We start from the raw sequence: 115,343 nt of genomic DNA, 5'->3' as shown, positions 1-115,343 counted from the left end.
CCAAAAGATACCTCCCCTTTCCTATCTGTGCCAAGCTATGCTTGACTGTGCTCGTCTTATTTAAAGATTATTCAGAGGATAAAAAAATAGACTACAAATATTTTGTTGTACTTATCTCATTCGATTTAATAAGTCATCTTTGGGAAAATAAACACATAAAATGCTTCACTTCGTAAAAAACTACATTTAATCAGCGTAATAAAGGAGGCCATCATATGGAAATTTATCTCACCATTGTGGCTCGGACCATTTTTCTCTACTTTTTAGTTTTAGTCATTTTTCGTTTAATGGGAAAAAGAGAAATTGGGGAATTGAGCATCCTTGATTTAGTCGTCTTTATCATGATTGCTGAGATGGCCGTTACAGCGATTGAAGATACAAAGGATCCCCTTATACATACAGTAATTCCGATGGTCCTATTAATGGGTACTCAGATTTTGCTAGCCTTCCTCTCGTTAAAAAATCAAAATATCCGCAAGCTGATTGACGGAAAACCGACGATCATTATTGATCGTGGGAAAATTGATGAACATGCGATGCGAACCCAACGATACAACTTCGATGATTTAATGACACAATTACGTGATAAAAACATTAAAAATGTAGGAGATGTAGAATTTGCAATCTTAGAATCATCGGGAAAGCTATCAGTCGTTGAAAAGGAGAAAAATCAAAAAATTCAACCTGAATTGCAAATGCCGCTAATCGTTGATGGACTTATCCGAGAAGAAGGACTCCACCATTTAGGAAAAACAAATTTTTGGCTTAGGCAGGAACTCAGAAAAATTGGCTACAATGATATTAAGAAAATCTCGTTATGTAGTTATGGAAAAGGGATATTTTTTATTGATATTAAGGATGAGAAAAAATAGCTCTATTTTATGGCCAAACTGAAACTGAAAACTGCACGATTTCAAATAAACAAAAAAACAGGTAGGATCATTTTGATCTTCACCTGTTTTTTAAAATATCGGTATTATAAAATAAATTTTGCAAGAAATCCTCCAATATACGGAACGCGTTGTATTTCATCTTTTTCAACCAATCTCAAAACGAGTAGCAGGAAGCAATATGTAATGGATGTTAGGATAACCGCTAGCAACAACCGCACTGAAAGCGCACTTGTTACCAAAACATTTTCAAAAAGAAGAGTCCCTGCAAAGCCTGACAAAATCATCGATAAAAAGCTTTTCAAATAATCTTTTACGTGGATTGTATAGGATACTACCTTCACCACAGTAGCCAGGTGAAGAAGGGTAACGAGCATAATGCCAATAACAATGGCCAAACCAGCCCCCATTATGCCTAATGAAGGTTGAGTGGCAAGCGCAAAAATAATTGCTGTTTTAACAACAGCACCAATTAAACTATTAATCATTGCAGCTCTCGCTAAGTCAAGTGCCTGCAAAGCAGCTTGCAGAGGTCCTTGGAAATAGTAAAAAATAAAAAATGGTGCCATGACTTTTACAAAAATGGCTGCATGACTGCTTCCGTACATGACCTGCATTAGAGGTTCTGCAAATACATATAGAATAACGACCGCAAGACCACCACTTACAAAGGAAAGGCGTAATGCTTGCTGCAAACGGTGTTCAACAAGAAATAATTTTTTTTGCGCCATCGCTTCACTAATTGCGGGGACTAAAGAAGTTGATAACGAATAGGTAATGAACGACGGGAGCATTAATAGTGGGAGAGCGAACCCAACTAACTCACCATACTGCTTTGTCGCTAAAGTGGTTGCAACCCCAGCAATATACAAGCTCTGTGTAACAACAATTGGTTCGAAAAACCATGAAATCGAACCGATCAGCCGGCTACCAGTTGTAGGAATGGCAATCTTCATTAAATCATTCAGCGTGTCTTTGCCGTTTTTTATCGATTTAAAGAATTTTTTTCGCACTCTTATTTTCTTTTTCAATTTAAACATCGTAATTAGATAAATAAGTGAGATTAGTTCACCAATTACGGCAGAAATCATCGCACCAGCTGCAGCGTATTCAATTCCATAAGGTAAGAACAAACTTGTTAATAAGGCGACTAATGAAATTCGCACAACCTGTTCAAGAACTTGTGAAATCGCAGCAGGCTGCATGTTTTGTTTTCCTTGAAAATAGCCACGGATAACCGATGAGATGGCAATAATCGGAACAACCGGTGCAATTGCGAGTAACGGCCAGTAGGTACGTGGATCTGTAAGTAATGTGCTTGATAGAATGGGTGCTAAGAAAATCATTGCCGGTGTAAATAGTAGGCTAAGAGTACCTGTGATGGAAAGCGATACAACAAAGATTTTTTTTATTTTCCGTTGATCACCTTGTGCTTCAGCTTCTGCAACAAGTTTTGAAATGGCAACAGGTAAACCAAGTTGAGTAATGGTAATAACTAAAACAAGTGTAGGAACGGCCATCATATAGAGCCCAACACCCTCGGCTCCAATAAATTTAACAACAACAATTCGATTAATAAAACCTAACACTCTCGTGATTAATCCTGCTAAAATTAAGATAAGCGTTCCTTTTAGAAACGTTTGCTTTGACATGCTTCTCCCTGCCTTCTCAAAAAAGGTGATATCATATACAATTAAATATATGCGGACAAATGGGCCAAGCATGACAAGTTATCATCATTAAAATAAGAATCGTTAACAAGAAGGCTTTATAAAAAGGGAGTGAGACAAAATGGACAAGCAACCACTTGACAATTACAGACAACACGTGAAGCCAGCGATTATAAGTAAACTCGAAGAATTTAACTTACTAGGATACGAAGACGTGACTGAAGACAAACTATGGAGCTATTTAAAAAATAAAAAGTGGAAAAAAACAACCGAATTAGCCTTACATGAAGTTGTACGTGATATCCTCTCCTTAAAAGTTGGAGACTTTATGAACTACGCAACTGTAGAATCCTATAAAGGAACTAGCTGGTTTGAGAGTAATGAAGTTAAAAGCCCTTTGGAAGGGTTAATATAAGGAATATGATTCGAACTACATAGCAGTTTCAAAGAGTATGAAGGAGGATACATAATGGCAAAGCGTGGACGCATTATTGCGTTTTTTCTGATTATCCTTTGTGTAGCAAGTCTAGTTGGAGTTAACACAAACAGGGTAGCAGATAATATTATTTTAGGTTTAGATTTACAAGGTGGTTTTGAAATTCTTTATGAAGTGAAACCTTCAAATGAAGGAGATGTCATAGACCAAGATGTGCTAGTTAGCACAGTCAATGCACTTCAAAAACGTGCCAACGTGCTAGGTGTTAGTGAACCGAATATTCAAATTGAAGGGGACGACAGAATTCGTGTTCAGCTTGCAGGTGTTGAAGACCAAAACCAAGCGCGAGAAATTTTATCAACACAGGCAGAGTTAACATTCCGAGATTATCAAGATAAAGAAATGTTAAATGGATCAGACTTGGTTGAAGGTGGCTCAAAGCAGTCATTTGCTGAAAACGGACAGCCGAATGTTGCTGTTTCACTAAAGGATGCGACCAAGTTTAAGTCTGTAACAGAAGAAATTGTAGGAAATGCGCCAAATAATCAGCTTGTCATTTGGTTGGATTATAAAGAAGGAGATTCCTTCCAAGCAGAAATTGCAAAAGAAAATCCAAAGTTTTTATCTGCTCCAAATGTCTCTGAAGTCTTTAATACAACGGATGTCACGATTACAGGTGATTTTACATTAAAAGAAGCTCAAGATCTTGCGAATTTACTAAACGCGGGCTCTCTGCCAGTAAAATTGACGGAGCTTTACTCAACATCAGTCGGCGCTTCATTTGGTGAACAAGCGCTAGAGACGACTGTATTAGCGGGTATCGTTGCAGTTTCAATTATTTTCTTATTTATGTTGTTCTATTACCGATTACCGGGAGTAATTGCAATTATTACGTTAAGTGCTTATATTTACTTGATTTTACAAGTTTTTGACTGGATGAATGGTGTGTTAACACTTCCAGGAATTGCAGCCTTAATCCTAGGGGTCGGGATGGCAGTTGATGCTAACATCATTACATACGAACGAATAAAAGAAGAGTTAAAGCTTGGTCGGACAGTTCGCTCAGCGTTTCGTGCCGGAAATCGACGTTCGTTTGCGACAATTTTTGATGCAAACATAACAACCATTCTTGCTGGAGGCGTCTTGTTCTTCTTCGGAACTAGCTCAGTAAAAGGTTTTGCTACGATGTTAATTTTGAGTATTGTAGTTAGCTTCTTAACAGCCGTCTTTTTAGCAAGAATTCTATTAAGCTTACTTGTTGAAAGTCGCTGGCTCGATAACAAGAAAAGTTATTTTGGTGTAAAGAAGAAGCATATGCTAGATATCGTTGATACGAATGATGATACAGAGGCTCCAACTAGCTTCGACAATGTAGATTTTTTAAAGCATCGCAAAAAATTCTTTATGTTCTCAACGATTTTAGTGAGTGTCGGTATTATCTTATTACTTGTTTTTCGATTAAATTTGGGAATTGACTTTTCTAGTGGCACTCGTGTCGAGGTTTTATCAGATTCTAGTTTGACGAAACAAGAATTAACCGAGGAAATGGAAAGATTAGATATCGAGGCAAGTGATGTTGTTCTTTCAGGAAGCAACAATGAAGTAGGTGTTGTTCGTCTACTAGGTGTTTTAACTCAAGAAGAAATTGCGGATTTAAAAAGTCACTTTAGTGAAAAGTATGGATCAGAACCAAATGTTAGTACCGTTTCACCTACAGTAGGAAAAGAGCTGGCGAGAAACGCTATAATTGGCCTATTGATTGCTTCATTAGGAATCATCCTTTACGTATCAATTCGATTTGAACTATTCATGGCAGTGGCCGCAGTTGTTGCTCTCCTTCATGATGCATTCATTACGGTTGCCTTTTTTAGCATTACAAGGCTTGAAGTAGATATTACGTTTATCGCAGCCATTTTGACGATCGTTGGTTACTCAATTAATGACACAATTGTAACTTTTGACAGAATTCGAGAGTTATATAAGAAAAGGCGCGTTAAAACAATTGCAGATTTAGAATTCATCGTAAACAAGAGCTTGCAACAAACATTTACAAGGTCAATAAACACTGTTCTAACCGTTGTAATTGCTGTTATTGCCCTTCTCATCTTTGGAAGTGAGTCAATAAGGAACTTCTCAATTGCCTTATTAGTCGGGTTAGTAGCAGGAACGTATTCATCTCTATTTATTGCCTCTCAGCTATGGCTGGTTTGGAAAGGAAAACAATTAGGTAAGAAAAAAGAACCAAAGAAAGAGCTAAGTGACGAACCACAAGTATAAACGGCAAACCACGGGGATTTAGCTCTCCGTGGTTTTTTACGATCTATTTTTCTTTTAAACAAGAAAATTGAGCGGTACTTGGATAGAATAGAAAGGATGTTTTAATACAAATTGAAATTGGGTAAAACCAAAAGATGGAGATAAATGTAGTATCGTCAGTGCTTACATACACTTATGCCGTTTAACTCTGATACACTAGGCTTCTAAAACAGAATGTAGAAAGGAGTTTTTCTCCATGCAACGACAATGGAGTATTATTTTAGCTATTTTATTTGCACTAATTATTGCAGTATTTGCGGTTATTAATGTTGATCCAGTCGAGGTCGATTATTTATTCGGAACATCGCAATGGCCGTTAGTTCTAGTGATTCTAGGTTCTGTTTTAATGGGAGGATTTATTATTGCATCAACTGGAGTTGTCCGTATCATTGCTTTACAAAGAAAATTAAAAGCTGCTGAAAAAGAAAACGCACACCTTAAAATGGAAATTGAAGCATCGAATAAAAAATCACACATAATTGAACCCACTCAAATCAAAGACAAAGAAAAACGAGAAATGATCGACGAAGAAAGTAATCTCCAATAATCCACCATTTGAAACCCGTTAGCCCCTTTAGTATAATAGGGGGGTTAAGGGGTGAAAGTATGTTAAAAGCTAAAACAAGATGGACAATACAGCCATCTGATGAAAAAACAGTACAAGCTTTAGTGAATGAGCTATCGATAACGCCTCTAGTTGCCTCATTACTCGTAAAACGTGGATATACTTCTGTAGAAGCTGCAAGTGAATTTCTAAAAATTGAAGAACAAACCTTCCACGATCCTTACCTATTAAAAGATATGGACATTGCCGTCCAAAGAATAAATGATGCAATTAAGCAGTCTGAAAGAATATTAGTTTACGGAGATTATGATGCAGACGGTGTTAGCAGTACAACCGTATTACTAACTACGCTCCAGAAGCTCGGCGCAGATGTAGATTATTATATTCCTAACCGCTTTTCTGAAGGCTATGGTCCAAACGAAACTGCCTTTCGAAAAGCACATGAAAATAAAGTAAACTTAATTATTACCGTTGATACGGGAATATCGGCTGTGCATGAAGCGAGCATTGCAAAGGAACTTGGAGTCGACTTGATCATTACAGACCACCATGAACCAGGACCTGTTCTTCCAGATGCTCTCGCAATTCTTCATCCTAAACAGTCAGGTTGTTCTTATCCGTTCAAAGATTTAGCTGGAGTAGGAGTTGCATTAAAACTTGCTCATGCTTTACTTGGTGAAATACCAAAAGAATTATTAGAATTAGCAGCAATTGGTACAATAGCTGATTTAGTGCCCCTACATGGCGAGAATCGATTGATTGCCAGGAGAGGTATTCAGCAGTTAAAAGAAACAAAGAGAATCGGGTTAAGAGCACTTCTGAAGGTCGCTGGCTCTAACCAATCCGAGGTTAACGAGGAAACGATTGGATTTGCATTGGCTCCAAGAATAAATGCTGTCGGTCGCTTACAATCTGCCGACCCTGCCGTTGATCTGTTAATGACAGAATTAGAAGAGGAAGCATTCGAGATTGCGAATGGAATTGATCTACTAAACAAGGAACGCCAAAAAAATGTTAGTACGATTACCGAAGAAGCAATCGAAGAAGTTGAAAAAAGCTTTCCAATAAGCGAGAACTCAGTCCTCGTAATTGCAAAAGAAGGATGGAATCCCGGAGTCGTTGGGATTGTAGCTTCAAAGCTTGTCGAAAAATATTACCGTCCTACGATCATTCTATGTATAGACAATGATAAAGGAATTGCAAAAGGCTCAGCACGAAGTATTGCTGGTTTTGATTTATTTGAAAGTTTATCAGAGTGTAGAGATATTCTTCCTCACTTCGGTGGACACCCAATGGCCGCGGGTATGACGCTTAACATGGAGCACGTAGATGAGCTAAGATCTCGTCTCATCAAAATTGCTGACAGTACAATGACTCAGGAAGATTTTACACCGATAACGACTGTAGATGTAAGGTGTTCACTTGAGGAAGTCACTGTGCAGTCAATTGAAGAAATGCACTTATTAGCACCATTTGGAATGTCAAATCCTAAACCTGTTGTGTTAATTGAAGATGTGACTCTTGGGAATGTTCGCAAAATCGGGACAAATCAAAATCATCTCAAAATGGTATTAGAAGTAGAAGGTACCTCTATTGATTGTGTTGGTTTTGGATATGGGTATGTTCATGATGAGCTTTCTCCGGCAACTACATTGTCTGCGATTGGGCAGCTTTCAATTAATGAGTGGAACAACTTTCGAAAACCACAATTGATGCTTCAGGATCTTTGTGTAAATGAGTGGCAACTTTTCGACCATCGCGGCACGAACAACATCGAAAAGCTCATCCAAACGATATCAAAAGTTCAAAGCCACATTATAACCTTTCAACACGAGATGTATGAACGTGTAAAAAAGATCGATTCTAAAGCAGAAGTTTCTTTTATCCAATCAAAAGATGAAGCGTTGAATATAAATGTATCGAATAAGTATGTTGTTTTTGTTGATACTCCACCATCAACCGAGCTCCTTTACAGTCTTTTTGACAAAGGGAAGCCTGAAAGAGTTTATGCGATTTTTCTTCAGGAAAATGATAACTTTTTTGCAACAATTCCAACAAGGGACCACTTTAAATGGTTTTATGGATACTTGTTAAAACGAGGACCATTTGATTTGAAACACAAAGGTGAAGAATTAGCTCGTCATCGTGGATGGTCAAAAGAAACAATTGAATTTATGTCAAAGGTGTTTTTTGAATTAGAATTTGTTACAATAGAAAATGGCATTATTTCGATTCAAACACAGTCATCCAAAAGAGACTTATCCGAATCAATATTATTTGCTAAAAAGCAGCAGCAAATTGAGCTTGAAAAAATGTTATTATATACATCTTACCAGCAGTTGAAGTTATGGTTTAATGAACATATGAATTCTACTTCTAAGCTTGTAAATGTATGAGGAGGACAAAGGAAAAATGGATTTAAAGCAATTCATAACAGTTGTGCCCGATTATCCGAGACCTGGTATCCAATTCAAGGATATTACGACGCTAATGGATAACGGTGATGCTTATAGATATGCAACAGATCAAATAGTTGACTACGCTCGCGAAAGACAGATTGATCTTATCGTTGGCCCAGAAGCGCGTGGCTTCATCATTGGATGCCCAGTCGCATACTCATTAGGGATTGGATTTGCTCCGGTTCGTAAAGAAGGTAAATTGCCTCGAGAAGTCGCTCGAGTTGAATATGGCCTTGAATACGGCAAGGACGTCCTTACGATCCACAGAGATGCAATTAAGCCAGGTCAACGTGTACTTATCACAGATGACTTACTAGCAACTGGTGGTACAATAGAAGCAACAATCAAGCTTGTTGAGGAGCTAGGCGGAGTAGTCGCAGGAATTGCTTTTCTGATTGAACTCTCCTACTTAGATGGTCGAAATAAATTAGACAAATATGATATACTAACATTAATGAAATTCTAAACAAACAATAAGCACTCGAAATAAGGGTGCTTATTTTATTTATATAGGTATCTTGGAATTAGAAGAACCAACAATGTTTGTAGGAAGCGCGAATTTTTAGTAGAAATGCCCATGGTCAATTACGTAAAGATTGCCCTCGTTTTTGTTGTCCATACCTTCCTTTATAGCTGAAAGCCATTTATTGGACAGGTAATATAGCTAGATACCTCTTTACTTATGCTTATTTTTTATTGATAATGGTTACAATAAAGTTTTCATTATAATTGCGAGTTCAAGGCTTGTCATATAAATGCGCGGTTCGAATCGCGACAAATTGTATGTGACACTTTGAACAACCTCCAAAAAGGTGATTCTATGGCAAACGAACAAGTATTAACCGCTGAGCAAGTAATTGAAAAAGCACAAAGCTACTTATCAAAAGAGGATCTCTCTTTTATTCGTCGTGCTTATGATTTTGCTGAACTAGCACACCGTGAACAATACCGTAAATCGGGTGAACCATATATTATCCATCCCATTCAAGTTGCTGGTATTTTGGTTGATTTAGAGATGGATCCATCAACAATTGCTGGAGGGTTTCTACACGATGTCGTAGAAGATACAGACGTGACCCTTGAGGACCTAAGCGAAGCATTTAGTGCAGAGGTAGCAATGCTTGTCGATGGTGTGACAAAGCTAGGGAAAATTAAATACAAGTCTCAAGAAGAACAACAAGCAGAAAATCATCGGAAAATGTTTGTGGCTATGGCTCAAGATATTCGAGTCATTTTAATTAAACTTTCCGATCGTCTCCATAACATGCGTACTCTAAAACATCTTCCACAAGAAAAACAACGGAGAATTTCAAATGAAACGCTCGAAATTTTTGCGCCTTTAGCACACCGCTTAGGGATTTCAAAAATAAAATGGGAACTCGAAGACACAGCTCTTCGATACTTAAACCCACAGCAATATTATCGAATCGTTAATTTAATGAAGAGAAAACGTGCCGAACGATTGCAGTACTTAGATGCAGTTATTGATGAAGTACGAAATCGTGTCGACGAAGTAGATATCGAAGCCGATTTTTCAGGACGTCCCAAGCATATTTACAGCATCTATCGAAAAATGGTGTTACAAAATAAGCAATTTAATGAAATCTATGATTTACTGGCTGTTCGAATTGTTGTTAACTCGATTAAAGATTGCTATGCCGTTCTTGGAATCATTCATACATGCTGGAAGCCAATGCCAGGTAGATTTAAAGATTATATTGCGATGCCAAAGCCGAATATGTACCAATCCCTTCATACAACGGTAATTGGGCCTAAGGGAGATCCTCTTGAAGTCCAAATTCGAACGCTTGAAATGCATCAAATTGCAGAATATGGGATAGCTGCTCACTGGGCCTATAAAGAAGGGCAAGAAATTGATGAAAGAACCATGTTAGAAAAAAAATTATCATGGTTTAGAGAAATTCTTGAATTTCAGAATGATGTAACAAACGCAGAAGAATTCATGGAATCATTGAAGATTGATTTATTTTCAGACATGGTCTTTGTTTTCACGCCTAAAGGGGATGTATTAGAATTACCCTCAGGCTCTGTCCCAATTGACTTTTCGTACAGAATTCATTCTGAAATCGGAAATAAAACGATTGGTGCTAAAGTGAATGGAAAAATGGTCACCTTAGATTATAAACTCAAAACAGGGGACATTATTGAGATTTTAACATCAAAACATTCCTATGGCCCAAGTCAAGACTGGCTGAAACTAGCACAAACATCGCAAGCGAAAAATAAAATCCGCCAATTCTTTAAAAAGCAACGTCGTGAAGAAAACGTTGAAAAAGGGAAAGAGTGGATTGAAAAAGAAATTAGGAACCTCGAATTTGAGTTGAAAGAAGTAATGACTTCTGAAAATTTAAATCGAGTTGCAGAAAAGTTCAACTTTTCAAATGAAGAGGATATGTATGCAGCTGTAGGGTACAACGGAATTAGCGCCTTGCAGGTTGCAAATCGTCTAACTGAAAAGTGGCGTAAAAAACGAGATCAAGAACAAGAAAAAGCGATTCAAGAAGTTGTAAGCGAAACCCGTCCACAATCTTCAAGAAAAAGAGATGCAGGTGTTCAAGTAACAGGCATTGATAACTTACTAATTAGGCTTTCAAAATGCTGTAACCCTGTACCAGGTGATGAGATTGTTGGTTTTATTACGAAGGGAAGGGGAGTCTCGGTTCATAGAGATGACTGTCCGAACGTACACACAGATGATGCCAAAGAGCGGCTTATCGATGTTGAATGGGAGCATCAACTACAAGGTCGTAAAGAATACAATGTAGAAATTGAGATACTAGGTTATGATCGTCGCGGACTACTTAATGAGGTTTTACAGGCTGTAAATGAGACAAAAACAAATATTTCGTCTGTTGCTGGTAGATCGGATCGAAACAAAGTAGCGACGATTAATATGGCAATTTCGATTTCTAATATTAATCATCTTCATAAGGTGGTCGAACGAATCAAGCAAATTTCTGATATTTATTCAGTTCGTCGAGTGATGAACTAATAAAAAGCGGAAGCGCCCCTTTAGCGACGTATGGACTGGACTGAGGCGCTGGAGCTGGATTCAGAAACGCTAACTAAGTAAAAGAATTTATACTTTCTGATTCTTTAAGAAGGGAATTTTGACCTTTGAAAGTTGTAGTTCAACGCGCAAAAAATGCAAGTGTAACGGTTAATCAAGAGGTTGTTGGAGAAATTGAGCAAGGGTTAATGGTGTTAGTCGGAGTTACGCATGATGATGAAAAAAAGGATGCTGAGTTTTTAGCAGACAAAATAGTTAATCTGCGAATTTTCGAAGATGAATCTGGGAAAATGAACCACTCATTACTTGATTTGAATGGACAAGTCTTGTCGGTCTCGCAATTTACGCTGTATGGTGATTGTAAGAAAGGAAGACGTCCTAATTTCATGTCCGCAGCTAAACCAGATGTAGCCAACCCTTTGTACGAGTTTTTCAATGACAAGCTGAGAGAAAAAGGAATTACTGTCGAAACAGGTGTTTTTGGTGAAATGATGGATGTACAGTTTACGAATGTCGGGCCTGTTACGTTAATTATTGAAAGTAAATAATAGAAAGTTAAAAAAAAGCGCAAGCGCCTTGAACAGCCTTAGGCATAGCATAAGGCGCTGGAGCTGGATTCAGAAACGCAAACTGAATCATAGAATTATATAATTTCTGATAGTACAAGAAAGGCGTCACACAATTGGTGTGACGCCTTTTTTGCGATTACTTATTTAAAATGCTTTGCCAATCCAGTGTAAATAGCTTGTGATACTCTTTCTTGATAACTATTTGTTCCAACTGTTAATTCTTCTGTGCTATTACTTATAAAACCTAATTCTAGTAATACGGAGGGCTTCTTATTTTCACGTACTACATGAAAATTCCCATACCTAACACCACGGTTTTTTATATTTGACTGCTTTGCAAGCTCGTTGTGAAGTGAGGTTGCTAAAGGCTTGTCTTTTAATGAATTATAGTAATAACTAGTCACTCCTGTAACACTTCTGTTAGCGAAACTATCATAATGAACACTAACAAAGGCATCAGCATCTCGGTAATGTGAGGTACTTATTCGTGAGTTTAAACTAATATAACTATCATTCGATCTTGTTAAAAAGACATTTGCTCCGGAGGCTTTAAGTTTGTCAAAAATGAGCTTGGAAGTTCGCAGAGTTAAGTTTTTCTCTAAGGATCCTCTTGCACCAACTGCACCGCTATCTCGCCCACCATGTCCTGGATCAATGACAATTGTCTTGTTTTTTAAGTACTGCTGCACACCGGGACGACTTACTGTATCCGACACACCTGCAGTTTCGACGACCCACCCTGCAACATAGCCAGCCCTATTGTTTGGCAAGCTAATTTTATACCAATCTCCTTTTGTTTCTTGTATCGCAAATTGCTGTCCAGAGTTTCCTCTTGAAACAATCGAGTGACCTGTTGAGGGACCTGAACGGATGTTTGTTCCATTATAAATAATTTTGACACTTTTATTTCCACTCGTTGAAGTAGGTTGGCTTGTTTCAGCGATTTTAGTAATATACCAACTTGCAACCCAGCCAGTTTTGTTTGTTCCATAAGAAATTTTGTACCACTTGTTAGCTTCTTCTAGCAACGTTACTTTTGTTCCTTTTGTAATAGCGCCGACAACTTTTCCATTCATGGCCCCACTACTACGTACATTAATGGAGGTTGCTGAGACCGTTCCATTGCCTAGTTTAGAAGTTGTAGTTGTAGGAGGAGCCGCAGGTGTTGTCGTATTTGCTACTTCTATTTTTAAATAGTCACTATGTACCCAGCCTTTTAGGTTTTTAAAGTGTATTTCGATCCATTTTCCTTGTTGTGTAACGATTGATACAGAAGCTCCATTTTTTAAGCTACCAAGAACAGATCCTTGTGTAGATGGTGTTTTTCGAACGTTTAAGGATGTTGCGTTCACTTTTCCAGTTTTCCCAGTGCTACTTTGACTAGAAGCAGGAGGAGCTTTTACTTCTGTGTATTTCACATAACTTGATGAAACCCATCCTTGTTTGCCAGCCAAGGATACTTTAATCCAGCTTCCACTTTTTTCAACAAAGCTGGCTTTTTTTCCTTTTTCAAACACACCAATTACTGGGAATGTTGTTCCGGGACCTGAGCGAATTCGTAAGCCGGTTGCAGAAGATTCCACTGTATTTGAACTGCTAGATCCTTGACTAACCGATACCTTTGCTTTTTTTTGATTAACAAGCCAAGCGGCAACCCAACCTTTTTGGTTACTAGATAGCTTTAATTGAACCCAATCATTTTTTTTATCGACAATATCATAGTTTTGTCCCTTTTTGACTTTTGCGACAACCGAATAGCTTAGCCCTGGTCCACTCCGTACATTTAACAAATCAACATTAATGACTGCCTGATCACTTGCTAAAGTCTTTTGAGGTATAAGAAAAAAGCTAGCAATTAATAGTGTGAAACAAGTAAAAACAGTTAGAACTTTACGAAACAATGGTAAATCCTCCTTCTTTTTTGTTAAACACGAGGCATCCTAAACATTTTCTCTATTAATATCGGTTATACCTTGAATTTCTGAAATATTTCTTACAAAAAAGGAAATAATAATTAGTAGGTAACTTACTGAAAGGGTGTTGACAAAATATGAGACATAGTCAAAAAGGGGAGCTATCCCATTCGAATAATGAAAAGTTTGGTGTAGACTTTCATGATTGTATCGCGAACGAACAGCAAACCACATCTTTTGAACTTGCTTCAGAATTCGGTTTATCGCTAAGAGAGGTGAAGAATTTTAAAAAACAATTAAATCGTTCTTGACATACCTGTCATTGCATACGTATGATAAGATATAATTCTAAATCAAAGATTAATTCTACATTTACATAATCAACTAAATTGATCGAACCAGTGATGGAGAAAAGTAGGTAAGATACACATGGAAAGAGAGGAAATGCCGCGGCTGAAAGCATTTCTACATGATGACTTACACGAAAGAACACTCCTTAGGTTTCCCTCTGAAAAACAGCATTGTTTAGTAGGAGGCGGACGTGACAGGCGTTAACTGTTTGAGTGGAAGCATATCCAGTGCTTCAACTAGGGTGGAACCACGGGTAATAACTCTCGTCCCTACATTTTATGTAGAGACGGGAGTTTTTTTTATTTAAAAAGTTTGGAGGAAATAGCAATGGCATTTCAAATACCACGAGGAACTCAGGATATTTTGCCTGGAGAAGTAGAAAAATGGCAATTCATTGAAAACACAGCTCGTGAGTTATGTAATAAATTTCAATATAAAGAAGTTCGTACACCAATATTTGAGCACACTGAGCTATTTGCTAGAGGTGTAGGAGAAAGTACAGACATTGTTCAAAAGGAAATGTATACGTTCCAAGACAGGAAGGGCCGGAGCATCACACTTCGTCCAGAAGGAACAGCTTCAACTGTTCGTGCTTTTGTCGAGAAAAAGTTATTTGCAAACGCAATTCAGCCGACAAAGTTATACTACATTGGTCCGATGTTTCGTTATGAACGTCCTCAAACAGGTCGGTTTAGACAATTTGTACAGTTTGGTGTTGAAGCGATTGGGAGCAATGATCCTGCAATTGATGCAGAAGTGATTGCACTCGCAATGACACTGTATCAATCGGTAGGCTTGAAAAAGTTGAAGTTGATTATCAATAGCTTGGGTGACGGAGACAGTCGGACGAATCACCGTGAAGCATTAATTGCTCACTTCCAACCAAGAATTAATGAATTTTGTTCAGACTGTCAAAATCGTTTAACTCAAAACCCTTTACGAATATTAGATTGTAAAAAAGACCGAGACCATGAACTGTTGGAAACGGCACCGAAAATTCTTGACTATTTAAATGAAGATTCAAAGCTTTATTTCGAAAAAGTTCAAGAATACTTAACGAACATAGGAATCTCATTTGAAGTTGATGCTAGCTTGGTTCGCGGTTTGGATTATTACAATCACACTGCCTTCGAAATCATGAGTGATTCTGAAGGGTTTGGCGCAATTACCACACTGTGTGGTGGTGGACGTTACAATGGACTTGTTGAAGACGTTGGCGGACCTGAGACTCCTGGTATTGGTTTTGCATTAAGTATTGAGCGTCTCATAGCTGCACTTGAAGCGGAAGGAGTCCAGCTTCCCCTCTCAACAGGGGTTGATTGCTACCTTGTCTCAATGGGTGAAAAAGCCAAGGATAAAACAGTTACCCTACTACATGAACTAAGAATGGCAGGCTTAAGAGCTGAAAAAGATTACGAAGACAAAAAAATGAAAGCACAGTTCAAATCAGCTGATCGACACAATGCAAGATTCGTGGCTGTGTTAGGTGATGAAGAACTAGTACAAAATGTGATCGCTATTAAAGATATGGAAACAGGTTCACAGGAAAATGTTTCACTAGAAAAGCTCGTTTCTTATTTAAAAGAGAGACTGTAAAAGGAGAGGAACACGATGTTTGGTAGAACGTATTATTGTGGTGAAGTAACTGAAAAAGCAATAGGTGAAAAAGTGACCTTAAAGGGATGGGTTCAAAAACGTCGTGATTTTGGCGGGTTAATTTTTATCGATTTGCGTGATCGTTCTGGAATTGTGCAGGTTGTTTTCCACCCTGAAGTGTCAGAAGATGCTTTAAAGATCGCGGAAATAGTGAGAAGTGAATATGTGCTCGATATCAAAGGAACCGTTGTTGAACGTACTGAAGGAACAGTTAACGCGAATCTTTCAACAGGTAAAATCGAGATTCATGTTGACGAAGCTTCTATTATTAATGCTGCTAAAAATCCGCCATTTTTAATTGAAGATAAATCAGAAGAAGTAGGAGAAGATGTTCGTTTAAAATACCGGTACTTGGACTTAAGAAGGCCTGCATTGTTTGATACCATTAAATTGCGTCACAATGTAACAAAGTCAATTCGTAATTTCTTAGATGAAAACGGCTTTTTAGATGTTGAAACACCAATTTTAACGAAAAGTACCCCAGAAGGCGCTCGCGACTACTTGGTCCCAAGTCGTGTTCATGAAGGGGAGTTCTATGCACTGCCACAGTCTCCACAACTTTTTAAGCAAATGTTAATGGTTGCTGGCTTTGATCGGTACTATCAAGTGGCTCGTTGCTTCCGTGATGAGGATTTACGTGCAGACCGCCAGCCAGAGTTTACTCAAATCGACATTGAAATGTCCTTTATGAGTCAAGAAGAGATTATTGCTTTAACCGAAAAAATGATGGAAAAAGTAATGGTAGAAACGAAGGGTGTACAAATTACTCTTCCTTTACCACGAATGACCTACGATGAAGCGATGAGCCGCTATGGATCGGATAAGCCGGATACTCGCTTTGGTATGGAGCTTATTAACGTAGGTGAAGTTGTCAAAGAAAGCGGCTTTAAGGTTTTCAGTTCAACTGTCCAAAATGGTGGAGATGTTAAAGCTCTTAATGTAAAGGGTGCTGCGACTACCTACTCAAGAAAAGATATCGATGCATTAACAGAGTTTGTCTCTCTTTACGGTGCAAAAGGTCTAGCATGGTTAAAAGTAGAAGACGAAGGATTAAAAGGACCGATTGCTAAATTCTTCACAGAAGAAGAGCAAAAAGGACTTACGCAAACATTAGAAGCAGAATCTGGAGATTTGTTGCTCTTTGTTGCTGATAAGAAATCAGTGGTTGCCGATGCACTTGGTGCACTTCGTTCAAAGCTCGCTAAAGATTTAAAATTAATTGATGAAACGAAATTTAATTTCCTATGGGTTGTTGACTGGCCATTATTGGAATTTGATGAAACAGAGAACCGATACTATGCAGCACATCATCCGTTTACAATGCCAGCTACCCAGGATATTCATTTGTTCGAGGAAAATCCTGCGAGCATGAAAGCACAAGCTTATGACTTAGTATTAAATGGGTTTGAGTTAGGCGGAGGATCACTGCGTATTTTTGAAAAAGAAATACAAGAAAAAATGTTCAAACTTCTAGGTTTTACAGAAGAAGAGGCTACGAAACAGTTTGGATTCTTACTTGAAGCGTTCGAATACGGCACACCTCCACATGGTGGAATCGCTCTTGGACTTGACCGACTTGTGATGTTACTTGCTGGTCGCACAAACTTACGTGACACCATTGCCTTCCCAAAAACCGCAAGTGCAAGCTGTTTGTTAACAAATGCACCTAGTGGGGTTAGTGATGCTCAATTAAACGATTTAAACTTACAATTAAACCTTTCTAAGAGCGAGTAATTTCTAACCTGAGATGACTTGAAAAAAGACTCTTGATATGATATTCTTTTTTTAACATAAAAAGAAGAAGTCCTGATGTGTTCGTTGTACACCTATGTTTTGACCTAACATTGTTTATACGGGAGCTTGCGTTTTCGTTCAGAGTAAATGCCTCTTCATTCGCTAGAGGACTTACAAACGTTCGAAATAAGGCACCCACCTGCTGAGTGCGGGTTCAAAACGAGGGAAATTATGACGGCACGATTGGGACTTTTTCTTTTTACATATGAAGGATCAAACTGCACAGTATACTGAGAGCAGTTTTTTTGTCGCTTAGGAAGTTATAAAATTCTTCACTTTTGGATAGCGTTTCTGAATCTAGCTCGAGCACCTAGACCCTCGAGGTCATATGTCTGAACAAGGCGCTTAGCTTTTTATATTTACTCTTGATTTTCAAAGTCAGTATGATATATTCATTTTCAGGTAAAAATACTGCCATTATCTATTTAAAAGTGAGCTAACTGGAGTGAGTTATTTGTTACATCAATTTTCAAGAAATGAATTAGCAATTGGTAAAGAAGGATTAGATCTTTTGAAAAATAGTACGGTCGCAGTCCTTGGAATTGGTGGAGTAGGGTCTTTTTCTGTTGAAGCACTCGCACGTTCAGGTGTTGGTAGGCTTGTTCTGGTTGATAAAGATGATGTGGATATCACAAATGTTAACCGCCAGCTTCACGCATTGTTATCAACTGTAGGCCGACAAAAAGTTGATCTTATGAAGGAACGGGTTGCAGATATCAATACGGAATGTGAAGTCATCGCTTTAAAAATGTTTTATACAGAAGAGACGTACGAAAAATTCTTTAGTTATGGAATTGACTATGTAATCGACGCATCTGATACGATTTCCTATAAAATTCATTTAATAAAGGAATGTTTAAAGCGTAACATTCCGATTATTTCAAGTATGGGTGCTGCCAATAAAACCGATCCAACTCGTTTTCAAGTAGCCGATATTTCAAAAACAACTACAGATCCAATGGCAAAGGTAATTCGAACCCGCTTACGTAAAGAGGGCATTCATAAAGGAGTTAACGTTGTTTTTTCTGACGAGAGCCCTATTGTCATTCGTGAAGAAGTACGAAAAGAAGTCGGAAATGATGCCGCAAAAATTAGAAAAGCAAAAATGCCACCATCCTCTAATGCCTATGTTCCGTCTGTTGCAGGACTAATCATGGGTGGTTATGTTGTCAATGATCTTTTAAAAGACATTCACATTAAACGTGTAAAAGACGAAAAGTGAAAACTACGTAAAAAAACGAGTGTCCTCTAAAGAGCTCAATGCGATCTAACTGTCTAAAAACTAAATAGGGCTCTGCAATTTATCAAAGTCATGAAAAAATCCAGCTATAGTTCAGCTGGATTTTTCAATTATAGAGCCGCTTATCACCCTCAAATTCATCAACTTTGATAACTTTTTGTGCTTGATTGATAATCTTCATCAACATTCTATAGTCATCTTCAATTGAGTGTTGTGTTTCCATTAATCGCTCATATTTTAAGGTTAATTGTTTATTTTGTTGAAGGAGTTTGTTATTTTGTTCTTTGAGTTGCTGATTTTCTAGTTTAAGGTGTTGATCTTCCGGTGTTTGATCCACTGAAAATGAGTGTAGGAACGCAATACACTCATCTAGCGTGATCGCGCTGAGAAGATCAGCTTGATTAAGTGGTGATGCAGAATTCAAGCTCTTTTGTGAGGTGGTTTTATTTTCTACTTGAATGCTAGCTCTTTGTTTTACACCTTTTAGTTTTGTAGTTTGATCATGAATACGCTTTTTCTGCTTTCGTTCCTTTTTTGCTTGATCAATTGCTTGTACATAATGTTTTCTGACTTCCGCATTCCAACGAAAGCCACATGCAGCGGATGTTCGATTTAAATGATCTCCGACTTCATCAAATGCCGCAATTTGAGTCCCACCATCACGTATATAACTCAAAACGGTTTCTGCAAGAAGTGTATCGTCCTTATGTGACCATGCATCTTGTCTAACCTTCACATTGAACCTCCCTATATGAATGGGTAATAGGTTTAGAATGCCCGGACTTGTTAGTTTTACTCAAATTACTAGTTTGATAAGTATTACAATTTGGAATTCATTAGCTTCTCATAAACTTGATTTAAAGCTAGCTCAAATTTACCGGTTTTCTTTGGCGTGTAGTAAATCTTCTTTTTTAGTCGATCAGGTAAGTATTGCTGTTTTACCCATCCATTTTCGTAATCATGTGGGTAAAGATAATCAATTCCTCTTCCAAGTGATTTCGCACCTTTATAATGAGCATCCTTCAAATGTTTAGGGACATCACCAATTTGACCTGCTCTTATATCGTGAAGGGCCATGTCCAATGCTTTGTAGGCACTATTAGATTTAGGTGATAAACAAAGCTCAATAACAGCATTTGCAAGGGGGATGCGCGCTTCTGGGAGACCTAATCGTTCAGATGCTTCAATTGCAGAAAGTGTTCGACCACCAGCCTGGGGACTAGCTAGTCCGATATCTTCATAGGCAATCACCAACAGCCTTCGATTGATACTAATTAGATCGCCAACCTCAATAAGTCTACCTAAATAATGCAACGCGGCATTTACATCTGAACCGCGAATTGACTTTTGAAAGGCTGAGAGCACGTCATAATGCGCGTCACCGTCTTTGTCATGAACAAAGCTTTTCTTTTGGAGGCATTCCTCTGCAATCTTAAGATTAATGTGGATTTCTCCATCTTCATTTTTTTCAGTAGAAAGGACGGCAAGTTCTAGAGCATTAAGAGCTGAGCGAACATCGCCTGCACAGCTTGATGCTAAGTGGCCCAGAGCTTCTTCAGATACATGAACTGGATGTTTTCCAAGCCCCCGTTCTTCATCTATTAAAGCTCGAGAAAGTGCTTGTTTAATTTCTTGATCCTCTAACGGTGTCAACTCAAATATTTGGCATCTGCTACGAATCGCAGGGTTTATGGCATGGTAGGGGTTACTCGTCGTTGCTCCAATTAAGATAATCATGCCATTTTCTAAATAAGGTAGTAAGAAATCCTGTTTAGCTTTATCGAGTCTGTGGACTTCATCTAAAATTAAAATGACTTGACCAGACATTTTTGCTTCCTGGGCGACAATCTCCATGTCTTTTTTGTTGTTCACAACCGCATTTAATTTTCTAAAAGCAGTGCTTGTGCTTCCAGCAATGGCAGTTGCGATCGATGTTTTTCCTATTCCAGGCGGTCCATACAAAATCATCGAGCTTAAGTGTTTTGCTTTTACCATTCGATGAATAATTTTCCCTTCACCTACTAGATGCTGCTGTCCGATTATTTCATCAATACTTTTTGGTCTCATTCGAAAAGCCAACGGTTTCACTCTGACAACTCCTAACAGATGTAACGGTATTTGTGGGTGTAAGTGATATTTACTAATTTTAAGCTAAGAAGAACAAATAAAGAGTGGAGATCTTATACTAAATGAAGAGCTAAATCCCTGCCTTCATCTATAATAATATGCTATAATGACTTAGGTTCAAAGTAAGTTACTTATCTACCTGAAAAAAGTAACTCCAGTGAAACATCAAGATGTTGTCGCCTGATGAACAATACTGCGTTAAGAGGAACATTTTTTAAAATTGGAGTGAAAATATAAATGAAACACAAGCAGAGGAAGAGCGCTGCAGAGCTATTTTTTAGATGGTCTGTTTATTTTCTGGGTTTGCTAACGATGTCGCTGGGCATTGTCTTAACAATTAGAGCTGAATTGGGTGTGTCTCCATGGGATGTACTACATATTGGGCTATACAATCAGTTTGGTTTAACAATTGGCTCATGGGCAATCATTGTAGGAGGAGTAATCCTTACACTATCAGGTTTGCTAACTAAAAAGTGGCCACAGCTTGGTGCATTTGTTAACATGCTAACGGTGGGAGTCTTTATCGATCTTTACTTATTACTACCATTCCTAAAAACACCAACTAGCATAGTTGGACAGCTTTTTATGCTGCTGATCGGAATGATGGTGATGGGCTATGGTATAGGTATATATATTTCAGCAAGATGTGGAGCGGGTCCAAGAGATAGTTTAATGATGGCTTTAGTTGAAACATCAAAAAAACCAATCTCTGTTATTCGAGGAAGTATTGAAGTCTTTGTACTGTTGGTCGGTTGGCTCCTCGGTGGTCCTGTTTTTTTTGGAACGATTCTACTTACACTTACTGTTGGATATATTGTGGGCAAAACGATACCGCAATGCCAGGAAACAACGGACCAACTATTAATTAAACTCTTGAATAGACAAAAAGAAAATGTTCATCAAGTTGCTAGATAAAAAATAGGGGTGCTAGTATGAAAATTTCTACAAAAGGTCGCTACGGATTAACAATTATGATCGAACTTGCTAAAAATCATGGGCAAGGTCCTACATCATTAAAAAGTATTGCTCAAACGCATAATTTATCAGAGCACTATTTAGAACAATTGATTGCTCCACTTCGAAATGCACGCCTTGTGAAAAGTATTAGAGGCGCATATGGCGGTTATATTCTAGGAGATGAACCAGCCAATATCACATCAGGAGACATCATTCGAGTCCTTGAAGGACCGATTAGTCCTGTAGAAGTATTAGAGGATGAAGAGCCTGCAAAACGTCAGCTTTGGATTCGAATTCGTGACGCAGTCAAGGACGTATTAGACAACACCACTCTTGAGGATCTTGCAAGCTATACAGATGGTGAGCAAGAATCATATATGTTCTATATATAATCTATCTAAAGTAAATGGCTAAAAAATTATAGTATGAGGTAATAAGGAGGGATAAACGTTGAATCATGTATATTTAGATCATGCTGCAACGTCCCCGATGCACCCTGAAGTTGTTAACAAAATGGTTCCACTTATGCTAAACAGCTTTGGTAATCCTTCAAGTATTCATTTTTTCGGACGGGAAAGTAGACGTTTACTTGATGAGACAAGAGCATCACTCGCTATCAGCATTGGGGCAAAAAGAAATGAAATCATTTTTACGAGCGGCGGTACTGAGAGTGATAATCTAGCCATCATTGGCACAGCACATGCGAATAAACACAAAGGCAAGCACATCATTACTTCTCAAATTGAACATCACGCGGTTTTAAATACATGTAAATATTTAGAGAAAGAGGGCTTCACCGTTACTTATTTATCTGTTGGTGAAAACGGGCAAATTTCTCTTAATGAACTTAAAAGCGCACTTACCGACGAAACCATTTTGGTTACATTGATGTACGGAAACAATGAAGTTGGAACAATACAGCCAATTAAAGAAATTGGTCAACTGTTGAAAGATTACCCTTCTGCTTCTTTTCACACTGATGCTGTCCAAGCCTATGGTATTGAAGATATCGACGTCAATGCATTAGGTATAGATTTGCTGTCTGTTTCTGCTCACAAAATTAACGGCCCAAAAGGTGTTGGGTTTTTATATGTGAGAGAAGGGAAGAAAATCCACTCTTCTACACATGGTGGAGAACAAGAATTAAAGCGACGGGCAGGAACGGAAAATGTCGCTGGCATTGTTGGATTAGGTTATGCAGCAGAACTAGCAAATGCATCTAGAGCTGAAAAAAGAGCACTGTACAATTCCTTTAAAGAAAAGATGCTCACAATTTTTAAAGAAAACTCTGTGAAGTTTGAGATAAATGGCTCTCAAGATCAAAGTTTACCCCATATTTTTAATATTTATTTCCCGGGAACAAATGTGGAGTCTTTACTCGTTAATTTGGACCTAGCAGGCGTGGCGGTTTCAAGTGGCTCAGCATGCACAGCGGGCTCCATTGATCCATCTCATGTTCTTGTTGCAATGTACGGGGGGAATTCCGAGCGAATCGCATCGTCAGTTCGTTTTAGCTTTGGCATAGGCAACACTATAGATGAGATTGAACATGCAACTCAGGTAACAACTAAAATCGTTAAACGATTAACAACATAGAATTGACATGGAGGTGAACGGGGTGAAAAAGGATCCTAAAAATACACGGGTTGTAGTTGGCATGTCTGGTGGAGTTGACTCATCTGTTGCTGCATTACTACTTAAAGAACAAGGCTATGATGTGATCGGAATTTTTATGAAAAACTGGGATGACACAGATGAGTTTGGTGTCTGTACAGCAACAGAGGATTACAATGATGTAATTACCGTATGCAATCAAATCGGTATTCCTTACTATGCTGTTAATTTTGAAAAGCAGTATTGGGAAAAGGTTTTCACCTATTTTTTAGATGAATATAAAGCAGGAAGAACGCCAAATCCTGATGTCATGTGTAATAAGGAAATAAAATTCAAAGCATTTTTAGAGCATGCAGTCTCACTTGGTGCGGATTATTTAGCAACTGGTCATTATGCACAAGTCGAATACCACGATGGTGAATATAAAATGCTCCGTGGTTTGGATGAAAATAAAGATCAAACTTATTTCTTAAATCAGTTAGGTCAAGAGCAATTATCGAAGGTTATGTTTCCGATTGGTAACATGGAAAAATCAAGGGTACGTGAGCTCGCTAAGCAAGCAAATCTAGCAACGGCAACTAAGAAAGACAGTACGGGCATCTGCTTTATCGGAGAGCGCAATTTCAAAGAATTTCTAAGCGGATATCTACCGGCCCAACCCGGAGTTATGCAAACTCTTGATGGAGAAGTAAAAGGAAAGCATGATGGACTAATGTATCATACGATTGGTCAGCGTCATGGTCTTGGCATTGGTGGAAGTGGTGATCCATGGTTTGTCGTAGGAAAAGATTTAGAAAAGAATATATTGTTTGTAGATCAAGGTTTTGAAAATGAATTATTGTTCTCTGATTCCATTACAGCAACAAATATTAGCTGGGTTTCAGAAAATAAACCAACTGAAATAACCTGTACTGCAAAATTTCGCTATCGACAAGAAGATAACGAAGTAACGGTTAACGTAATTGATGAAGCAACAGCAACTATTACCTTTAAACATCCAATTAGAGCAATAACACCTGGACAAGCTGTTGTATTTTATAATGGTGATGAATGTTTAGGTGGAGGAACGATTGATGATGTTTTTAAAAATGGTGAAAAGCTGTGGTACGTTAGCTAGTTTTTACTTTTAATGTAATTAGAAGCCGCAACCAAAAGTTGGGGTTTTTTCTCTGATGTTAAACAGCTAGGCATCCATTAGTTTGTAGTTCAATAAAAAATTGGAGGTCAATGAAATGGACAACAATCAAAACGGAATTGAAGCGATGCGTGAAGGAAAGTTTGAGGAAGCGGCAAAGTACTTTTCTGCAGCTATTGAGGACAACACAGATGATGCGGTAGCATATATTAACTTTGGGAATTTACTTGCAGCAGTCGGTGAACCAGAAAAATCATTGAAATTTTACCAAAAAGCAATTGAACTAGATGAACAAGCGGTTACGGCTTTTTATGGTGCAGGAAATATCTACTTCAACCAAGAACAATATGATGAGGCAAAAAAAATGTATGAGTTGGCATTAAAAAAAGGTATGGATCATAGCGATCTCTATTTCATGTTAGCGATGACCTACAATCATCTCGATCAACCGAAACTTGCTACACCTTATTTTCAACGATCGGTAGAGTTAAACGAAAATGATGCAGAAGCTCGATTTCAATTCGGCTTATGCCTTGCCTCCCAAGAATTGATTGAAGCAGCGGTTGCTCAGTTTGAAAGGGTTCTTGAATTAGATCCTACTCACGCCGATGCCTATTATAATCTTGGAGTTGCCCGTGCATTTAATGATCAATCTGAAGATGCAAAAGAAATGTTTATGAAAGCATTAGAAGTACAATCTGATCACTTACTAGCTGGGCATGCATTGAAAATCCTCCAGTCAAATGGTAGTGAATAAATAGTACATATAACTAGAAAGGAGGGAAACTCATGCAGGAAAAAGCAGATTTATTTAATGAAAAAGAACGCTTTGTGAAGGGGTTAATCAAGGTAGTTATTTTTCATAATGAGCAAAATTTGTATTCCGTTCTCAAAGTAAGAGTTCAAGAAACAAATGAACAGCTTGAAGAAAAAGAAATCACCGTAACAGGATACTTTCCTCTCCTGCATGAAGATGAGACCTACACCTTCTTTGGAACATTATCGAATCATCCTAAATTCGGTTGGCAGTTTCAAACTGAACACTTTCGCAAGGAATTGCCTCAAACGAAGGAAGGCGTTATTCAATATTTATCAAGCGATCTTTTTAAAGGTATCGGAAAAAAAACAGCTGAAGCCATCGTTGAAAAATTAGGCGAATCAGCGATTTCAAAGATACTCCAAAATCCTGCTATTTTAGACAATATTCCAAAGGTGAACAAAGAAAAGGCAACTCAGCTAGCCGAAGCCTTAATTGAACATCAGGGAATAGAACAAATTATGATTTCGCTCAATCAATTTGGATTTGGTCCACAGCTTGCCATGAAGATTTATCAAGCGTATCAGGAAGAAACATTAAATGTTATTCAAAAGAACCCCTATCAGCTCGTACACGACGTTGAAGGGATTGGTTTTGTAAGAGCAGATGAGCTTGGGCAGCAGCTTGGAATATCAGGTAGCCACTCGGAACGAATAAAAGCAGCTTGTTCCTATACAATTGAACAAATGTGTTTACAAGAAGGCCATGTTTTTCTAACTGTGGAACAGCTTTTACTTAAAACAAAAGCCCTGTTGAATCAATCAAAACAAGAAGCAATTTCCGAAACAAGTATCTCCACAGAAATCATTGCAATGGCAGAGGAAAAAAGGTTAATAATAGAGGACAATCGAGCTTATTTACCCACTCTTTTTTATGCCGAACAAAAACTTACAGTCAATATACTACGAGTGTTACAACAAACAGAATATCTCGATCTTTTCCCTGAGTCTGAGTTTTTACTTTCACTAGGGAAGCTTGAAGAACGAACAAATGTACAATATGCACCTTCTCAAAAAGAGGCAATTCAAAAGGCATTAATGTCTCCAATGTTGCTTTTAACTGGAGGACCAGGAACAGGAAAGACTACTGTAATTAAAGGGATTGTTGAACTTTACGCGGATCTTCATGGATGCTCATTAGACCATAATGATTATAAAAAAGAGGAGCCTTTTCCGATCTTGCTCGTCGCTCCCACAGGTCGTGCTGCAAAACGGATGAGTGAAGCAACAGGCCTGCCTGCAGTAACCATTCATCGGTTGTTAAAGTGGAATGGAGCAAATGGCTTTGAGCATGATGAGGATCAACCAATTAGTGGCAAGCTTTTAATTGTTGATGAGGTATCAATGGTAGATATTTGGATTGCCAATCAATTATTTAGGGCTCTTCCAGAAGGAATGCAAGTGATTTGTGTTGGTGATGAAGATCAATTACCATCGGTAGGTCCTGGTCAAGTATTACGCGATCTTCTAGCATCAGATGTCGTTCCAACTGTTCGTCTAACAGATATTTATCGTCAGGCAGAAGGGTCTTCGATTATTGAACTCGCCCATGAGATTAAAAAAGGACAGCTTCCAGCTAATATTTCCTCTCCAACATCTGATCGCTCCTTTATTCAATGCAATGGCGCTCAAATGGGAGGGGTAGTTGAAAAAGTAATTAAAAACGCTCTGGGGAAAGGCTTCACGGCTAGAGATATTCAAGTTCTGGCTCCAATGTACCGAGGTGCAGCAGGGATCGATCAGTTAAACGGATTACTTCAAACTATCTTCAACCCCGCCACACAAGGGAAACGGGAAATGAAATTCGGCGATGTTACTTACAGAAACGGTGACAAAGTATTACAGCTCGTCAATCAGCCTGAAAGCAATGTTTTCAATGGTGATATTGGTGAAGTTGTTTCAATCTTTTATGCGAAAGAAAATACTGAAAAAGAAGATATGATTGTTATCTCATTTGATGGAAATGAAGTAACTTATACAAAACGGGATTTTAACCAATTCACACATGCATTTTGTTGTTCAATACATAAATCACAAGGAAGCGAGTTTCCGATCGTTGTGTTGCCGATTGTAAAAGGGTATTATCGGATGCTAAGACGTAACTTAATTTACACAGCAATCACACGAAGTAAACAGTTTTTAATTCTTTGCGGTGAAAAGGAAGCACTAGAATGGGGAATATCAAATCAAGATAGCTCTAACCGACAAACGTCTCTAACGATGAAGCTACAAGGTTCCAATGAGTTGAAGAACGAGGAAGAAGACGAGTTGCAAAAAGAGCTTCCCTTCAGTATTCACGATGCAAACATTGGAATGGAAAACCTTACACCGTATGACTTTATGGAGTAAAGCTAAACATAAAAATGTTCGGAAAGGCGGCGATCTCCTTGCGAACATTTTCTAAGCTGAAAGGTCTTCCAATCTACAGTAACCAAAGTGCTGAACTCCTCGGCTATGTATCCGATTTATGCTTTTCTCATGAAGGCTATGTAATTGGACTGAAAATGGACGGAAAAGGAATTTTTAAGAGGGATCGGTTTGCACCGATTGAAGCCATTCAAGCGATTGGCGAGCATGGTGTGATGATTTCAGCTGTTGAATCCCTCCTTTCTTTTCAAGACCTAAAAACACATTATTGCTATCAAACCTATGAGCACCTTCGTTTTAAGGCTGTACTAACGGCACAAGGTGAGCGACTCGGATTGCTTGATGATGTTTATTTTTCAGAAAAAATGGGCACAATTGAAGCATATGAACTGACGAACGGATTCTTTGCCGATTTAACGGAAGGTAAAAAAGTAATTAAAGCTTCCGGACAACCTTTAACAATAAGCAAAGACGCGATCGTCATGGACTTTAGATTATAAAGAGGTGTGCCCATTTGTTAAATTGTCCAAATTGCAGAAGCAAAGACCTTGGGAAAATTGGTGTAAATCAGTACTATTGCTGGGGTTGCTTTATCGAACTTTCGGTTGCTAATGGAAAAATCTTCACCCATCAGGTAGAGGAAGATGGTTCATTGAGTTCACTTGATGACTTATTCACAGAAGATGATCGATCAATTAGCATGTAAAAAGGGGGGAAGGGACATGAATCGTACCATGACCTCACTAGTATCACTAGGATTAGGAGCTGCTGCCTATCAATACGCACGCAGTAAAAACATGACATCTAACCGTTCAATGAAAAAAGTGCGCAAACGTATGATGAACATGTTCAATTAATAGTAATGACCGTCGAGATGACGGTCATTTTTGTGTTGTGGAAATGGGTTGGCACTCTCGCGAAAAGTGATGTATTCACTCATAAGAAACGAGATAATTGCACGGAAATCTGAATAAATGCACGAGAATCGAGATAAATGCACGAGAATCAGGATAATTGCACGAGAACCCGAATAATTGTACGAGAATCAGGATAATTGCACGAGAACCCGGATAATTGCACGAGAATCGGAATAATTGCACGAGAACCTGGATAATTGCACGAGAATCAGGATAAATGCATGAGAATCGGGTCAGTTCAGGGTGAATATTCTCCTTTTATTGACCAACTCCTTTTGAATAAGGAAAAAACAAATTTTCGTTAATTCTTCTAAAATTAAAATATTTTAGTCGATTTCTAAATTAAATTAGGAAAATGAATTTTTTATTTAAAGAATTGACTTTTGTCCCTATTGAGGATTCCTCTAGTGCATAAAAATCCCTCCAACTCTCCACAATAATTGGAAAGAGGGGGTTGAACAGATGCGAGATCGACAAATAAAATGGATATTACACATTTTAATTTTTTTGTTGGGCTTGCTTTCGGTTTATCTCTTTTTTAAGTTACAAATGCTTTGGGATCCCTTTTTCATTATGTTCAAAGCAATCTTTTTCCCATTTCTTATTGCCGCGTTTATCACCTATTTGCTTCATCCAGTCATAGAAAAACTCCATAGTACAGGTGTGCCGAGGTCGTTATCTATTATAATTATCTATTTCTTGTTTTTTGGGGCGATTGGCTATGGTTTTTATAGAGGTGTGCCAATTTTAATTGAACAGCTTCGCGATCTTTCAGAGAGTTTCCCACAGTTAACGGAGACGTACAACAGTTGGATTGAAAAAATTAAAAATGAAACGAATCGTTGGCCTGATGGTATTCATGAACGCGTGGACGATCTCTTTGCTCGAGTTGAGAACGGGCTTGCTTCACTAATTGAAAGACTCATTAACAGTTTAAGAGGTATTTTTGATTATTTAATTATTTTGGCAATCATTCCCTTCTTAGTGTTTTATATGTTGAAGGATCATGATTCAATTAAAAAAGCAGCATGGTATCTCACACCGAGAAAATGGAGAAGTGAAGCCATCCAGTTTCTTAAAGAGATCGATAAATCGTTGGGGAGTTATATACGAGGGCAGCTATTGATATGTCTTATCATAGGGACGATTGCTTTTTTGTCCCTGTGGTTTTTTAAAATAAAGTATCCCCTTATTATAGGGCTTCTTATTGGAATAACGAACATTATCCCTTATTTTGGGCCAATTATCGGTGCATTTCCAGCTGTTATTATTGCGGCAACAATGTCGACAAAGACAATTATCATTGTCATCATTATTATTGGTTCCTTGCAGTTTCTTGAAGGGAATATTCTCGGTCCACTTATTGTCGGAAAAAGTATTCACATGCATCCGATTGTTATTATGTTCGCGCTTCTTGCAGGTGGAGAAATTGGCGGCATTTTCGGACTTATGCTTGCTGTACCAATTCTGGTGATTTTAAAAGTCATTTTGATTCACGTTGTTCAGTTAAAAAGGGAACATTGACATTCATCATGCTCTTGTCTATAATTCACGTTAGAATAAGTAAATCGTTGATGGAACGAGTATGTTGCAATCGATCTCAAGAGATGAATTTCCCTGGCTGAAAGAAATTCTAGATACGATCAACAGAAGGCTAATCCTGAGTGCAGAAAAAAGCTGCCGTTATAACCACGTTACGGTTAAAGAGGTGATGGACTGTTTATGTCCATAATCAGGGTGGTACCGCGAGCTAAACTCTCGTCCCTGTGTAAATGATTTAATTTACACAGAGACGGGAGTTTTTTGAATTTATGGAGGAGGAAGAACAATGAAGAACTTTACATCTGCACAAGTACGTCAATTATTCCTAGATTTTTTTAAGGAAAAAGGCCATGCTGTTGAACCAAGTGCACCGCTTGTTCCACATGAAGATCCAACACTTTTATGGATAAATAGTGGTGTTGCAACACTGAAAAAATATTTTGATGGCCGTGTTATTCCAGCTAATCCACGAATATGTAATGCACAAAAATCAATCCGTACAAACGATATTGAAAACGTTGGGAAAACAGCTCGTCACCATACTTTTTTTGAAATGCTCGGAAATTTTTCCATTGGTGATTATTTCAAAGAAGAGGCAATTGAATGGGCATGGGAGTTTTTAACGAGCGAAAATTGGATTAACTTTGATGCGGACAAACTGTCTGTTACCATTCATCCGGAAGATACCGAGGCATTTGAGATTTGGACAACGAAAATTGGGATCCCAGAAGAGCGCATTATCAGACTTGAAGGGAATTTTTGGGACATTGGTGAAGGCCCAAGTGGACCGAATACTGAAATCTTCTATGATCGTGGCGAAGAATATGGCAATGATTCTAGTGATCCTGAATTGTATCCAGGTGGAGAAAATGACCGCTATTTAGAGGTATGGAATCTTGTCTTTTCTCAATTCAATCATAACCCAGATGGAACGTATACACCTCTACCGAAGAAGAATATTGATACAGGTATGGGGTTAGAGCGTATGTGTTCAGTCATTCAAAATGTGCCAACAAATTTTGATACAGACTTGTTTATGCCGATTATTGGTGCAACAGAAGCTGTTTCAGGTGAAAAATATCGAAATGACAACGAAAAGGATACGGCATTTAAAGTCATTGCTGACCATGTACGTACTGTCACTTTTGCAGTTGGAGATGGGGCGTTACCATCAAATGAAGGTCGTGGCTATGTGTTACGTCGTTTGTTGCGCCGAGCGGTTCGTTATGCTAAAAAACTAGGAATTAATCGACCATTTATGTATGAACTTGTTCCGGTTGTCGCTGAAGTCATGGTCGACTTTTACCCTGAGGTGCAAGCAAAAACTGAGTTCATTCAAAAAGTGATCAAAAATGAAGAAGAACGATTTCATGAAACACTTAATGATGGACTTGCTATTTTAGGAGCAGTTATTAAAGAACAAAAGAAACTTGGTAAAACGATAATTCCTGGTGTAGACGTTTTTAGGTTATATGATACATACGGATTTCCGATTGAATTAACAGAAGAGTATGCAGAAGAAGAAAAAATGGAAGTAGATCACATCGGCTTTGAACAAGAGATGGAGCGTCAGCGTAATCGTGCACGTTCAGCGAGACAAGATGTTGGCTCAATGAAAGTCCAAGGTGGCGTGCTCGGAGATATTACAGTCGAAAGTACATTCGTTGGATACAACCAGTTAAACAAAGAAGCGGTTACAGCGTTAGTTATTTTAATAAATGGAGAAGTTGTACAGCAAGCTGAAGCTGGAGATGAAGTTCAAGTCATTCTTGATCAAACGCCTTTTTACGCTGAAAGTGGAGGTCAAATTGCTGACGAGGGAACACTTACTCATGAGAAAGTTCTTGTCAGAGTTAAGGACGTTCAAAAAGCGCCTAACGGTCAAAACTTACACAATGTAATTGTTGAAAGTGGAGTTTTAAAAACAAATGATCAACTAAATGCTTCCGTTAATGAAAAAATAAGAAGTGCAGTCATAAAAAATCATACGGCAACCCATTTGCTACACCAAGCGTTAAAAGATGTGTTAGGTGAACACGTAAATCAAGCAGGTTCCCTTGTAACATCCGAGCGCCTACGCTTTGACTTTTCACACTTTGGAGGAGTCAATCAGGATGAATTAGCGCAAATTGAACAAATTGTAAACGAGAAAATCTGGAACAGTCTTGCAGTTATTACAGAATTAAAGTCACTGAAGGAAGCAAAAGAATTGGGTGCAATGGCACTTTTCGGTGAGAAATATGGTGAAACAGTAAGAGTTGTCCAAGTTGGGGGCTATAGCTTGGAGCTATGTGGTGGATGTCATGTTGATAATTCTGCTTCCATCGGAATATTTAAAATTCTAACTGAAACAGGAATAGGTGCTGGAACAAGAAGAATTGAAGCAGTAACTGGGAAGGCAGCCTATGAACTAATTAATAATCAGCTTACGACACTACAAAATGCGGCTACAGCTTTAAAGGCAAACCCTAGAGACATCGTTTCTAAAATTGAGAATGTGGTAACCGAATTACGTTCACTTCAAAGAGAAAATGAATCTCTTACAGCTAAGCTTGGAAATGTTGAAGCAACAAGTCTTGTCGATCGTGCTGTTACAGTGAATGGTATAACTGTTCTTGCAAGTAAAGTGAACGCAAAAGACATGAATAGTGTGCGAGCAATGCTTGATGACTTGAAAAATAAATTAGGTTCAGCTATTGTAGTTCTCGGAGCAGAAAGTGATGGTAAAGTAAACTTAGTAGCAGGAATTACAAAAGATTTAGTCGAAAAAGGTTATCACGCAGGAAAACTAATTAAAGAAGTTGCCGAGCGTTGCGGTGGCAGTGGTGGCGGCCGTCCTGATATGGCTCAAGCTGGTGGAAAAGATCCTGAAAAAATTGAGGATGCGCTGGGGATTGTCGAAGAATGGGTTAAATCCGTTTAATAATTAGCGATCTTGGTGTAAAATGTAAAGTAAGAAGTAACAAGCAGATTTAACTATAGGTTTTTCTCACCTGAATTTAAATCTGAAGAAAGAGGTGCATAAGGTGAGTTCGTTTGATAAAACAATGAAATTCAACTTTTCTGATGAAACGGTTGAAACAAATGTAAACGAGGTACTGGGCACGGTCTATGATGCATTGCAAGAGAAAGGATATAATCCAATTAATCAAATAGTTGGTTATTTACTTTCCGGTGACCCAGCCTATATCCCACGTCATCGTGAAGCAAGAAACCTAATACGTAAGCTCGAACGCGATGAACTCATCGAGGAACTCGTAAAATTTTATCTTCAACACCACAGAGAGGCTTAAAATGCGAATAATTGGATTTGATTTAGGTACCAAAACGATTGGTGTTGCGATAAGTGATGAACTCGGGTGGACTGCCCAAGGCATTGAAACAATTAAAATAGATGAGGAAAGTGGAAACTATCGTTGGGATCGACTTTCTGAACTCATCAAAGAATATTCTGTCGAAAAAGCCGTTCTTGGTATGCCAAAAAACATGAATGGAACCATCGGACCACGAGGAAAAGCAAGTGAGCAGTTTGCTGTACTGTTTGAAGAACACTTCAAGCTTCCTGTTATCCTCTGGGATGAACGTTTAACGACGATGGCGGCAGAAAAAATGCTAATCTCTGCAGATGTAAGTCGAAAGAAAAGAAAACTAGTGATCGATAAAATGGCTGCAGTCATGATCCTACAAGGCTATTTAGATAGTCTTAATTAACTGGCTAAAAACTGTCAAAAAAATTAGATGAGGTGTAAAATATGGAAAACGGCGAAAAACAAATTACGGTAATTGATGAAAACGGAAACGAACAACTTTGTGAGGTACTTTTCACATTTGAATCAGATAAATTCAATAAATCATATGTCCTATACTACCCATTAGGCGCAGATGAGAATGATGACGAAGAAATTGAAATCCACGCTTCGAGCTTCAGTGCAAATGAAGACGGAGAAGATGGAGAATTAGAGCCGATTGAATCAGAAGAAGAGTGGGACATGATCGAAGAAATGTTAAACACTTTCCTTGATGAAGAAGAAGAAAACGAAGAATAAATCGATCGTCCAAAAAGAAGATGCTGACGAAATGTGTCAGCATCTTCTTTTTATGTGGTTTTCTAGGCCACTAAATTTTCACCGAACTCATCCCGAAAAGATTGCCGAAATTAAAAGAAAATTGTAGTATAATAGTTGGAATGAGAGGAGGAATACAATGTCTGATGTCGATTCGAGCAAGGATGCTTTTCGCAAGAAGCTCCTAGAAAAACAAAAAGAAGCAAAAATTGTTCGTAAAATCGTCTTAACGGTTTTTATAGTTTTAATTATAGCTTTTTCTGGAATTTTCGGGGGCGGTTATCTTTATATAAAGTCAGCGCTAGAACCTGTGGATACAGAAGACGATACACCAGTTAAAGTATCTATTCCAATTGGTTCATCCGTTTCAGCTATTGCGAGTATTTTAAAAGAAAATCATATCGTCAAAGACGATCGTATTTTTAAATATTATGTGAAGTTTAAAAATGAATCAGGGTTCCAAGCTGGAGAGTATCAATTAAACAAAACCATGACCTTTCGAGACATAATTGCAAGCTTGAAAAAGGGAAAGGTATCTCAGAATGCTGTGTTTCAACTTACATTACCTGAAGGTAGGAAGCTTACTGAAATTGCACGAATTACGTCTAGTAAAACATCTTTTAGTGAAGAGGAAATATTAAAGAAACTCACAGATAAAGATTTTATTGATTCGCTAAAGAAAAAATATCCAGAAACGCTAACGGATGATATTTTTCAAGAAAATGTCCAATATGCATTAGAAGGATATTTATATCCAGCTACATATCCTTACTACAAAGAAGAACCAACTTTAGAGGAAATCTTTGAACCAATGATTAAGAAAACAAATGAACTCGTTCAAAAATACTATGATCAGATAGAGGAAAGAGACATGTCTGTTCATGAATTTTTAACAATGGCTTCATTAATAGAAGAAGAAGCAACTGAAAAGGCAGACAGAGATAAAATCTCAAGTGTTTTTTACAATCGAATAAATAAAGAGATGCCGCTACAGACAGATCCAACTGTGTTATACGCATTAGGCGAGCACAAAGACCGTGTATTTTACAAGGATCTTGAGGTTGATTCACCATATAACACATATAAAAATAAAGGTTTACCCCCTGGACCAATAGCAAATGCGGGGGAAATGTCACTTAGTGCTGCATTAACACCAGAGGAAACGGACTTTTTCTACTTTTTAGCTACTCCAGAAGGAGAAGTTATTTTTACTAAAACGCTTGATGAACATAATAAAGCAAAAGCAGAACATATTACAAATCAAGAATAAAGTGTAGAGAACGTGATTAATATTCGCGTTCTCTTTCCCTTTATGTTAAAATATATCGAGTTGTGACAAGAAACGACCTTATTTGGAAAGTAACTCTTCTTATTAAAAATAGATTACGATTAGATATTTAAGGCGCTTACGCTTTTGATTAAAAGAGTTCTCATTTATGAGGCTCTTCTTTTTAAGTATATTAACTATTTATGAGGAGGCAGCTATGATAAAGCAAGAAGTGCTCACGTATTTGGAAAAACTCATTCCGGGACGAACTCCATACGTTGAAGAAATGGAACAATACGCAGGGCTTCATGGTGTGCCGATTATGGAAAAGACGGGAGTTGAGCTATTGTTACTCTTACTCTCGATGCAACAACCTAAAAAGATTTTAGAGATTGGGACTGCAATTGGCTACTCCGCAATTCGGATGGCAATGAAACTGCCAGAGGCAGAAATCATCACAATTGAACGTGACGAAACCCGTTATCAACAAGCGAGAGAATATATAACAAAACTCAATTTAGAAACCAGAATTCATCTTTTATTAGGTGATGCATTAGAGATTTCTGAAGAAGTTCGAAAGCAAGGTCCTTTCGACGCGCTTTTTATCGACGCTGCCAAAAGCCAATCCAGAGGTTTTTTTAATTTATATGAGCCAATGCTTGCAAAACAAGGGCTTATCATCACTGACAATGTCTTGTTTAAAGGAATTGTCGCCAAAGATGTTAGTGAAATTGACAGCCGCAATGTTCGGCAACTTGTTAGAAAAATAAATACGTACAATGAATGGCTTTATACCCTTCCAAATTATGAAACAACGATAATTCCAGTTGGAGATGGAATTGCAGTAAGCCGATCACTTTAGCCAAAAATTTTATATGACAGCAAGAACGAGGTGGAATGAACAATGACAAAAAAACCAGAATTACTCTTAACACCAACGAGTTTAGCAGATGTAAAGCTGCTGATTGATGCTGGTGCGGATGCGCTACTCGTTGGTGAACAACAGTATGGATTGCGTCTAGCGGGGGAATTCACCTGTGAGCAAATTAAAGAAGCAACAATCATCACCCATTCACATGGAAAAAAGATTTATGTTGCAATGAACGCAATTTTTCACAATGACAAAATTGCAGAATTATCGGAATACATCTCTTACCTTAATGATAGTAATGTAGATGGAATCGTATTTGGTGATCCTGCAGTGTTAATGGTCGCAAAAGAAGTAGCACCGAACATGAAACTGCATTGGAACACAGAAACAACTGCTACGAATTACTTTACGTGTAATTACTGGGGAAGAAAAGGTGCAAAGCGCGCAGTTCTTGCTCGTGAATTAAACTTGGATGCCATTATTGAAATGAAGGAAAATGCAGAAGTTGAAATTGAAGTGCAGGTACACGGGATGACGTGTATGTTTCAATCTAAACGCTCACTACTTGGTAACTATTTTGAGTATCAAGGAAAAGCAATGCAAGTGGAAAATCGCGAGCAAGCAGAAAATATGTTTTTGTTCGACAATGAAAGAGATAATAAATACCCAATTTTTGAAGATAAGAATGGAACACATATTATGAGCCCAAATGACATCTGTATTATTGACGAACTACAAGACATAATTGATGCAGGCATTGACTCATTCAAAATCGATGGCATTTTAAAATCATCTGACTATCTTATCGAGGTTACGAAGAAATATAGAAAAGCGATTGATCTATATGTAAACAACAGTGGGGATTATGACGACAGTAAAGAAAAATTACTTGAAGAAATTGAAGCGATACAACCTATGAATCGTCCGTTAGATACAGGATTCTTCTTTAAAGAAACGGTTTATTAAGAGAAACATTAAAGACATTTTTTATGTTTTGAACAGTTAGAACAATATCAATTTATATATAGACTTAGTAAGCGTTTCGCAAGTCCAGCTCCAGCGCCTAGCCACGACGCACAGGACGTGCTAGTGCAGTCATGGCGATTGACGTCGCGCTTTTGACTGCCTCGAGGTTTAACTTGTCGGGGCTGAACAAGGCGCTTGCGCTTTTTTAATAAAATCAGAATTTATATAATTTTAGACTCAGTATGCGTTTCGCAAGTCCAGCTCCAGCGCCTAGACCCTCGAGGTCATAAGTCAATTCTAAATTGAAGGCAAAGAACGCCTTCTATTTAGAATCGTCTTATGCTTGTCGGGTCTGAACAAGGCGCTTGCGCTTTTTATACAAGGAGGGGAAAAACATGGTTGCTGTAAACGAAGCAATTTCAACAATTATTGATGGAAAACGTGTTATTACAAAAAAACCAGAATTACTTGCACCTGCAGGCAACCTTGACAAGTTGAAAATTGCTGTTCAATATGGTGCAGACGCCGTATTTATCGGAGGACGTGAATATGGACTTCGTTCAAATGCAGATAACTTCTCAATAGCTGAAATGGCAGAGGGCGTAGCGTTTGCAAATAAGTATAACGCGAAAATTTATGTGACAACAAATATTTATGCACACAACGAGAATATAGAAGGTCTTGACGTTTACTTGAAAGACATAGAAGGTGCTGGTGTAACCGGAATTATTGTAGCCGATCCTCTAATCATTGAAACAAGTCGACGAGTTGCTCCTAAGTTAGAAATTCATTTAAGCACTCAGCAGTCCCTATCTAACTGGAAAGCGGTACAATTCTGGAAAGAGGAAGGATTAGAACGTGTCGTTTTAGCCCGTGAAACAAGTGCTGAAGAAATTAAAGAAATGAAAGAAAAAGTAGATATTGAAATTGAAGCATTTATTCATGGTGCTATGTGTATCGCTTATTCTGGACGTTGTACTTTAAGTAACCATATGACGGCGCGTGACTCGAACCGTGGAGGCTGCTGTCAATCATGTCGCTGGGATTATGACCTTTTTAAAGTAGATGACGATAAAGAGGTGGCATTGTTTACCGAAGATGACGCAGCTTTTGCAATGAGTCCAAAAGATCTAAACTTAATTGAATCCATTCCAAAAATGATTGAATTAGGGATCGATAGTCTTAAAATTGAAGGTCGTATGAAATCAATTCATTATATTGCAACAGTAGTGAGTGTCTATCGCAAGGTAATTGATGCCTATTGTGCAGACCCTGACAACTTCAAAATAGACGTTGAATGGTTAAAAGAGTTAGACAAGTGTGCAAATCGTGAAACTGCGTCGGCTTTCTTTGAGGGCGTACCAGGAACTGAGGAGCAAATGTTTGGTCAGCACAGTAAAAAAACAACCAATGATTTTGCTGGACTTGTAATCGACTATGATGAAAAAACAAGTATTGTTACTCTTCAACAACGTAATTATTTTAAACCAGGAGAAGAAGTGGAATTCTTTGGGCCTGAAATAATAAACTTTACACAAAAAGTTGATACAATTTGGGACGAAGAAGGCAATGAGCTTGATGCTGCACGTCACCCGCTACAAATTGTCAAATTTAAAGCGGTCAGTCCCGTATTCCCAAACAACATGATGCGAAAGGGGTTCTAATGTAATGAAAAGGAAACCCGTCGTCATTGGAGTTGCTGGAGGCTCTGGGTCTGGTAAAACAAGTGTTACCAAATCAATTTATGAGCAGTTCAAAGGTCATTCAATCTTAATGATTGAACAAGATTATTATTATAAAGATCAAAGTCACTTGCCATATGAGGAGCGCTTAAATACGAATTATGATCACCCATTGGCATTTGATAATGATTTATTAATTACACATATTAAAGATTTATTAACTTATGATGCGATTGAGAAACCAGTCTATGATTATAAATTGCATACAAGAAGCGAAGATGTTATTCCTGTCGAACCAAAAGATGTAATCATTCTTGAAGGAATTTTGATCCTAGAGGATGAGAGATTACGAAATCTTATGGATATGAAGCTTTATGTTGATACAGATGCAGACATTCGAATTATTCGTCGAATTCTTAGAGACATCAAAGAACGTGGACGTTCAATTGATTCAGTAATTGAACAGTATGTTTCAGTTGTTAGACCGATGCATAATCAGTTCATCGAGCCTACAAAACGGTATGCTGACATTATCATTCCAGAAGGTGGACAAAATCACGTTGCAATCGACTTAATGGTAACAAAAATTCAAACAATTCTTGAACAAAACGCAATTTTGTAATAACATAGCATAGATAAAGTGTACTGTGACCATATTATGTATAGACTAAAATAAAGTGAAATTAGATCAAAAGCCTTTTCTATGTACAAAAGACCGGTAGGTGGGCAAGGGCAAATCTAATTTGCCCTTACTTTTTTTGTAATGCAAACGTATATAAAGTAATTCCTTAGTGTTTTACAGTACATCATTTATTTTTTGTGTTAAAATAACGTAATACTACTGGTTTCTTACTTGAACCAACTTATACATAACTAGAACTTAAGGGGACAGTCACTAGAAGGAGTGAAGAACATGGCACAAGAAAAGATTTTTCCAATGACAAAAGCAGGTAAAGAAAAGCTTGAACAGGAGCTTGAATATTTGAAAGCGGTTAAACGTAAAGAGGTTGTTGAACGAATTAAGATCGCACGTAGCTTTGGAGATCTTTCTGAGAACTCTGAGTATGATTCTGCAAAAGAAGAACAAGCATTTGTTGAAGGTCGTGTGACAACATTAGAAAATATGATTCGAAACGCGAAAATCATTGAAGAGGATTCTGCTAACTCAAATACCGTTTCACTTGGAAAAACCGTTACGTTTGTAGAGCTTCCAAATGGTGACGAAGAAACGTATACAATCGTGGGTAGTGCTGAAGCAGATCCGTTGGAAGGAAAAATCTCCAATGACTCACCAATCGCCAAAAGTCTTATGGGCCGTCAAGTTGGCGATAAAGTAAGTGCTCAAACTCCTGGTGGCGAATTGAGTGTGAAAATCGTTAGTATCAAATAATAAAGGTTTATATTACCAGCGCCTCGTCGAAACTAAGATGAGGTGTTTTTTTATGTTACAGACAAAACGAGCGATGATTGTTGGTATTTTCTTTTTTCTTTCCTTCATGTTGATTTTAGTAAGATTAGCGGATGTTCAATTAATTCACACAGAATCATTTACAAGTAAAGGGATAAATTTAATTCAAGAAAGTGTTCAGCAAAGAACACAAGAAGTCTTGATTGATCATGGTCGAGGGAGATTTGTTGATAGAAACGGTGAGCCACTCCTGCATGTAACACAGCCTTCTCTTGTATTATTTCCATTTTTAAAAAACGTTGACTGGAAAAAAGAGGAGCTATCTAAAATTGTTGATATGCCTCTTTATGAGATTGAACGACTTCTACAATACGCCAAAGAACCTCTTGTGTTAACAAAAGAAGATGGTGTGGAGTTAACGGAGGCCGACTTAAATCAAATCAATGAGCTGAAAATCCCAGGTGTTTTTGGAATCTTTAAACAATCACCGATACATGAGAAAGTAGCCGAGCATATCATTGGAATAACAGGTGAAAATGCAGAACGTCTAAGAGAAAAGTATCCAGATCGCAGCGATCTTTCTTACAAAACCAAAATAGGTGTTACTGGTCTTGAGAAAGCATTTGATGAATTCTTATTACCAGATGCAGAAACAAAATTGCTTTATCATGTAGATGGTGATGGAAATCCGTTGTTTGGAGTGAATGTTAAATACATTGCAGATTCTAATCCATTTTATCCCGTTTCTGTAGAAACTACGATACATAAAGAAATGCAAGCACAGCTTGAGAAAACGATAAACAAGCATGAGTTGAATCGAGGCGGCTTAGTTTTATTGGACGTAGAAACAAATGAAATTCTTGCGATGGTTAGCAAGCCTGATTTTGACCGTTCTCAGAGAGATACGTATACAAATCAAATGCTTTCACCACTCTTTCCAGGTTCAATTTTTAAAACTGTCATTTCCGCGGCTGCAATTGAATATGATTTAGACAGTCCATCAAGAGAGTTTAACTGTAATTTAAATATGTACGGAGAAGCTGACGGGAAACAGGAGGATGGACCGCTATCCTTTGATCGAAGCTTTTCAAAAAGCTGCAATTACACGTTTACAACGTTGGCAAAAGAACTTGTGGCGAAAAATGAAAATGTAATTGAGGAAACAGCTGATAAATTGGGGTTACTTGGTCCAGTAGGTTGGCAGGGTGAAGTGTATCATTATGATCAATTTAAACAGCTTCCAGAGGAAATGACTGGCAACATCTGGGGAGATGAAGGGGACAAGCGCGTACAAAGAGCAGTTGCTCAAACAGCAATAGGTCAGCTTGATGTAAAAGTAACTCCACTTGGTGTTGCAAATATGATGGCGACCATAGCAAGAGGTGGACAAAAACAGCAAGTACGCATCGTAGAAAATATATTATATAAAAGTGGAACAAATATGTATGAGTTTTCGTCTAATTCTTTAGATGGCGAAAAAATCTCACCTTACACAGCGACAAAGCTTCAGCAAATGTTGAGAAATGTTGTAACAGATACAGAAGGAACAGGAAGAAGGTTTCAAACCCTGCCCTATGAAGTTGCAGGTAAATCAGGAACTGCACAAACTGGGAAGCGTAACAATAAAGGCGTTGATCTCTACAACAAATGGTTTGCAGGCTTTTTTCCAGCAACAAACCCTAAATATGTGTTAGTTGTAGTTGAGATGGATACACCTAGCGCTGAGTCTGTTACTAATTCCATTTATTATGACATTGTCCAAGAACTGTATAATCTTGATCACAATGTCACTAGATAGATTTCTGCAGAGATGCTAGAATAAGATTGAGAGCTATGAGGGATAAAGGAGTGTACCAAATTGAGTAAATTTACTGGAAAATCTTCTCGTTTTGAAAAAAGAGACAAACGCAGAAAAACGAATGTAGTCCTTAATACGCTAATTGCTATCGTTGTTGTTCTCATCGGGGTCATTGGTTCATCATTATTCTTTGGTGGCAATAACGAAAAAGCATCTGGTAAGTATAATGAGCAACCAGAAATTAAATTATCTGGCGAACAAGCGAATAAAGAAAGCGAAATAGATGAAAAAGAAGAAGAGAGTAATGAAGAGTCAGATAAAGGGTCCGAAGAAGACCTAAATAATGAAGAAGATGTTCCAGAAGGCATGGAAGAAGACGATGCAACGACTGATGAAGAAGCAACAATCACTGAGGGAGATCCGAATTCAAATGTTGAAGAAGTAATCGAAAACCCAGCATGGGAGCCAGTGGGCACATCACAATCAGGTCAACACACTGCAACCTATGATAAAGGTTCACAAGATTGGGCAGAAATGACCAAAGCATTAAGTAGTGCAACAGGCATCTCAGAATCAGATATGATCATCTGGTTCCTCGGTAATAACGGTAGCCCAAATGACGCTGCAGGCACAATTTCACCAAAAGACAAGTCAGTTAAATACAAAGTCCATATCACATGGGTGGAGAATCAAGGCTGGAAACCAGTTAAGGTAGAAAAATTAAGGTAATAAAAAGTAAGAGGCTGACCTAGGTCAGCCTCTTACTTTGCTTTAAAATGAACCACAGCACTATAAAACCTTCTACCTTCCTCGGTTACATGCATTTGATGTGTCACAGAATGAACACCCAATAAAATCGCCTGATTATGAACAATTTGTTCATTAATTCTCTTCTCTAAATCTTTTATGTTTTCAGCTTCAAAAATCTCTATTTTATCTTTTAAAAAGTCGAGCTGGAAATTCATTTTCTTTTTCCTCCAAAACGTTAAAACTCTTGACATAAGTTTAGCAAATTATTTATTAAAAGGCTAGAAGGACTAAGTCTCTTTTCGTTGAAGAAAGCCGTACTTTATGTTAAATTAAGAACAATTCTGTTCACAATTCATACTATACTTATAGGAATTGTATAGTTTAGTGGAGAGTGAAAAATATGGGTAGAGAGTTTTTGGATTTATTCGAGAACTGGGCACACACTTATGATACAACGGTAAACGGACAGGATACGGAGTATAAAGAAGTATTCGTTCGGTACGATCAAATATTAGAAGCAGTAACAAACAAATCAGGTCTAGTTGTTTTAGAATTTGGGGTAGGGACAGGCAACTTAACACAAAAATTAATTGTTAGTGGTAAAAAGGTATATGGAATTGAGCCTTCTGCACCTATGCGCGAAAAAGCACTAAACAAACTTAGTGCTGATGCACTCTTAGCTGATGGTGATTTTATTTCGTTCCCTAAGCCACTAGAAGATATTGATACCATAGTAAGTACGTATGCGTTTCATCACCTAACGGATAACGAAAAAAATCAAGCAATTTCAAGTTATAGTAACTTGCTCAAAAAAAATGGTAAAATAGTATTTGCTGACACTGTTTTCGTCGATGAATTTGCTCACAAACAAATGATTAAAAAAGCAACCCAACAAAATTATTTTAATTTAGCTAAGGACCTCGAGACAGAATATTATACGACACTGTCCGTTTTGAAAACAATATTCGAAGATAACGGATTTACTGTCACATTTACACAAATGAATGATTTTGTTTGGTTGAGTGAAGCAGTAAAAAAATAACAAAGCTAAGAACGAAAGGATTTGACAAGATAATGAAAATCGCAATTATTGGAGCAATGGAAGAAGAAGTAATCATACTTAGAAATCAACTTGAAAATACGAAACAAGAGGTAATTGCAGGTAGTGAATTCACAGAAGGTACTTATAATGGCATTGAAGTAGTTTTGCTTAAATCAGGAATCGGTAAAGTAAATGCTGCTCTAAGTACCACACTGCTATTAGATCGTTATAAACCGAATTGTGTTATTAATACAGGATCAGCTGGTGGTTTTCATGAAGCATTAAATGTAGGAGATGTTGTAATTTCTACAGAGGTTCGTCACCATGATGTTGATGTAACTGCTTTCGGATATGAGTATGGACAGGTGCCAGGACTGCCAGCTGCATATAAAGCAGATTTTAACCTGATCGAGATTGCGGTTAAAAAAGCGGAAGAAATTAACGATATCCAAGTTGTGAAGGGGTTAATTGCAACAGGAGATTCATTTATGAATGACCCAGTTCGCGTCGAGTACATTCGTACTAAATTCCAAGATCTCTTCGCAGTTGAAATGGAAGCTGCGGCAATTGCACAAGTATGTCATCAATTTGAAACTCCATTTGTTGTCATTCGGGCTTTATCTGATATTGCAGGAAAAGAATCTGACCTTTCTTTTGAACAGTTTTTAGATCAAGCCGCAAAGAACTCTGCTAATCTTGTCTTGAAAATTGTAGAAAATGTAAATCAATAAAAAGTGTTGGACCAGAATTAGGAGTGAATTTTATGAACGTTGTCAGAGGAATACATGAGTTAATTGGAAAAACTCCTATGATCGAATTAACTCATTTTGATTTGTCTCACGATGTAAGATTGTTTGCCAAGCTTGAATTTTATAACCCGGGTGGCAGTATTAAGGATCGCCTTGGCGTTGAATTAATTGAAGATGCCTTTTTAACTGGGAAAATTGGTGAAGGTGGCACAATAATTGAGCCTACTGCAGGAAATACTGGGATTGGTCTTGCGCTAGCGGCACTTAATCGCAACATAAAAGTAGTCGTCTGCGTTCCAGAGAAGTTCAGTATTGAAAAGCAGGACATCATGAGGGCACTTGGAGCAACGGTTGTGAATACACCTTCTGAGGAAGGAATTAAAGGTGCCATTAAAAAATGCCAGGAGCTATTAAAAGAGATTCCTAATTCATACTGCCCGCAGCAATTTCAGAATCCAATCAATCCTAAAACATATTACAAAACACTTGGACCAGAAATGTGGAAACAGCTTGAAGGTAGGATTGATGTCTTTGTTGCTGGTGCTGGAACTGGTGGGACATTCATGGGAACTGCTCAGTTCTTGAAAGATCAAAACAAACAGATTAAAACAGTAATTGTTGAGCCAGAGGGCTCGATTTTAAATGGTGGCGAGTCTGGTCCACATAAAACAGAAGGAATTGGAATGGAATTTCTTCCAGAATATATGGATGACACCTATTTTGATAGCATTCACACCGTCCTTGATGTAGATGCATTTCAGCGTGTAAAAGAACTTGCGCAGAAAGAAGGACTTCTTGTTGGAAGCTCTTCTGGTGCAGCCTTGCATGCAGCGTTGATTGAAGCGTCCAATGCAAAACCTGGTACGAATATCGTGACAATTTTTGCAGATAGCAGTGAAAGATACTTAAGTAAGAAAATATATGAGGGAGGAATTTAACTTGAAACGTAAAACAAAAATGATTCATGGTGGCATCGTCGGAGATCCTCATACAGGTGCGGTTTCTGTTCCTATTTATCAAGTGAGTACGTATAAGCAGGATGGAGTAGGCAATTTTAAGGGTTTTGAATACTCTAGAACCGGTAACCCAACACGTCATGCATTAGAAGAACTAATCAAGGATCTTGAAGAAGGAACAGCTGGTTTTGCGTTCGGATCAGGAATGGCAGCTATCACTGCAATCATGATGCTTTTTGACAGTGGAGATCATGTCATTCTAACAGATGATGTTTATGGTGGAACGTATCGCGTCATGACAAAAGTGTTAAATAGACTAGGCATACAATCTACTTTCGTGGATACAAGTGACTTAGCTACAATTGAACATGCAGTCCAAGAAAATACGAAGGCACTTTATATTGAGACACCTACAAATCCACTGTTGAAAATTACTGACATTGAAGCAGCAGCAGTACTTGCTAAGAAACACAATCTGCTAACAATCGTTGATAATACGTTTAGTACACCTTATTTTCAAACACCACTAACACTTGGAGCAGATATCGTACTTCATAGTGCAACAAAATATATTGGTGGCCATAGCGACGTTGTAGCAGGTCTTGTTGTCGTTTCATCTGAAAAGCTAGCAAAGGACCTTCACTTCGTTCAAAACTCAACAGGAGGTGTTTTAGGGCCACAGGACTCTTGGTTACTGATGCGTGGTATTAAAACATTAGCACTCCGAATGGATGCGACCGAAGGAAATACACATGCAATTGCTAAATTCCTAGTCGAACACCCAGCTGTTGATAAAGTTTATTACCCAGGTCTGGAAAATCACCCAAATCATGAGACTGCTAAGAAACAAGCAGCAGGATTTGGAGGAATGATTTCGTTTGATGTAGGAAGTCAAGAAAAGGCAGATGCGGTTTTGGCTAAGATTAAGTATTTTACACTTGCAGAAAGCCTAGGTGCAGTTGAAAGCTTAATCTCAGCACCTGCACGTATGACACATGCTTCTATTCCAGCTGATCGTCGTGCAGAATTAGGGATAACAGACGGGTTGCTACGTATTTCAGTAGGAATTGAAGATGTTGATGATTTAATTGAAGATTTAAAACGAGCTTTAAGCTAAAATATTGGCGATATTTACATGCTTCATAGTCTACTAGATTATGTTAAGGTGTAGTTAACACACCAAAAACCCTAGTAGGTGATCTTAGATGGATGAAAAGAAGCTACGCCCATTAATGATAGACTTTAAACGATATGCTCATGCTTTATTAGCAGTCAGCGTTTTCTTATATATAGGAGTACTAATTCCTGAACAAGGCCAAGATTCGAGCATTAAAGATCTTGTTCTAATGGTTACCACCCTTGTTTTCTTAATAGGATCATTTACTTGCTTTAAAATTTCATTAAAGTACAAAAAGCAACTCGATAAATTGTAAGTATAACAGTAAGGACCTCCTTGATTTTGGAGGTCCTTTTTATAATTGATTTTAAGTAAAAAAATACAAATGAAAAAATATCCAAAAAAGGGGTTTACAATTACCGAAAACGTGGATATAATTACCAATAGAATAATTAATTTATTAAAAGGAGGTCGAAGAAGATGATCATGGTTCCATTAACTCTAGCTGGCTTAAACAAATTACAAATGAATAATCTATTCGACCACTTCGGTGTATCACAGTAACTACTTCTTTTTTAATTGAGTGATATTCGCCACAGGTTGAGTAGATCAATCTGTGGCGTTTTATATGTATGCTATTAAAAATGCCACAGGGAATCCCTGCGGCATTTTTGTGCCTTTAAGATGAACCAGCTGGCAATCTAAAAGGTAACACTCGAATTGAAAGGAGGTGAGAAGTAATGACGATAAACCTTATATTTGTAACCTTAACGATTAAAAAAGTGAAAAGATCTTTACAGGATTATGAGAAAGAACAGCATATAAAAAAAATGATGGATGAAGCAAGAATAAAACAGCATGAAATATTTAGGGATCTCTAAGATTATCACAATTAAAAATTAGAAAAGGAGTGGTTAAAATGTTGAAAATGGAATTGCTTATACACTTAACTTTGGAGAAGGATACTGCGTAGTGAGAGTTATTTTCTTACTGAATACTTTTAATTACAGATAAAAGGGCTGCTCAAGTAAAGTGTCTGCCCTCCTCTTGGTGATTGTTACTAAAGGGGGCAGACACAACTGAGTAGTCCTTTTTATTCTTTTTGTTTTTTTCTTTTCTCTTTTTCCTTTTCAGCGCGGTAAAATTCATGAAACATTTTCATCAAAGCTCTTTTTTCAATTCTAGATACATAGCTTCTAGAAATGCCTAGTTCTTTGGCAATTTCTCGTTGCGTTTTTTCTTTTTGTAAATCTAATCCGAACCGTCCCACGATGACTTCTTTTTCACGATCATCTAAAATATCGATAAATTCTTTTACCTTTTCAAGCTCCATGTTTAATTGAATGGTATCAATTACATCCTCAGTTTCAGATTTCAATACATCAATTAAACTAATTTCATTTCCTTCCTTATCTTGACCAATTGGGTCGTGAAGGGACACATCTTTTTTTGTCTTCTTTAAAGCGCGTAAATGCATGAGGATTTCGTTTTCAATACAACGGGCAGCATAGGTTGCAAGCTTTGTGCCCTTACCTTGAGAATAGCTTTCTATCGCCTTAATTAAGCCTATTGTTCCAATCGAAATAAGATCCTCTGAGTCTTCCCCAGTGTTTTCGAATTTTTTTACAATATGAGCTACGAGCCTTAAATTATGTTCGATTAATAAGTTCCTCGCATACTCGTCACCCTCTGCCATAAGACCCAAGTATTTCTTTTCGTCTGTTGCTGACAAAGGCTGTGGAAAGGCATTGTTTTTTACGTAAGATACTAAGAATACTAATTCCTTTATAAAATACCCTAGCGCTGTTAAGACCGCTGACATCCCTCCACCTCCACGTTCGATATGTAGGCAAGTGCCTATTAGTAATATGTATGTAAGAGCTAGCTTGTTCGTGTCTGTACATCTGAACTTGCCTAAAAAATTGTGCAAGAGTTATTTCTTTTGACTCGGGGGGAAGTTATAATAAACAGCATGTTTTATTTTAGATGGAGGTAACAACATGAAAAAACTACTAATCTTCCTTACATTATCACTAGTGTTTTTAGTGGGGTGTAGTGGGAGAGTGGATCGATACAAAATTGTGGCCTTCGGTGACAGCAACACACAAGGAGCTAACTGGACAAACCATAAATATCAAGAAACTGACAAGTGGGTCAATTTGCTTGCAGCATCGATCACTGGAGCAAAAGGCAATTCTACAACTGCTATCATGAATGCAGGAATCAGTGGGGAAACAACTGAGGATGCGAGAAAACGATTGAAGAGAGATGTACTCAAACAATCTCCTGAACTTGTGTTAATTATGTTTGGAACAAATGATGCTGCATTTCTTGAGAAAAATAAACCAAGAGTTAGTAAGGAAAGATTTAGAGAGAATCTTATTTATTTTATTAAGAAAATAGAAAAATCCGGTGGGAAACCGGTGTTAATGACGTGTTTACCAATTGTTGAAGGAAATGGTTCAGATCACTTTTATTACACAAGATACAAGGAAGCATATTACGAAGATGTAGGTGGTGCTAGAAAGTGGCATAATTCTTATAACAACAGTGTGAGGGAATTGGCATTCAAGAATGAGATTGTACTTGTAGATCATTGGTCTTATATGGTTTATGAAGCAGGTGGAGACACGGATAAGGCTCTTTTAAAGTCTGGAATTATTGATCCATCAGGTAATCATTTAACTCCAAAAGGTGCAAGACTTATTTATGAAAATATTCTTAAAAGCGACATTCTCGCACAGAATTGAGCTTTGGCTATAGCTGGTAAGGTTGATATATCTCTACTTAGCTTCGTTTTAACAGGAGAAGAGATAAGGACATAGATGATTTTAATGAAATGTGAAGTTAGTGGTAAAATAAGGGTAATTTAAAAAAAGAAGGCAAAAAAAAAGCCGCAAGGGCGTGTCCAGGGGTTTAAGAAGAGACCCTTAATACATGTCCTAATGAGCGGCGTTTAATTTCAATTGTGATTAATTGAATAAAGTCATCGCTTAATTTCATTTCTGTTGCTTTATAATAGGATTCGATTAATAACTCGTCAGAAAGTTTTCGCATGATGGTTAGCCAAGTATTGGCTTTAGCACCTCCCAAACATTTTTAGTGGTATAGTAAATTATAAAAATTTAAAACTTTGGATAGCGTTTCTGCATCCAGCTCCGACGCACAGGACGTCGCGTTCTCGACTGCCTCGAGGTCATAAGCCAATTATAAATTGAAGGAAAAAGCACCTTCTATTTATAATCGTCATATGCTTGTCGGGGCTGACCAAGGCGCCTGCGCTTTTGTTTTGTAAAGTGTTCTATCCTTTATAATTATGCATATACTAATATGTTATTTTCTGCTAGTAACCCTAATCTAACATGAATAGAGAAATGGAACAATCGTTCTCTTATCCACATTTATCGGTGGATAAGTTGTGGGTAGGATGTTCATAACGTTTGATAAATTATGGTAATAAAGGGTGGATAATGTGTATAGTTTTATCCACAACTGTCTAACGTTCTTTATTTTTGTCGAAAAGTTTTTATATTTTACCGTATTTACAGCATAAATACTTAGTTTCTTTTGAAAGTCAGCGTGAAATTAGATATGATGTAGTATGGCTAACAAATGCGCTTGCGCTAATACTATCAGAATTTATATAATTATAAGATTCAGTATGCCGTTTCTGAATCCAGCTCCGACGCACAGGACGTGCTAGTGCAGTCAATGTGACAGGACGTCGCGTTCTTGACTGCCAGCGCCTAGCCCCGACGCACAGGACGTGCTAGTGCAGTCAATGCGACAGGACGTCGCGTTCTTGACTGCCTCGAGGTCATAAGTCAATTCTAAATTGAAGGCAAAGAACGACTTCTATTTAGAATCGCCTTATGCTTGTCGGGGCTGACCCAAGGCGCTTGCGCTTTTTTTAATAAAACTACGAGGTGTCTAACAATTGATAAAACTATTTTTACCAGGAGAATATGTAAAAAGTATCTTTCATATATCACCACAAACTTTAAAAGAACGTGGCGTTAAGGGGATTATTACAGATTTAGACAATACGCTTGTCGAGTGGGATCGTCCTAGCGCTACACCAAAATTAATGGAGTGGTTCAAGGAAGTAAAAGAACAGGGTATTGAGGTCACAATTGTTTCAAATAATAATGAAAAACGAGTGAAAGCTTTTTCAGATCCTTTAAATATTCCTTTTATTTATAAGGCTCGCAAGCCTATGGGTAAGGCGTTTCTGAGTGCAGTGAAAAGAATGAATCTCAAAAAAGAAGAAGTTGTTGTAATAGGTGATCAATTGTTAACGGATGTCCTTGGTGGAAACAGGAATGGGTTTCATACGATTCTTGTTGTACCAGTTGCATCATCAGATGGCTTATTTACAAGATTCAATCGTAAAGTTGAACGAAGAATTATGGCTACATTAAAGCGAAAAGGTATGATTCAGTGGGAGGAATAAGATCGTGCTAGAAGAGCAATACGTATGCATTGGGTGTGGAGTAAAGATTCAAACAGGTGATCCGAGTGGACTTGGCTATGCTCCAGAAAGTGCTACTCAAAAAGAAGATATCATCTGTCAGCGTTGCTTTCGATTAAAGAATTACAATGAAATTCAAGATGTTTCTCTAACAGACGATGACTTCTTAAAGATTCTTCATGGAATCGGTGAAAATAAAGGATTAATCGTTAAGATCGTTGATATTTTTGATTTTAATGGCAGTTGGCTACCGGGTATTCAACGTTTTGTTGGTAATAATCCAATTCTATTAGTTGGAAATAAAGTTGATATTTTACCAAAATCGGTCAAGCATCAAAAATTAATACATTGGATGAAAAGAGAAGCAAAAGAGCTAGGCTTGCAACCAATTGATGTCTGCCTTGTTAGTTCAGCAAGAGGTAATGGTATAGCTGAAGTAGCAGAATTGATCGATCAATATAGAAAAGGGCAAGACGTCTATGTTGTTGGCTGTACAAATGTTGGAAAGTCAACGTTTATTAACCGAATGATTAAGGAAGTTGCTGGTGTGCAAGATCTGATCACAACGTCACATTATCCTGGGACAACCTTAGATTTGATTGAGATTCCACTCGAGAATGGTGCGTCACTTTATGATACACCTGGCATCATAAACCATCATCAAATGGCCCATTTTGTTGATAAGCGAGATTTAAAAATTTTAACGCCAAAAAAAGAAATAAAGCCAAAGGTTTTTCAAGTAAATGAAGGACAAACCTTTTATTTTGGTGGACTAGCTCGTTTTGATTATATGACGGGAGGCAAAACGTCAATCGTTTGCTATATACCCAACGAACTTACCATTCATCGGACAAAACAGGAAAATGCGGATAGTCTATATGAAAGGCATGCCGGAGACTTACTTCAACCACCACGAATGGAGGATGTCGAGGGGTTTCCGAAACTGATCGCTCATGAATTTATGGTAAAAGAGGGGAAAACAGATATCGTCTTCTCTGGTTTAGGTTGGGTGACTGTAAATGAGCCAGGGAAAAAAATCGTCGCATATGCTCCAAAAGGTGTAAACATTACGGTAAGAAAATCGTTAATTTAAATAGGAGAGAGAAACATGGGGAACGTGTATGGCTTAATTGGATGCCCGGTTGCACATTCGATGTCACCTTCCATCCACAATGCTGCCTTTCTAGAACTAAATTCACAATCGTATTATCAAGCTTTTCATCTTGATCCCACTGAACTAAAAGAAGGTATTAAAGCCTTAAAGTTGCTTAACATTAAAGGGTTTAATGTTACGATTCCTCATAAGGTTTCAATCCTACCTTTTTTAGATGAAGTGGATAAGACAGCTAAATTAATCGGTGCAGTGAACACGGTTGTTAATGAAAATGGTAGGTTAATTGGCTATAATACGGATGGAAATGGCTATGTAGAATCCTTGCAAACGGTACTAACTAAATCATTGAATGAACACCGCTATTTAATCATTGGAGCTGGTGGAGCGGCGAGAGCGATTTATTATACTCTAGCTTCAAAGGGCTGCAGTGATATTGATGTTTGCAATCGAACAATTGAAAACGCAGGGATGCTTGTGCAACAATGTCCTTACGAAGTAAATAGCAAAGCGTTATCAATAAAAGATGCCCAAGAGCACTTAGAAAACTATGATGTTGTTATTCATACAACATCCGTAGGCTTACATCCTAATGTTTCTGCAAGTCCGATAAAGTTAGAAAAAGCAGCTACACATTGTGTTATAAGTGATATCGTATATAACCCAATTAAAACAACGCTTTTAAAAAACGCTGAAGAACGTGGCTTAATTGCTCATAATGGCGTTGGAATGTTCGTTCATCAAGCTGCACTTTCTTTTGAGCTTTGGACTGGGCAAAAGCCAAACATCAAAACTATGACAAACATTGTTTATGACAAGCTAGGAGGAACATCATGTTAACAGGAAAACAAAAACGTGAATTACGCTCTCAAGCGCATCACTTAAATCCAATTTTTCAAGTTGGAAAAGGTGGCGTCAATGAGAATATGATTAAACAAATTTCGGAAGCACTCGAAGCTCGTGAATTGATCAAAATTACAGTGCTACAAAATTGTGAAGATGATAAAGACACTGTAGCAGGGCAACTTAGTAAAGGAACGAAAGCAGAACTTGTTCAAGTTATCGGTAATATCGTTGTTTTATATAAAGAATCAAAAGAAAACAAGAAGATTAATTTACCAAAGTGATGATGGAACGAAAGGATGCATTAGAGGTAGTTAAAAGACAGTTAACTGACCATCGATACACTCATACTCTAGGCGTTATGGAAACAGCGATTATATTAGCAGAGAAATACGGAGAAGACGTAAAAAAGGTCGAACAAGCTGCTATTTTCCATGATTACGCAAAATTCCGTAATAAAGATGAAATGAAGAAAATTATTTTGGAACAAAAAATGCCTCAAATTCTTCTTCAGTATAATTCGGAATTATGGCATGCTCCTGTGGGTGCATATCTTGTGAAAAAAGAAGTCGGAATTGAAGACGCTGATGTTTTAAATGCAATTAAATATCACACTTCAGGACGAGTAAATATGTCATTACTTGAGAAAATAATCTATGTTGCGGATTATATTGAGCCAGGACGTCATTTTCCTGGTGTCGAAGAAGTTCGTGAGCTTGCCAGGCAAGAGTTGAATTCCGCACTTATTAAAACCTTACAAAATACGATTACTTTTTTACTTAAGAAAAATCAAGCGATTTATCCAGATACGATTGAGACATACAATTCACTTGTTTTAAAGCATTAACTTGGTAAGTGTTTCATATAAAAGGAGGATTACCCTATAAATGAATAATGGTAGAGAAATATTAGCAACAGCGGCAAAAGCTGCAGACAGCAAACGTGCTGAAAATTTAATCGCTTTAAAAATGAAAGGAATCTCGTTAATTGCTGATTACTTTTTAATTTGTCACGGAAATTCTGATAAACAAGTACAGGCTATTTCAAGAGAGATTAAAGATAAAGCTGGTGAACTTGACATTCATGTCAACAAATTAGAAGGATTAGAAGAAGCTAGGTGGGTATTAATAGATTTAGGTGATGTGGTTGTTCATGTTTTCCATAAAGATGAGCGCAGCTACTACAACCTAGAGCGGTTATGGGGAGATGCACCTGTAGAGGATTTAACGAGTGAATTAAGTCAATGATCTATCAAGGCTTTGCCTATATCTACGATGAACTTATGCAAGATGCACCATATGAGCAATGGAATGATTATTTATTAACGATCATCTCTCGTCATGGAAATGGTGGCAATAAGTTGCTTGATTTAGGATGTGGAACAGGTGAGCTTTCTTTAAAAATGGCTGGGAATCAATTTGTTGTGACAGGGATTGATTTAAGCGGAGAAATGCTCTCAGTTGCTCAAAATAAAGCTTTAGAAAACAAGAAGAATATTCTGTTTTTACAACAAGATATGCGTAGTATGAATGGATTTCAGGATCCTTTTGATGTGATCATGATTTGCTGTGATTCATTGAATTACTTAAAAAGTGAAGAGGATGTTCAAGATACCTTTCAAGCGGCCTATCAACAGTTAAGTGAGAATGGTCTCCTTATTTTTGATGTACACTCGCTTTATAAAATACATGAGATCTTTTCAGGTTCCACATTTACTGATCAAAATGAAGAGATCAGTTTTATATGGAATTCCTACCTAGGCGATGAACCAAACAGTATTGAACATGATATGACGTTTTTTGTAAAACAAGGAACAACTTATCAACGTTATGATGAAATTCATCAGCAACGAACCTTTTCAATTGAGCAATATAAAACCTGGCTAGAAGCAACTTCTTTAGATGTTCTGGAAATCAACTCAGATTTTGAGCCTGCTTCTAGTCCCCATTCCACAACTGAAAGAGTTTTTTTTGTAGCTAAGAAAAGCATTTAGGAAAAAAGCAAAAAACCATCGAAAATTTTTCGATGGTTTTTTGCTTTTTTTGCAGGAATTAATTTATATGATGTAGAATAGTACCCTTGAACAATAATTACTTCCCAAATTGTTGGGTTATATGCTCAATATCTTCATAATATTTATCATGAGTACTTTTGAAAAGTTTTTCAAACATTTCTCCTGTTTCCGCTGCTAACACCTTGATACCTTCACCTGTAACTCCACCCTTTACACATACCTTTTCTTGAAGTGTTGGTAGTGTGTACAGTTCTGTTTCTAGTAATTTACCCATTCCAATAATCATTTCACTTGCTAATTGTACCGCCTGATCATGAGTGATGCTTGTTTCTTTCACTGCTCCATCCACAAATCGTTGTAAAATATAACTGAAAAATGCTGGACCACAGCTTACGATATCAGAAGAAACCCTCGTTACTTCATCTTCAATGTGAACGGGCGTAGAAATTTTTCTTAACAACTCTTCAATTATATTTTTTGTCTCACGATGACATGACTTTCCAAAGGTTAACAGAGAAACACCTGAAAGGGCACGATTTGTAATGCTAGGGATCACTCTTGCAACTTGACAGTTGACCAACTGTTCAAGCTGCTCGACGTTGATCGGACTCGTAATAGAAATAATGCATTTATTGGGTAGTAATAATGGGTTTAATTTTAACAAAAGGGGGTGAATATCTAATGGTTTAACACAAATGAAGATTAGATCCGAACGTTCAACAACCTCTTCAGGTGACCTAACAATGTTTGTGTTTGGATAAAAACTTTTAATGTTGGATGCCTTCGTTAAAGTACGATTTGTCATGTAAATGGATGAGGGTCTGAGAGCATGCGATTCGATAAAAGCTTCAATAAGAATTCTCCCCATGTTCCCTGTTCCAATAAAACCTACGTTCAATGTCAACCCCTCCTTATGAACAGTCTCACTCATACACCATATGTTACTATTTTTCTGTTTATGATTATAATCTGAAAGGAGTTCCTTATTATGGAGTTTATTCAAAAAAATAAAAAGTGGCTAGGCGTACTTTCATTACTTGTGATCGTTTTTTTGTTATTTCTCTACCAATCGAACGTAAATCAAGAAACGCAGCAGACTTCTATTGATTCTTTGTTACTTGAAGACTCTGCTGTCACAGATCAAGTTTCTGCGTCAGAAGAGAGTGTAGAAAATCAAAAAGAGGTTGAAGTAATACCAAATCTCGTCATTGATGTGAAAGGGGCCGTTACAGCACCTGGAGTGTACGAGATGGAGCCTGGCAATCGAATACATCATGTTATTTCTAAAGCAGGTGGACTAACGAAGGAAGCGAATGAGCTGCTAATTAACTTAGCTGCTCCTCTTGAAGATGGTATGGTTATCTATGTTCCTAAACAGGGCGAAGAACAAGCGATGCCGGCGCTTGTGCAAGGAAATAGTGCTAATCCATCTTCACCAAGCTCGGAAGGTATGGTTAATATTAACCAAGCGACATCTGAACAGCTACAGACGTTAACGGGAATAGGTCCATCAAAAGCGGAAGCAATTCTTTCTTACAGAGAGGAAAACGGCTTATTTAAAAGTATAGAGGACTTAAAAAATGTTTCTGGTATTGGGGAGAAAACGTTTGAAAAGCTGAAAGAAGAAATAACCATTAATTAATGAATTGACGACAGTTTCAGTTTCTCGTTAAACTAGAGAAAGAAATTTGTCGAGGTAGGGGGAATTAAGGTGGAGCGAATATCTTGGAATCAATACTTTATGGCTCAAAGTCACTTATTAGCCTTAAGAAGTACATGTACAAGATTGTCAGTAGGAGCAACAATCGTTCGTGATAAACGAATGATTGCTGGAGGGTATAATGGCTCAATTGCTGGGGGTGTACACTGTTCGGATGAAGGGTGTTACGTAATTGATAATCATTGTGTTAGAACGATACATGCTGAAATGAATGCAATCATCCAATGCGCAAAGTTTGGTGTTCCAACAGAAGGGGCAGAAATATACGTTACCCATTTTCCTTGTTTACAATGTTGCAAAGCGATCATTCAAAGTGGAATCAAAACAGTATATTATGCTGTGAATTACAAAAACCATCCATATGCAATTGAACTTTTCAAGCAAGCAGGAGTTGCTGTAGAGTATGTCGAGCTAGTAGACATGCCCTTGGATGTGAATTCACAAGAAAAACGAGAATTTGTATCAGAGATTCTAGAAAAAGTGTCAACAACTGATATAAATGAGGTTGAGTTAAAATCATTGTACGATATCGCAAATCGACTATTTCTTCAGGAGAATAAGAGCAGTCGGTGACCAACCGATTGCTCTATTTATTACAAAAATAATCTAAAAATAGAATTGAGGTATTTTGTTTGAAAGGAAAGCTTTTCTACTTCGCCCTAACTGCCACACTCGCGATTTCAGCCGCTCGAACCAATTTTCAGCCTACAATAGTCCTCCTAATTATTTTTTTCTTTATGTTATTAATTCTCCATAAAAAATACCCACTCATGTTGTTTTGTATGTTAGTCTTCCTACTTTTCGTTGGTTATTTTTCTTATATTGATAGCAACAATAAGTCGAATTTCACACAAGGTGTTTATCGTAATATTGCTCAGATTTCATCGATTCCGACCATTGATGGAGATTTGTTTAAAGGGTCCATTAAAGACAAAAGTGGAGAGGAATTTGTTTTTTCTTATTATCTCAAATCACAAGAAGAAAAAAATGATCTAAAAACAATTCGACCAGGAAGTCATTGTCTTATAGATGGAGATTTAAAAGAGCCCAAATTACCAACTATGCCAAATGCTTTTAGTTATAAACAATTTCTATATGATCAAAAAATTCACTTGCAATTAGAAGTCCGCACTTTTGGAGAATGCAGCCTTGATGAAGTAGATATACTCACTTACCTCCAACTAGTTCGCCAAAATGGTCTTAATTTTTTAGAAGATCATTTTCCAAGCACATCAGTAGGAATCGTTCAAGCCCTGTTATATGGAGATCGAGGGTTGATTGAAGAAGATCTGGAAGTTGCCTATCAAGATCTGGGAATCGTTCATCTTTTGGCCATTTCAGGACTTCATGTAGGACTATTGGTAGGAGGTTTGTACTTCTTACTCATTCGTTTTGGGTTAACACATGAAACGACTCGAACAATACTATTCCTTGCTATGCCAGCTTATATCTTTCTTACAGGAGCTGCACCATCCGTCGCAAGAGCTTCGCTAATGATTATGGTTTATTTTTTATTCAAGCAAATGCGACTCTCATTAACCTCACTAGATGTTATTAGTATGACTTATTTGTTTTTACTACTGTTGAATCCTTATATTCTTTTTCATGTTGGATTTCAGCTTTCCTACGTCGTTAGTCTAAGTTTAATTCTATCTGCTTCTACAATTGCTTCTTTTGAAGGATGGTTCCTGAAGCTAAATGGTATATCCTTAATTTCTCAAATAAGTGCAACACCTTTGCTTCTCTTTCATTTTTATCAGGTATCATTGCTTAGTTTGCCAATGAACTTGGTGTTTGTTCCTTTTTACTCTTTTTTAATATTGCCACTCTCACTATTAGCTGCCATTGTTCAATATCTCTTCCCCGCTGTGGGAATGATAATAATTAATTTTCTCGACTATTTGCTCCAATGCAGTCATTATATTGTCTATTTTGCTTCAACACTTTCAGCTGCAACCTTGACACTGGGTAAACCCTCATTAATCCTCTTAATATTGTACGTTTTTTCTACACTCTATCTTTTTTTAACATTTGAACAAATGAAGTCAGTACGTAAGATCAAAATGTCCTTAGTAGCAATGAGTTGTGTATACGTCATTCACATGCTACTACCGTACTTTAATCCTAATGGAGAGGTGTTAGTAATTGATGTAGGGCAAGGAGATTCTATTTTAATAAACGAGCCATACAACAAAGGAACCTATCTTATTGACACCGGCGGAAGACTTGATTTTCAGAAAGAAAAATGGGCGGAAAGAAGAAAGACGTTTTCGATCGTGAAAAGTATTACAATTCCTTACTTACGATCAAAGGGTGTCACGACCATAGACAAGCTAATTCTCACACATGGAGATATGGATCATGTAGGAGAGGCAAGTGTCTTGTTAGAGCAAATGAAAATAAAAGAACTAGTGGTCCCGATTGGTTTTGTGAGAGGAAAGGTAGAAACAGATATTGTTTTAAAAGCAAGAGAAAAGGGAGTGAAAATTACTGAATTGGATGCAGGCGACCATTTAAAATCGGGCAATCTGGAATTTTTAATTTTGTCGCCTAAAGATATCTCAGAAAGCAAAAACGATGATTCTCTGGTTATGTATTCCAAGATTGGAGGGCTCAGTTGGCTGTTCACAGGGGATTTGGAGACCGAAGGTGAGAAATCAATTCTGGGATCCTATCCTTCAATAAGTGTTGATGTGCTTAAGATAGGACATCATGGAAGCAAAGGTTCAACTTCTGATACATTTTTAGATAAACTCAAGCCGAAAGTTGCCATTGTTTCAGCAGGAGCCAATAATCGATATCAGCATCCACATCCTGAAGTTTTAGAAAAGCTTCATAAAAGAGGAATTCCTTTGTTAAGAACCGATAGGCATGGGGCTATATTGTATCAATTTAAAGAAAATAGTGGAACGTTTTCAAGTCATCCTCCATACGATGAAGTAGAAACAGAAAGTCAATAATAGTAAGATAAAGAACGATTTTCACACATACTTAAATTAATAAACGGGCAAATGAAAAGAGACTGCATCAGCAGTCTCTATGTAATGAACCATTTAAGCACCAATTAAGCCAATCACAGTAGCAATGACAAAAATTATCGCAAAAAATCCGAATGAAACAACAAAACCAACGCCAGAATCAACCGCATCGTTTCGTTTACTTTGTACATTTTTTTCAAATTCGTTCACGGTTACCCCTCCTATTTCATAATTAGTATAAGCGAAAATCTAAAAAAAATCTATATCGTCGTAAAATGTTCTTTTATACCTAGTCACGAATTTGACATACTTCTAATTTGAATTTCCATTTCTGACAACAGAATGTACAAATAATTAACTGTTTACGAGGCTACACTAAGATTATTACTTTGTAGTATCGCTTGAGTTATAGGTGACCTAGGCTCTATAACTTAGCGTTCACATAGATTAAAAAGGGAATTGACAATCTGTCAATTCCCTTTTTACAGGATAAAAGATGTATAATTTTATTTATCTAGATTGCGTTTCGATATCCAGCTTCGACGCACAGGACGTGCTAGTGCAGTCAATGCGACAGGACGTCGCGATTATGACTGCCTCGAGGTCTAGCTTGTCGGGGCTGAACAAGGCGCTTCCGCTTTTATTTAGCCTTGCCAAATTAGATTTTTCCTTTTAGGATTAAACTAATTGAAAAGGACGTTAGGGGAGCATAACCATGATTTTTGATGTGTGGAAAGATATAAAGAAAAAGCAGCTACAGCCCACGTATTTACTAGTTGGGAAAGAATCGTTTTTAATGCAGGAGACCATTCAGCTTATTATTGATGCAGGCTTGCAGGAAGAAGAAAAGGATTTTAATTTATCTGTTTATGATATGGAGGAAACAACAATTGATCAAGCAATTGAAGATGCAGAAACGCTTCCTTTTATGGGAGAAAAAAGGATCGTTGTCATTAAAAATCCTTCATTTCTTACGAGCGAAAAGAAAAAAGAAAAAATTGAACACCATTTAGGAAAATTAGAGCAATACATGAATGAGCCGGCCCCTTATACAATCCTGATTTTCTTTGCACCATATGAAAAGCTAGATGACCGAAAAAAAATTACCAAGCTTGTGAAAAAGAATTCAGTTGTGTTAGAAATGAATTCACTATCAGATCGTGACATCGCAAGCTGGACAATGGAATTAGTTCAAAATGAAAAGGTCTTGATGGGACAAAATGCGCTTGAAGAATTAATGATCCTGACTGCCGGTGACTTAACGATCATTAACCAAGAAGTAAAAAAGTTAAGTACATATGTAGGCGAAGGTAGGACGATTTCCAGAGAAGACGTTCGAAATCTTGTGCCTAGGTCGTTGGAACAAAACATCTTTGAATTAATTGAAAACGTTGTTCAGCGAAAAAGTTCACAAGCACTTCAAATTTTTTATGATCTATTAAAAACAAATGAAGAGCCGATAAAAATCCTATTTTTGCTGGTTAATCAATTCCGATTAATTTTACAGGTAAAAGAGTTATCAAAAGCGGGGTATGGACAACAGCAAATTGCCAACTCTGTAAAAGTTCATCCCTTTCGAGTCAAGCTTGCGATGCAGCAAGCAAGGTTATTTGGAGAAGAAGAATTAGTGAGCATTTTAATGGAGCTTGCTCAAGCAGACTATGAAATGAAAACAGGAAGAAAAGACAAACAGCTAGTGCTAGAGCTTTTTTTAATTAAAATATTTACGAAAAATACGGCATAAAAAAAACGATCCCAAGTTGGATCGTTTTTTCTAATTATGCAGTTGCAGTTAATCCGTTAACTTTTTTCGCTAAGTTAGATTTGTAACGTGCTGCAGTATTTTTTTGAATAAGACCGCTTTGAGCTGCTTTGTCGATTCTTTTTGTTGCTTCAGCTAGTGCAGCTTTTGCATTGTCAGTATCGTTGTTAACAACTACTGCGTCAACCTTTTTAATAGCAGAACGCATTGCAGATTTGATAGAAGCGTTGTGTGCACGACGCTTGTCATTTGTTTTTACACGTTTAATTGCAGATTTAATATTTGGCATATCTTTCACCTCCTAAGAAGTCGATCGAGATCTATAATACTCGAATTTTAATTTTAATGAGAACAAAGGATATTCTATCAAATGCCTTTACATAATGCAATAGCAATGTAAAGGGAATCCACCTTTAAGCTAATTAATTGTGAGAAAGTATACTTAGAATGCGTTTCTGAATCCAGCTACAGCGCCTAGCCCCTCGAGGTCATAAGTCAATTATAAATTGAAGGCAAAGAGCGCCTTCTATTTATAATCGTCTTATGCTTGTCGGGGCTGAACAAGGCGCTTCCGCTTTTTATTAGAATGATTCCTACACTTTATGGCAAAAATAAATAATATGCGAGGGAGGAATCAAAATGAAAGAAGAATTAGATCTTAGTCAATATTCGGTTCGTACGGATTTAGCTTTAGAAGCAAGAACGATGGCTGTGGAAAGTAACAAACAAACCACACAGGCAGAATCAGAGGATTTAAAGGGTGTAATTGTTAAAGAACGTGACGAAGATGGCATCAAGATCTCCTCAATTGAAATTACAGAGGAAGGTACGGCTGTTACAGGAAAAAAAGCAGGTAAGTACTTAACATTAGAAGTTCAAGGAATTCGTCAGAAGGATACAGAACTTCAAGAAAAAGTGATTAATGTATTCGCACAGGAATTTAGTCAGTTTCTAACTGATTTAGGAATAAAAAAAGATGATAGCTGCCTTGTGGTTGGCTTAGGAAATTGGAATGTTACCCCTGACGCGCTTGGCCCGCTAGCGGTTGAAAATTTATTAGTCACCCGGCATCTTTTCAATCTTCAACCAGAAAACGTTGAAGAAGGTTTTCGTCCTGTGAGTGCACTTGTACCAGGAGTCATGGGGATTACCGGAATTGAAACAAGTGAAATTATTAAGGGTGTTATAGACCAATCGAAACCTGACTTTGTGATTGCGATTGATGCTTTAGCCGCTCGTTCAATTGAAAGGGTAAACACAACAATCCAAATTTCAGACAGCGGAATCCACCCAGGATCCGGTGTAGGGAACAAACGTAAAGAGTTAAGTCAGGAAACACTCGGAATACCTGTAATTGCGATTGGGATTCCTACCGTTGTTGATGCGGTGTCGATTACGAGTGACACAATTGACTTCATTTTAAAACACATTGGGCGGGAATTAACAGAGGGTGACAAACCATCACGGTCCTTAGTTCCCGCTGGAATGAGTTTCGGAAAACGAAAGGTTTTGACTGACGAGGATTTGCCAGGTGAAGAACATCGCAATCAATATTTAGGGTTAATTGGAAATCTTGAGGATGATGAAAAACGCAAGCTCATCCACGAAGTGTTATCACCACTAGGCCACAATCTAATGGTTACACCTAAAGAAGTTGACATGTTTATTGATGACATGGCAAATGTGATTGCGAATGGATTGAACACTGCACTTCACCAAGAGGTTGATCAAGGAAACACAGGGGCCTATACACATTAAATAAGACAGAGTTCTACTTCTTCAAGCTTGTACATACGATGAAAGAGACAAGCTTGAAGGAGGATGAGTAATGAAGCGCATTCGAACAAGTCGTAATATGATCTTAACTCTAGATGGGACAAGCATTAAAAAAACAATCATGCTAAGCTTTATCGCTCTCATGATGACATTTTTAATATCAGGCATGCTTACCTCACTCAAACCTGAATATCGAATCACATCTTCATCAATTACAGATTTAACAACAAATATAAATGGTGAGGCGTTTCTTCATTTACTGGGTGCTGAAAATCGCTATTTTACATCAACATTACCTAATAATGAGCCAATAAAGCTTTCATCTATATTGTTCAAAGTAAGCACAAGTATTAATCCAGATGACCCCAGAAGTTTGCTAGGAAGAGAGTTACCTGGATTTTCATTATATGATAGTGAGATTGTTGTTGCTGGTGATGGAACTAATTACACGAATATGCCGTTTGAATCTGCACCACCAACTGCGGTATTGGAACAGGAACGTGAGGCGTCAATTGAAAGTTTGGAAGAGCCTAATTCAGAGCAACCTCATAATCCTCCTGCGCTTACAACAGGTGATCGGAAGGTAGTTTATATTTATAATTCGCATAATACGGAATCGTATCTACCTCTTTTAAAGGATGAGGATAACCCAGATTTAGCAAACCACTCTAAAGCAAATGTAACCCTAGTTAGTGAATTGTTAAAGAATGAACTTGAGTCTAGAGGAGTTGGGGCTCACGTTGAGAAGACAAACATTCAAGGAATATTAGGTCAGAGAAATTGGAAGTATGGAAAATCTTATTCCGCTTCTAGAGAAGTCGTTCAAACAGCAATGGCTAATAATCGTGACTTGGAGTACCTAATTGACATCCATCGTGATTCTCAAAGGAAAAAAGTCACAACAACAAAAATAAACGAAAAATCATATGCCAAGATTGCTTTTGTTATTGGAGTAGATAATCCAAACGCTAACGCAAGCACTGATCTTGCAAAACAGTTACATGAAATTTTTCAAAAAAAATATCCTGGATTAAGTAGAGGTATTTTTAAACAAGGAGGGGATGGTTTCAACGGTGTCTACAACCAAGACCTCTCAAACAAAGCAATGCTCCTCGAATTTGGTGGAGTCGACAATACCCTTGACGAATTAAAGAATACATCTGCCGCAGTAGCGGACGTAATAAGCGAATTCTACTGGCAAGCGGAAAAAGTAAATGCTGATTCTGAAAGCGTAAAACAATAATGATTTGAGGGAAAAAAGATGGTTAAATTCATGCTAAAGTGTTTTGTTTTAGTCTCGATTTTGCTATTTGGTGTTTTAATTGGGATGCAGCAAGCAAATCAGGGGATGTTGAAAATGAAGGGGTATAACGATCCTGAGTTAAGTGGTGCTTTTTCTGTAGAAAATGAACAAACTGGTGAGCTTGAAGCGTCAATATTAGGAAGCACTGTTACTAGTCAAGATCTGCAAAAGAAACAAGAACAGCTTGAACAAATTGAAGCCTTCAATTTTTTCTCTCAAATTGGCAAGAAATTTGCAGGTGTCGTCAGTGATGGAGCCTCATCTCTTATGACCTATCTATCCAATTTGATTAACGGAATATTGGAATGAAAAAAAGCGCAAGCGCCTTGTAGGCGCTGGAGCTGGATTCAGAAACGCAGACACAGTATCAAATTTTATACTTTCTGATAGTATAAGAAAACAGGTCTGTCTCCTTAAGGGACAGGCATTTCTTTTTATAGATTGAATGTTGTTATCCCTATTGATATAATCAAAGCTAGTGTATTGGCAAGTTTAGTAGGAGTGAAAAACAGACAATGAATAGAGAAGAAAAATTATTAAGACAATCTAGAATTCGGAATTTCTCGATTATCGCTCATATTGATCACGGGAAATCTACATTAGCAGACAGAATATTAGAAAAAACATCCGCATTAGCTCAGCGCGAAATGAAAAATCAACTTTTGGATTCTATGGACCTTGAAAGAGAACGTGGAATTACAATAAAGTTAAATGCGGTTCAATTGAAATACAAAGCAAAAGACGGAGAAATCTATACGTTCCATTTAATTGACACGCCAGGACATGTCGACTTTACTTATGAAGTCTCTAGAAGCTTGGCTGCATGTGAAGGGGCGATTCTTGTTGTTGATGCTGCACAGGGGATTGAAGCGCAGACGCTAGCAAACGTTTATTTGGCACTAGATAATAATTTAGAAATTTTACCTGTCATCAATAAAATTGATTTACCAAGTGCAGAGCCTGAACGTGTAAGACAAGAAGTAGAAGACGTAATAGGGCTTGATGCATCTGAGGCTGTTTTAGCTTCTGCTAAAGCTGGTATTGGAATTGAAGAAATTTTAGAACAAGTTGTTCAAAAGGTTCCTGCTCCTGTTGGTGACCCTGAAGGACCGTTAAAAGCGCTAATCTTTGACTCACTTTATGACCCTTATCGTGGTGTCGTCGCTTATATACGTGTTGTAGAAGGTTCAGTAAAAGTTGGAGAAAAGATTCGCATGATGGCCACTGGAAAAGAATTCGAAGTATTAGAAGTAGGTGTTTTTACACCAAAGCCACTTTTACTTGATGAATTAACAACCGGTGATGTTGGCTTCTTAACAGCGGCAATTAAAAATGTCGGTGGCACACGTGTTGGTGATACCATTACGAGTGCAAAAAATGGAACAACTGAAGCGCTACCTGGATATCGTAAGCTGAATCCTATGGTATATTGTGGACTTTATCCTATTGACACTGCAAGATACAATGATTTGCGTGATGCCTTAGAAAAGCTTGAATTAAATGATGCTGCCTTGCAATTTGAGCCTGAAACATCTCAAGCACTTGGATTTGGTTTTCGTTGTGGATTTTTAGGACTTCTTCATATGGAGATCATCCAAGAACGTGTTGAACGTGAATTCAAAATTGATTTGATCACAACAGCTCCTAGTGTAATTTATACAGTACTACTTACAAATGGTGAAGAACTGCGCATTGATAACCCATCAAATATGCCAGATCCTCAGAAAATTGAGCGAATTGAAGAGCCGTATGTGAAAGCAACAGTGATGGTTCCAAACGATTATGTTGGTGCAGTAATGGAATTATGCCAAAACAAACGTGGAATTTTTGTTGACATGCAGTACTTAGATGAAAAACGCGTTAGCATTATATACGAACTTCCATTATCAGAAATCGTCTATGATTTCTTTGATCAATTAAAATCAAATACGAAGGGCTACGCTTCTTTCGATTATGAATTAATTGGCTACAAACCATCTAAATTAGTTAAAATGGATATCTTATTAAATGCAGAAAATATTGATGCTCTTTCCTTTATTGTTCATAACGACAATGCATATGAACGTGGCAAGGTTATCGTTGAAAAGCTTAAAGAGCTAATTCCACGTCAGCATTTTGAAGTTCCAATTCAAGCAGCAATCGGGCAAAAGGTTGTCGCACGTTCAACGATCAAGGCAATGCGTAAAAACGTACTTGCTAAATGTTACGGTGGAGACATTTCACGTAAACGTAAACTTCTTGAAAAACAAAAAGAAGGTAAAAAACGAATGAAGATCGTTGGATCAGTTGAAGTACCACAGGAAGCATTTATGGCAGTATTAAAAATGGACGATAAGTAAAATACACGAATAAAAAAGCCGCAGCTAATAACTGCGGCTTCTTAGTTAATAGAAGGTGAAAACATGATCGGATCTGCGTATATTCACATACCCTTTTGTCAGCATATTTGTCATTATTGTGATTTTAATAAAGTTTTTCTTAAAAATCAGCCAGTTGATGAGTATTTAACATCGCTTCAAAAGGAAATGTCTGCAACAATGGATAAATTCCCAACACAAGCTTTAAAAACAATTTTTATTGGTGGAGGAACACCCACTGCGCTATCAGCCGGGCAGCTTGAGCGTTTGTTAAAAGGTATTCATGAAGAATTGAAACCAGATCACAATTTAATTGAATTTGCAGTCGAAGCTAATCCAGGTGAATTAACTTTAGAAAAGCTAGATGTATTAAAAAATGGTGGAGTAAACCGCTTAAGCATTGGAGTTCAAAGTTTTAATGATGAGTTGCTAGCTAAAATTGGACGAGCACATAGAAAAGCTGACGTTTTCTCGACATTAACACTAGCCCAGCAGGCAGGTTTTGATAACATAAGTCTAGATTTAATGTATGGTCTACCTGGTCAAACATACAACGATTTTAAAGAGACTCTCGACACTGCATTATCACTAGACGTCCAACATTTTTCAGCCTACTCACTAATCGTTGAGCCAAAGACTGTTTTTTACAACTTAATGAAAAAGGTAAATTATCATTACCTCCTCATGATGAAGAAGCAAGTATGTATGAACTAGTGATGGAGAAAATGGCACAAAGTGGTTTTAATCAATATGAGATAAGCAATTATTCAATTCCTGGTTATGAAAGTAGTCATAATTTAACGTATTGGAATAATGAGTATTATTATGGCTTTGGCGCAGGTGCTCATGGGAATGTAAACGGAATAAGAACAGCAAATATTGGGCCTCTTAAACGGTATATGGATGCGGTTGAAGAATCGGGTTTGGGTCTTTTAGAAGAACATCATGTGACTGAAAAAGAGAAAATGGAAGAAGAAATGTTTTTAGGCCTTCGTAAAACAGAAGGTGTACAAAAAAAACAATTTCAACAGAAATTCAATTTACAACTAGACATAGTTTTTCAAAACCAAATTGCTGAACTGGTCACAAAAGATCTCCTAATTAATTCTCAAGAATCCATAAAACTTTCTGAAAAAGGTAAACTACTAGGAAATGAAGTATTTCAAGAGTTTATTTCTATTTAATCTCCCATACAAAAAGATAACACTGCTGATCATAAATCAGGTTAAATTAATTGACATTTACCAATCGTTTTGATAAATTCTTATATATATTTAGCACTCGCGTGTCTAGAGTGCTAACAGAGGTGATGTCGTTGCTTACAGATCGCCAATTGTTAATACTCCAAGTGATTATTGATGATTTCATACATTCGGCACAGCCTGTTGGATCCAGGTACCTTTCCAAGAAGGAACTAATTACATTTAGTTCTGCAACAATTCGTAATGATATGGCTGATTTGGAGGATTTAGGGTTCATCGAGAAAACACATAGCTCATCAGGGCGTGTTCCATCAGAAAAGGGTTATCGATATTATGTCGATCATCTCTTGGCTCCACAACGCTTAACAAAAACCGATGTAACTCAAATTAAATCAATTTTTGCAGAACGGATTTTCGAGCTGGAAATTGTTGTTCAAAAGTCCGCGCAAATTCTTTCAGAGCTGACAAATTATACTTCAATTGTTCTTGGACCAAAGGTAAATGAAAACCGTCTTAAACGAATTCAAATTGTACCGATAAACCACGATACAGCAGTTGCGATCATCGTGACAAACACTGGTCATGTGGAAAATAAGACGATTACATTCCCGGGTACAATAGATCCAAGTGAAATTGAAAAAATGGTCAACATCTTAAACGAACGCCTTGTTGGTGTCCCAATCCTTGAGTTGCATGATCGGATTTACAAAGAGGTCGTAAATGTTCTAAAGTCTCATATTCAAAACTATGATACATTCGTGAAAATCATGGCAGGTACGTTGTCACTCAATCAAAATGAAAAAATTTATTTTGGTGGAAAGACAAACATGCTCAGTCAACCTGAATTTCACGATTTCCAGCGTATAAAGTCACTATTAACGCTGATTGAACATGAACAGCAAGTTTACGATTTGCTTCGTACGAAAAATGCAGGTATTTCAATTAAGATTGGGAAAGAAAATAACAATATTGCGATGGAAAATTGTAGTTTAATTACTGCAACTTATTCATTGGGTGAAAAGCAAATAGGAACAATTGCTGTGATCGGACCAACACGAATGGAATATTCAAGAGTGATTAGTCTGTTGCAACGTGTAACAAATGACTTGTCAAGAACATTAACTGACTTGTATCATGTTTAATGCGCATGGCAATATTGAATAAGGATGGAATCTTAGACATTCCATCCCATTTCACATGCTCAGGTGTGTAATACCGAAAAAAACCTATTTAAAAAATTAGATACAAATGCTTTAAGGGAGGTGAAAATCGTGACAGAAGAAAAAAAAGTTGCAGAACAAGATCAAGTTATTGACACGACAAGTGACGAAATCATTGAACCTGAATTAGAACTTTTAGATCGAGAAGACACTAATGATTCAGAATCACAAGAACTAGCTGAGCTCAAAGCTAAAATAGTTGAGTTAGAATCAAAGCTAGATGAAAATGAAAATAAAATGCTCCGTGTTCAAGCTGATTACGATAACTTCAAAAGACGTAGTCGTCTTGATATGGAAAACGCACAGAAGTATCGTTCTCAAAGCTTAGTAACTGACATTCTACCTGCTCTTGATAATTTTGAAAGAGCGTTACAAATAGAAGTAGATGATGAAAAAATGAAATCAGTTTTACAAGGTATGAACATGGTTTATAAGCAACTCGTTCAAGCCCTTCAAAATGAGGGTGTTGAAGAAATTGAATCAAAGGATAAGCCATTTGATCCACATTTGCACCAAGCTGTGATGCAAGTGGAAGATGAAGCTTATGAATCCAACACTATAATTGAAGAGCTGCAAAAAGGATACAAGCTAAAAGATCGCATTATTCGACCAGCAATGGTAAAAGTAAATCAATAACTATTACATAGTAGGAGGTTCTAAATTATGAGTAAAATCATTGGAATAGATTTAGGTACAACGAACTCATGTGTTGCAGTATTAGAAGGAGGAGAACCAAAAGTAATTCCAAATCCAGAAGGTAACCGTACAACTCCATCTGTTGTATCTTTCAAAAATGGGGAGCGCCAAGTAGGTGAGGTTGCAAAACGTCAAGCAATCACAAACCCAAACACAATTATGTCTGTTAAACGCCATATGGGAACGGATTATAAGGTAGAAGTGGAAGATAAAAACTTTACTCCACAAGAAATTTCAGCTATTATCCTTCAACACTTAAAATCATATGCAGAAGAATATTTGGGAGAGCCTGTTACAAAGGCTGTTATCACTGTTCCTGCTTACTTTAACGATGCAGAGCGTCAAGCTACAAAGGATGCTGGGAAAATTGCTGGATTAGAAGTGGAGCGTATTATCAACGAACCAACTGCTGCAGCACTTGCTTATGGATTAGATAAAACAGACGAAGATCAAACAATTCTTGTCTATGACCTAGGTGGCGGAACGTTTGACGTATCTGTACTTGAACTAGGGGATGGAGTTTTCGAAGTACGTTCAACAGCTGGTGATAACCGTCTTGGTGGAGATGACTTTGACCAGATTGTTATCGATTTCTTAGTAGCAGAATTCAAAAAAGAAAGCGGCATTGACTTATCTAAAGATAAAATGGCGCTTCAACGTTTAAAGGATGCTGCTGAAAAAGCGAAAAAAGATTTGTCTGGTGTTTCATCAACACAAATCTCATTACCATTTATCACAGCAGGAGAAGCTGGGCCACTTCACTTAGAAATCTCACTTTCTCGTGCGAAATTCGATGATCTAACTTCTGGTTTAGTTGAAAGAACAATGGGACCAGTACGTCAAGCACTCTCAGATGCAGGTCTTTCTAGTAGCGAAATTGACAAAGTTATCCTTGTAGGTGGATCAACACGTATTCCTGCAGTACAAGAAGCAATCAAAAAAGTACTTGGTAAAGAACTACATAGAGGTGTTAACCCTGATGAAGTTGTAGCATTAGGAGCAGCGGTTCAAGGTGGAGTTATCACTGGTGATGTTACAGACGTTGTTTTACTTGACGTTACACCACTTTCACTAGGAATTGAAACAATGGGTGGCGTATTCACAAAACTTATTGATCGAAATACAACAATTCCAACAAGTAAATCTCAAGTATTCTCAACTGCTGCAGACAGTCAAACAGCTGTAGATATCCATGTTCTTCAAGGTGAACGCCAAATGTCAGCAGATAACAAAACACTTGGTCGTTTCCAATTAACAGATATACCACCAGCACCACGTGGTGTGCCTCAAGTTGAAGTGTCGTTTGATATTGATAAAAATGGTATCGTAAACGTTCGTGCGAAAGATTTAGGTACAAACAAAGAGCAAACAATCACAATCAAGTCATCAACTGGCTTATCGGATGACGAAATTGAGCGCATGGTAAAAGAAGCAGAAGAAAATGCTGATGCAGATAAAGCGCGTAAGGAAGAAGTTGAACTGCGTAACGAAGCAGATCAATTAGTATTTACCACTGAAAAAACGTTAAAAGATCTTGAAGGAAAAGTAGACGAAGCTGAAGTTGCTAAAGCAAACGAAGCAAAAGAGGCTCTTCAAGCAGCGATCGAGAAAAACGAACTTGAAGAAATCAAAACAAAAAAAGAAGAACTTCAAAACATCGTTCAAGAGCTTTCAGTAAAGCTTTATGAAGAAGCTGCAAAACAAGCTCAAGCTGCCGGTGGAGCAGAAGGTCCGAAAAATGCAGACGATGATGCGGTTGATGCAGAATTTGAAGAAGTAAAAGAAGAAGAGAAAAAATAAGCGATTCAGTTTGAAGTCAAAGTCGGGCTAGTCTTGACTTTGGCTTTTTTCTCTTTACTTGACACAAAAAGTACATATTACCATTCGTTCAAACAGGAGAACATCCTATTGCTTTTAAACTGTTTCCAGTGATACAATTTAATTTATGTGAGAAATCGGGAGTGAGAAAAAATGAGTAAGCGTGATTACTATGAAGTACTTGGCGTGGGTAAGAACGCGACAAAAGAAGAGGTAAAAAAAGCTTATCGTAAGCTTTCAAAACAATTTCATCCTGACATAAACAAAGAAGCAAATGCCTCTGATAAATTTAAAGAAGTAAAAGAAGCATATGAAACTTTAAGTGATGATCAAAAGAAAGCTCACTATGACCAATTCGGACACACGGATCCTAATCAAGGATTTGGCGGTGGCGGAGACTTTGGTGGTGGCTTCGGTTTTGAAGACATTTTTAGCTCTATTTTTGGTGGCGGAACGAGAAGACGTGACCCTAATTCACCAAGACAAGGTGCAGACTTACAATATACAATGACTCTTACATTTGAAGAGGCTGTATTTGGAAAAGATACGACAATTGAAATTCCTCGTGAAGAAACTTGTGATACATGTGAAGGAAGTGGTGCGAAAAAGGGTACCTCACCTGAAACATGTTCACACTGTGGTGGAACTGGTCAAATGAGTGTTGAACAAAATACACCGTTTGGTCGAATTGTTAACAGACGTGTATGTCACCACTGTAATGGAACTGGTAAAGCGATTAAACATAAGTGCTCAACATGTGGTGGAGCAGGAAAAGTTAACAAACGAAAAAAAATCCAAGTGAAAATACCTGCGGGCGTTGATGATGGCCAACAATTACGCGTATCAGGTCAAGGTGAACCGGGCTTCAAAGGTGGCCCTGCTGGAGACTTATACGTTGTCTTTCAAGTAAGGGATCACGAATTTTTTGAACGTGATGGAGACGATATTTATTGTGAAATGCCGATTACATTAGCACAGGCTGCTTTAGGTGATGAAATTGAAGTGCCGACTCTTCACGGTAAGGTGAAGCTAAAGGTTCCAGCTGGCACACAAACTAGCAAGAAATTCCGTTTAACAGGAAAAGGTGTTCCGAATGTACGTGGATATGGTCAAGGTGATCAATATGTTATCCTACGTGTCATCACACCAACAAATTTAACTGAAAAACAAAAAGAATTGCTACGTGAATTTGCAGAATTAAGCGGCGGCAATAAACCTGATGAACATGAAGAAAGCTTTTTTGACAAGGTAAAACGTGCCTTTAAAGGAGAATAAAAGGCAAGGTTTTTCCAAATACAGGGTATGACTAAAGATACGTGATAGCTCATTATAGGATTGGAGTTGGTAGAATGAAGTGGTCTGAATTAAGCATCCATACTACACAAGAAGCGGTAGAACCCATTTCGCATATATTACACGAAGCTGGAGCAAGTGGTGTTGTGATTGAAGACAAAGCAGATTTGCTGAAAGAGCGTGAAAATGTATATGGAGAGATCTACCAACTCGATCCAAATGATTATCCCAATGAAGGTGTAATCGTTAAAGCATATCTATCGATGAATAGTTTCTTAGGTGAAACAGTTGACGGAATAAAAGCGGCTATCAACCATCTACATGTCTACAACATTGACCTTGGCAAAAACAACATCACAATCAGTGAAGTAAATGAAGAAGATTGGGCAACAGCGTGGAAGAAATATTATCACCCTGTTAAGATCTCTGAAAGGGTTACGATTGTGCCTACTTGGGAAATGTACGAGCCTGTTCATACGGATGAACTAATTATTGAATTAGATCCTGGAATGGCTTTTGGAACAGGAACACATCCTACAACAGTACTATGCATTCAAGCGCTAGAAAGATACGTACAAAAAAATGACTTTGTGATAGATGTTGGCACAGGATCAGGTGTATTAAGTATTGCGACAGCACTTTTAGGGGCTTCATCTGTAAAAGCATTAGATCTTGACCCTGTTGCAGTTGAAAGTGCCCGAATAAACTGTAAAATCAATAAAGTCCAGCACGTTGTTGAAGTCTCACAAAATAATCTTTTAGAGGGTCTAGAAGGTCCGGTTGACGTTATTGTTGCTAATATTTTGGCTGAAGTCATTGTACGCTTTGTAGACCAAGCCCATGAACTTATTAAAACAAACGGCTATTTTATCACTTCAGGCATCATTCATACGAAAAAAGCAGAAGTGAAAGATGCTTTACTCCAAGCTGGTTTTGAAGTAGTAGAAACAATGGTTATGGAAGATTGGGTTGCTTTTGTTGCTAGAAAAAAATAAGAGGGTGTATCAGGTTGCAAAGATATTTTATAAACGAAGCAAAAGTGAATCTCGAACACGATATCAAGGTCGTCGGTGACGATGTTCACCACATCTCTCGTGTATTGAGGATGCAACCTGGAAACACAATTGTCTGCTGCACAAACGATGGTTTTGAAGCACTCTGTGAAATAGCGGAAATTACCAATGACCAAGTAGTTTGTCGTATATTAGAATGGATGACGGTAAACCATGAGCTACCCGTTCACATTACAATCGCCAGTGGGTTGCCTAAAGGGGATAAGCTAGAATGGATTATACAAAAGGGCACAGAATTAGGTGCCGCGTCGTTTATCCCTTTTAATGCTGCCCGTTCAATCGTAAAAATTGATCTAAAGAAGTTAGGGAAAAAACAAGAGAGATGGCAAAAGATTGCCAAAGAAGCTTCCGAGCAATCTTATCGAAATAAAATTCCCTCAATTATCGAACCACAGAGTTTTCTAGAGCTATTAGAGCGCTCAAAATCCTTTGATGTAAAAATTGTTGCATATGAAGAATCAGCGAAATCAGGGGAAAAGAAAAACTTAGCTAAAGCATTGGGCATGTTAAATAAAGGACAGTCGATGCTAGCAGTTTTTGGACCTGAGGGTGGATTAACCGAAGCTGAGATTTCTAAGCTTGAAGAACACGGGTTTATCATTTGTAGTTTTGGCCCGAGAATACTAAGAACAGAAACAGCCCCTCTATATCTACTGTCAGCAGTTTCTTATTATATTGAACTATCGAGGTGAATGAATTATGCCAACAGTTGCTTTCCATACACTTGGTTGCAAGGTGAACCACTACGAAACTGAAGCAATTTGGCAATTATTCAAAGAAGTAGGTTATGAACGGACTGAATTTGAATCAATTGCTGATGTTTATGTTATTAATACATGTACGGTAACAAACACGGGTGATAAAAAAAGTCGTCAAGTGATAAGACGTGCGATTCGAAAAAATCCGGATGGAGTGATTTGTGTAACAGGCTGTTACGCTCAAACATCCCCAGCTGAAATTATGGCGATTCCTGGTGTGGATATCGTCGTTGGAACACAGAACCGTATGAAAATGCTTGATTATATCGAACAATTTAAGCTTGAAAGACAGCCAATCAATGGTGTCGGAAACATTATGAAGGCAAGAGTTTATGAAGAACTTGATGTACCTGCCTTCACGGATCGTACGAGGGCATCATTAAAAATTCAGGAAGGCTGCAATAACTTCTGTACGTTTTGTATAATCCCTTGGGCACGCGGCTTAATGCGTTCTCGTGATCCAAAAGAAGTTGTTACACAAGCCGGGCAGCTTGTGAATGCAGGCTATAAAGAGATTGTCTTAACTGGTATTCATACAGGTGGTTACGGTGAAGACATGAAAGATTATAATTTGGCGATGCTTTTAAGAGATTTGGATGAACAAGTCCATGGATTAAAAAGAATTCGAATTTCATCCATTGAAGCGAGCCAAATTACAAATGAAGTGATTGAAGTATTGCATTCATCAAATAAAGTTGTTCGCCATTTACACATACCGTTACAATCTGGCTCGAACACTGTTCTAAAAAGGATGCGTCGAAAATACACGATGGAGTTCTTTGCTGAGCGTCTAAATCGTTTAAAGGAAGCACTTCCTGGCTTGGCGATTACATCGGATGTAATTGTTGGTTTTCCTGGAGAAACAGAAGAAGAATTCATGGAAACTTATAACTTTATCAAAGAACATAAATTTTCAGAGTTACATGTTTTCCCATATTCTAAACGTACTGGAACGCCAGCAGCTCGAATGGAAGACCAAGTAGATGATGAGGTAAAGAACAATCGGGTTCATCGCCTGATTGAACTGTCTAATCAGTTAGCCAAACAATATGCTTCTCAGTTTGAAAATGAAATTCTTGAGGTTATTCCAGAAGAGAAATTAAAAGAAGACACAGACTCTGGATTATACGTTGGGTATACAGATAACTACTTAAAAGTTGTTTTCCCAGCTGACGAAGAAATGATTGGGAAAATTGTAAAAGTGAAAATTACAAAAGCTGGGTATCCTTACAACGAAGGTCAGTTTATTCGAGTGATTGAAAACGATACAATTCTTCAGGACGAAAAAGTACGCCTTTCATCATAATCATATAGAAGCAGGTGGGCTCACACATTGCCAACCTGTTTTTTTTACGTTTTCATTCGTGACTAAAATTAAAGCTAATGTGCAAATTATCCTAGTACGGAATAGTTTTTTTTATATAGAAATGATAAGATGTAAGATGTCGGACAACTTAACTAAAAGAGGGGTAAATACATATGTCTAAATATGCAAAAATGATTGATCATACAGCTTTAAAAGCAGATACAACGAAGGATACGATCGAAACCCTATGTGCTGAAGCGAAGGAATACGGATTTGCTTCAGTTTGTGTAAACCCAACGTGGGTAGAAAAAACTGCACAATTACTAAAAGGTACTGATGTTGACGTTTGTACTGTCATCGGTTTTCCTTTAGGTGCAAATACCCCTGAAACAAAAGCATTTGAAACGAAGGATGCGATTGAAAAAGGTGCAACAGAAGTAGATATGGTGATTAACATCGGTGCACTTAAAGAAAAAAATGACGAGCTTGTTGAGCGAGATATTCGCTCAGTAGTAGAAGCGGCAAAAGGTAGAGCACTAACAAAGGTTATCATTGAAACAAGCCTTCTTACAGAAGAAGAAAAAGTAAGAGCTTGTCAGATTGCCGTAAAAGCTGGAGCGGATTTTGTAAAAACGTCGACTGGTTTTTCTACTGGAGGAGCAACAGTAGCTGATATTGAATTAATGAGAAAAACAGTTGGACCAAACCTTGGCGTAAAAGCTTCAGGAGGAGTTCGAAATCTTGAAGGTGCTGAACAGTTGGTACAAGCCGGTGCTACTAGAATTGGTGCAAGCTCAGGGGTATCTATTGTAAAAGGTGAAACGGCAACTACCGATTATTAACAGCTATAGGAATAAGGAGTGAATTTACCGAGTGTTCTTTAACACTTCGTAAATCTCTCCCTTTTCTTTGAAAAAAATAGCATGATACCTTTATAGCAATGACTAAGTTTAGTATATATGGTTGACCTGTTTACAACGTTATATTATAATGGCAAAGTACATGTTTCGTTATAAACTTGTTTATATTTGAAGATGTCGATTGGTTGTACTCGGAGGGAGGGAAAGAGAATGTCAAAAACGGTCGTCCGTAAAAACGAATCGCTTGAAGATGCTCTTCGTCGTTTCAAACGTACAGTATCAAAAAGTGGTACTATACAAGAAGCAAGAAAGCGCGAATTTTATGAAAAGCCTAGCATAAAGCGTAAGAAAAAGTCTGAAGCAGCTAGAAAACGCAAATTCTAAAAGAGGGTGTATTTATGAGTCTTCTAGAGCGTTTAAATCAAGATATGAAACAAGCGATGAAAAACAAAGAAAAAGACAAACTAAGTGTTATTCGTATGGTTAAAGCTTCATTGCAAAATGAAGCGTTAAAACAACGGAATAACGAGTTGTCTGAAGAACTGGAATTAACCGTTCTTTCTCGCGAATTAAAGCAACGTAAAGACTCCCTCCAGGAATTCAAAAATGCTGATCGTATAGACTTAGTTGATAAAACTCAAGCTGAGATTAATATATTGAATGAATATATGCCTGAGCAGCTCTCAGAAGAAGAAGTACTTCAAATTGTGAACGAAGCAATTGCTGAAGTGAACGCATCTTCAAAAGCTGAGATGGGAAAAGTCATGGCAGCTATTATGCCTAAAGTAAAAGGTAAAGCTGACGGAAATCTCGTAAATAAGCTTGTCCAACAACAACTATCATAAATGTTCAAGACACCTTGTGTATGCAAGGTGTCTTTTAAGTTCTATCAGAATTTATATAATTCTAATACTCAGTAAGCGTTTCGCAAGTCCAGCTACAGCGCCTAGCCCCGACGCACAAGACTTGCTAGTGCAGTCATGGCGATTGACGTCGCGTTTTTGACTACCTCGAGGTCATAAGTCAAAAGGCAAAGAACATCTTCTATTTAAAATTGCTTTATGCTATGCCTAAGGCTGAACAAGGCACTTGCGCTTTTTTATCTGATTTAAAAGCACTATAATGTAGATAATAATTACTACTGACGTAATTTAGCTATATACTATATACAAGGGTACATAATTTTTTTATTAAAAAAATGAAACTTTTCCTACCCTATCTCGTATTAACAATTAAGTAAGGGAGAGGAGGAATGAAGTCCTCATGCTGAAAAAGAGATTCTTTCAGCTGGCTATTCTATGTAGTGTTGTACTATCTTTTTTTGTGGGAGACCATTTAAACACCACTGCAGCTTCTAAAGAAAAAGTCTTTTTTATTCCTTTAGAAGAAACTGTTGAAAAAGGGTTATCTCAATTTATCCAAAGATCGATCAAGGAAGCCGAAGCACAAGATGTTGATCAAATAATCTTAGAGATTAACACACCTGGTGGAGCAGTGGACGCAGCAATGGAAATTGCCGATGCACTTCGAACAACAGAGCTACCGATTACAGCATTTATTAACCGTAGAGCCCTATCTGCTGGTGCTTATATTGCTTTAAATGCAGATCAAATATACATGGTGCCTGGCGGTAAAATGGGATCAGCAGCGATAATTGATCTTCAAGGGAATGCAGCTGATAAGAAAGCGGAATCACTATGGCTGGCTGAAATGAAAGAGTCTGCAGAACAAAACGGGCGTGACCCCAAATTTGCGCTCGCCATGGCAGACCCTGATATTGATTTGCCAGAGTATGGTGCAGCAAAAGGTGACTTGTTAACTCTTGAGACGAAACAAGCAGTAGAGGTCGGTTATGCAGAAGGTACCGCCAAAGATCGAGAGGATCTATTAACTCGGTTGAACCTACAAGAAGCTAGTATAATCAACATAGAAGAAAGCTTTGCTGAGAAATTTGCTAGGTTTATCACTCATCCGATCGTTGTCCCAATTCTTCTGTCAATTGGAAGCATAGGACTAGTGGTGGAACTGTATTCCCCAGGATTTGGAATTGCTGGTATTATGGGACTAACATCAATACTATTATTTTTCTATGGCCACATGGTTGCCGGATTAGCAGGCTTTGAGTCAATTATTCTATTTATTCTAGGCTTCGCACTCCTAATTGCTGAATTTTTTGTACCAGGTGGTATTTTAGGAACATTAGGCTTTACAGGGATTATCGCAAGTTTGTTTATAGCTTCTGATAATGTCGTGCACATGGGAATTTCAATTTTAATTGCTTTTGCTGTAGCAATCACAGCATCCATTTTACTAGTAAAGGTGTTTGGGAAGCGTATGAATATATTTAAGAAAATGATATTGCGTGATTCTACGAATACTGAAAGTGGTTATGTTTCAAACAAAACAAGAAATGAATTAGTAGGAAAAACCGGTATTGCCTTAACAACTCTTAGACCTTCTGGTACTGCTATTATTGAAGATGAACGAGTAGATGTAGTAACAGAAGGCGGCTATATTACTAAGGGAAACAAAGTGTTAGTAGTTAAAGCGGAAGGCTCACGAATTGTTGTGAGAGAAGTATAGATAAAACATAAACATAGGAGGAACAAAATGGAAGCATCAGCAATATTAATTTTAGGACTTATCGTAATAGGCATCATCTTTTTAGGCGTTATTTTCACATTTGTACCAGTTGCTCTCTGGATCTCGGCACTAGCTGCAGGGGTAAAAGTCAGCATTTTCACTTTAATTGGTATGAGGTTACGTCGAGTTATTCCGAATCGTGTCATAAACCCTTTAATTAAAGCACATAAAGCTGGTTTAGGTGTCACAACGAATCAACTGGAAAGTCATTACTTAGCAGGTGGTAATGTAGACCGTGTCGTTAATGCTCTTATCGCAGCAGAACGTGCGAATATTGAAATACCATTTGAACGCGGTGCTGCCATTGATTTAGCAGGTCGTGATGTGTTAGAAGCTGTACAAATGAGTGTAAACCCTAAAGTAATTGAAACACCTTTCATAGCCGGTGTTGCAATGGATGGAATTGAAGTGAAAGCAAAAGCGCGTATTACAGTTCGTGCTAACATTGAACGCCTCGTTGGTGGTGCGGGTGAAGAAACGATCATTGCACGTGTTGGTGAGGGAATCGTTAGTACGATCGGTTCTTCAAATAATCACAAAAAAGTTCTTGAGAATCCTGATTTGATCTCACAAACGGTATTAAGCAAAGGTTTAGATTCTGGAACAGCATTTGAAATTCTCTCGATTGATATTGCAGATGTTGATATCGGCAAAAACATTGGAGCTGAATTGCAAACAGAGCAAGCTGAAGCTGATAAAAAGATTGCTCAAGCAAAAGCAGAAGAAAGACGCGCGATGGCTGTTGCTCAAGAACAAGAAATGCTTGCCCGTGTTCAAGAAATGCGTGCAAAAGTAGTCGAGGCAGAAGCAACAGTTCCACTAGCTATGGCAGAAGCTCTACGTTCTGGAAACCTTGGTGTGATGGATTATTTAAACCTGAAAAATATCTCTGCTGATACAGACATGAGAGATTCGATTGGAAAGATAAACAAAGATCAAAATGATCATAACGAAAAATAATGCTAACACTTCCCAAGTTGATAGCGGGTAAGGGAGGGAGCACAAATTGGAAATTCTTGAAATTTTTCAAAATCCTATAGTCATCGCCTTTTTAATATGGATCTTATCTTCTTTTTTTAGAGGAAAACCAAAGGAAGAAGATGCCCAAAAACAGAAACAACAAGGTAAGACCCGTCAGCAGCCTAAGCCTGTTTTTACAACAGTCGAGCAGCCAAAACAAAGAAGAGCTGAACAACAACTGAAAGAGACTGTTCAAAACGCTTACGAAAAAATTAAGTCAGAGACAGTTGAACAAATTACACCATCAAGCACAACAAGAGATCGACGCCCTATTTCCACACGTTCAAAGAAAGAAAATGAAGTAAAAGTCACTTCGGTGGCCGGGACTAAAAGTGCAATCCAACTAAACAAACAATCAGTTATTCAAGGTGTCATTTGGAGTGAAATCCTCGGACCACCTAGATCAAAAAATCCTCATTTCCCAAAAGGAATGAAGCGATAAAAGAACTTCTCGATTTCGATGTTATAGAACCCCCATTTCTCTCATACATATGAGATGAAAGGGGGTCTTTTTTTATGGCAAAAAAGTGGCGTCATCAACTATCGCGCTGGATTACTAAAACAATTGAACTTCCACCAGATGTCATGATGGATCTTCCTCGAATCACGATGATCGGACAATTACATATTTACATAGAAAATCACAAAGGTCTTTTAACCTTTACAGATAATGAATTACGTCTTTTATTAAAACAAGGACAGCTTCTTATCAAAGGAGAGTCATTTGTGATCAAAACCATTTTGCCCGAAGAAATTTTACTAGAGGGAAAAATCACCCATGTTTTATATCTTGATCAAACATAAGGTGAAAACGCACCTAATACAAAAAGGGGCCATCAGTAGACAATCGATTTTTAAGAAACTAAAGCTATCACTGCTGCTATTTAGGCTTGTTTGTAGCTTTTGCTTTCTTTAATTAAGGGGGATAATAATGAAAAATCAGTGGACAAACTATTTGTTCGGAATTGTACGCGTGATAATTGAAGGGAACGGAACAGAACGATTTTTAAATGATTGTATCAGACTAGGAATACCTGTTTGGAATGTAAAACGTAAAAGTAAAAATGCGCTCACTTTTTTTATACGACTTCAGGATGTACATGCAATCCGCAAGGTTGTAAGGGGAAATGAATGTAAATGTCGATTTGAACGAAAAGTAGGTTTACCTTTTCTGCTGTTAAAAACGAGAAAAAACAGCGGGTTTGCAGCTGGTATTGTGGTCTTTCTTCTAATCATCTTCCTTCTATCAAACATGGTTTGGGGCATTCAAATAGAGGGAGCCAAGCCAGAGACTGAACATTTAATCAAAAAGGAACTAAATCGTATCGGGGTGAAAACAGGGAAATCTCAATTTTTCATTAAAAATCCAGATACCATTCAAAAGGAATTAACAGATAACATTGAGGAAATTACATGGGTTGGTGTGGAGTTAAATGGGACGACCTTTCATTTAAAAGTAGTGGAAAAGAATCAGCCAGAACAAGATAAGCTAATTAGCCCAAGACATATTGTAGCTAAAAAGAAGGCAGTTGTTTCTAAAATTTTTGTAGAACAAGGACAGCCTCTTGTAACAGTGAATGAACATGTAGAAAAAGGACAAATTCTTGTTTCAGGACTGATCGGCAAAGAAGGCAAGGAAGAGGAAGTTGCAGCAAAAGCTGAAATTCATGGAGAAACTTGGTATAAATCAGAAATTAAAGTTCCCTTAAAGTCGACTTTTAATGTGTTTACTGGAGAGGATAAAAAGAAGCATTATCTAAAGTTCTGGTCTACTAGCGTCCCGATTTGGGGCTTTAAAAATGAATTATTTTCATCCTTCGAGGTCGAAGAAGATACTCGTTATCTTAAATTTTTAAGATGGACGCTTCCGATTGCCTATGTAAAAGAAACGTATCGTGAAAAAGAAGAAGTTGTTCGAAATTACACAGCAAAGCAAGCAAAAGAAGCCGCTCTTGAAATTGGACGTAAACATGTTGAAGGAAAATTAGACGAAGATGGAGAGGTAAAAGGAGAAAAAGTTTTGCACGAGACGAATGAGAATGGTAAAGTTAAGTTGATCGTACTTTACCAAGTTATTGAAGATATTGTGAAAACCACACCAATTGTTCAGGGAGACTAGAGAATGCCAGAAGAATTAGTGACAATGAATCAACAATTAGAAAATCCCAATGAAGCAATTGCTTTATTTGGAAATCATGATGTCCACTTAAAAAGAATTGAAGATGAACTTACTGTTTCGATTGTTACAAGAGGAGAAGCACTTTTTGTATCAGGTGACCCGGTTCATGTAAAGTTAGTCGATGAACTTATACAGTCACTGTTAATGATCATTCGTAAGGGAGTAACGATTAGTGAACGTGATGTTATTTATGCGATTGAAATGGCGAAAAAGGGAAATTTAGATCAGTTCGAAAATCTATACGTCCAAGAAATAATGAAAAATGCTAAGGGCAAATCCATTCGAGTTAAAACACTTGGCCAACGCCACTATGTGTCTGCAATTCAGCAAAAGGATTTAGTTTTTGGGATTGGCCCTGCTGGAACAGGAAAAACGTATTTGGCAGTAGTTATGGCTGTAAACGCACTCAAAAGTGGTTCAATTAAACGGATTATTTTAACTAGGCCTGCGGTTGAGGCTGGCGAAAGTTTAGGTTTTTTACCCGGTGATCTAAAGGAAAAAGTAGATCCATACCTACGCCCTCTGTATGACGCATTGCACGATGTTTTTGGAATGGAGCATACAGTACGCCTAATTGAAAGAGGAACGATTGAGATCGCCCCTTTAGCTTACATGCGGGGACGTACACTTGATGATGCTTTTGTTATCTTAGATGAAGCTCAGAATACAACACCAGCTCAAATGAAAATGTTTTTAACACGGTTAGGGTTCGGATCGAAAATGGTTATAACCGGTGATATTACACAGTTTGATCTACCAAAAGGGGTAAAGTCAGGACTAGCCGCTGCAAAGGAAATCCTGAAGAACGTCCAGGGTATTTCATTTATTGAGCTCGATCAATCAGATGTTGTCCGCCATCCGTTAGTTGCTAAAATTATTGGAGCATATGAAAACTTAGAACGAGGATAAGTGAGTGACCCGAAGCCCATAGTCGGGTCACTTTTTTTGTAATATCAGAAAGTATAAAATTTGATACTAAGTCTGCGTTTCTGAATCCAGCTCCAGCGCCGAGCCCCGACGAACAGGACGTGCTAGTGCAGTCAATGCGACAGGACGTCGCGTTCTTGACTGCCTCGAGGTCATAAGTCACTTCTAAATTGAAGGCAAAGAACGCCTTCTATTTAGAATCGCCTTATGCTTGTCGGGGCTGAACAAGGCGCTTGCGCTTTTTTTAATAATTTGTAAGAAAGGTGGTGCCTCTTGTGAAGGAAAAAGAAAAACGTTTTAAACCGCATCTTTTATTAAAGCAACTAAATCAGTATCGATTTTTACATATATTTCTTTATGTCACTTTAGGGTTTGTATTATTTGCTGCATTATACAGCAATGTGAAGCCTGAAACTCTTGATGTTGAGTTATTTGCTGTTTCAGAACAAACGATTTATGCTCCTACAACGGTAGAAGACAAAGTAGAGACTGAAATTAAGCAACAAGAGGCATACAATTCTGTTGAAGATCAATATACGTTAAAAAGAGATATATCAGAAAAACAAGTCGACTTAGTTTCTTCAATTTTCGATGCAATGCTTGAAGTGATTCGGGAAACAGAGAATGTTTCACTTCCTGAAGAAGATAGTAAAGAAGAAGGAAAAACCATTACACCAGAAGAAAAAGTGACACGACTTAAAGAAAAGTTGACGCCTGCAATTAACGACAAAATTTCCAAAGACGTCTATTTACCACTTGTTAGTACAACTAGTGAAGAATTAACACTCGCGAAAGACTCGGTTGTAACTGCAGTAAATAATGTAATGAGCAAGGAAATTCCGATCATCCAATTATCTGTGGCAAAGGATCAAGTTGAAGAAGAACTAGAATATTCTTCACTTCGAAGTGATATCCTTCGCGCTTCGACCGAGCTTGGTCGTTTTGCAATTGTTCCGAACTATGTCTTTAATTTAGAAGAGACCGAATTAAAAAGACAACAAGCAATCGATGGTGTGAAAGAGGTACAGTTAAAGCAAGGCCAGATCATTGTTGAAGAAGATGAACTGATTAACAGGGAAGTCTATCGTAAGTTAGGTCTTGTAGGATTACTAGATAATCAACAATCCTTCAAGCCCTTCATAGGTCTTGGATTACTAATCGTTTTGATTGTAATAGGTGTTGTTTATTATTTTGAACAACAAGAACAAAATGATCGTAAGAGAAACAATGTGTTACTTCTCTATTGCCTAATCTTCTCAATTACTCTGTTGCTAATGAAAATTGTCAGCTTATTTCAAAGAATTGATTACACACATATTGGCTATATTGTGCCAGTAGCAATGGGAGCGATGTTAATAAAGCTTCTAATTAGTGAGCGACTTGCAATTCTTACTAGCATGATCCTTGCTGTGTGTGGAAGTATTATTTTCAATGAAGGTGTGACGGGGAGTTTTAATTTCGCATTAGGAATTTATTTTTTATTTGGATGTTTAGCAGGGTTACTCTTTTTAGGTGAGCATAATCTACGCTCGAAAATTTTACAAGCAGGATTGTTTGTTGCTTTTATGAATGTTTTAGTCATTACCGCCATTATGCTAATACGAAATGGAACGTATTCAAACTTGGAAATAGGCTCTTATTTTGTTATGGCATGTGTTTCAGGTCTAGTATCTTCCGTGCTAACAATAGGCTTTATGCCGTTTTTTGAAACAGGTTTTGGAATACTATCGACTATGAAGTTAATAGAGCTTTCCAATCCTAATCATCCTTTGCTTCGAAAAATCCTTACAGAAACACCTGGCACTTACCATCACAGTGTTATGGTAGCGAATCTTTCAGAGTCAGCATGTGAAGCGATTGGAGCAAATGGCTTGTTAGCAAGGGTAGGGGCTTACTATCATGACATAGGGAAAACCAAGAGACCACAGTATTTTATTGAAAATCAAATGAATATTGAAAATCCACATAACAAGCTATCAGCACAATTGAGTAAAAATATCATCATCTCTCATGCAACAGATGGAGCAGATATGTTGAGAAAGCATAAAATGCCTATTGAATTTGTCGATATTGCAGAACAGCATCACGGAACTTCCTTACTTAAATATTTTTTTCATAAAGCAAAGCAAACAAATGATTCGATTTATGAAGAAGAATTTAGATACCCAGGACCGAAGCCTCAAACAAAGGAAATTGCCATTATCTCCATTGCAGATAGTGTAGAGGCTGCCGTGCGATCGATGTCAAATCCAACTCCTGATAAAATTGAAAAGTTGGTTCGCTCAATCATTTCCGAGCGTCTTCAGGATCATCAGCTAAATGAATGTGATATAACATTAAAGGAACTTGATACAATCGCGATGTCATTTTGTGAAACACTAAAAGGTATTTTTCACTCGCGAATTGAATATCCAGAACTTACAAAAAAACAGAAGGTGAAACAAGCATGAGGTTAATAATTGATTCTATTGATGAAACGGAAGAACTGCAGGACGATCAACTTAAAATCATAGAAGAGGTCTTACAACTTGCTGCAGAACTTGAAAGTGTCACACAAAATGCAGAAATATCAGTAACCTTTGTTTCGAACGAACGTATTCAGGAAGTGAATCGTGACTATCGAGGGAAAGATCAACCTACTGACGTTATATCCTTTGCTCTAGAAGAAATGGGTGAAGGGGAAATTGAAGTTATCGGAGTGGACATGCCCCAAGTATTGGGGGATATTATCATATCAATTCCTCGCGCGAAGGAACAGGCTGAAGAATATGGTCATACGTTTATAAGAGAACTTGGGTTTTTAGCTGTTCATGGATTTCTTCATCTTCTTGGCTATGATCATGAAACAAAAGCAGATGAAGAAATCATGTTTAATAAGCAAAAGGAACTATTGGACCACTATGGGCTTAAACGACCATCAGTCTGAATGGAAGCGGTTTTCAAAAAGTTTTTTATTCGCGTGGAACGGAATTATTCGAACAGTTAAACATGAGCGTAATTTTCAGATCCATCTTTTCATATCATTGATTATTTTACTTTCTGGCTCCATTCTTTCTTTATCTAGAATAGAATGGATCATTCTTCTTTTTTTAATAGGAGGAATGCTATCACTGGAACTGATGAATACTGCGCTCGAGCGTGCAGTTGACCTAATAACAAAAGACTATCACCCACTTGCAAAAGCTGCAAAGGATGCAGCTGCTGGAGCTGTTTTGGTATATGCGTTATTATCCGTTATAATAGGATTAATCATCTTTATACCAAAGTTAATATAATACTGAAAATTCTTACAATTAGATTACAATTTCCATGAATACGTGAAAAGTTAACGATTTTTAGGTAAAGTTAAAACTAGAATGAATGTCATTCGTGTGATAGAAGGGAAGAAATCAAGTGAAAACTGAACAACTCATCGAAGAAGCGAAAGCAGCAAGAGAATTTGCTTATGTTCCTTACTCAAAATTCAAAGTGGGCGCCGCATTACTAACAAAAGATGGTAAAATATATAGAGGTTGCAATATTGAAAATGCTGCCTACAGTATGTGCAACTGTGCGGAGCGAACGGCTCTGTTCAAAGCTTATTCTGAAGGAGATACAAAATACACAGCGATTGCAGTTGTCGCTGATACAGTTCGCCCTGTGCCACCATGTGGTGCATGTCGACAAGTCATATCAGAGCTTTGTCCCTCAGATATGAAAATCATCTTAACAAACCTTAATGGGGATGTTAAAGAATTAACAATGGATGAACTACTACCAGGAGCTTTTTCACCGGAGGACTTATATGAATAATGAAATAACACACAGATCTGGATTCGTTTCAATTATTGGACGCCCAAACGTAGGAAAATCAACATTTATTAATCGAGTAATTGGACAAAAAATCGCGATTATGAGTGACAAACCACAAACAACGCGAAACAAAATTCAAGGTGTTTACACAACAAATGATTCACAAATCATTTTTATCGATACCCCAGGGATTCATAAGCCTAAGCACAAGCTTGGAGACTTTATGATGAAAGTAGCTCAAAATACGTTAAAAGAAGTAGATCTCATTCTGTTTATGATTAATGCAGAAGAAGGATATGGCGGTGGCGATGAATTTATTATCGAACGATTAAAGGAAACAAAAACACCTGTATTTCTAATTATTAATAAAATTGATCGACTCCACCCCGATGATATTTTCCCGCTAATTGTTAAATACAAAGATTTGCATCCTTTTCAGGAGATTATTCCGATATCAGCTCTGCAGGGTAATAATGTTGATACCTTGCTTGCTCAAATAGAAAAACTTTTACCGCAAGGCCCTCAATATTACCCAGCTGATCAAGTAACAGATCATCCAGAACGATTTATAATTGCTGAGTTGATTCGTGAAAAAGTTCTTCACTTGACTAGAGAGGAAATTCCTCATTCGGTTGCGGTTGTTATTGAAACAATTGAACGACGTGAACATAATCAATCCGTTCATGTTGGGGCAACAATCGTGATAGAACGTGATTCACAAAAGGGGATTATTATTGGAAAACAAGGAAAGATGCTCAAGGAAGTTGGTCAGAGAGCTCGATTGGATATAGAAGCCTTACTAGGTTCGAAGGTCTATCTTGAGCTTTGGGTTAAGGTTCAAAAAGATTGGCGTAACAAAATGTCTCAGCTGCGTGACTATGGATTTAGTGATGATGAATACTAAGAAATCTATAATTATGATTACTATTCATCAAAGGGTTAGCAATAATTGTGTAACATGAATTAGAGATCAAAGGGTCAAGATAACAGTAGTGAAATTGGATAAAATAAAGCTTGCTAGTCTAAACGACGGAAAGGTGGGGTTTATATGTTGGATTTTACCTGGAAGGTCTTTTCGCAAACAGGTAGCATTGATACGTATCTTCTTTTCAAAGAGTTAGAAAAAGAGAATGATGGTGGACCCGATTCTGGGGATGATGAACTAGCAGAGGTGGATTTTCCAATTTCGTGATCTTACTGGTCCCTTTCGGATGGTGAGAAACTTTGCTTCAAAAATGTGAAGGAATTGTAATCCGTGGAACAGATTATGGTGAAACCAATAAAATCATTACTATATATACTCGGGAACTTGGGAAAGTCGGAGTCATGGCGAGGGGCGCTAAGAAACCTAGTAGTCGCCTCTCGTCTTCGACTCAACTTTTTACTTATGGGACTTTCATGTTTCAAAAATCAAAAGGATTAGGAACCTTGCAGCAAGGTGAAACAATTGATTCAATGAGAAAGATTAGAGAAGATATTTTTCTTACTGCATATGCTTCTTACATAGCTGAACTTTTAGACAAAAGTACCGAAAACTTTGAAAGAAACCCTTTTTTATTTGAGTTCCTGAAGCAAACCCTTTTCCTGCTTAATGAAGAAGTAGATCCAGACATTTTAATTCATATTTTTGAGATGAAAATGTTAAACGTTTTAGGGCTGCATCCTCAACTTAATGGTTGTACAGTTTGTGGAAGCACAGATGGAACCTTCGATTTTTCAATTCGTGAAGGTGGATTCATTTGTCACCGTTGCTTTGAACGTGATTCATATCGCCTTCATATCTCTCCTACAACAGTGAAGCTTTTACGACTATTTTATTATTTCGATTTAAATCGTCTCGGTCAAATTTCTGTAAAAGAGGAGACAAAAAAAGAGTTGAAAAAAGTGATAGATGCTTACTATGATGAATTTTCTGGATTAACCTTAAAATCAAAGCGTTTTTTATCACAATTAGATAATTTAAAAGGGAAGCTAACCTAGAACTGTTGACATCAAAACAGAATTAGATTACCATTCAAAGTACAAATGAACATACTAGCTTTGACGGAGAAAAGTACTTACAATTGTAAAATGAAAGCGACCTTAGGATGGTGAAAGCTAAGGGGATTTGTGAGGAAAGGCACTCCTGAGCTGAAGTTATAAAGTGGCTAATGGTTACATATTAGCAATTAGGGTGGAACCGCGGGAAACTCTCGTCCCTATGTCGTATTTGACATAGGGACGAGAGTTTTTGTTTTGGGAAAAGATGAGCTGCGGATTTCTGCGTCAGCTTCGTTCGGAACGATCTCGCGTGATATTTTTAGTTAGAAAGACAATTTTGATAACAGTTTTTAAACGAATCCGGAGGTGTCTGTAGTGAATATTCAAAATATGATTTTAACTTTGCAGAAGCATTGGTCAGAGCATGGGTGTATTTTAATGCAAGCGTATGATACTGAAAAAGGTGCTGGAACGATGAGTCCCTATACATTTTTAAGAAGTATCGGCCCTGAGCCTTGGAAGGTTGCGTATGTAGAACCTTCCAGACGTCCTGCTGATGGACGGTACGGAGAGAACCCGAATCGTTTGTATCAGCATCACCAATTTCAAGTGATTATGAAGCCTTCACCTGATAACATTCAAGAGTTTTATTTAGATTCTTTACGTGCACTTGGAATTGATCCATTAAAGCACGACATTCGTTTTGTTGAGGATAACTGGGAGAATCCTTCGCTAGGCTGTGCAGGTCTTGGCTGGGAAGTGTGGCTAGATGGAATGGAGATTACGCAATTTACCTATTTCCAGCAAGTTGGTGGTTTAGAATGTAAGCCTGTATCTGCTGAAATTACATATGGAATTGAAAGGCTTGCATCTTATATTCAAGATAAAGAAAATGTCTTTGATTTAGAATGGACAGAAGGATATACGGTTCGTGATATTTTTCTTATGCCAGAGTATGAACATTCTAAATATACATTTGAAACGTCCGATCCAGACATGCTTTTTAACCTATTTGCTATTTACGAGAAAGAAGCGCATCGTCAAATGGATGAAGGACTCGTTCACCCAGCTTATGATTATGTACTAAAATGCTCTCACACCTTTAACCTGCTTGATGCAAGAGGTGCGATTTCAGTTACCGAACGCACAGGCTATATTGGTCGTGTTCGAAACTTGGCTAGAAAAGTGGCGAAAACGTATTATAACGAACGAGAAAAATTAGGTTTTCCAATGCTACAAAAAGAAAAGGTGGGTGATCACCATGAATAAACAGGATTTATTAGTTGAAATTGGCTTAGAAGAAATCCCAGCACGATTTGTGACAGATGCAATGAATCAATTATCTGAAAAAATGACGAAGTGGTTACAACAACAACAAATTTCTTTTAGTGCGGTGCAAGCCTATTCAACGCCAAGGAGGCTTGCTGTTCTTATTCGTGATGTTGATACAAAGCAAGCAGACATTGAAGAAGAAGCTAAAGGTCCTGCTCGTAAAATAGCCATTGATTCTGAGGGGAACTGGTCTAAAGCTGCAATTGGATTTACAAGAGGCCAAGGAGCGTCTGTTGATGATATTTATTTTAAAGAAATCAGCGGTATTGAATATGTTCATATTCAGAAGTTTACAAAAGGGAAAGAAACGAAGGAACTTTTAGAAGATATCAAAACGATAATAACAAGCTTGAACTTCCCTAAAAATATGCGTTGGGGCAACCAGGAAATGCGCTATATTCGACCAATAAAATGGCTTGTTGCTTTGTTTGGAAACGAAGTAATTCCTTTTCAGATTACGAATGTGGAGACAAATAAATCGAGTAGAGGTCATCGTTTTTTAGGTGAATCAATTGATCTCCAAACTCCAACGGCTTATGAAGATTCTTTATTAAAAGAATACGTTATCGTGGATCCTGTAAAGCGCAAAGAAGCGATCCGCTCTCAGTTAAATCACTTAGAAGAAGAACAGGGTTGGTCGATAATCGTTGACGAAGAACTCTTGGAAGAGGTTAACAATCTTGTTGAATATCCAACTGCATTATTTGGGAAATTTGAAGAAGAATACCTCTCTCTACCAGATGAAGTTTTAGTTACAACGATGAAAGAGCATCAACGGTATTTTCCTGTTCGAAATCAAGACGGAGAATTGCTACCTTTCTTCATTACGATTCGAAACGGAGATCATAAACATCTTGAAAATGTTGCAAAAGGAAATGAAAAAGTTCTACGGGCACGATTGTCAGATGCAAACTTCTTTTATAAAGAAGATTTGAAGCTTAATATTGATTCAGCAATTCAAAAGCTTGATAAAATTGTTTTTCATGAAGAGCTTGGAACACTTGGTGAAAAAGTGAAACGAGTAACAAAGCTTGCGGATGTCATCGCAAGCCAACTAAACTTTTCAGAAGCTATAAAGCAAGACATTGGGCGTGCAGCAAGTATTTGTAAATTTGATTTAGTTACACATATGGTCTATGAATTTCCAGAACTACAAGGGAAAATTGGAGAGAAATACGCACGATTAAGTGGAGTGAAGGAAGCTATTGCTGTAGCGATCAATGAACACTATATGCCGCGCCATGCTGAAGACCCTGCACCGTCTTCAAACATAGGAGCTGTTGTAGCTCTTGCAGATAAACTTGATACAATAGCAGGCTTTTTCTCAATTGGGATGATTCCAATAGGCTCTCAAGATCCTTATGCCCTTAGAAGACAAGCGAGTGGTATTGTGCAAATTCTTGCAACAAAAGAATGGAAAATTGCGCTACCTACTTTAATCAACATGTCGTTAAGTTTTTATCAAACTGAAAACACTGAGAAAGTTAAAGCAGACTTACTTACATTCTTCACATTACGACTTAAATATGTTTTAGCAGAATATAATATTCGGTACGATATCATTGATGCTATTTTAAGTTCAACTAACCATGAGATCACCTCACTAATCGAGCGTGCGAAGGTTTTGGAAAAAGCTTCAAAACAAGAAGGGTTTAAAGAAACAGTTGAGGCACTTTCTCGCGTTCTAAACATTGCGACTAAAGGTAAGGATCTTGACATTAACCCAGAACTTTTTGAGAATAATGAGGAAAAACCACTTTACAATCAATACATTAAAGCAAATGACAGAATCACAGCTTTATCTAGTGAGAGAAAAGAAGAAGAGATATTGCAGGTGCTATTTTCATTAAAAGAAAGCATTAACTCGTATTTTGATCATACAATGATTATGGCGGATAACCCTGAGGTTAAAGCCAACCGCTTAGCACAAATGGTAAAGCTTTCAAGCCTAATTCAAAACTTTGCAAAATTCAATGTTATGATTGTAAAATAAATAAAAAAACGATTGCTGATTACAAGCAATCGTTTTTTCTTAATTATAAGTGTTGATACTAACACAACAATTAGTGTTATCCTAAAACAAATCACTTTTCAAATAGCTTAAATAGTATATAATATTTCTATATAGTATAACCTATTTATTTTAAAAAATTAATGGAATAACATTTATAGAATCAACACGGATGGTAGAAGGATAATAATTTAACTCAAAGGTGGTGAGTACAATCGAACTAAATAAACGGCAAGAACATATTCTTCAAATTGTTAAGGACAACGGTCCGATAACGGGTGAACATATCGCTGACCAACTGAACTTGACAAGAGCTACCCTGCGGCCTGATCTAGCTATTTTAACGATGTCCGGCTATTTAGATGCCAGACCACGTGTGGGGTACTTTTATACAGGCAAAACAGGTGCACAGATGCTAACAGATAAACTAAAAAAACTAAAAGTGAAAGATTATCAGTCGATTCCAATAGTTGTAAATGTAAATGTTTCTGTTTACGATGCAATCTGCACAATGTTTTTAGAGGATGTTGGAACACTCTTTGTAGTGGACGAATCTTCTCTTTTAGTGGGAGTACTTTCGCGTAAAGACTTGCTCCGAGCTAGTATTGGGAAGCAAGAGCTTACTGCAATCCCAGTTAACATCATTATGACGAGGATGCCAAACATTACAATTTGTCACAAAGAAGACTATATTCTAGATGTGGCCATTTCTCTTATTGAGAAACAAATTGATGCCTTGCCCGTTGTAAATGATACGGAAAAAGGATATGAAGTTTTAGGGAGAATAACGAAAACAAACATAACAAAAATCTTGGTCAACCTTGCAGAAAATGATATTATCTAGGTTAATAAGAAATGGGGGATTGGGATGAGTTACCGTATTATTTATGTCGTTTCAGACTCAATAGGAGAAACAGCCGAACTAGTCGTAAAGGCTGCAATTAGTCAATTCAACGGCACGGCATCTACTACAAAAATCAAACGCATACCTTATGTTGAAGATAAAGGAACGATTCAAGAAGTGATCGCATTGGCAAAAGCAGATAAAGCCATTGTTTGCTTCACGCTTGTTGTTCCAGAATTAAGAGCAAACTTAATTAAAGAAGCAGATCAACATGGTGTTGTTTATTATGACATCATAGGGCCACTTATTGATAAAATGGAATCATCTTATGGAATCGCTGCAAAATACGAACCAGGTCGAGTTAGAAAGCTAGATGATGATTATTTTAAAAAGGTAGAAGCGATTGAATTCGCTGTAAAATATGATGATGGTCGTGACCCTAGAGGAATTTTAAAAGCGGACATTGTTTTGGTCGGTGTATCTAGAACATCAAAAACACCATTATCCCAATACTTAGCCCATAAACGCTTTAAAGTAGCGAATGTTCCAATTGTTCCAGAAGTTGAGCCGCCTGAGGAATTATTTATGATTCCAGCATCTAAATGTATTGGCTTGAAGATTAGTCCAGATAAGCTCAACCATATTAGAAGAGAACGTTTAAAATCATTAGGACTAAATGATAAAGCAATTTATGCGAACATAGATCGCATAAAAGAAGAACTTGACTATTTTGAAAAAATCGCCAACCGAATTGGCTGTCAAACTGTTGATGTTTCAAATAAAGCGGTTGAAGAAACAGCAAACATTATTGCGAATCTAATGAATCAACCAAATACATAAACTCATACTTCTGAAAATGTGTGATCAAAAAGAGGCCGACTCACAGTGTTCATGTACAAAACCTAAGCGCGTTAGTGGAATTGTGCAGAAATAGTAACACTTGCTCCTGAGTTTGTCTTTTTCTGTCTGTAGCAAAATTGTTCGAAAAGCAACAGATTCTCATGTTAAAGTAAATAATCTAGGTTTTAAATTTTTGTGTAGAAAATTGCAAAAAAACGGTAGCAAAACCTGATATATTGTATTATAATAAAAAATTGTGATAAAAATATTTATTTTTAGGTTTAGACTTAGCTGCTTACGAATAAACTATAAATTGTAAACTGTCAAGATTTATTTAATAATAAAATTCGACAAGGTGTGCTTGAAAAAGGGTTTTGTTTTTTATAGGAGGTTTATAGAAGGAATCTGTTGGAGTGATGTAGAATAGAGAATTATGACGAAAAATCAATGAGAATTTTTGTTGACGCAGATGCTTGTTCTGTTAAACAAGAGATTATGGATCTAAGTACATACTATCATCTTGAAGTTACCTTTGTAGCATCCTATAACCATTTATCTGATAAAACATATGGAGGGAAATGGGTATTTGTCGACACGGGAAAAGAAGAAGCAGATCTTTATATTGTAAATCATGTTAAAAAGCACGATCTTGTTGTAACTCAAGACATTGGGCTTGCTGGACTTTTGTTAAAAAAGGACGTTATTGTAATTACGCCAAGGGGTAAACAATATACAGAGGACAATATTGAGACAGCTCTTCATATGCGTTATTTGTCTGCAAAAGAGCGGCGCAGCGGTAATCATTCAAAGGGTCCAAAGAAACAAACGGAGGAAGATGTTTTTAATTTTATCACGACTCTGAAAAATATCTTGTCGAAACATGCAGGAAATGAAAATTAAATAGCGAATATCAGTAACACGGAGATGTTGATATGGGAAATCGTATTCCCGAAGAACTAATCGAAAAAATACAAAGAACTTCTGACATTGTTGATGTTGTAAGTGAATATGTTCAATTGAAGAAACAAGGACGTAACTACTTTGGACTTTGTCCATTCCATGGAGAGAGTACTCCGTCATTCTCTGTATCACCAGACAAGCAGATTTACCACTGTTTTGGTTGTGGTGCTGGAGGAAACGCATTTTCTTTTTTAATGGAAATTGAAGGATATTCTTTTATTGAATCTGCTCAGCATCTTGCAGATAAAGTTAACATTGAACTTCCAACTATTGCATCAACAGAACAAGTGTCACAGTCGGTTAGTAAAGATGTTCAAAAAATGTTAGAGGCACATGAGCTTCTAAAGAAATTTTACCATCATTTGTTAGTTAATACAAAAGAAGGTGAGCATGCTTTAGACTATTTGCTGGGGCGCGGCTTTACAAAAGAAGTTATTGATCGATTTGAAATAGGTTATTCATTTGATTCCTGGGAATTCATTTCAAAGTTTCTTGTAAAGCGAGGCTTTAATCTTGAAATGATGGAAAAAGCAGGACTTTTAGTGAAAAAAAATTCAGCAGACCAGTATTTTGATCGATTTAGAAACCGGATCATGTTTCCGATTATGGATCATCAAGGGATGACGATTGCTTTTTCAGGAAGAGTACTTGCTGCAGATGATCAACCAAAATATTTAAATAGTCCCGAAACAAAAATTTTCAACAAAGGTAAGCTACTCTATAACTTTCATCAAGCGAGAGTACATATCCGTAAAAATCAGCAAGTCATTTTATATGAGGGCTTTGCCGATGTTATCTCCTCAGTCCGAGCAGGAGTTGAGTACTCAATTGCAACAATGGGAACATCTCTAACAGAAGAACAAGCAAAAATTATCCGTCGAAATGTTTCGGATATTATCATCTGTTATGATTCGGATTCTGCTGGAATAGAAGCTACTTTCCGTGCATCTAAAACGCTTTCTCTAGTTGGATGTAAAGTGAAGGTTGCGTTGTTACCAGATGGATTGGACCCTGATGACTACATCAAAAAATATGGTACGGAAAAGTTTAAGAGTGATGTAATAGGGGCAAGCGTGACATTGATGACATTTAAAATGCATTACTTCAGGAGAGGAAAAAGTCTTCAAGATGAAGGAGAAAAACTGCATTATATCGAAAATGTCATTAAGGAACTCAGTTTGCTAGAAAGCTCTGTTGAACAGGAAATGTACTTAAAACAGTTGTCTACTGAGTTTGACTTGTCAATGGAAGTTCTAAAAGAACAACTGCACCGCGTAAGTAAAACCGAAAAACGTGGGCAACAACAAAAAGAAACTAAACAATCTCCGAAATTAGAAAAGCGCGTTCCAATTGGAACTAAGAGATTGTTACCTGCCTATCATACTGCTGAGCGAAGGTTAATCGCCCATATGTTACGCAATAAGGACATCACCGAGAAAATTTTAGAGCGGTTAGGTTTACAATTTAATATCGAAGAGCATCGAGCCATTATTACGTATTTATATGCGTTCTATGAAGAAGGCCATGAAGCAAATGTTAGCTCTTTTTTATCTAGGCTTCCGAATTCTGAGCTTCATCATATCGTGTCTGATATTGCGATGATCTCACTAAACACAGATATAAGTGAGCGAGAATTAGCTGATTATATAAAACAGGTGTTGAATCATCAAAAGATGTTAATGATAAAAGAAAAAGAGTCTGAAAAGGTAAATGCAGAGAGGCAAAAAAACTTCAAAGAAGCAGCTCTTATCGCAATGGAAATTATTCAATTAAAGCAAGCACTGAAAAATTAAAATTACGTTTAAATAAACTTAAAAGCTTAAGAAAAGTTTATCTTTATCTTATACAGCGTTTTAGTTTGGAAGGAGGGGATCCAATGGCTGATAAACAAACCCGTGAAACAGAAGTAACATTTGAACAAGTAAAAGACCAATTAACTGAGATTGGAAAAAAACGTGGGGTTTTAACATACGAAGAAATAGCAGAACGTATGGCGAATTTTGAGATTGAATCAGACCAGATGGATGAGTATTATGAATTTCTTGGTGAGCAAGGTGTCGAGCTTCTTGGTGAAAGCGAAGGAACAGAAAATCCAAATGTTCAAGATCTTGCTAAGGAAGAAGAGTTTGATTTAAATGACTTAAGCGTTCCTCCGGGCGTTAAAATAAATGACCCAGTCCGAATGTACTTGAAAGAAATAGGTCGAGTGGATCTATTATCTGCTAATGAAGAAATAGCACTAGCAGAGCGTATAGAGGGCGGAGACGAAGAAGCAAAACGTCGACTGGCAGAAGCCAACTTACGTTTAGTTGTAAGTATTGCAAAGCGTTATGTCGGTCGTGGGATGCTATTCCTTGATTTAATTCAAGAGGGTAATATGGGATTAATGAAGGCTGTTGAAAAATTTGATTACCGCAAAGGTTTCAAGTTTAGTACGTATGCTACGTGGTGGATTCGTCAGGCAATCACGCGTGCCATTGCAGACCAAGCAAGAACGATTCGTATCCCAGTTCACATGGTTGAGACAATTAACAAGCTTATTCGTGTGCAACGACAATTGCTTCAAGATTTAGGAAGAGAGCCATCTCCAGAAGAAATTGGCGAAGACATGGAATTAACACCTGATAAAGTAAGAGAGATATTAAAGATTGCTCAAGAACCAGTATCCCTTGAAACTCCGATTGGTGAAGAAGATGATTCACATTTAGGTGATTTCATTGAAGACCAGGATGCGACCTCTCCTTCAGAGCATGCAGCATACGAATTACTAAAAGAACAGCTTGAAGATGTGCTAGACACACTAACAGATCGGGAAGAAAATGTTTTGCGCTTACGATTCGGACTTGACGACGGTAGAACACGAACACTTGAAGAAGTCGGAAAAGTATTTGGTGTTACACGCGAGCGTATTCGTCAAATTGAAGCAAAAGCATTGCGTAAACTACGCCACCCAAGTCGTAGTAAACGATTGAAAGACTTTTTAGAATAAAAGACAGGCGGACGAAATTGTCCGTCTTTTTTTTGTCGTTTAGGAAATTATAAAATTTTCAAACTGTGGATAACATTTCTGCATCCAGCTCCGACGCACAGGACGTGCTAGTGCAGTCAATGCGACAGGACGTCGCGTCTTTGACTGCCAGCGCCTAGCCCCTCGAGGTCATAAGTCGGGGCTGACCAAGGCGCTTGCGCTTTTTTTATTAAAGAATCCTTGGATACGTTGTGATAGCGCTCTCAAAAAAGAATAATTTACAGAATCAAATTTTATTCTTACTATAAAAGAATAAAAGAAAAAGGATGTAGTTTCATGAACATTGATCGAAAAACTGTCATTATTGAAGAAATCCAACAGTGGAAGAAAACAAAAATGCTTCCAGAAACGTATTGTGATTTCCTGCTAGCTCTTTATACAGAAGGTAATCAAGTACAAGAAGAAAAACAACTAGCTAAAAATAGACCGGCAAATCTGATTGGTAGTGTCTTAGCGCTTTTGTTGTTGCCCTCTGCTCTACTTGTCATTTATTTTACTGAATTGTCATTCCTTTTGCAAATGGGCATTGTATCTTTTTTTCTTTTACTTTCCATCGTACTAACGATCCTTTTATTTAAAAATAATTATTTTTATCATCTCTCAGTTTGTATTTCGTCGGTTTTATTGCTAATCATGTCTGTATATTTTGTTGAAGAAACAAGCAAAGAAAACTCATTACTAATGGGGTTTACACTGTTATTGAATTGCTTACTTTGGATTTATTTAAGTAAAAAATTACGGCTGATCTATCTATTTATTAGCGGTATAGTTGGAATGGTTTTTTTCATTGCAATTACTCTTTATTAAATATTTATAAAAAAATAAAAATTTTAAATGTTGTGAAAATAACTATTCTCCCTTTATAATATAAGATGAAAGCGTATACAACAAGGGGTGATTGGATGGATTTTGAATTATCACAAGAGCAAAAGTTATTACAAAAAACGATTCGTGAATTTGCAGTTGCAGAAGTTCAGCCAGGTGCAGAAGAACGTGACAAAACAAAGGAATTTCCAAAAGAGATTTTTCATAGCTTAGGCGAATTAGGGGTGTTGGGGTTACCTTTTTCAGAAGAGTATGGGGGAGCTGGTTCGGATACGATCAGCTTTGCAATCGTCGTTGAAGAATTAAGTAAAGCATGTGGATCTACAGGGATTACATACTCTGCACATATTTCTTTAGGTGGTGCGCCAATTGCATTGTTTGGCACAGAAGACCAGAAGCAGAAATACTTACCTGCGATTTGTAGTGGACAGTCACTTGGTGCTTTTGGATTAACAGAGCCGAATGCAGGATCAGATGCTGGGGGAACATTGACAGAAGCGCTAATTGAAAATGGAGACTATGTGATTAATGGCAACAAATGCTTTATTACAAATGCTTCCTATGCAAAGTTTTTAGCTCTAACTGCTATTACGGGAAGAACGGGTGATCATAAGGAAATTAGTGCAATAATTGTTCCAACAGATTCGAAAGGATTCACGGTGATCGATAACTACGATAAAATGGGCTTAAATGCTTCGAATACGACCGAGTTAATATTAGATAATGTCCGAGTTTCAACCGACAATTTATTAGGTGAAAAAGGGAATGGCTTTAAGCAATTTCTAATCACGCTTGATGGTGGACGGATCGGAATAGGTGCTATGGCGGTGGGCATAGCCCAGGCAGCGTTTGAAAGAGCACTTTCGTACGCGAATGAACGCACTCAATTTGGACGCAATCTCGCTAAATTTCAGGCGATACAATTTAAACTTGCAGATATGGCACTCAAGATTGAGCTTGCACGAAATATGGTCTACAAAGCTGCTTGGTTAAAAGACCAGGGCAAGCCTTTTACAAAAGAAGCTGCTATGTGTAAGCTGTTTGCATCAGAAATTTGTACAGAAGTAACGAACCAAGCGATTCAGATTCATGGTGGCTATGGATACATGAAAGAATACCATGTCGAGAGGTTTTTGAGAGATGCGAAACTTCTAGAGATCGGTGAGGGCACGAGCGAGGTACAAAGAATGGTTATTGCTAGAAAAATCGGATGTTAAGACAAAAGCGGAAGCGCTACTCGGAAAAAGAGATATAATTTTGGTGAATCTCTACTTAAAAAGTCAATAAAAAATGAAACTTCACCAAATTTGGTGAAGTTTTTTTGTCTAATTCGTGAAAAACATGGTCAAGTTATAAGATAGGTCTTTCGTTTAGAGAGATTTTAAAGTAAAATAGAGTTTGTTTAAATCAATTAAAAAGAAGTACTTACGAAGTTATTTACATAAGGGAGGTTACATGATGAATCGCAATCCACTTATTCCATTTGCACTTATAGCTGTTGTAGGAATCGGCCTTATGTTCCTTTTTTCATTCAAGGGTCTTGGTGATCATGAAGAGTTAGCAAAAGGCGATGAAGAACCTAAACAAGAAGACGTTGCAAACGCTTCACCTGAAGAAATATATCAACAAAATTGTATTAGTTGCCATGGTCAAGCCTACGAAGGTGGCGCAGGCCCGAGTCTAATCGGTGTTGGCGACAAAAAAAGTGCTGATGAAATTAAAGTTACTCTTCAAAACGGACAAGGCATCATGCCAGCTGGTTTAGTTCCAGAAGACAAGCTTGATGAAATGGCTGAATGGGTTTCGAAAATTAAATAAAAACCCTTTCTAGCTTATGGCAAGAAAATAAAGTGCGGTCCTTTGCAATTGTGAAGGACTTTTTTTATTATTGAGGGAGTAACACAATCGAGCCTCCCTCAGTATACGAAAGTTTTAAAGATAATCAATAAGAAAGAATTGTGGTGAATCAATGAATGAATGAATTAAAACTTTCCAAACGCTTAGAAACCGTAGCAAACTTTATTCCTAAAGACGCGATTGTTGCTGATATAGGTTCTGATCATGCATATCTACCTTGTTACGCTGTGCTAAATGGAATTGCTAAGAGTGCCATTGTAGGGGAAATTACTGAAGGTCCCTTTCAGTCTTCAAAAAAACAAGTACAAAAGAGTGAGTTAGCAGACTCTGTTATCGTGCGCAAAGGTGATGGTTTAGAAGTACTTCGTAAAGGAGAAGTTACTTGTATTACCATAGCTGGAATGGGTGGAGCTTTAATTCATAAAATTCTCGAAGAAGGTAAAGAAAAGCTAGAGGGTGTCGTGCGTCTTATCCTTCAACCGAATATAAATGCGAGTGTCATTCGATCTTGGCTGTTAGAAAATGAATGGCAGTTGATAGCAGAAGAGATTCTCGAAGAAGATGACAAAATCTACGAAATACTCGTTGCAGATAGAGGAGACCCTAAAATACCTTATCATGAGACTTCATTAGATGCTGGTCTATTATTTGGTCCTTTTTTAATGAAAGATCAACAAAATCCCTTTAAGAAAAAATGGTTACAAGAATGTGAACATTGGAAAACGATTGTAGAAAAATTAAACCAAGCGGCAAACACACCAGAAAACAATCGGAAAAGGAATGAATTAATTCATCAAATAGAGCTTGCTAAGGAGGTTTTAAAATGAGCAAAGTTCCAAACGGATTTGAGGTCATTAGCTTATTCGAATCATTTTCTCCAAAAGCGTATGCAGTGGAGGGAGATAAGATAGGCCTACAAATTGGAACGCTTAACAAACCAATTAAACAAATCATGGTTACGCTTGATGTGCTTGAAGAAGTGGTTGATGAAGCAATTGCTAAAAATATTGACTTAATTATCGCCCATCATCCACCGATTTTCCGACCACTTAAACAGCTAACGACAGACAGCGCTCCCGGGAGAATACTAGAAAAATGTATGAAGCACGACATTGCCGTCTATGCAGCTCATACTAATTTAGATGTGGCAACTGGTGGTGTAAATGATTTGTTAGCCGAACTACTTGGTCTTACCGATACAAAGGTTTTAGTGCCTACCTATGCGGAAACGTTTAAAAAACTAGTTGTTTTTGTACCAGAGGCTCATGAGGAAGTAGTTAGGGATGCACTTGGCAACGCTGGTTGTGGGCACATTGGAAATTATAGTCATTGTGCGTTTTCGACTGCTGGAAAGGGAAGCTTTCTCCCGCTGGAAGCTGCAAAACCGTTTATTGGTGAAAAAGGAAATATGGAATATGTCAATGAGATTAGAATCGAGACCGTTCTTCCGGCATCAATAGAAAATCGTGTTGTAAAAGCAATGCTTGCTGCTCATCCATATGAAGAGGTTGCTTTTGATCTATATCCTCTAAATCAGCAAAAAGAATCACTTGGTCTTGGACGAATAGGCGAGCTAGAAAAGGAAATGACACTTACTCAATTTGCTGAACATGTAAAACGTGTATTTGACGTTGAAAACGTAAGAATGGTTGGGAAACCTACCGATGTGGTGCGTAGAGTGGCAGTCTTGGGTGGAGATGGGAACAAGTATATTCAGCAAGCGAAATTTAAGGGTGCTGATGTGTATGTAACAGGTGATCTATACTTTCACGTTGCACACGATGCCATGATGCTTGGACTGAATGTAATTGACCCAGGACATCATGTTGAAAAGGTGATGATCAATGGCGTAACAAAGGTTTTACTATCAATGTGTGATGAAAAAGGATATGAAGTGAGTGTACTTCCGTCTGAAGTGGACACCAATCCTTTTACGTTTATTTAATCAAAGCAAAAAAATAAGGTAGCCAGTGGGCTACCTTATTTTTTTGCTATTTTTACCTTTGGCAAGATTTTTTGCAATGGGATGTTAAACGATCTACCCCATGTTAATTCGTCGTTTGGATCATATTGTTCGAGAAACTTAATCACTTCTTTTGTAATAGGAGTTGGAGTGGATGCTCCAGCTGTAATAGCTACCTTTTCAACGCCTACAAGCCATTCTAATTTAAGCTCACTGATATCGGAAATTCTGTACGCTTTTGTGCCAGCAATATCCTCTGAGACTTGTGCAAGACGATTTGAGTTATTGCTTTTTGGATCACCAACAACAATCGTCAAGTCCGCTTCTCCCGCTTGTTCAGCAACAGCCTCTTGTCGGACCTGTGTAGCCAAGCAGATTTCACGATGCACTTCAACATGTGGGTATTGTTCTTTTACCATATCCATAATGTCAGCAACGTCCCATTGACTCATCGTTGTTTGATTGGTTACGACTATCTTTTCACTAATAAGATTTAATGCTTGAACATCTTCTGGTGTTTCGACAAGGTGTACAATTTCTGGAGCAACACCAACAGCACCTTCTGGTTCTGGGTGGCCTTTTTTCCCGATATAAATTACTTGATAACCCGCTAATTCTTTTTCTCGAATCAAGTCATGCGTTTTAGTAACATCAGGACAGGTTGCATCAAGTGTTACAAGCCCTTTGTCTGCAGCAATCTTTCGTACCTCTGGTGAAACACCATGTGCTGTAAAAACAATTGTGCCTTTGTCTACTTTTTCAAGGATTTCTAAACGATTACTTCCGTCTAATGTAATGATGCCATCATCTTCGAAAGCGTCTGTTACATGTTTATTGTGAACAATCATCCCAAGGATATAAATTGGCCTTGGTAAAGATTTATCTAATGCAGCATTTTTAGCGATAACCATGGCATCGACTACACCGTAGCAATACCCACGTGGAGCAATTTTTATAACTTCCATTTTGCTTCCTCCTTAAGAGAATATGGTAAGGAGAGCTAACTCTCATAATCTCTTAATAGTATAGCGGACAATGGGGTATATTACAAAGAAGAATATTAAACGTACATCTTCGGGCTTGAGCTTTTCGGAATTTTTTTATCAGAATTTTGCCTATTTTTTGATGTAGAGAGTGGCTGAGTAGATGAATGAACTTCCTTTTCTTTTTCCAAGTTAGCGATGGTAGGTGAATCTTCATTTGAAACACTAGGTTCTGTTGGTGAGTCATCAGAATTGCTGTTTTTTAACTCACTATAAATTTTAATCATCGCAGGTAAATTTTTCACGAGTGGTCCATACTGCTGCACCATTGGTGTAACCTGTTGCGCCATTCCGAGCACTTTTTGAACATTTCCAAGCATACTAGAGAGATTTGCCGGGCTTGCTAAGCTTTGGAGCCCCCCAGTTGCCTGAGCCGCTCCGGCAATTCCTTGAACACCTTGGGTACCTGGTAGAAAACGAGACAGTATCCCTTTTAACCCCCCAGCACCTCTTCCCGCTGTTTGAGGAGCTATGAATTGTTGCTGTCCACCCATAAATGAACCACCAAATGGCTGTCCTCCCATTGGAGGGAGTTGCCTAGTAGGCGTTGGGAAAAATCCACGAGAATTCATTGGAGGTAATGGTCTTTGCTGAAACATCTTTAATTCCTCCTTTCTAATTGCGTTACCTACCTATAAACTATGCAACTGGACTCTAAAATGTTTTTAATAAAAGGCACGATGATTTTTTATCTTGTTTAAGTTTCTACCAAGATCGTTTATAATGTAATGATGGGTTGATAAAGAAATAGATCCTTTATCAAGAAGGAGATGAAAGAAATGGAAGAAACAAAATTTAATCGGTTTGCTTTTAAACCATTTATTATAGAAGCAATTACGAAAGAACTAAAATTTCATGAACCAACAGAAATTCAAGAGCGACTAATTCCTTCTATTAAAAAAGGAGAAAGCGCCATTGGTCAATCTCAGACAGGTACTGGAAAAACACATGCGTATTTACTTCCACTACTAGATAAAATTGATCCTTCAAAATCAGAGGTTCAAGTGGTTATAACAGCGCCAACGCGTGAATTGGCGACGCAAATTTATCAAGAAGTAGTAAAAATCACCTCGTTTTGTGCAGAAGGTGAAAAAATTACTGCTAAGAATTTTATTGGTGGAACAGATAAGGTACGTACAATTGAGAAATTAAAAGTTCAACCACAAATTGTTGTCGGTACGCCAGGTAGAATTAGTGATTTAGTTAAGGAAAAAGCATTGTTTGTTCACACAGCAATTGCATTTGTTGTAGATGAAGCAGATCTTATGCTAGATATGGGATTCATCAAGGATGTGGATGCAGTTGCTAGTCAAATGCCAGAAAAGCTGCAAATTCTAGTTTTCTCTGCTACAATTCCGGAAAAACTGAAGCCATTTTTAAAGAAATATTTAAAAAATCCTAAGTTTACACATGTTGCACCAAAACAGGCAACAGCTGCTAATATTCAGCATGTGTTAGTTCCGGCAAGACACCGTAATAAAACAAATTTAGTTTATGAAATGCTGAAATCCTATAATCCTTACTTGGCAATTGTGTTTACAAACACGAAGAAAAAGACGGATGAGGTAGCAGATGCCCTCGTAGCTAAAGGGTTAAAAGTTGGCCGAATTCATGGTGACTTATCGCCACGTGAACGGAAAAAAATGATGAAGGATATCAATGAATTAGTCTATCAATACGTTGTAGCTACAGATTTAGCTGCCAGGGGAATTGATATTGAAGGTGTTAGTCATATTATCAATTATGAATTACCGATTACAGATCTTGAATTTTACATTCATCGTGTCGGTAGAACGGCAAGAGCTGGAACCTCTGGAATTGCTGCAACGATCTATGAACCAAGTAATGATGATGCACTGATTAAGCTTGAGAAACTTGGGATTGAATTTGTTAACATGGACTTAGTGAACGGAGAATGGAAAACAACCGTCGACCGTAATCGTCGTCACAAACGAGTTAAACAAGGCGACAATGTCGATGCGAAAGCTAAAACAATGGTGAAGAAGCCTAAGGGTGTGAAACCTGGGTATAAGAAAAAACTGAATTACGAAATGGAACAAATTAAAAAGAGACAAAGAAGATTAGATCGTAAAGGGAAGTAAGGAGGAGTAAGATGCTTAAAATTGGATCACATGTTTCAATGAGCGGAAAAGATATGCTACTCTCAGCCAGTGAAGAAGCAGCCTCATACGGAGCGAATACGTTTATGATCTACACGGGTGCTCCACAAAACACAAGACGAAAAAAAATTGAGGACCTCAATATTGAAGCGGGACAAGCACATATGAAGGAACATGGTATGGTTGATATCGTTGTGCATGCACCTTATATTATTAATATTGGAAACTCAGTAAACCCTGCAACATTTCAGCTTGGAGTCGATTTCCTTCGTTCCGAAATTAGTCGAACAGATGCGCTAGGTGCCAGACAAATCGTTCTTCATCCAGGTGCACATGTTGGGGCAGGAGCAGACGTCGGAATACAGAAAATAATCGAAGGATTAAACGAAGTTCTCGAACAAAACCAAAACGTGCAAATTGCCTTAGAAACAATGGCAGGCAAAGGCACTGAATGTGGTCGCTCCTTTGAAGAGCTCGCAAAAATAATTGATGGAGTCACACACAATCAGAACTTGTCTGTTTGTTTTGATACATGTCATACACACGATGCTGGATACAATATTATTGAAGATTTTGACGGTGTGTTAGCAGAATTCGATTCAATCATCGGAATTAACCGAATCAAAGTATTGCACATCAACGATAGCAAAAACCCAATGGGGGCAAAAAAAGACCGACACGAAAACATAGGCTTTGGTGAAATTGGGTTTAACGCGCTAACTAAAATTATCCATCATCCACAATTAATGGATGTTCCTAAAATCCTTGAAACACCATTTGTCGGAGAAGATAAAAAGTACAAAAAACCACCATACAAGTTTGAAATAGCCATGCTTAAACAACAAGAATTCGATAAAGAGGTACTTGAAAAGATACTGAATCAATAAAAAAGCTGTCGCGATGACAGCTTTTTTTAATACCATAATTTATATAATTCTAGACTTAGCTTTTTCTTATTTATAAGTATCTTATCCAATGAATTGCATAAAGATTTGATTCACTTGTTCCGCAGTTCGAGGAGATGTTATGTTTGCAATATTTTGTAGCAGTTTGCCTCGTTCAGTTTGATTAAATAGGTTAATGTTTTTACCCCGTATTAATTTGACTACCTCAACTGCCTGTGGGCGCCCAATTGGAATGTTATACTGGCTAGCATATTGCATTAATTCCTCGGTTGTAATATTATTTAACTTTTGATTAACAATTCTTTGAAATAAAATCACACTCATTCCTCCTCTCAAACACAATGTATGGAGGAAGTATCTTTTAGGTGCAGGTTTACTTGTGAAATTGCCTATAAAATCTTATTGAATCTAACAGTGCTTCTTTTCTTTACAAGTAGATGAAATTCATGTATACTTCTTATGTTATAGGAGATAGAAGGGTATGCATTTCTTACAACTGGAAATTAAATCGTAACGATTCTTATATTTACAAAGGATGAGTTCAATGAAGCCAATAATTGAAATTAAAGATCTTACTTTCACATATGACCGTCAAAAGGTATTAGAAAACATTAATCTCGTGATTCAAGAGGGATCTTTTTTAGGTCTTGTTGGACCAAACGGATCGGGAAAAACAACATTGTTGAAATGCTTACTAGGCTTATTAAAGCCTCAGCAGGGACAGATCAAACTCTTTGAGCAAGACATTCGGAAATTTAAAAGCTGGCATGAAGTTGGCTTTGTTTCTCAAAAAGCAAGCAGCTTCAATACAGGGTTTCCGGCATCTGTTTTTGAAGTTGTATCAAGTGGTTTAACTTCAAAGCTGGGATTATTTAAAGTGATGAATCAACAGCATCGTCAAAAAGTTCTTCAAGCAATTGAGGCAGTGGGACTTTCTGATCTTGCCCGGAAAAACATTGGTGAACTTTCAGGTGGTCAGCAACAACGTACCTTTATTGCACGAGCACTAGTGAGTGATCCAAGATTATTAATTTTAGATGAGCCTACTGTTGGTGTTGATGCACAAACGGTCCAAAGTTTTTATGAAATGCTACAGGATTTAAATAAGCGGCTTGGAATTACCCTTATCCTCGTAACTCACGACATAAGCACAATTTCTGATAAGGTTTCACATGTTGCCTGTTTAAATAAGCATTTACACTTTCACGGCAAATCACAAGAATTCGAAGCAATCAAAGACCATGATCTATCAGAGTTTTATGGTCATTCCCTTCATGTATTAACCCATGATCATGCCCATTAGACCGGAGGAACAAGTGAAATGTTGAACAGTCTTTTTCAATATGAATTTTTACAAAATGCGTTTATAGCTGGTATCCTAATTGGACTTATTGCTCCACTGTTAGGTGTATTCGTCGTTGTTAGAAGACTATCACTTATTGCAGATGCTTTAAGTCATGTTACATTAGCTGGAATTGCCGCAAGCTTATTGCTTGAGAAAAAGGTTGCAGGATTCGCGGGATTAAACCCAATTTATTTAGGAATGGGCTTTTCAGTTGTAGGCTCACTTTTTATTGAAAAACTACGTGCAGTTTATAAGCATTATCAAGAATTAGCAATTCCAATAATACTGTCGACTGGAATTGGAATAAGCGTTATTTTTATTTCTTTAGCAGATGGTTTTAATACGGATTTATTTAGTTATTTATTTGGAAGTGTTAGCGCCGTTTCTAAAGCGGACTTATCGATTATTATAGCAATTACAATTTTTGTTTTAATTGTTGTTTTTGCTCTCTACAAAGAACTTTTTCTTTTGTCGTTTGATGAAGAACATGCTGATGCATCTGGTATCCATTCAAAGTGGATTCATTTCATTTTTATTCTCACTGTTGCATTGGTGATCGCAGGTTCGATGCGAATTGTGGGGATTTTATTAGTATCTTCACTTATGACACTGCCAGTTGCTGCAAGTATTCGAATTGCAAAAGGGTTTAAGCAAGCGATATTCTTTTCTGTACTATTTGGAGAGATATCTGTTATTATTGGATTATTCCTAGCTTATTATTTAGATTTAGCACCAGGTGGTACAATTGTTGTGCTATCAGTACTGATCCTTGTGCTAACCATTTTGTGGACAAAATTGAAAAAGGGGTAAAATGTTTCATGAATGTTCAAGGTGCACTGAATTTAATGAAAGACAAAGGGTATAAATATACAAATAAACGTGAGGAAATGCTTCAGCTTTTTGCTGATTCTGATAAGTACTTAACAGCTAAAGACGTTCTAGAATTCATGAAGGATGACTATCCTGGCTTAAGCTTTGACACTATTTATCGAAATCTTTCCCTGTTTGCTGAACTTGGTATTTTTGAGATGACAGAGCTCTCTGGCGAAAAGCACTTTCGCTTTACATGTAGTTCATCAAATCATCACCATCATTTCATTTGTTTAAAATGTGGAAAAACAAAAGAAATTTCGTCATGTCCGATGGAAAAACTACCCGATAATTTAAGTGGCTATGAAGTAAGTGGACACAAATTTGAAATTTATGGAACATGTCCTAGCTGTAATTAAAAAGAGCGTGCAGAGAAAATCTGCACGCTCTTTTGTTGTTTAGTCTATCAGCTACATTAACCAATTTGCACAGCAGATTCATACCAACTGTTTACCCATTTCTTAGCTTCTAACCAGTTATTCACGCGAATGACATTCCTCGGAACTGGGTCTTGATTATAAGGAGTGTTAAATAGGATAACTGGGATATTATTTTCTTCGCTTATCATACATGCATTGTCGTGCTTGTCCTCAAAAAAAACAGAAATGTTGTGTTGTTTGACTGAAGCAAGTTTGTCATGAGTGCCAATTAATTCAATATGATGATAAAAAAGTTCTGTGTTTTTAAACCATTCATGTGTTATTTCTAATAAATGCTTTCTTCTGGCACTAATAAAAATTAATTGATGCTCATTTTTCCATTCATCAAGAACCTGTTTGGCATTAAGAGCCATTGGTGCCTCATTGTAAATAATTGGTTCAAACTCGTCCATCCATTTCCAAAAGTCTTCTTGAGTAATGTTTAACACTTTTGTTAAATCATATTCGACCAAATCTTCGAAGGTTATATTTAAGTTAAACGACTTATTTAAATAAGGGACAAATGTTTCAGGTGAAGTAACTGTTCCATCTATATCAATTCCTAAACGCAACATGCTTATGCTCTCTCCTTCGTTGATTTGCTTTTATAAGTTTAACACACCTCGTTTGACACATACAGAAAACTTTAACAGTCATATAACACCCACACCTATCTCATACTATAAATGTTCCTTTATCATCTATAAGAAAGTACTTCTTAAGGTAAAGGTTCAGATTTAAGATTCTCCAGGCGACTTTTTCATATGATTTAACCTTAGAAAGTGAGGGATCTTGATGCCAGACGAAAAAGATTACGACTACCATGGAAGCGTAAATCGTTACGATAATCGGGACAACCCTGAATATAAGGGAATACCAGAGATAGAAAAGGATAACTTATATCATGAAGAAACAGCTGCTGAACTTGCAGCCCCTATCCCACTTGGTAGAGACAGGGAATATAAATCTGTTGAGGATAGAGGGGATGGGCGTGTCAATGAAGGGAAAGGTACAGGGTACCTCGGCATTGCGCTCTCCATCATTTCATTGTTCATGCTCCCAGTCATTCTCGGTGCTGCTGGGATTATCGTAGGATTCATTGCACGAAGAAGAGGCGCAAAAACGTTAGGTGCATGGGCAATCGGCATAGGTGCAGCTTCACTCGTATTAGGAATCTTTATCCTCCCATTTTTTTAAAAAAAGTGAATGTAAGTAGGGGCTGGCTCAGAATGAGTCAGTCCCTAAGTAATGATATAAATTAAATGAAGGTGTGAACGTATGGATAATCAAGATCAAAAAGTAATAAATGCTAATGAGCAAATTCAAAAACAATTCTATGATCGAGAAACTGCAACTGATATGGACTATCTTAGTGATCAGACTCATCAGAGTAAGGAAACAATGGAAGCCAACATGAACATCCAAAATCGTTTTTATAGTGATAAAAAACGGGATTCGATTACTTTTTATAGTAACAACAATATGGCTGCTGTGTTTATGAATGAAGATGAGAAGAAAACAGATTAAGTAATTCAAAAAGCACTACAAAAAAGCAACTTCAGTGACCTTCAATTATGAAAGTCATATCTGAAATTGCTTTTATTTTAAATTCAGACTTCTAATTCAGCTTTTTCAAGTGCTTGTTTTGCATAATGCTCTTCTGCAAGTTTATCTATTTCCTTTTTTAGTTCTTCAACCATTGTCGCCTCAGGTACTTTACGAACAATTTCACCCTTCATAAACAATAACCCTTCACCACGTGCACCAGCAATTCCTATATCTGCTTCACGCGCTTCACCAGGTCCATTTACTGCACAGCCTAAAACGGCTACTTTAATCGGAGCTTTAATTGTTGAAATGTATTCCTCAATTTCGTTTGCAATGCTGATTAGATCAATTTCAATTCTGCCACAGGTTGGGCAAGAAATGAGTGTTGCTGCATTTGAAGCAAGACCAAATGATTTCAAAAGCTCACGAGCAACTTTTACTTCTTCAACGGGGTCTGCACTCAGAGAAATTCGAAGCGTGTTCCCAATCCCTTTACTTAATATTGCCCCTAAACCAGCTGCACTTTTAACAGTTCCAGCAAAAAGCGTGCCTGACTCGGTAATTCCTAAATGAAGAGGGTAGTCAAAAGCTTTAGCTGCTTTTTCATAAGCTTCAATAGCAAGCGGGACATCTGAAGCCTTCATCGACACGATAATATCGTGAAAATCTAGTTCTTCAAGAATTTTGATATGATGCAGTGCGCTTTCAACCATTCCATCTGCAGTTGGGTACCCGTATTTTTCAATAATCTTCTTTTCTAAAGAGCCAGCGTTAACTCCAATACGAATTGGGATGCCCTTTGCTTTTGCAGCTTTCACAACCGCTTCAACTTTTTCTCTGCGCCCGATATTACCAGGGTTGATACGGATTTTATCTGCTCCACCCTCAATCGCAATAAGAGCAAGTTTATAATCAAAATGAATATCAACAACTAATGGAATGTTGATTCGTTTTTTTATTTCACTAATCGCATTAGCCGCACGTTCATCTGGACACGCCACACGAACAATTTGACAGCCTGCTTCTTCTAAACGATTGATTTCTGCAACCGTTGCTTCCACATCATGCGTTTTTGTAGTCGTCATACTCTGGATGACTAATTCATTATTGCCACCAATTGTAAGGTTTCCTACTTTTACAGGGCGTGTTTTGGTACGATGTATGATTTCACTCACGTGTAAATCGCTCCTTAGTAACGTAATAATTCATCTGCTTCATTTATGTTACTTAAAAAAGAATATTTTAGCTAGTAAATGTACTTTCCATCAACCATTTTACAGGGAGCCTATGAAATTGACAAGGAATTAACAGTGTTAATTTGTGTACTTTTGGAATTTGTAAGTTGATCCAATCGTAATTGATTCTGCTTTCTCACCAGGATTTAATTTTTCAAAATCAGAAATAATTGTTTCAATGGAGACGGGTAGGGAAGAATGTGTTCGTTCAATTATAGACAATACGGTATCGCCCTCATTTATTTTCACTTCAAAATAGTTAATGTCTGTATCGATGGTTTCTTGAGAAGTAGTTGGTACAGAAGACTCTTCTTTAGTTGGTGTAGCTGAAGTTGGCAGAGTTCCAGATGAAAAATCATAATAGATAATATAGCTTAAAAATAGGGCTAGGACCAGGACAGCTAGACGTTTCACGTGAATTCCCCCAAAATGTAAGGTGTTTATCCTAACAATATGCTTGTCCACTAAAAATATTCTCAAAATAAATACTTGTTTTCACCGATATCTTCGACAAATTCCTCGAAACTTAATAATTAGTTTACACTAGCTTAATATTTCCCTGTCATAATTTTAGTTGAATCCGACTTAAGGAGTGTCAAGTATGAAAATAAGACTAAATTTTGCGGGGCTTTTTAAGCGTAAACGTCCATTTGTAAAGAATAACAAGGTTGAAAGTCCTGGTATTAATGGATTGTTTCATAATGTGAGTTTACAGCTTAGATTAATTCTTTTAGTTTTAACACTGTTAATCACATCAGTTTGTATAGTAGGTTTTACTTCTTATTCAAAGGCAAAAGATACGACAATGGAAATAATCGAAAATCGGTTAGAAAGGGAAGTAAATACAACCAATGAAATTTCTGCAAACTTAATCTATGCGTTTATTGGGAACGAAGAAGGTTTTTTTGAAAAATTTAATAAATCAGTCGTAACAAATCAATCTTCTCAATTGATTCAAGACGGATTAGCTGCCGAATTTTTTCTAATAAAAGATAGCAAAGTTGAACCAATGGATCTAAATAAAAATACGAAACTTACTTTTACAGAGAAACAAGTAAATGAAATCATAAACAAGGATCAAGGAATTCTACATAAACAGATTAGTGGAACGGATTACACGTTATCTTTTAAAGAGATTCAAGAACTAAAAGGGATATTTTTAATTGCAGTTCCGACTGAGAGTTATATGGGAACAATTAATGAATTAGCTGAATTTACTGGTCTTATTGTCTTAATAAGCGTATTGATTACAACAATTCTATTAATTTTTTTGGTAAGAAGCTTAACAAATCCTCTTTCTGCTCTCCGTGATTCGATGAGGAAGGCGAGAAATGGAGATTTATCCGAAAATGTCGATGTTTCAACAAACATCCCTGAAATTAACTCTCTGATAAAGAGCTTTAATCAGATGATGGATCAAATGAGGATGATGATTACGAATATTAACCAAACAACTTCAAATTTATCCTTGACTGGTGATCAGTTAAGGGAGTCTTCAGAAGAAGTGTTGCAACAAAATGGACAACTTGTTGAAGCAATTAAAGTTGTTAAAACAGGAGCGGAACAAACCGCATTAGGATCCGACGAGAATGTCATGACATTTCAAGAAATGAAAAGTGAGATCAGCTTAGTGTTACAAAACATGGATTACTTATTTAATAGTGCAGCAGATATGAACAACTCTGCAAATAAAGGTGAAAGCAATATCTCTCAAATGATCAATACGATGAATACATTTGAACGAGAATTTGAAAAGATGACGAAAACGATAAGAGGAGTAAAAGACAATTCTCTTACGATTACAAGAGTAGTGGGAATCATTCAGTCAATTGCTGAACAAACAAAACTATTAGCATTGAATGCGACAATAGAAGCAGCGAGAGCAGGAGAAGCTGGAAAAGGATTTGCGGTAGTAGCAAATGAGGTTCGTAAATTAGCAGATCAGTCATCAACAGCAACAGAAGATATCACGGGGTCAATTAAACAAATGGAACAAATTTCGGAACAGGCTTCGAAAGAATTTGAATCGATGCTTGTGAATATTCATTCTCACTTAATTGT

115 protein-coding genes, 1 other RNA gene, 1 pseudogene and 2 other annotated features (1 of these 119 only partly in view) are annotated in these 115,343 nt (G+C 37.4%); of the genes and pseudogenes, 101 read left to right on the top strand and 16 right to left on the bottom strand.

Translation table 11 applies throughout. The features are described from left to right. The first annotated feature begins 215 nt into the window (after nt 1-215). Nucleotides 216-872: a DUF421 domain-containing protein gene (locus ACFFIX_RS01485; RefSeq protein WP_378929778.1), complete on the top strand. Its 657-nt coding sequence runs from the start codon at nt 216-218 to the stop codon at nt 870-872. Nucleotides 873-976: 104 nt separating this feature from the next. On the opposite strand, the gene spoVB is transcribed toward ACFFIX_RS01485, so the two are convergent. Further along, nucleotides 977-2,542, bottom strand: a complete 1,566-nt coding sequence (gene spoVB / locus ACFFIX_RS01480; RefSeq protein ID WP_378929776.1) for a stage V sporulation protein B — start codon at nt 2,540-2,542, stop codon at nt 977-979. A gap of 139 nt (nt 2,543-2,681) precedes the next feature. On the opposite strand from spoVB, the gene ACFFIX_RS01475 reads away from it, so the two are divergent. The 7 genes from ACFFIX_RS01475 (at nt 2,682) to dtd (ending at nt 11,915) form a co-directional block, all read left to right on the top strand. After that, entirely contained in the window at nt 2,682-2,975 is a 294-nt protein-coding gene (locus ACFFIX_RS01475; RefSeq protein WP_378929774.1) for a post-transcriptional regulator, read from the top strand. A gap of 54 nt (nt 2,976-3,029) precedes the next feature. Further along, nucleotides 3,030-5,273, top strand: coding sequence for a protein translocase subunit SecDF (gene secDF, locus ACFFIX_RS01470; protein ID WP_378929772.1), 2,244 nt, complete (start codon nt 3,030-3,032; stop codon nt 5,271-5,273). 235 nt (nt 5,274-5,508) lie between these two features. Then, complete coding sequence (locus tag ACFFIX_RS01465; protein WP_378929770.1) at nt 5,509-5,859, top strand: LapA family protein; 351 nt, start codon at nt 5,509-5,511, stop codon at nt 5,857-5,859. Between the two features lie 59 nt (nt 5,860-5,918). Continuing rightward, the gene (gene recJ, locus ACFFIX_RS01460) at nt 5,919-8,273 is read left to right on the top strand and encodes a single-stranded-DNA-specific exonuclease RecJ (RefSeq protein ID WP_378929768.1); all 2,355 of its coding nucleotides are present in this window, start codon (nt 5,919-5,921) and stop codon (nt 8,271-8,273) included. 16 nt (nt 8,274-8,289) lie between these two features. Beyond that, nucleotides 8,290-8,802, top strand: a complete 513-nt coding sequence (locus ACFFIX_RS01455; RefSeq protein WP_378929766.1) for an adenine phosphoribosyltransferase — start codon at nt 8,290-8,292, stop codon at nt 8,800-8,802. 354 nt (nt 8,803-9,156) lie between these two features. Continuing rightward, a complete protein-coding gene (locus ACFFIX_RS01450; RefSeq protein ID WP_378929764.1) occupies nt 9,157-11,349 on the top strand; it encodes a RelA/SpoT family protein in 2,193 nt (730 codons plus the stop codon). A gap of 125 nt (nt 11,350-11,474) precedes the next feature. Continuing rightward, entirely contained in the window at nt 11,475-11,915 is a 441-nt protein-coding gene (dtd, locus tag ACFFIX_RS01445) for a D-aminoacyl-tRNA deacylase (protein ID WP_378929762.1), read from the top strand. A 161-nt stretch (nt 11,916-12,076) separates the two neighbouring features. Here the strand turns inward: dtd and ACFFIX_RS01440 are convergent, their stop codons facing one another. Further along, nucleotides 12,077-13,837: an N-acetylmuramoyl-L-alanine amidase family protein gene (locus ACFFIX_RS01440; protein WP_378929760.1), complete on the bottom strand. Its 1,761-nt coding sequence runs from the start codon at nt 13,835-13,837 to the stop codon at nt 12,077-12,079. 149 nt (nt 13,838-13,986) lie between these two features. Here ACFFIX_RS01440 and ACFFIX_RS01435 point away from each other — a divergent pair, with 149 nt between their 5' ends. From ACFFIX_RS01435 to ACFFIX_RS01415, 5 genes are all read left to right on the top strand, one after another. After that, on the top strand, nt 13,987-14,160 hold the full coding sequence (locus tag ACFFIX_RS01435; protein WP_378929758.1) for a hypothetical protein: 174 nt from the start codon (nt 13,987-13,989) through the stop codon (nt 14,158-14,160). An 81-nt stretch (nt 14,161-14,241) separates the two neighbouring features. Beyond that, nucleotides 14,242-14,474 (top strand) — a binding site (T-box leader). Between the two features lie 53 nt (nt 14,475-14,527). Further along, a complete protein-coding gene (gene hisS, locus ACFFIX_RS01430) occupies nt 14,528-15,796 on the top strand; it encodes a histidine--tRNA ligase (protein ID WP_378929756.1) in 1,269 nt (422 codons plus the stop codon). Between the two features lie 15 nt (nt 15,797-15,811). Beyond that, entirely contained in the window at nt 15,812-17,590 is a 1,779-nt protein-coding gene (aspS, locus tag ACFFIX_RS01425; protein WP_378929754.1) for an aspartate--tRNA ligase, read from the top strand. Nucleotides 17,591-17,656: 66 nt separating this feature from the next. Continuing rightward, nucleotides 17,657-17,844: non-coding RNA, 6S RNA (ssrS, locus tag ACFFIX_RS01420), on the top strand. Between the two features lie 260 nt (nt 17,845-18,104). Further along, complete coding sequence (locus tag ACFFIX_RS01415) at nt 18,105-18,872, top strand: tRNA threonylcarbamoyladenosine dehydratase (protein ID WP_378929752.1); 768 nt, start codon at nt 18,105-18,107, stop codon at nt 18,870-18,872. 124 nt (nt 18,873-18,996) lie between these two features. Here ACFFIX_RS01415 and ACFFIX_RS01410 read toward each other — a convergent pair whose 3' ends face one another. Further along, the gene (locus ACFFIX_RS01410) at nt 18,997-19,626 is read right to left on the bottom strand and encodes an RsfA family transcriptional regulator (RefSeq protein WP_378929750.1); all 630 of its coding nucleotides are present in this window, start codon (nt 19,624-19,626) and stop codon (nt 18,997-18,999) included. 83 nt (nt 19,627-19,709) lie between these two features. After that, nucleotides 19,710-20,978 (bottom strand): replication-associated recombination protein A, encoded by a 1,269-nt coding sequence (locus ACFFIX_RS01405; RefSeq protein ID WP_378929748.1) that lies wholly within the window; start codon nt 20,976-20,978, stop codon nt 19,710-19,712. 276 nt (nt 20,979-21,254) lie between these two features. Between ACFFIX_RS01405 and ACFFIX_RS01400 the strand changes: the two genes are divergently transcribed. The 22 genes from ACFFIX_RS01400 to ACFFIX_RS01295 all read left to right on the top strand — a co-directional run bounded on the left by ACFFIX_RS01400 (nt 21,255) and on the right by ACFFIX_RS01295 (nt 43,150). Beyond that, on the top strand, nt 21,255-21,932 hold the full coding sequence (locus ACFFIX_RS01400) for a YczE/YyaS/YitT family protein (RefSeq protein ID WP_378929747.1): 678 nt from the start codon (nt 21,255-21,257) through the stop codon (nt 21,930-21,932). Between the two features lie 17 nt (nt 21,933-21,949). Beyond that, nucleotides 21,950-22,366, top strand: coding sequence for a cysteine metabolism transcriptional regulator CymR (cymR, locus tag ACFFIX_RS01395; RefSeq protein ID WP_378929746.1), 417 nt, complete (start codon nt 21,950-21,952; stop codon nt 22,364-22,366). A 58-nt stretch (nt 22,367-22,424) separates the two neighbouring features. Then, entirely contained in the window at nt 22,425-23,570 is a 1,146-nt protein-coding gene (locus ACFFIX_RS01390) for a cysteine desulfurase family protein (protein WP_378929745.1), read from the top strand. A 22-nt stretch (nt 23,571-23,592) separates the two neighbouring features. Beyond that, the gene (gene mnmA / locus ACFFIX_RS01385; RefSeq protein ID WP_378929743.1) at nt 23,593-24,705 is read left to right on the top strand and encodes a tRNA 2-thiouridine(34) synthase MnmA; all 1,113 of its coding nucleotides are present in this window, start codon (nt 23,593-23,595) and stop codon (nt 24,703-24,705) included. A gap of 115 nt (nt 24,706-24,820) precedes the next feature. Then, on the top strand, nt 24,821-25,480 hold the full coding sequence (locus ACFFIX_RS01380) for a tetratricopeptide repeat protein (RefSeq protein ID WP_378929741.1): 660 nt from the start codon (nt 24,821-24,823) through the stop codon (nt 25,478-25,480). Between the two features lie 32 nt (nt 25,481-25,512). Continuing rightward, on the top strand, nt 25,513-27,888 hold the full coding sequence (gene recD2, locus ACFFIX_RS01375) for an SF1B family DNA helicase RecD2 (RefSeq protein WP_378929739.1): 2,376 nt from the start codon (nt 25,513-25,515) through the stop codon (nt 27,886-27,888). 38 nt (nt 27,889-27,926) lie between these two features. After that, entirely contained in the window at nt 27,927-28,406 is a 480-nt protein-coding gene (locus tag ACFFIX_RS01370; RefSeq protein WP_378929738.1) for a PRC-barrel domain-containing protein, read from the top strand. A 14-nt stretch (nt 28,407-28,420) separates the two neighbouring features. Beyond that, nucleotides 28,421-28,612: a YrzR-like zinc ribbon domain gene (locus tag ACFFIX_RS01365; RefSeq protein ID WP_378929736.1), complete on the top strand. Its 192-nt coding sequence runs from the start codon at nt 28,421-28,423 to the stop codon at nt 28,610-28,612. A 16-nt stretch (nt 28,613-28,628) separates the two neighbouring features. Beyond that, entirely contained in the window at nt 28,629-28,763 is a 135-nt protein-coding gene (locus ACFFIX_RS01360) for a YrzQ family protein (protein ID WP_378929734.1), read from the top strand. 522 nt (nt 28,764-29,285) lie between these two features. Next, nucleotides 29,286-30,347 (top strand): AI-2E family transporter, encoded by a 1,062-nt coding sequence (locus ACFFIX_RS01355; RefSeq protein ID WP_378929732.1) that lies wholly within the window; start codon nt 29,286-29,288, stop codon nt 30,345-30,347. Between the two features lie 304 nt (nt 30,348-30,651). Beyond that, nucleotides 30,652-33,288 (top strand): alanine--tRNA ligase, encoded by a 2,637-nt coding sequence (alaS, locus tag ACFFIX_RS01350; protein WP_378929730.1) that lies wholly within the window; start codon nt 30,652-30,654, stop codon nt 33,286-33,288. A gap of 103 nt (nt 33,289-33,391) precedes the next feature. Further along, nucleotides 33,392-33,658 (top strand): IreB family regulatory phosphoprotein, encoded by a 267-nt coding sequence (locus tag ACFFIX_RS01345; RefSeq protein WP_378929728.1) that lies wholly within the window; start codon nt 33,392-33,394, stop codon nt 33,656-33,658. A 1-nt stretch (nt 33,659) separates the two neighbouring features. Then, entirely contained in the window at nt 33,660-34,076 is a 417-nt protein-coding gene (gene ruvX / locus ACFFIX_RS01340) for a Holliday junction resolvase RuvX (RefSeq protein ID WP_378929726.1), read from the top strand. A 41-nt stretch (nt 34,077-34,117) separates the two neighbouring features. Beyond that, entirely contained in the window at nt 34,118-34,411 is a 294-nt protein-coding gene (locus ACFFIX_RS01335) for a DUF1292 domain-containing protein (RefSeq protein WP_378929724.1), read from the top strand. A gap of 157 nt (nt 34,412-34,568) precedes the next feature. Beyond that, nucleotides 34,569-35,699 carry an endolytic transglycosylase MltG gene (gene mltG / locus ACFFIX_RS01330; RefSeq protein WP_378929722.1) on the top strand — a complete coding sequence of 377 codons (1,131 nt, stop codon included), beginning with the start codon at nt 34,569-34,571 and terminating at the stop codon, nt 35,697-35,699. 214 nt (nt 35,700-35,913) lie between these two features. Further along, the gene (locus ACFFIX_RS01325) at nt 35,914-36,558 is read left to right on the top strand and encodes an O-methyltransferase (protein ID WP_378929720.1); all 645 of its coding nucleotides are present in this window, start codon (nt 35,914-35,916) and stop codon (nt 36,556-36,558) included. 42 nt (nt 36,559-36,600) lie between these two features. After that, nucleotides 36,601-37,533, top strand: coding sequence for a peptidase U32 family protein (locus ACFFIX_RS01320; protein WP_378929718.1), 933 nt, complete (start codon nt 36,601-36,603; stop codon nt 37,531-37,533). 395 nt (nt 37,534-37,928) lie between these two features. Then, entirely contained in the window at nt 37,929-39,197 is a 1,269-nt protein-coding gene (locus ACFFIX_RS01315; protein ID WP_378929716.1) for a peptidase U32 family protein, read from the top strand. A gap of 4 nt (nt 39,198-39,201) precedes the next feature. Further along, on the top strand, nt 39,202-39,837 hold the full coding sequence (udk, locus tag ACFFIX_RS01310; protein ID WP_378929714.1) for a uridine kinase: 636 nt from the start codon (nt 39,202-39,204) through the stop codon (nt 39,835-39,837). Between the two features lie 291 nt (nt 39,838-40,128). Continuing rightward, a complete protein-coding gene (greA, locus tag ACFFIX_RS01305) occupies nt 40,129-40,605 on the top strand; it encodes a transcription elongation factor GreA (RefSeq protein WP_378929712.1) in 477 nt (158 codons plus the stop codon). Between the two features lie 52 nt (nt 40,606-40,657). Beyond that, complete coding sequence (locus ACFFIX_RS01300) at nt 40,658-42,421, top strand: peptidoglycan D,D-transpeptidase FtsI family protein (RefSeq protein WP_378929710.1); 1,764 nt, start codon at nt 40,658-40,660, stop codon at nt 42,419-42,421. A gap of 60 nt (nt 42,422-42,481) precedes the next feature. After that, on the top strand, nt 42,482-43,150 hold the full coding sequence (locus ACFFIX_RS01295) for a YrrS family protein (protein WP_378929708.1): 669 nt from the start codon (nt 42,482-42,484) through the stop codon (nt 43,148-43,150). Between the two features lie 32 nt (nt 43,151-43,182). Here the strand turns inward: ACFFIX_RS01295 and ACFFIX_RS01290 are convergent, their stop codons facing one another. Further along, nucleotides 43,183-43,386: a DUF2536 family protein gene (locus ACFFIX_RS01290; RefSeq protein WP_378929706.1), complete on the bottom strand. Its 204-nt coding sequence runs from the start codon at nt 43,384-43,386 to the stop codon at nt 43,183-43,185. Between the two features lie 185 nt (nt 43,387-43,571). Between ACFFIX_RS01290 and ACFFIX_RS01285 the strand changes: the two genes are divergently transcribed. The 6 genes from ACFFIX_RS01285 to ACFFIX_RS01260 all read left to right on the top strand — a co-directional run bounded on the left by ACFFIX_RS01285 (nt 43,572) and on the right by ACFFIX_RS01260 (nt 47,916). Then, a complete protein-coding gene (locus ACFFIX_RS01285) occupies nt 43,572-44,213 on the top strand; it encodes a class I SAM-dependent methyltransferase (protein ID WP_378929704.1) in 642 nt (213 codons plus the stop codon). A gap of 32 nt (nt 44,214-44,245) precedes the next feature. Then, nucleotides 44,246-44,944: a 5'-methylthioadenosine/S-adenosylhomocysteine nucleosidase gene (mtnN, locus tag ACFFIX_RS01280; RefSeq protein WP_378929702.1), complete on the top strand. Its 699-nt coding sequence runs from the start codon at nt 44,246-44,248 to the stop codon at nt 44,942-44,944. A gap of 32 nt (nt 44,945-44,976) precedes the next feature. Then, complete coding sequence (locus ACFFIX_RS01275; RefSeq protein WP_378929700.1) at nt 44,977-45,900, top strand: PLP-dependent cysteine synthase family protein; 924 nt, start codon at nt 44,977-44,979, stop codon at nt 45,898-45,900. A 1-nt stretch (nt 45,901) separates the two neighbouring features. Continuing rightward, the gene (locus ACFFIX_RS01270) at nt 45,902-47,035 is read left to right on the top strand and encodes a bifunctional cystathionine gamma-lyase/homocysteine desulfhydrase (protein WP_378929698.1); all 1,134 of its coding nucleotides are present in this window, start codon (nt 45,902-45,904) and stop codon (nt 47,033-47,035) included. An 88-nt stretch (nt 47,036-47,123) separates the two neighbouring features. After that, nucleotides 47,124-47,351 (top strand): YrhC family protein, encoded by a 228-nt coding sequence (locus ACFFIX_RS01265; protein ID WP_378929696.1) that lies wholly within the window; start codon nt 47,124-47,126, stop codon nt 47,349-47,351. Between the two features lie 424 nt (nt 47,352-47,775). Beyond that, nucleotides 47,776-47,916, top strand: coding sequence for a YrzI family small protein (locus ACFFIX_RS01260; protein WP_378929694.1), 141 nt, complete (start codon nt 47,776-47,778; stop codon nt 47,914-47,916). A 212-nt stretch (nt 47,917-48,128) separates the two neighbouring features. Here ACFFIX_RS01260 and sigK read toward each other — a convergent pair whose 3' ends face one another. Then, entirely contained in the window at nt 48,129-48,857 is a 729-nt protein-coding gene (gene sigK, locus ACFFIX_RS01255; protein ID WP_378929692.1) for an RNA polymerase sporulation sigma factor SigK, read from the bottom strand. 178 nt (nt 48,858-49,035) lie between these two features. Between sigK and ACFFIX_RS01250 the strand changes: the two genes are divergently transcribed. Beyond that, a complete protein-coding gene (locus ACFFIX_RS01250; protein WP_378929690.1) occupies nt 49,036-49,785 on the top strand; it encodes an SGNH/GDSL hydrolase family protein in 750 nt (249 codons plus the stop codon). Between the two features lie 166 nt (nt 49,786-49,951). On the opposite strand, the gene ACFFIX_RS01245 is transcribed toward ACFFIX_RS01250, so the two are convergent. Beyond that, a complete protein-coding gene (locus ACFFIX_RS01245) occupies nt 49,952-50,092 on the bottom strand; it encodes a sporulation histidine kinase inhibitor Sda (protein WP_378929688.1) in 141 nt (46 codons plus the stop codon). A gap of 880 nt (nt 50,093-50,972) precedes the next feature. Here ACFFIX_RS01245 and ACFFIX_RS01240 point away from each other — a divergent pair. Genes ACFFIX_RS01240 through ACFFIX_RS01210 form a run of 7 tightly spaced genes read left to right on the top strand, consistent with a single transcriptional unit; the run spans nt 50,973 to nt 55,453 of the window. Next, entirely contained in the window at nt 50,973-51,488 is a 516-nt protein-coding gene (locus ACFFIX_RS01240) for a YqeG family HAD IIIA-type phosphatase (RefSeq protein WP_378929686.1), read from the top strand. Nucleotides 51,489-51,492: 4 nt separating this feature from the next. After that, complete coding sequence (yqeH, locus tag ACFFIX_RS01235) at nt 51,493-52,599, top strand: ribosome biogenesis GTPase YqeH (RefSeq protein WP_378929684.1); 1,107 nt, start codon at nt 51,493-51,495, stop codon at nt 52,597-52,599. A 15-nt stretch (nt 52,600-52,614) separates the two neighbouring features. Next, nucleotides 52,615-53,457, top strand: coding sequence for a shikimate dehydrogenase (gene aroE, locus ACFFIX_RS01230; protein ID WP_378929682.1), 843 nt, complete (start codon nt 52,615-52,617; stop codon nt 53,455-53,457). After that, nucleotides 53,451-53,744, top strand: coding sequence for a ribosome assembly RNA-binding protein YhbY (yhbY, locus tag ACFFIX_RS01225; RefSeq protein WP_378929680.1), 294 nt, complete (start codon nt 53,451-53,453; stop codon nt 53,742-53,744). The genes aroE and yhbY overlap by 7 nt, the downstream gene beginning before the upstream one ends. A gap of 2 nt (nt 53,745-53,746) precedes the next feature. Next, on the top strand, nt 53,747-54,307 hold the full coding sequence (yqeK, locus tag ACFFIX_RS01220) for a bis(5'-nucleosyl)-tetraphosphatase (symmetrical) YqeK (RefSeq protein ID WP_378930346.1): 561 nt from the start codon (nt 53,747-53,749) through the stop codon (nt 54,305-54,307). A 40-nt stretch (nt 54,308-54,347) separates the two neighbouring features. Beyond that, on the top strand, nt 54,348-54,707 hold the full coding sequence (gene rsfS, locus ACFFIX_RS01215; protein WP_378929678.1) for a ribosome silencing factor: 360 nt from the start codon (nt 54,348-54,350) through the stop codon (nt 54,705-54,707). After that, a complete protein-coding gene (locus tag ACFFIX_RS01210; RefSeq protein ID WP_378929675.1) occupies nt 54,704-55,453 on the top strand; it encodes a class I SAM-dependent DNA methyltransferase in 750 nt (249 codons plus the stop codon). The genes rsfS and ACFFIX_RS01210 overlap by 4 nt, the downstream gene beginning before the upstream one ends. A gap of 97 nt (nt 55,454-55,550) precedes the next feature. On the opposite strand, the gene comER is transcribed toward ACFFIX_RS01210, so the two are convergent. After that, nucleotides 55,551-56,372: a late competence protein ComER gene (comER, locus tag ACFFIX_RS01205; RefSeq protein WP_378929673.1), complete on the bottom strand. Its 822-nt coding sequence runs from the start codon at nt 56,370-56,372 to the stop codon at nt 55,551-55,553. Nucleotides 56,373-56,462: 90 nt separating this feature from the next. On the opposite strand from comER, the gene ACFFIX_RS01200 reads away from it, so the two are divergent. From ACFFIX_RS01200 to ACFFIX_RS01190, 3 genes are all read left to right on the top strand, one after another. After that, nucleotides 56,463-57,116: a helix-hairpin-helix domain-containing protein gene (locus ACFFIX_RS01200; RefSeq protein ID WP_378929671.1), complete on the top strand. Its 654-nt coding sequence runs from the start codon at nt 56,463-56,465 to the stop codon at nt 57,114-57,116. 69 nt (nt 57,117-57,185) lie between these two features. After that, on the top strand, nt 57,186-57,767 hold the full coding sequence (locus ACFFIX_RS01195; protein WP_378929669.1) for a ComE operon protein 2: 582 nt from the start codon (nt 57,186-57,188) through the stop codon (nt 57,765-57,767). Between the two features lie 59 nt (nt 57,768-57,826). Continuing rightward, nucleotides 57,827-60,154 carry a DNA internalization-related competence protein ComEC/Rec2 gene (locus ACFFIX_RS01190; protein WP_378929667.1) on the top strand — a complete coding sequence of 776 codons (2,328 nt, stop codon included), beginning with the start codon at nt 57,827-57,829 and terminating at the stop codon, nt 60,152-60,154. A gap of 93 nt (nt 60,155-60,247) precedes the next feature. Here the strand turns inward: ACFFIX_RS01190 and ACFFIX_RS01185 are convergent, their stop codons facing one another. Then, nucleotides 60,248-60,382 (bottom strand): YqzM family protein, encoded by a 135-nt coding sequence (locus tag ACFFIX_RS01185; protein WP_378929665.1) that lies wholly within the window; start codon nt 60,380-60,382, stop codon nt 60,248-60,250. Between the two features lie 505 nt (nt 60,383-60,887). On the opposite strand from ACFFIX_RS01185, the gene holA reads away from it, so the two are divergent. After that, nucleotides 60,888-61,916, top strand: coding sequence for a DNA polymerase III subunit delta (gene holA, locus ACFFIX_RS01180; protein ID WP_378929663.1), 1,029 nt, complete (start codon nt 60,888-60,890; stop codon nt 61,914-61,916). Nucleotides 61,917-61,950: 34 nt separating this feature from the next. Here holA and rpsT read toward each other — a convergent pair whose 3' ends face one another. Beyond that, the gene (gene rpsT / locus ACFFIX_RS01175; protein WP_378929661.1) at nt 61,951-62,223 is read right to left on the bottom strand and encodes a 30S ribosomal protein S20; all 273 of its coding nucleotides are present in this window, start codon (nt 62,221-62,223) and stop codon (nt 61,951-61,953) included. A gap of 350 nt (nt 62,224-62,573) precedes the next feature. Here rpsT and gpr point away from each other — a divergent pair, with 350 nt between their 5' ends. The 40 genes and pseudogenes from gpr (at nt 62,574) to ACFFIX_RS00975 (ending at nt 103,779) form a co-directional block, all read left to right on the top strand. Next, nucleotides 62,574-63,692 (top strand): GPR endopeptidase, encoded by a 1,119-nt coding sequence (gene gpr / locus ACFFIX_RS01170; RefSeq protein WP_378929659.1) that lies wholly within the window; start codon nt 62,574-62,576, stop codon nt 63,690-63,692. Between the two features lie 70 nt (nt 63,693-63,762). Then, the gene (gene spoIIP / locus ACFFIX_RS01165; RefSeq protein ID WP_378929657.1) at nt 63,763-64,953 is read left to right on the top strand and encodes a stage II sporulation protein P; all 1,191 of its coding nucleotides are present in this window, start codon (nt 63,763-63,765) and stop codon (nt 64,951-64,953) included. Nucleotides 64,954-64,983: 30 nt separating this feature from the next. Further along, a complete protein-coding gene (locus ACFFIX_RS01160; protein ID WP_378929655.1) occupies nt 64,984-65,322 on the top strand; it encodes a YqxA family protein in 339 nt (112 codons plus the stop codon). 206 nt (nt 65,323-65,528) lie between these two features. Further along, nucleotides 65,529-67,352, top strand: coding sequence for a translation elongation factor 4 (gene lepA, locus ACFFIX_RS01155; protein ID WP_378929653.1), 1,824 nt, complete (start codon nt 65,529-65,531; stop codon nt 67,350-67,352). A gap of 66 nt (nt 67,353-67,418) precedes the next feature. Next, nucleotides 67,419-68,554: pseudogene (gene hemW, locus ACFFIX_RS01150) on the top strand (radical SAM family heme chaperone HemW). Between the two features lie 131 nt (nt 68,555-68,685). Next, on the top strand, nt 68,686-69,714 hold the full coding sequence (gene hrcA / locus ACFFIX_RS01145) for a heat-inducible transcriptional repressor HrcA (RefSeq protein WP_378929651.1): 1,029 nt from the start codon (nt 68,686-68,688) through the stop codon (nt 69,712-69,714). A 129-nt stretch (nt 69,715-69,843) separates the two neighbouring features. Further along, the gene (grpE, locus tag ACFFIX_RS01140) at nt 69,844-70,428 is read left to right on the top strand and encodes a nucleotide exchange factor GrpE (protein WP_378929649.1); all 585 of its coding nucleotides are present in this window, start codon (nt 69,844-69,846) and stop codon (nt 70,426-70,428) included. Nucleotides 70,429-70,455: 27 nt separating this feature from the next. After that, nucleotides 70,456-72,288, top strand: coding sequence for a molecular chaperone DnaK (gene dnaK, locus ACFFIX_RS01135; RefSeq protein ID WP_378929647.1), 1,833 nt, complete (start codon nt 70,456-70,458; stop codon nt 72,286-72,288). A 171-nt stretch (nt 72,289-72,459) separates the two neighbouring features. After that, nucleotides 72,460-73,581: a molecular chaperone DnaJ gene (gene dnaJ, locus ACFFIX_RS01130; protein WP_378929645.1), complete on the top strand. Its 1,122-nt coding sequence runs from the start codon at nt 72,460-72,462 to the stop codon at nt 73,579-73,581. A 74-nt stretch (nt 73,582-73,655) separates the two neighbouring features. After that, nucleotides 73,656-74,594: a 50S ribosomal protein L11 methyltransferase gene (prmA, locus tag ACFFIX_RS01125; RefSeq protein WP_378929643.1), complete on the top strand. Its 939-nt coding sequence runs from the start codon at nt 73,656-73,658 to the stop codon at nt 74,592-74,594. Nucleotides 74,595-74,608: 14 nt separating this feature from the next. Next, nucleotides 74,609-75,364: a 16S rRNA (uracil(1498)-N(3))-methyltransferase gene (locus tag ACFFIX_RS01120; RefSeq protein ID WP_378929641.1), complete on the top strand. Its 756-nt coding sequence runs from the start codon at nt 74,609-74,611 to the stop codon at nt 75,362-75,364. 7 nt (nt 75,365-75,371) lie between these two features. Beyond that, entirely contained in the window at nt 75,372-76,736 is a 1,365-nt protein-coding gene (mtaB, locus tag ACFFIX_RS01115; protein ID WP_378929639.1) for a tRNA (N(6)-L-threonylcarbamoyladenosine(37)-C(2))-methylthiotransferase MtaB, read from the top strand. Between the two features lie 173 nt (nt 76,737-76,909). Continuing rightward, nucleotides 76,910-77,578 carry a deoxyribose-phosphate aldolase gene (gene deoC / locus ACFFIX_RS01110; RefSeq protein ID WP_378929637.1) on the top strand — a complete coding sequence of 223 codons (669 nt, stop codon included), beginning with the start codon at nt 76,910-76,912 and terminating at the stop codon, nt 77,576-77,578. A 228-nt stretch (nt 77,579-77,806) separates the two neighbouring features. Beyond that, nucleotides 77,807-77,980 carry a 30S ribosomal protein S21 gene (rpsU, locus tag ACFFIX_RS01105; protein ID WP_151533304.1) on the top strand — a complete coding sequence of 58 codons (174 nt, stop codon included), beginning with the start codon at nt 77,807-77,809 and terminating at the stop codon, nt 77,978-77,980. Nucleotides 77,981-77,994: 14 nt separating this feature from the next. Next, nucleotides 77,995-78,441: a GatB/YqeY domain-containing protein gene (locus ACFFIX_RS01100; RefSeq protein WP_378929635.1), complete on the top strand. Its 447-nt coding sequence runs from the start codon at nt 77,995-77,997 to the stop codon at nt 78,439-78,441. Nucleotides 78,442-78,859: 418 nt separating this feature from the next. Continuing rightward, nucleotides 78,860-80,179: an NfeD family protein gene (locus ACFFIX_RS01095; RefSeq protein WP_378929633.1), complete on the top strand. Its 1,320-nt coding sequence runs from the start codon at nt 78,860-78,862 to the stop codon at nt 80,177-80,179. A 27-nt stretch (nt 80,180-80,206) separates the two neighbouring features. Then, nucleotides 80,207-81,199, top strand: a complete 993-nt coding sequence (gene floA, locus ACFFIX_RS01090) for a flotillin-like protein FloA (protein WP_378929631.1) — start codon at nt 80,207-80,209, stop codon at nt 81,197-81,199. Nucleotides 81,200-81,245: 46 nt separating this feature from the next. Continuing rightward, a complete protein-coding gene (locus ACFFIX_RS01085; RefSeq protein WP_378929629.1) occupies nt 81,246-81,701 on the top strand; it encodes a YqfB family membrane protein in 456 nt (151 codons plus the stop codon). Nucleotides 81,702-81,775: 74 nt separating this feature from the next. Continuing rightward, complete coding sequence (gene yqfC, locus ACFFIX_RS01080; protein ID WP_378929627.1) at nt 81,776-82,063, top strand: sporulation protein YqfC; 288 nt, start codon at nt 81,776-81,778, stop codon at nt 82,061-82,063. 127 nt (nt 82,064-82,190) lie between these two features. Beyond that, on the top strand, nt 82,191-83,378 hold the full coding sequence (gene yqfD, locus ACFFIX_RS01075; protein ID WP_378929625.1) for a sporulation protein YqfD: 1,188 nt from the start codon (nt 82,191-82,193) through the stop codon (nt 83,376-83,378). Between the two features lie 3 nt (nt 83,379-83,381). After that, nucleotides 83,382-84,347 (top strand): PhoH family protein, encoded by a 966-nt coding sequence (locus tag ACFFIX_RS01070; RefSeq protein WP_378929623.1) that lies wholly within the window; start codon nt 83,382-83,384, stop codon nt 84,345-84,347. A 293-nt stretch (nt 84,348-84,640) separates the two neighbouring features. Then, nucleotides 84,641-86,815, top strand: coding sequence for an HD family phosphohydrolase (locus tag ACFFIX_RS01065; RefSeq protein ID WP_378929621.1), 2,175 nt, complete (start codon nt 84,641-84,643; stop codon nt 86,813-86,815). Next, entirely contained in the window at nt 86,812-87,291 is a 480-nt protein-coding gene (ybeY, locus tag ACFFIX_RS01060; protein ID WP_378929619.1) for an rRNA maturation RNase YbeY, read from the top strand. The genes ACFFIX_RS01065 and ybeY overlap by 4 nt, the downstream gene beginning before the upstream one ends. After that, nucleotides 87,266-87,640 (top strand): diacylglycerol kinase family protein, encoded by a 375-nt coding sequence (locus ACFFIX_RS01055; protein ID WP_378929617.1) that lies wholly within the window; start codon nt 87,266-87,268, stop codon nt 87,638-87,640. The genes ybeY and ACFFIX_RS01055 overlap by 26 nt, the downstream gene beginning before the upstream one ends. Before the next feature lie 118 nt (nt 87,641-87,758). Further along, nucleotides 87,759-88,157: a cytidine deaminase gene (locus tag ACFFIX_RS01050; RefSeq protein WP_378929615.1), complete on the top strand. Its 399-nt coding sequence runs from the start codon at nt 87,759-87,761 to the stop codon at nt 88,155-88,157. Beyond that, nucleotides 88,150-89,061 carry a GTPase Era gene (gene era / locus ACFFIX_RS01045; protein WP_378929613.1) on the top strand — a complete coding sequence of 304 codons (912 nt, stop codon included), beginning with the start codon at nt 88,150-88,152 and terminating at the stop codon, nt 89,059-89,061. Before ACFFIX_RS01050 ends, era begins: the two co-directional genes overlap by 8 nt. 144 nt (nt 89,062-89,205) lie before the next feature. Beyond that, complete coding sequence (locus ACFFIX_RS01040; protein ID WP_378929611.1) at nt 89,206-89,349, top strand: YqzL family protein; 144 nt, start codon at nt 89,206-89,208, stop codon at nt 89,347-89,349. 32 nt (nt 89,350-89,381) lie between these two features. Beyond that, complete coding sequence (recO, locus tag ACFFIX_RS01035; protein WP_378929609.1) at nt 89,382-90,137, top strand: DNA repair protein RecO; 756 nt, start codon at nt 89,382-89,384, stop codon at nt 90,135-90,137. Between the two features lie 51 nt (nt 90,138-90,188). Further along, nucleotides 90,189-90,360: a binding site (T-box leader), on the top strand. A 152-nt stretch (nt 90,361-90,512) separates the two neighbouring features. Continuing rightward, on the top strand, nt 90,513-91,406 hold the full coding sequence (gene glyQ / locus ACFFIX_RS01030; RefSeq protein WP_378929607.1) for a glycine--tRNA ligase subunit alpha: 894 nt from the start codon (nt 90,513-90,515) through the stop codon (nt 91,404-91,406). Continuing rightward, nucleotides 91,399-93,462, top strand: coding sequence for a glycine--tRNA ligase subunit beta (gene glyS / locus ACFFIX_RS01025; RefSeq protein ID WP_378929605.1), 2,064 nt, complete (start codon nt 91,399-91,401; stop codon nt 93,460-93,462). Before glyQ ends, glyS begins: the two co-directional genes overlap by 8 nt. Nucleotides 93,463-93,685: 223 nt before the next feature. Beyond that, complete coding sequence (gene ccpN / locus ACFFIX_RS01020; protein WP_378929603.1) at nt 93,686-94,324, top strand: transcriptional regulator CcpN; 639 nt, start codon at nt 93,686-93,688, stop codon at nt 94,322-94,324. Nucleotides 94,325-94,348: 24 nt separating this feature from the next. Further along, nucleotides 94,349-95,164 carry a pyruvate, water dikinase regulatory protein gene (locus tag ACFFIX_RS01015; protein ID WP_378929601.1) on the top strand — a complete coding sequence of 272 codons (816 nt, stop codon included), beginning with the start codon at nt 94,349-94,351 and terminating at the stop codon, nt 95,162-95,164. 447 nt (nt 95,165-95,611) lie between these two features. Beyond that, on the top strand, nt 95,612-96,064 hold the full coding sequence (locus ACFFIX_RS01010) for a YaiI/YqxD family protein (RefSeq protein WP_378929599.1): 453 nt from the start codon (nt 95,612-95,614) through the stop codon (nt 96,062-96,064). A gap of 32 nt (nt 96,065-96,096) precedes the next feature. Continuing rightward, a complete protein-coding gene (gene dnaG / locus ACFFIX_RS01005) occupies nt 96,097-97,917 on the top strand; it encodes a DNA primase (protein ID WP_378929597.1) in 1,821 nt (606 codons plus the stop codon). Between the two features lie 83 nt (nt 97,918-98,000). Then, the gene (gene rpoD, locus ACFFIX_RS01000; RefSeq protein WP_378929595.1) at nt 98,001-99,113 is read left to right on the top strand and encodes an RNA polymerase sigma factor RpoD; all 1,113 of its coding nucleotides are present in this window, start codon (nt 98,001-98,003) and stop codon (nt 99,111-99,113) included. Between the two features lie 315 nt (nt 99,114-99,428). After that, a complete protein-coding gene (locus ACFFIX_RS00995; RefSeq protein ID WP_378929593.1) occupies nt 99,429-99,959 on the top strand; it encodes a hypothetical protein in 531 nt (176 codons plus the stop codon). A gap of 95 nt (nt 99,960-100,054) precedes the next feature. Then, a complete protein-coding gene (locus ACFFIX_RS00990) occupies nt 100,055-101,194 on the top strand; it encodes an acyl-CoA dehydrogenase family protein (RefSeq protein WP_378930344.1) in 1,140 nt (379 codons plus the stop codon). Nucleotides 101,195-101,435: 241 nt separating this feature from the next. Continuing rightward, nucleotides 101,436-101,795 (top strand): cytochrome c550, encoded by a 360-nt coding sequence (cccA, locus tag ACFFIX_RS00985; RefSeq protein ID WP_378929591.1) that lies wholly within the window; start codon nt 101,436-101,438, stop codon nt 101,793-101,795. A gap of 155 nt (nt 101,796-101,950) precedes the next feature. Continuing rightward, nucleotides 101,951-102,661 (top strand): tRNA (adenine(22)-N(1))-methyltransferase, encoded by a 711-nt coding sequence (locus ACFFIX_RS00980; protein WP_378929589.1) that lies wholly within the window; start codon nt 101,951-101,953, stop codon nt 102,659-102,661. Beyond that, the gene (locus tag ACFFIX_RS00975) at nt 102,658-103,779 is read left to right on the top strand and encodes a Nif3-like dinuclear metal center hexameric protein (RefSeq protein WP_378929587.1); all 1,122 of its coding nucleotides are present in this window, start codon (nt 102,658-102,660) and stop codon (nt 103,777-103,779) included. The genes ACFFIX_RS00980 and ACFFIX_RS00975 overlap by 4 nt, the downstream gene beginning before the upstream one ends. A 35-nt stretch (nt 103,780-103,814) precedes the next feature. Here the strand turns inward: ACFFIX_RS00975 and ACFFIX_RS00970 are convergent, their stop codons facing one another. Continuing rightward, on the bottom strand, nt 103,815-104,762 hold the full coding sequence (locus tag ACFFIX_RS00970) for a 4-hydroxy-3-methylbut-2-enyl diphosphate reductase (protein ID WP_378929585.1): 948 nt from the start codon (nt 104,760-104,762) through the stop codon (nt 103,815-103,817). Between the two features lie 95 nt (nt 104,763-104,857). Continuing rightward, complete coding sequence (gene vrrA / locus ACFFIX_RS00965) at nt 104,858-105,439, bottom strand: VrrA/YqfQ family protein (RefSeq protein ID WP_378929583.1); 582 nt, start codon at nt 105,437-105,439, stop codon at nt 104,858-104,860. 180 nt (nt 105,440-105,619) lie between these two features. Here vrrA and ACFFIX_RS00960 point away from each other — a divergent pair, with 180 nt between their 5' ends. Further along, entirely contained in the window at nt 105,620-106,942 is a 1,323-nt protein-coding gene (locus ACFFIX_RS00960) for a DEAD/DEAH box helicase (RefSeq protein ID WP_378929581.1), read from the top strand. A gap of 11 nt (nt 106,943-106,953) precedes the next feature. Continuing rightward, entirely contained in the window at nt 106,954-107,847 is an 894-nt protein-coding gene (locus ACFFIX_RS00955; RefSeq protein WP_378929579.1) for a deoxyribonuclease IV, read from the top strand. Between the two features lie 81 nt (nt 107,848-107,928). On the opposite strand, the gene ACFFIX_RS00950 is transcribed toward ACFFIX_RS00955, so the two are convergent. Continuing rightward, a complete protein-coding gene (locus tag ACFFIX_RS00950) occupies nt 107,929-108,183 on the bottom strand; it encodes a DUF2624 domain-containing protein (protein ID WP_378929578.1) in 255 nt (84 codons plus the stop codon). 217 nt (nt 108,184-108,400) lie between these two features. Here ACFFIX_RS00950 and ACFFIX_RS00945 point away from each other — a divergent pair, with 217 nt between their 5' ends. The 3 genes from ACFFIX_RS00945 to zur are packed head-to-tail and all read left to right on the top strand — an operon-like array spanning nt 108,401 to nt 110,439. Next, nucleotides 108,401-109,168 (top strand): metal ABC transporter ATP-binding protein, encoded by a 768-nt coding sequence (locus ACFFIX_RS00945; protein ID WP_378929576.1) that lies wholly within the window; start codon nt 108,401-108,403, stop codon nt 109,166-109,168. 18 nt (nt 109,169-109,186) lie between these two features. Continuing rightward, nucleotides 109,187-110,020, top strand: coding sequence for a metal ABC transporter permease (locus ACFFIX_RS00940; protein WP_378929574.1), 834 nt, complete (start codon nt 109,187-109,189; stop codon nt 110,018-110,020). Nucleotides 110,021-110,028: 8 nt separating this feature from the next. Continuing rightward, nucleotides 110,029-110,439 (top strand): zinc uptake transcriptional repressor Zur, encoded by a 411-nt coding sequence (gene zur / locus ACFFIX_RS00935; RefSeq protein ID WP_378929572.1) that lies wholly within the window; start codon nt 110,029-110,031, stop codon nt 110,437-110,439. Between the two features lie 56 nt (nt 110,440-110,495). On the opposite strand, the gene ACFFIX_RS00930 is transcribed toward zur, so the two are convergent. Then, nucleotides 110,496-111,074 carry a hypothetical protein gene (locus ACFFIX_RS00930; RefSeq protein WP_378929570.1) on the bottom strand — a complete coding sequence of 193 codons (579 nt, stop codon included), beginning with the start codon at nt 111,072-111,074 and terminating at the stop codon, nt 110,496-110,498. A 220-nt stretch (nt 111,075-111,294) separates the two neighbouring features. Between ACFFIX_RS00930 and ACFFIX_RS00925 the strand changes: the two genes are divergently transcribed. Further along, nucleotides 111,295-111,696, top strand: a complete 402-nt coding sequence (locus ACFFIX_RS00925) for a DUF308 domain-containing protein (RefSeq protein ID WP_378929567.1) — start codon at nt 111,295-111,297, stop codon at nt 111,694-111,696. A gap of 81 nt (nt 111,697-111,777) precedes the next feature. Beyond that, complete coding sequence (locus tag ACFFIX_RS00920) at nt 111,778-112,026, top strand: hypothetical protein (RefSeq protein WP_378929564.1); 249 nt, start codon at nt 111,778-111,780, stop codon at nt 112,024-112,026. A gap of 83 nt (nt 112,027-112,109) precedes the next feature. On the opposite strand, the gene ispG is transcribed toward ACFFIX_RS00920, so the two are convergent. Together ispG and yqfZ are read right to left on the bottom strand one after the other, a co-directional pair. Beyond that, nucleotides 112,110-113,213, bottom strand: coding sequence for a flavodoxin-dependent (E)-4-hydroxy-3-methylbut-2-enyl-diphosphate synthase (ispG, locus tag ACFFIX_RS00915; protein WP_378930342.1), 1,104 nt, complete (start codon nt 113,211-113,213; stop codon nt 112,110-112,112). Nucleotides 113,214-113,360: 147 nt separating this feature from the next. Next, the gene (yqfZ, locus tag ACFFIX_RS00910) at nt 113,361-113,696 is read right to left on the bottom strand and encodes a protein YqfZ (RefSeq protein ID WP_378929561.1); all 336 of its coding nucleotides are present in this window, start codon (nt 113,694-113,696) and stop codon (nt 113,361-113,363) included. Between the two features lie 187 nt (nt 113,697-113,883). Here yqfZ and ACFFIX_RS00905 point away from each other — a divergent pair, with 187 nt between their 5' ends. Beyond that, nucleotides 113,884-115,343, top strand: partial view of a methyl-accepting chemotaxis protein gene (locus tag ACFFIX_RS00905; protein WP_378929558.1) — the 5' portion only. It continues 298 nt past the right edge of the window; 1,460 of the gene's 1,758 nt are visible here — the first part of the coding sequence; it begins with the start codon at nt 113,884-113,886; the stop codon falls past the right edge of the window.

The sequence above is a fragment of the Metabacillus herbersteinensis genome (genome assembly GCF_042433335.1).
Classification (GTDB): Bacteria; Bacillota; Bacilli; order Bacillales; family Bacillaceae; genus Metabacillus; species Metabacillus herbersteinensis.
This window is presented reverse-complemented; position numbering and strand designations above follow the sequence as displayed.

Coding starts and splice junctions, on each gene's coding strand:
- ACFFIX_RS01485 (WP_378929778.1), top strand. CDS start 216: ATGGAAATTTATCTCACCATTGTGGCTCGGACCATTTTTCTCTACTTT.
- spoVB (WP_378929776.1), bottom strand. CDS start 2,542: ATGTCAAAGCAAACGTTTCTAAAAGGAACGCTTATCTTAATTTTAGCA.
- ACFFIX_RS01475 (WP_378929774.1), top strand. CDS start 2,682: ATGGACAAGCAACCACTTGACAATTACAGACAACACGTGAAGCCAGCG.
- secDF (WP_378929772.1), top strand. CDS start 3,030: ATGGCAAAGCGTGGACGCATTATTGCGTTTTTTCTGATTATCCTTTGT.
- ACFFIX_RS01465 (WP_378929770.1), top strand. CDS start 5,509: ATGCAACGACAATGGAGTATTATTTTAGCTATTTTATTTGCACTAATT.
- recJ (WP_378929768.1), top strand. CDS start 5,919: ATGTTAAAAGCTAAAACAAGATGGACAATACAGCCATCTGATGAAAAA.
- ACFFIX_RS01455 (WP_378929766.1), top strand. CDS start 8,290: ATGGATTTAAAGCAATTCATAACAGTTGTGCCCGATTATCCGAGACCT.
- ACFFIX_RS01450 (WP_378929764.1), top strand. CDS start 9,157: ATGGCAAACGAACAAGTATTAACCGCTGAGCAAGTAATTGAAAAAGCA.
- ACFFIX_RS01435 (WP_378929758.1), top strand. CDS start 13,987: ATGAGACATAGTCAAAAAGGGGAGCTATCCCATTCGAATAATGAAAAG.
- hisS (WP_378929756.1), top strand. CDS start 14,528: ATGGCATTTCAAATACCACGAGGAACTCAGGATATTTTGCCTGGAGAA.
- aspS (WP_378929754.1), top strand. CDS start 15,812: ATGTTTGGTAGAACGTATTATTGTGGTGAAGTAACTGAAAAAGCAATA.
- ACFFIX_RS01400 (WP_378929747.1), top strand. CDS start 21,255: ATGAAACACAAGCAGAGGAAGAGCGCTGCAGAGCTATTTTTTAGATGG.
- cymR (WP_378929746.1), top strand. CDS start 21,950: ATGAAAATTTCTACAAAAGGTCGCTACGGATTAACAATTATGATCGAA.
- ACFFIX_RS01380 (WP_378929741.1), top strand. CDS start 24,821: ATGGACAACAATCAAAACGGAATTGAAGCGATGCGTGAAGGAAAGTTT.
- recD2 (WP_378929739.1), top strand. CDS start 25,513: ATGCAGGAAAAAGCAGATTTATTTAATGAAAAAGAACGCTTTGTGAAG.
- ACFFIX_RS01360 (WP_378929734.1), top strand. CDS start 28,629: ATGAATCGTACCATGACCTCACTAGTATCACTAGGATTAGGAGCTGCT.
- ACFFIX_RS01355 (WP_378929732.1), top strand. CDS start 29,286: ATGCGAGATCGACAAATAAAATGGATATTACACATTTTAATTTTTTTG.
- alaS (WP_378929730.1), top strand. CDS start 30,652: ATGAAGAACTTTACATCTGCACAAGTACGTCAATTATTCCTAGATTTT.
- ruvX (WP_378929726.1), top strand. CDS start 33,660: ATGCGAATAATTGGATTTGATTTAGGTACCAAAACGATTGGTGTTGCG.
- ACFFIX_RS01335 (WP_378929724.1), top strand. CDS start 34,118: ATGGAAAACGGCGAAAAACAAATTACGGTAATTGATGAAAACGGAAAC.
- mltG (WP_378929722.1), top strand. CDS start 34,569: ATGTCTGATGTCGATTCGAGCAAGGATGCTTTTCGCAAGAAGCTCCTA.
- ACFFIX_RS01325 (WP_378929720.1), top strand. CDS start 35,914: ATGATAAAGCAAGAAGTGCTCACGTATTTGGAAAAACTCATTCCGGGA.
- ACFFIX_RS01320 (WP_378929718.1), top strand. CDS start 36,601: ATGACAAAAAAACCAGAATTACTCTTAACACCAACGAGTTTAGCAGAT.
- ACFFIX_RS01315 (WP_378929716.1), top strand. CDS start 37,929: ATGGTTGCTGTAAACGAAGCAATTTCAACAATTATTGATGGAAAACGT.
- udk (WP_378929714.1), top strand. CDS start 39,202: ATGAAAAGGAAACCCGTCGTCATTGGAGTTGCTGGAGGCTCTGGGTCT.
- greA (WP_378929712.1), top strand. CDS start 40,129: ATGGCACAAGAAAAGATTTTTCCAATGACAAAAGCAGGTAAAGAAAAG.
- ACFFIX_RS01300 (WP_378929710.1), top strand. CDS start 40,658: ATGTTACAGACAAAACGAGCGATGATTGTTGGTATTTTCTTTTTTCTT.
- ACFFIX_RS01290 (WP_378929706.1), bottom strand. CDS start 43,386: ATGAATTTCCAGCTCGACTTTTTAAAAGATAAAATAGAGATTTTTGAA.
- ACFFIX_RS01285 (WP_378929704.1), top strand. CDS start 43,572: ATGGGTAGAGAGTTTTTGGATTTATTCGAGAACTGGGCACACACTTAT.
- mtnN (WP_378929702.1), top strand. CDS start 44,246: ATGAAAATCGCAATTATTGGAGCAATGGAAGAAGAAGTAATCATACTT.
- ACFFIX_RS01275 (WP_378929700.1), top strand. CDS start 44,977: ATGAACGTTGTCAGAGGAATACATGAGTTAATTGGAAAAACTCCTATG.
- ACFFIX_RS01265 (WP_378929696.1), top strand. CDS start 47,124: ATGGATGAAAAGAAGCTACGCCCATTAATGATAGACTTTAAACGATAT.
- ACFFIX_RS01260 (WP_378929694.1), top strand. CDS start 47,776: ATGACGATAAACCTTATATTTGTAACCTTAACGATTAAAAAAGTGAAA.
- sigK (WP_378929692.1), bottom strand. CDS start 48,857: ATGTCAGCGGTCTTAACAGCGCTAGGGTATTTTATAAAGGAATTAGTA.
- ACFFIX_RS01250 (WP_378929690.1), top strand. CDS start 49,036: ATGAAAAAACTACTAATCTTCCTTACATTATCACTAGTGTTTTTAGTG.
- ACFFIX_RS01245 (WP_378929688.1), bottom strand. CDS start 50,092: ATGCGAAAACTTTCTGACGAGTTATTAATCGAATCCTATTATAAAGCA.
- aroE (WP_378929682.1), top strand. CDS start 52,615: ATGGGGAACGTGTATGGCTTAATTGGATGCCCGGTTGCACATTCGATG.
- yhbY (WP_378929680.1), top strand. CDS start 53,451: ATGTTAACAGGAAAACAAAAACGTGAATTACGCTCTCAAGCGCATCAC.
- yqeK (WP_378930346.1), top strand. CDS start 53,747: ATGGAACGAAAGGATGCATTAGAGGTAGTTAAAAGACAGTTAACTGAC.
- rsfS (WP_378929678.1), top strand. CDS start 54,348: ATGAATAATGGTAGAGAAATATTAGCAACAGCGGCAAAAGCTGCAGAC.
- ACFFIX_RS01210 (WP_378929675.1), top strand. CDS start 54,704: ATGATCTATCAAGGCTTTGCCTATATCTACGATGAACTTATGCAAGAT.
- ACFFIX_RS01200 (WP_378929671.1), top strand. CDS start 56,463: ATGGAGTTTATTCAAAAAAATAAAAAGTGGCTAGGCGTACTTTCATTA.
- holA (WP_378929663.1), top strand. CDS start 60,888: ATGATTTTTGATGTGTGGAAAGATATAAAGAAAAAGCAGCTACAGCCC.
- rpsT (WP_378929661.1), bottom strand. CDS start 62,223: ATGCCAAATATTAAATCTGCAATTAAACGTGTAAAAACAAATGACAAG.
- gpr (WP_378929659.1), top strand. CDS start 62,574: ATGAAAGAAGAATTAGATCTTAGTCAATATTCGGTTCGTACGGATTTA.
- spoIIP (WP_378929657.1), top strand. CDS start 63,763: ATGAAGCGCATTCGAACAAGTCGTAATATGATCTTAACTCTAGATGGG.
- ACFFIX_RS01160 (WP_378929655.1), top strand. CDS start 64,984: ATGCTAAAGTGTTTTGTTTTAGTCTCGATTTTGCTATTTGGTGTTTTA.
- lepA (WP_378929653.1), top strand. CDS start 65,529: ATGAATAGAGAAGAAAAATTATTAAGACAATCTAGAATTCGGAATTTC.
- dnaK (WP_378929647.1), top strand. CDS start 70,456: ATGAGTAAAATCATTGGAATAGATTTAGGTACAACGAACTCATGTGTT.
- dnaJ (WP_378929645.1), top strand. CDS start 72,460: ATGAGTAAGCGTGATTACTATGAAGTACTTGGCGTGGGTAAGAACGCG.
- prmA (WP_378929643.1), top strand. CDS start 73,656: ATGAAGTGGTCTGAATTAAGCATCCATACTACACAAGAAGCGGTAGAA.
- mtaB (WP_378929639.1), top strand. CDS start 75,372: ATGCCAACAGTTGCTTTCCATACACTTGGTTGCAAGGTGAACCACTAC.
- deoC (WP_378929637.1), top strand. CDS start 76,910: ATGTCTAAATATGCAAAAATGATTGATCATACAGCTTTAAAAGCAGAT.
- rpsU (WP_151533304.1), top strand. CDS start 77,807: ATGTCAAAAACGGTCGTCCGTAAAAACGAATCGCTTGAAGATGCTCTT.
- ACFFIX_RS01100 (WP_378929635.1), top strand. CDS start 77,995: ATGAGTCTTCTAGAGCGTTTAAATCAAGATATGAAACAAGCGATGAAA.
- ACFFIX_RS01095 (WP_378929633.1), top strand. CDS start 78,860: ATGCTGAAAAAGAGATTCTTTCAGCTGGCTATTCTATGTAGTGTTGTA.
- floA (WP_378929631.1), top strand. CDS start 80,207: ATGGAAGCATCAGCAATATTAATTTTAGGACTTATCGTAATAGGCATC.
- yqfC (WP_378929627.1), top strand. CDS start 81,776: ATGGCAAAAAAGTGGCGTCATCAACTATCGCGCTGGATTACTAAAACA.
- yqfD (WP_378929625.1), top strand. CDS start 82,191: ATGAAAAATCAGTGGACAAACTATTTGTTCGGAATTGTACGCGTGATA.
- ACFFIX_RS01070 (WP_378929623.1), top strand. CDS start 83,382: ATGCCAGAAGAATTAGTGACAATGAATCAACAATTAGAAAATCCCAAT.
- ybeY (WP_378929619.1), top strand. CDS start 86,812: ATGAGGTTAATAATTGATTCTATTGATGAAACGGAAGAACTGCAGGAC.
- ACFFIX_RS01055 (WP_378929617.1), top strand. CDS start 87,266: ATGGGCTTAAACGACCATCAGTCTGAATGGAAGCGGTTTTCAAAAAGT.
- era (WP_378929613.1), top strand. CDS start 88,150: ATGAATAATGAAATAACACACAGATCTGGATTCGTTTCAATTATTGGA.
- ACFFIX_RS01040 (WP_378929611.1), top strand. CDS start 89,206: ATGTTGGATTTTACCTGGAAGGTCTTTTCGCAAACAGGTAGCATTGAT.
- glyS (WP_378929605.1), top strand. CDS start 91,399: ATGAATAAACAGGATTTATTAGTTGAAATTGGCTTAGAAGAAATCCCA.
- ACFFIX_RS01015 (WP_378929601.1), top strand. CDS start 94,349: ATGAGTTACCGTATTATTTATGTCGTTTCAGACTCAATAGGAGAAACA.
- ACFFIX_RS01010 (WP_378929599.1), top strand. CDS start 95,612: ATGAGAATTTTTGTTGACGCAGATGCTTGTTCTGTTAAACAAGAGATT.
- dnaG (WP_378929597.1), top strand. CDS start 96,097: ATGGGAAATCGTATTCCCGAAGAACTAATCGAAAAAATACAAAGAACT.
- rpoD (WP_378929595.1), top strand. CDS start 98,001: ATGGCTGATAAACAAACCCGTGAAACAGAAGTAACATTTGAACAAGTA.
- ACFFIX_RS00995 (WP_378929593.1), top strand. CDS start 99,429: ATGAACATTGATCGAAAAACTGTCATTATTGAAGAAATCCAACAGTGG.
- ACFFIX_RS00990 (WP_378930344.1), top strand. CDS start 100,055: ATGGATTTTGAATTATCACAAGAGCAAAAGTTATTACAAAAAACGATT.
- cccA (WP_378929591.1), top strand. CDS start 101,436: ATGAATCGCAATCCACTTATTCCATTTGCACTTATAGCTGTTGTAGGA.
- ACFFIX_RS00980 (WP_378929589.1), top strand. CDS start 101,951: ATGAATGAATTAAAACTTTCCAAACGCTTAGAAACCGTAGCAAACTTT.
- ACFFIX_RS00975 (WP_378929587.1), top strand. CDS start 102,658: ATGAGCAAAGTTCCAAACGGATTTGAGGTCATTAGCTTATTCGAATCA.
- ACFFIX_RS00970 (WP_378929585.1), bottom strand. CDS start 104,762: ATGGAAGTTATAAAAATTGCTCCACGTGGGTATTGCTACGGTGTAGTC.
- vrrA (WP_378929583.1), bottom strand. CDS start 105,439: ATGTTTCAGCAAAGACCATTACCTCCAATGAATTCTCGTGGATTTTTC.
- ACFFIX_RS00960 (WP_378929581.1), top strand. CDS start 105,620: ATGGAAGAAACAAAATTTAATCGGTTTGCTTTTAAACCATTTATTATA.
- ACFFIX_RS00955 (WP_378929579.1), top strand. CDS start 106,954: ATGCTTAAAATTGGATCACATGTTTCAATGAGCGGAAAAGATATGCTA.
- ACFFIX_RS00945 (WP_378929576.1), top strand. CDS start 108,401: ATGAGTTCAATGAAGCCAATAATTGAAATTAAAGATCTTACTTTCACA.
- ACFFIX_RS00940 (WP_378929574.1), top strand. CDS start 109,187: ATGTTGAACAGTCTTTTTCAATATGAATTTTTACAAAATGCGTTTATA.
- zur (WP_378929572.1), top strand. CDS start 110,029: ATGAATGTTCAAGGTGCACTGAATTTAATGAAAGACAAAGGGTATAAA.
- ACFFIX_RS00930 (WP_378929570.1), bottom strand. CDS start 111,074: ATGTTGCGTTTAGGAATTGATATAGATGGAACAGTTACTTCACCTGAA.
- ACFFIX_RS00925 (WP_378929567.1), top strand. CDS start 111,295: ATGCCAGACGAAAAAGATTACGACTACCATGGAAGCGTAAATCGTTAC.
- ACFFIX_RS00920 (WP_378929564.1), top strand. CDS start 111,778: ATGGATAATCAAGATCAAAAAGTAATAAATGCTAATGAGCAAATTCAA.